This is a genomic window from Nocardia mikamii NBRC 108933, from assembly GCF_001613505.1.
GTDB lineage: Bacteria > Actinomycetota > Actinomycetes > Mycobacteriales > Mycobacteriaceae > Nocardia > Nocardia mikamii.
Genome location: NZ_BDCM01000006.1, coordinates 287,580 through 400,780, shown reverse-complemented (window position 1 = coordinate 400,780; position 113,201 = coordinate 287,580). Strand labels below are relative to the sequence as shown.

The window sequence follows — 113,201 nt, the reverse complement described above, 5'->3', positions numbered from 1 at the left end:
GGGCCTTGGGCGTGTCTTGGTAGGACAGTCCCGATGCTACGTCACCGGTGCCCGCGCCGTGCGCGGAACCCAGGGTGATTTCTGGCGGGGTTGCGCGTCTCGGTGACAGTTGTCTCTACGGCGTCCCGAACGATGCCCTTCATGGGCCGAATGGAGCCGACCGTGACCGCAGAAGAGTCGGGAGAGGGCAGCGGCTCGTCCGTGTCCAAATCTGTCGACATTCTCCCGCCTGCAACAGCTTCGCTCCAATACCGAGACATGCCTCGCTCGAAGCTAGCTCGGGTACTTGAATCGCTGTCCCCGCGTCTGCAAGAGCAACTCGGTATCGATCGATTTCTGATCGGACTGCTCGACATCGTACTTTGCTCGGCGCACTGCGTACTCAACCGCGAGGACGATCGGCCAGTCGCCGAGCGATTCGGGTGGTTTGAGCAAGCAATGGCCGAGATCGGGGTGCAGCCGGGCCCGCAGGGAGGTCATGCGATTGCCGAGTGGCTCACCGAATTTGCCACAGAGGAACGCGCGAAGCAGATCACCAGGGTCAAAAGCAGTACGTGGCGGGCATTCCTTCGCCGGCTTATCGGTGCGGCGGCCTTCGACAAACTGGCGGCCGCAGGCCGCGACGACGCGAAGGTCATCACTGAGGTAGTCGATTGGGCTGCGGTGCGCATGGAGCCCTTTGCCGTAGCTTTCGACGATTGCATGTCTGTGCTCGGGTCCGAGCGGGTGTGTGAACTGTTCGGAATCGAAGAGGCCGTGACCGCTTTTGACCTGATTCGGCGGATACACCTCGCATCTACGAAACTGCGAGCAGAAAGTCTCGGCGATGTCGATGTGGACCGCGCCGCCTTGGAGCCAATTACCGACGTGGCCGAATTCGTCGACGAACTTCGCGCTGTCACATCTGGCCCGACTCGCGTTGCACTCGGGCAGCTGAGTAGTCAGCTCAGTCGCAAGCTGGAAGGTGCCCGGTTCGCGCTAGACCAGTCGATCGACGGGGTTTCTCAGGCGGCGAACTCCCTAGTTGAACTGCTGGACCGCATGCTGCGGACAGCGTTTCCGCCGGCGGAAGTTCTGGCATGGTTGGCGGACTCCGGCCGAAGCGGGCCGGAGTATGTGCACTACCCGTCCGTCAACTCGCCACGGCCGACCAAGCGTGCCGAAGCGTTGTGCTTCATCTACGGCGGTGCTGTCTCCGAGAATGGTCCTATATCGATCCTCGATGCCTTCGCGGATGTTGTGGTGAAAATTCGAAACGATCTGCAAGACATCAAACACTCTGACAGCGCGAGTCGAACCGAGGCGGAGAAGGTGCGTGGGTTGATCCACAGCGTCGAGGGCTTCATGACTATCATCATCCGGCTGGGATGGGGTGCGATGAAAAACGATCGGATCGCCGCCATACGTAGCCGATTCGATGCGGCCTAGCCAAAGCTCGCCACGACCGCTGACCGGTCCGACGACTCGGTCAGTGGTCCACCTTCGCGCCGAGACATTCCGATATTCGTCTCCAGATGCGCCGAAGGCGTGGATATGTGTTAGGTGTCAGGCTTGTGATGTTGCTATTTCGGCGTGATCGTCACCGATTCGGGGTTGAACGCCTTGTGACCACGTGGTGATGGCAGGAGCCGAATCTCGCAAAGTAGGTCGATGATGGAGCGGCGGGACGCCAAATCTGCTCGGCGGAAGGCTTCTACCGGCGATGGAGCAAGCAGGATCGCGGAGGCTGCGGCGCCTGTCGTCAATGCCATGCGTTGTGCGTCGAGTTGCGCGATCTGCTCGCCAGCCTCCCGCCGGATCTCGAAATACAGGGCACCGTCGATCAGTTCACGTTTGTAGTCGGATTTAGCGCGTTCGATGCGGTCTCGTTGTGCCTGGAGCTGCTCGTTCAGCGTATTGATCTGCTCTTCGTCTTCCTTCACCAGAAGGTCGGCTAGATCGGGGCGCGCGAGCATGCCTTCGATGTATTCGAGCACCATCGCGTCGATCGGCGAGCGGACGCGCATGATGTGGCCGGCGCAGCGATACCGGGGGCCATGTGCGCGAACGCGGGCGTCGCAGATGCCGCAGATGAAGAGTCCGGATCCGAGGTGTCGGCGTTCGGTTCCCGATCGGTTCGTCTTTCGCGCTGGATCGTCCAGCCGACGTTGGACCTCGAGCCAGAGTGAGTCGGACACGATCGGTTCCCATTGGCCGCGAACGGGATTGCCGGTGCTGTCGCGAACGATTTCACCAGCTAGCATGCTCCAACCCGCGTAGCGCGGATTTCGCAGGATCGCGATCACAGATGTGGGGTTCCATGCGCGGCCACTGCGCGACGGTAGTGCCGGCACCGACTTAGGAAGATCCTGGACCCAGTTTCGATCGCCGACAGCGCGGATGGCTGGTTCAGCCCCAGACAGCGCCGCGGCGATTGCTTTGAGGGACGATCCGTTGGCGAAGGCTTTGTACACAGCCTGCACGGCCTCGGCCTCCTCGGAGATGAGTTCGCCATCTAGCGTGTAGCCGGTAGCTCGAATGCCACGGGGCGGCCGGCCTTTTGCGGCGCGCTGCTGCTGCGCACGGCTTTGCCGAGCGCCCTTACGTTCCATCTCGGCGCGAGCAACGGCGGCCTTGATCCGCGCATACATCCGGCCGCCGTCGGTTTGGAGGTCCGCTTCGCCATTCGCGGTCACCAGCCGAAGCCCTTGGCTCTCGGCAGCGTCAATCCAATCCTCGAGCTGGCGAGGCTGTCGCGTGAGCCGGTCGAGGTCCCACGTAATCAGGGCGTTGAATCGGCCGGCGCGGTAATCGTCCACCATCCGGTCGTACGCCGGTCGGTTCTTGACCTTATCGAACGCCGAAATACTGTTGTCCGTATAGGTTTCAACCACAGTCCAGCCGCGGCTTTGAGCGATCTGTTCGCAGTCCTCCCGCTGCCTCTCGACGGCGAGTCCTTCGCCGGTCTGATCGAGGCTGACTCGTAGGTAGATCGCGGCGCGCACCGGGACTATAGGCATAGGTTATTTTACTACGGAACTCGGTCAAGTTCCGCTTCAACGTGTAGCCGGCGTCTGCGAAGAAGTAGGGCAGCGCTGCTGGTAGAGACTTTGCGGAGCCTCCGTCCGGTGTCCGGGCGGGGGCTCTGTCGTTCCGCTGGGACCGTCCGCTGGCCGGGAAAGTCGGCCAGGACCTCGGCCCCGACACAGGAGGTTGACCATGCTCGCGGGTTCACTGCCAAAGTTGCTCCGACCAGTCACCTCGAGCACGATAGGCACGGCTGTCCCCGACTCGCTTCGTCCCGCCGGGGACGACGTCCCCGTGGTATGGGTGCTGCTCCGTCAGCGCCGCCGGCAAGAACTCCAGGAAGCCGCCGTCGAACAGCTGTTCGTCAGTCCGGCAGCCAGTGCAGTTCGTGTGCCAGGGTTTTGGCGACGGTGCGGAGGCGGCGGTGTAGTGGTGACTGCACGCGCGGGAGGACCAGGTGGATGGTCAAGGGGGGTGCGCCCCGCAGCGGTCGCCACGTGAGACCGGCCGGTTGTGTCGTGACCGCGACTTCACCGGCCGGGGCGAGGGTGAGCCCGTCGCGTAGGTCGCGCTGAGACATGTCGAAAGATATTGGGGGCGTGTGGAATCGGGGCTGGGTGTCGCGGAACAGCGCGGCCAGCTGATCGTGGATCACGGGGTTGGCCACACGGTCGGGGAGTCGCAGTGGATACGCGGCCGCGTCGGCGATCTCGATCTCCGAGTGTTCGGCCAGCGGATGATGCTGTGCCAGTTGGACCCCGACGCGCTCCCGCCGCAGCAGGAACCGGCGCACGCCACGACCCGGCTGTTCCCCGCGGGTGATCCCCGCGTCGATGCGGCCGTCGGCGACCGCGGGGGAGATCTCCGGTGTCGCCATCGGGACCGCGCCGACCTCGAGCCCCGGGCTGCTGCGAATGAGCTTGTCCACCAATGCCGGTGCCGTCTCGGCCCCCGTGCTGAGGCTGTATCCGATGCGCAGCGTGCCGAGTTCACCGGCCCCCGCCTTCCGGGCGGTGTCCCATGCCCGGTCCAGCGCCGCCAGCGCGGGCGGCGCGGACTCGGCCAAAGCCGCACCGGCCGTGGTCAATACGACGCTACGCGTGGTGCGGACCAGCAGGGTCGTGCCGAGTTCGGCCTCCAATCGGCGCATCCGGGCGCTGAGTGCGGGCTGCGCGATACCGATCCGTGCGGCCGCCCGGGTGAAGTTCAACTCCTGCGCCAGCACCAGAAAGTACCGCAGGCTCACCGTATCCGGGGCCACATACCCTCCCTGCCGATTGATAACGATAGGTTCTGAGTCTATCGCGTCCCGGTCTTTCCCTCGACCACACATCTAGCCCTAACCTGCGCATATGACGATTCCACCGACCTCGGTGAATGCAGGAGGCAGGCATGCATAAATTGGTGGTCCTCTATCCCCAGCCCGCCGACCCCGACCACTTTCGCGACTACTACGTGAACAACCACCTTCCGCTGGTCATGAAGATGCCCGGCCTGCGTGCGTGGCGCTACAGCTTCGACGTAGCGGCGACCAATGGAGAAGCGCCGTATTTCGCGGTCTTCGAAGGCGACTTCGCCGACGCCGACGCCCTGGCCGCGTCGCGGGCGTCGGAGTACGGCCGACGGGCGGCCGCCGATGTCGTCAACTACGCCACCGGCGGTGCGGTCGTCATCGACTATCCGGTGCAGGAGGGCGCCCGCTGAGGCAGGGCGGCACGCTCCGGACCGCGCGAGCACATCCTCGAGCGCGGCGGTAAAACTGCTCGGCGCTGTCCACACGAGCGGTCGCAACAGTGGCCGGAATTCAGACCCCTACGCTGTACCGGCGCAGGGGTTCCGAGCTCCGAGCCGGGGCCGTCCAGCGGTTCGAGCGATATCACCCGCGGCAGGTGAGTCGGGGGCGGGCGTGGATGTCTAGGGTCGCGGAAGTTGGCCTGTCGACGGTGTTCGAGGAGGGCGTGCTGATGTCCGGTCCGGTTTTCGACAACCCGAAGATGACCGCCGCCTACGCCGCCGCCCTGGGGCGGGTCGCGTATCTGTGGGGATGGCCGCTGGTGAACATGCACAACCGGCGCACCGTCATGGCCCAGCTCCCCGAGCCCGGGCTGCTGGCCGGAATCGTGCCCGCGGGCCCACCCGGAACGATCGGCATGCTTCGCGACTACATCCGCCCGGAGCAACGGATGGTGGCGTGCCCGAACCAGGACGTCGCCTACGGATTCGGTGTCCTCGATGCGACATCGGGCCCGTCGGTGGTGCAGGTCCCCGATTTCGGAGACCGGTTCTGGGTGTACCAGGTGGTCGACCAGCGCACCGATTCGTTCGTGCGTCTCGGCAAGATGTACGGCACCGCACCGGGTTTCTATCTGCTGGCGCCCGAATCGTGGGAAGGGGAGGTCCCCGCCGGCATCACCGACGTCTTCCGGTACGACACCCGGATCGCGGTGGTGATCCCTCGGGTGTTCCTCGACGACACCGCCGAGGACCGGGCCGCGATCGCGCCGCTGGTCGACCGGATCAGCGCGTACCCGCTGTCGGAGTTCGACGGCACCACCAAGGTGATCGACTGGTCGGCGGTGCCGTCGTTCGGGGGAGGGGACTCCACCAGCGGTGAGGGCGAAACGCAGTGGGTCGATCCGGGAACGTTCTTCGCCACCCTGGGCGAAGTGCTCGACGAGGTGCCGGCGCTGCCCGGCGAGGAAGCGCTGTACGCGTGGTTTCGCTCGATTCTGGCTGTGGCCGAACGCGATCCAGCGATCGCCGACGCCCTGCAGCGGACCGCGGTCGACACCGATCGGGTGGTGGGCGAGTTGTTCGAGTTCCGCAATATCGGGTTGCCGGTCGCGCACAACTGGACCACCCAGCGCAACGGCGCCGACTTCGGCACCGACTACCTGTCGCGGACCGCGATCGGGAAGTCGAACATCTTCGTCAACACTCCGAACGAGACCGTGTACTACTACCTCGATCTCGATGCCGACGGGAACCGGCTGCACGGATCGACCACCTACACAGTGCATTTCACCGCCGGCCAGGTCCCACCGGTGCGAGGTTTCTGGTCGCTGACCGTCTACAACACCCACCACTTCTTCCACCCCAACGACCTCGAGCGGTTCTCCCTCGGCACCAAGAACAAGACCCTCGCTTACGGCGACGACGGCTCACTGACCCTCACCGCCGGCGGCCCCCCGCCCACCGATCCCGAGCAGCTGAGCAACTGGCTCCCGGCGCCGGCCGAAGAGTTCACCCTGTACCTGCGCGCCTACTGGCCCGACCACACCATCCTCGATGGCACCTGGGAACCCCCGGCCGTCAAGCCGAGGGCCTGATTGCCCTGAACGCGGTGGCCGGGTTCGTGTCGCCACAGTCCGACCGGTTCGGGGGCGGCGGCAGTGGATGGCAACTGATTGCAAAACGAGAGCAGTATGGCTACTCTCCACTGGTTGCGCATTGCAATCGGAAAGGGTTTCGATGTCACAGTTGGTTCGTGTCCAGAACTTCAACCTCTCCAGCGACGGCTACGGGGCCGGGGAAGGGCAGAGTCCGGAACGGCCGTTCGGGCATGCCGATCCGAGCGCGCTGTTCGCGTGGTGCGGCCCCACGGCGCACTGGCCCACCCGCACCGAGCCGGGTGGAACCTATGGCCTCGACGACTACTTCACTCGTGACTATCGCAACAACATCGGCGCGGAGATCATGGGGCGCAACAAATTCGGTCCGCAGCGCGGGCCGTGGGAGAACTACGACTGGCAGGGGTGGTGGGGTGATGAACCGCCTTTTCGCACACCGGTCTTCGTTCTCACCCACTACCCCAGGCCGTCTATCGTACTGGGGGACACCACATTTCATTTCGTCGACGCCTCGCCGAAAGAGGCTCTGGAAAGAGCCTTCGAAGCTGCCGACGGCTCGGATGTGCGGATCGGCGGTGGCGTCGCCACGATCCGCGATTTCCTCGAAGCGGATCTCATCGACCAGATGCACATCGCCGTCGCGCCGGTCGAACTCGGCGGCGGCGAAAGATTGTGGACCAGCCCGGACGAGCTCACCGATCGCTTTCACTCGGAGCGGGTGCCGAGCTCGAGTGGCGTGACACACCATCTGTTCTGGCGTCGCTGACGGCAGCGGCACGCGGTGCACACGGTCGAACGCCACCGCCGGACAGAACCGCTAGAAGTCCATGCCACCTAGCCCGCGCGGCGAGGACTCGGGTTCGCCCTGTTGGCGGCCGCCGGTCGGGTCGCTGGTGGTCGAGTGGTGTTCGGCGGCGAGATCGGTGTGCGGTTCGCCGCGGGGATGGTGGACCATGGCCCAAGCCGAATGTGCCGCGGCCGATATTCGATGCCCCAGTCGGGTCGCAATTGCTGACATCGGACTACTCCTCATCGGACGACTGTTCTTGTCTCGCGCATACCCGGTGCCGGCCGGAGCATTCCCCACCCGTGTTTCCGGGAGGAGCCCGGCCGGGCGAAGTCCATCTCCAGCACGGGACATCAGAGGACGTTCTGCCCTTGGTCCGGCCGGGCGAAGCGGCAACGCTGGACAGCGACAACCGGGATCCTGCCGAGGATCGCACCGCTTCGAGAGGGCATGAATATGAAACCGTTGTCGGAATCACTGATGGATCTCGCGGTCCGGGTGAAGCAGTTCGAAGACTCCTCCGCCGGGGCGCGGGACAAGAGCCGGGCCGCATTGCAGGCTCGGCGGGAAAAGCTGACCGCGACTCTCGAACATGAGGGGCACGAGTTCGAGAAGACCGCGGCGGAACTTCGGGATGCTGCGCAGAGCTGGTGGTCGGACACCCAGGAAGCGATCGAGCGTCAGATATCCGTGATGCGCGCGGACTTCGAGAAGTGGCAGGCGAGCATCAAGGCGCAGCGTGCGGGAGGGCCGGCCGAGCTCACGGAACCGGCGAGCAAGGGCTGATCGCTCCTCGACGGTGACCCACATCACCTTCGTTCCTGTCAGGAATTCGCGCCCTGTCTCGTTCAGGAAGCACGCGAACCAGACAGGAGCGAACCATGAAGCACCGCATCGTCGTTCTCGGGGCCGGATATGCCGGAGCCTTCTCCGCCGGATACCTGGCCCGCCAACTGCACCCGGACGACTTCGAGATCACGGTCGTCAATGCCGAACCCGATTTCGTCGAGCGGTTGCGGCTGCATCAGCTCGCCGCCGGGCAGGAGCTGCGCTACCGGCCGCTGGCCGACGTGTTCGCCGGTACGGGCGTCCGGTTGCGAGTGGCACGAGTAACCGCGGTCGACGTCGAGGACCGGACGGTCACGGTGGCCGACGGCGACGGCATCGGCCGGCTCGGATACGACACCCTCGTCTACGCGCTCGGCAGCACGGCCGCCGAGCAGGGGGTTCCCGGTGTCCACGAGTATGCCTTCCACGTGGCCGCGCGGCCGTCCGCGCTGCGCCTGCGCACCCGCTTCGACGAATTGGGCGAAGAGGGGAAGGTGCTGGTCGTCGGCGGAAACTTGACCGCGATCGAGGCTGCCACCGAATTCGCCGAGTCCCGCCCTGGGCTTCGCGTCGCTCTGGTCACCAGCGGCGAGCTGGGCGGCTGGCTGGGCGCGAAGGCTCGCCGGCACCTGCTGCGCGCGTTCGAGCGTTTCGATATCTCGGTGCACGAGCACACCACGATCGGGGCGGTCCAGCAGGACGCCGCGGTCGCCACCGATGGCACCGTTTTCGCCTCCGACGCGACTGTGTGGGCCGCGGGTTTCGCCGTGCATCCGATCGCCGCCGCGAGCGGTCTCGAGGTAATCGCCAACGGTCAGATCACCGTCGACCGTCAGATGCGGTCGGTCTCGCATCCGGATGTCTACGTCGCGGGTGACAGTGTCTTCGTCCTCGGCGAGAACGGCCGGCCGTTGCCGATGTCCTGTGCGTCGGCCGGATTCACCGCCATGCAGGCGACCGCGGCGATCATCGGAGACCGGACGGGGCGCAAGATATCGACGACCTCGCTGTCGTATGTCGGCAACCACATCAGTCTCGGCCGCAGGGACGGGATCTTCCAGCTGGTCGACGGCGACGCGCACGCGAAGTCGTGGGCCCTGTGCGGACGGGCGGCCGCGCGCGTCAAGTCGACGATCCTCGACACCGCCGCCTGGGCCCTGAGCCATCCGACCTTCGGAAAGCCGAGTCACAGGTACCGCGCGGTCGCCGCCCTCGCGCCTTCACCGCACGTGGTCGCCGCATAGGGTCGTGCTCATGGATACCGCCACCGTGGCGCGTTTCGAGGCCAGCCGGAATCGGCTGGCCTCGCTCGCCTACCGTCTGCTCGGCTCGGCCGCCGACGCCGAGGACGCGGTGCAGGACGCGTTCCTGCGGTGGCAGGCCGCCGACCGGGAGTTCGTCGAGGTGCCCGAGGCATGGCTGACCAAGGTGGTCACCAATCTGGCGCTCGACCGCCTCCGGTCGGCGACGGCGCGGCGCGAACGCGCGGTCGGCGCGTGGATGCCCGAACCGCTGCTCGACGGCGACCCGATGCTGGGCCCGGCCGACACCGTCGAGCAGCGCGAATCGGTGACCTTGGCGGTACTCATGCTCATGGAGCGCCTGTCGCCGATCGAACGCGGCGTTTACGTACTGCGCGAGGCGTTTTCGTACAGCCACGCCGAGACGGCCGACATCCTCGGCATCACCGAATCGGCGAGTCAGCAATATCTGCACCGGGCGCGGCGCCGAATCGCCGCCACCGGCACGACTACCGAGACCGACCGGGCATCCGCGCGCCGGATCGTCGAGGCGTTCGTCGCCGCCGCCTCCTCGGGCCGGACCGAACGGCTGCTGGCGTTGCTGACCGCCGACGCGACCGGCGTCTCCGACGGTGCCGGCCTGGGATGGGCCGCGAAGCTCATCCGGTACGCGACGCCCGAGCGGATCGCCGGCGCGGTGCGGGCCGGCTTCAAACCCTCTCCGGCGAAGCGCAAACTCGCCGGTGGGTCGCCGGCCATCCACGCCGCCGTGGTCAACGGGTGTCCGGCCATGCTCGCCACGCTCGACGACCGCGTCGTGGGTGTGCTGATCCTGGAGGTCCGCGACGACAAGATCGCGGGCGTGCGCGGCATCGCCGCCCGGCACCGGCTCGGCCGCCTCACCGCGGAATGGCAGCGGCAGGACCACGATGTCCCGCTGATCGAATCGTGGTGACGGTGCCTACACCTGCTCGTCCAGGACGGCCAGGACGGCCGAGGTGTCGTGATAGTAGGGCCGGAGCTCGGTGATCAGTCCGTCTCGGAAGCTGATCCATTGCAGCAGTGAGGTTTTCAGTTCACGTCCGGTGCGGCGCGCCCGCAACCGGCCCCGGCTGTGGACGACCACCCGGTCGCCGTCGCTGAGGAACTGCTGATCGTCGAACCACAAACCGTCCCAGCTGTCGCCCATCGCGGCGATGAACGTCCGGAAGCCGTCGTGTCCGTGCCATTCACCGCCGTACGGCAGGCTCGCCGCTTGGTACATGACCACATCGGCGGCCAGGTGCCGAGCCATCTCGCCGAACTCGGCGCCCTCCGTGAGGTAGGCCGCTTCGGCCGCGTAGAACGCTCGCAAGGTGGTCATCACATCCGCCGTCATGCCACGATCCTGGTGGTCGATACGACGGTCTGCTGGCGAGAATTCGCCGTCGTGTTCGGGCCGTCGAATCGTCGTAATGCCCGCCCGCGCAGATGATGACGTCCGCCGACCGTCCGAGCGGATGCGACTCCGGGACGTTCACACGACGATGACTCGCCGCCCGCGGGTATGCCCGGCCTGGCTGTCGATGTGCGCCGCGGCGGCGTCGGCGAGGGTGTACGACTTCTCGACCGGAATACGCAGCTTTCCCCGCGCGATGAGGTCGGCGGCCGCACCGAGTGCGTCGGGCATGCTTCCCGCTACACCCGAGAATCGAACGCCGAGCTCCGGTGCGTCGAGGTCGGCGATGGTGATCACGCGCTGCGGATCTCCGGTCAGTTCGACGAGTTCACCGATGACTCCCGAGCCGGCCAGGTCGAGGGCCGCGTCGACACGCCCGAGTCGGCGCACTCGCTCGACCCAGCCCTCACCGTAGGTGGTGGCGATGGCGCCGAGGCTGCGCAGGTAGTCCTGGTTCGCCGCCCCGGCCGTGCCGATCACCGTGATGCCGCGCTCGCGGGCGATCTGGAGCACGGCCGATCCGACTCCGCCGGACGCGCCGCTGACCAGCAGCGTGTGCCCGGGCCGCGCGCCCACCTGGTCGATGATGCGCAGCGCGGTCTCCACCACGGACGGATAGCCCGCCGCCTCCTCGAACGCGAGGCTGTCGGGCATGTGGGTCCACACCGACAGCACCGCGAACTCGGCATAGGTACTCGAACCTTCGCCGAATACGGCGTCGCCGATCGCGAAACCTGTTACCCCCGCGCCGATTTCGTCCACCACGCCGGCCGCGTCCTGTCCGACTCCGGCGGGCAGTTCGAGCGGATGGGCCTGCTGGAACTGGCCTTCGCGAATCCGCCAGTCGACGGGGTTCACGCCTGCGGCGCGCACCGCGATGCGGATCTGGCCGGGGCCCGGGTGCGGCTCCTCGGCGTCTACGAGTCGCAGGACTTCCGGGCCGCCGAACTCGGCGAAACTCACCTTCTTCATGCGCTCGACGATAACACTAACCGTTAGTATTTTGTAGTTGTTAGTTTTTCATAGTTGATAGCATCCAGAGGTGACTGCGCCGACCGGACGTCGTGAGCGGAAGAAGGCCGCGACCCGCCAGAAGATCGCCGATACCGCGCTGCGGCTCTTCCTCGAGCGCGGGTACGACGCGGTCGGGATCCGCGATGTGGCCGCCGAAGCCGACGTGGCGGTGACCACGCTGTTCTCCCACTTCGCCTCGAAGGAGGCGCTGGTTTTCGAGCGGGACGACGACTTCGAACAGCGCCTCACGCGGGCGGTGACCGACCGGGCGGCGGGCGAGCCGCTCATGCCGGTGCTGCGGCGCGAGATTCTCGCGCTGGTCCGGCATTGCACGGCGGAAGGCGCCGATCCGATCTGGCGCATGATCGACGACTCGCCCGCTCTGCGGCAGTACGAGGAGTCGATGCGGCTGCGGCACGCCGAGTCGCTGGCGACGGCCATCGGGGCGGACCCCGAACTGTCTCGCACTCCGACGGCCTGCCGGACGATCGCGAGATTCGTGATCGACGCCTACTCGCTGGCCCGCGAGTCGGCAGATCCCGAAGCCGCGGTGGAGGAGATCTTCGCGATGATCGAGGGGGCGTGGGCGGTCGCGCCGTGCGCCGATTCCGTTGCGGGACAAGCGCTCTACCCACCGCAGCGGAATGGCTAGCCGGCGACCGATCGGAAGAATTCGCGAATATCGGCGACGAGTTCCGCGGGGGCCTGGAGGGAAGCGAAGTGGCCGCCCACGGGGTACTCGTTCCAGCGCACGATGGTGTTGGCCAACTCCGCCAAGCCGCGAACGGCCCGATCGCCCCGGAAGTTCGCGACCGCGGTGGGCACGCCCGACGGTGCCGGTTTGCTGCCCCACGACGCCCCGGACTCCCGATAGATCCGGGCCGCGGAGCCGGCGGTGCCGGTGAGCCAATAGGTCGTGACATCGGTCAGGATGATGTCGCGATCGACCGGGGCTTGGTCGGTGGCCGTCGGATCCCAATCGACGAACCATTCGAGATTCCAGGCGAGCTGGCCGACCGGTGAGTCGTTGAGGGCGTAGGCGATGGTCTGCGGCCGCAACGCCATCTGGGTCGCGTAACCGTTGTGGCCGTACCACCACATCTGGTTCGCGACGGCCTTCGCGCGGTCGGCTTCCGACAGTTCGTCGAGTTCCCGGCCGGACCCGGTCGCGGTCGCGGCGTCGGCCAGCGCGTTGACGTGCACGCCGATCACCTTGTCCGGTGCGACCCGGCCCAGGGCGGGGGAGATGAGACTGCCGTAGTCGCCCCCTTGGGCGCCGTAGCGTTCGTAGCCGAGCCGCTGCATCAGCGTTGCCCAGGCGCGCGCGATTCGCGGTACGTCCCAACCGGTGTCGCGGGTCGGGCCGGAGAATCCGAAGCCCGGCACCGACGGTGCCACCACATGGAACGCGTCGGCCGGATCCCCGCCGTACGCTCGCGGATCGGTCAGCGGTCCGAGGATATCGAGGAAGTCGGCGGGCGTGCTGGGCCAGCCGTGGGTGAGGATCAGCGGCGTCGCGTCGGGTTCGGGAGAGCGGGCATGCATGAAATGCACTGTCTGCCCGTCGATTTCGGTGCGGAACTGCGCGACCTTGTTCAATCTCGACTCGTGTTCGCGCCAGTCGTAGCCGGTGCGCCAGTATTCGGCCAGATCGATCAGGTAGTCGCGATCGACCCCGTACGACCAGCCGACACCCGGCAGGGCATCGGTCCATCGGGTACGCGCGAGCCGAAAGTTCAGTTCGTCCAGATCTTCCTGCGGGATGTCGATGCGGAACGGGGTGATCGTCGTATCGGTCATGAGGGGAGCATCCACCACGTATAGGACGGAAACGGTCCTACTCGTGCGGGATGATCGATCCATGCCCGATACCACGCCGGCGCGGCTGTTGCGATTGCTGTCACTGTTGCAGACACATCGCGACTGGACCGGAACGGAGCTGGCCGAACGACTCGAAGTCACCACTCGCACCGTCCGGCGCGACGTGGAACGCCTGCGCGCATTGGGATATCCCGTGCACGGTGCGATGGGACCGGAGGGCGGCTACCGTCTCGGCGCGGGTGCGTCACTGCCGCCGCTGCTGCTGGACGACGACGAAGCGGTGGCCGTCACGATCGGACTGCAAACCAATACCACCGGCGATGTCGCCGGCATCGAGGAAACTTCGCTGCGCGCGCTGACCAAGATGGAGCAGGTTCTTCCGGCCCGGCTGCGCCACCGCGTCGACGCGTTGCGTGGCGCCGTGGTCGCCATGCCGCCCCGCTACGATCCGGGCCCCGCTGTCGACGCCGATCAGCTCACCGCCATCTCCGCCGCCATTCGCGCCGCCGAAACGCTGCGCTTCGACTATCGCAGTCACGCGGGCGAGGACACCCGGCGCAGCGTGGAGCCGCATCGCATCGCGCATTGGAGTCATCGGTGGTATCTCGTCGGCTGGGACGGCGACCGCGCCGACTGGCGCACCTTCCGCGTCGACCGCATGTCGCTGCGGACCCCCAATGGCCCGCGCTTCACACACCGCCCGTCTCCCGACGGCGACGTCGTCGCCTACCTGCGTCGCACGATGGGTTTCGCGATGTGGCCGTACCGCTCGGTGATGCGCGTCCATGTTCCCGCGCAACAACTGGCCGGGCGTATCGAGGGTGTGGTCACCCCGATCGACGAGCACACCTGCCGCCTCGAAATGGGTTCGGACTCCTACGCTTCGGTGGCCCTGGTGGTCGGCATGCTCGATGTGGAATTCGAGGTCGAATCGCCGCCGGAACTGGTGGAACATCTCCGGGCCCTCGCGGGCCGATTCACCCGGGCGGCAGGTGGACAGAGGTCGCCGCATGTGACAACGCGTACCGTTCGGCCATGAGGACGAAGTCTTCGGGGGCCTGCGATCGGAGGAGAGACTGTGGGGATCAAGCGGATGGACAACGTGCTCATCGTGGTCGAGGACATCGACGCGATGATCGCGTTCTTCGTCGAACTCGGCATGGAACTGGAGAACAAGGGACCGGTCGAGGGGCGGTGGGTGGAACGCATCATCGGAGTCGACGACGTGCGGCAGGAGGTCGCGATGCTGCGAACTCCCGACGGCCACGGCCGGGTGGAGCTCGCGATGTTCCATGAGCCGCAACCGGTCCGGTCCGACCCGCAGCCTGCGCCCGCCAACACTCTCGGCATTCGCCGCATCATGTTCGCCGTCGACGATATCGACGACGTCATCTCCCGCCTGCGTCCGCACGGCGCAGAACTCGTCGGCACGGTGGAGCAGTACGAACAGATCTTCCGGCTCTGCTACGTCCGTGGTCCCGAGGGGATCATCGTCGGGTTGGCCGAGGAAATCGGCTAAACGGGACACCCGGTTCACCGGCGATCGAGCGTACGGCGAGCTGGAGCGGGGCCGCGCCCGCTACCGCATGGTCCGCACGATGTAACGGCGTGACCAGGGAAAACTCCGTATCAGTGGTCGTGTCAGGCCGGCGTCAGGGGCGTATCAGCCGTCCGCCGCAGAGTTGTCCCCATGAACAGCACAGCAATTGCCGCCTCCGGGTTGCGGAAGGCATACGGGGACAAGACGATCCTCGACGGGATCGATCTGACCATCGAGGCCGGGACCATCTTCTCGCTGCTCGGCCCCAACGGGGCCGGGAAGACGACGACCGTGAACGTGTTGACCACGTTGGCGAAGGCCGACGGCGGGACGGCCCGAATCGCGGGGCACGATCTGGCCACCGAGGGCAAGGCCGTGCGCGCGGCGATCGGGGTGACCGGGCAGTTCGCCGCGGTGGACGATCTGCTGACGGGGGAGGAGAACCTGCGCCTGATGGCGGGGCTGCATCGCCTGCGCGGGGATGCGGGCAAGCGGGTGGTGGCCGACCTGCTGGAGCGGTTCGATCTGGTGGAGTCCGCGGGTAAGCGGGCGGCGACCTACTCCGGCGGTATGCGCCGGAAGCTGGATCTGGCGATGACGCTGATCACCAAACCGCAGATCGTCTTCCTCGACGAGCCGACCACCGGACTGGACCCGCGCAGCCGGCGCACCATGTGGGACATCGTGCGGGAGTTGACATCCGAGGGGGTGACGATCTTCCTCACCACCCAGTACCTCGAGGAAGCAGACCAGCTGGCCGACCGGATCGCGGTACTCGACCAGGGGCGCATCGTCGCCGAAGGCACACCCGACGACCTCAAGCGCCTGGTGCCCGGCAGCCACATCCAGCTTCGTTTCACACAACCCGAGGAACTGGATGCCGCCGCGCGCAGCCTGCCCGGCGCCACCCGTGACGACAGCGCGCTGACCCTGCGCGTCCCCGGCAACGGCGGCACGAAATCTCTGCGCCACCTGCTGGATCGGCTCGCCGAGTCCTCGGTCGAGGCCGAGGAGGTCACCGTCCACACCCCCGATCTCGACGACGTTTTCCTTTCCCTGACCGGTCACGCGACCACGGAGGTTTCCCCCCGATGAGTACCATCACCATGCCCGCACCCCTGTCCGATGCGTCGATGATGTTGGGCCGCAACTTCACCCACATCGCCCGCACCCCCGTCACCATCTTCAACGCGGCACTGATGCCGGTCGTGATGATGCTGATCTTCGTCTACGTCTTCGGCAACGCCTTCGACGTCGGCGGCCACTACATCGATTACGCCACACCAGGTTTGATCCTGCTGGCCATCAGTTACGGCCTGTCCGGCACCGCGGTGTCGGTGAGCTCCGATATGGCCAAGGGCATCATCAACCGGTTCAAGGTCATGGACGTCTCCCGCAGCGCCATCCTGATCGGTCACGTGGCGGCGACCATGCTGACCAACCTGGTCGCCATCGCGGCCGTCATCGGTGTGGCCTTCGCGCTGGGGTTCCGACCGCCGGCGAGTGCGACGGACTGGCTCGCCGCCGTCGGCATCATGATCGCGACCTCGTTCGCGGCATCCTGGCTCACCGTCGCGCTCGGAATGGCCGCGAAGACACCGGAATCCGCCGGGATGAGCGTGGTGCCGCTGATCATGCTGCCCTTCGTGAGCAGTGCGATCGTGCCGGCCGACAAGATGGGCCAGGGTATCCGGCAGTTCGCGCAGTACCAGCCCTTCACGCCGATCATCGAATCGCTGCGCGGATTTCTCGAAGGCCACCCCTCCGGCGGCTATACGGCCGCCGCGCTGGCCTGGTGCGTCGGATTCGCCGTGGTCGGATTCCTCTGGTCGCGTGCCACGTTCAACAAGCGAGCGTAGTCGCCACCAAGTCCTCCCACTTCGCCTCTGTCCCTTCCTTCGTCGCCTCGGTGAACCGCTGGTCACCGAGGCGACGTCGTGCTGTCTGCTCGATCCGCGCCACATCCGGCTGGGACCGGTCGACCAGGCCACGAATCGCGGCACTGGCCGCCAGCAACCGGACCGCCTGTTCATCCTGTTCGGCCCGCGACGCCAGATCCGCGATCCCCACCAGTATCAGGGCGGTGAGGGGTGCGTAGCCGGCGCCGGACGCGGCGCGCAACGCCGCGGCGTGCAGTTGCCGAGCGACATCCAGATCCGTTGTGAGACAACCCATCTGATGGTTCCGCAAGGCGTCGACGTAGCTCTGGTCGGCGTCGCCGTCCTGCGCGGAAGTCGCGATCTCGATCTGCCGGCGGGCCTGTTCCGTATCGCCTTGCCACCGTGCCAGCTCCGCCTTCGTGAACGCGAACTCGGCCAGTGCGTTCGGCCAGGCGGACCGGTCCGCGTACCGCTGCGCCTCGGACATGGCGTCGGCGCTCGCCTCCGCATCGTCCTGCAGCCAATACAGCTGAGCCTGGCGCGCCCGGATCAGGAAAACGTCCTCGATGGCGCCGACCTCGGTGACCACCGCGATAGCCTCGTCCAGATAGGCGCAGGCCGTGGCGAATTCACCACGCATGGCGATTCTGTTGGCCAGCTCGGTCAGCGCGAACGACATGCCCCAGCGCTCGCCGATCGCCCGGAACTCCGCCAGTGCCGTCTCGAGATGGTCGTCGGCTTCCCGGCCCGGGAACCCGAGGGCGATGCGCGCCTTGCCCACCTGCAGCCGGGCCAGCGCCCGCACCCAGGGATCGTCGTGGGTGAGCAGTGGTTCGAATGCGGTCAGGAATTCGTCTCCGCCGCGCAACATGCGTTGCAGAGCGCCGATGAAAGCCAGGAGCGGATAGTCGGATTCGATGTTTCGGCCCAGCTGGTAAGCCTTGTGGACCCATTCCGCCACCTGGTGCTCGTCGTTCGGCCCGGAACTCATGAAATGCACGATCAGGCCGTAGACCCTGGCCCGGAATTCGTCGTCTGCGGCGCCCTCCGCCGGTGACGCTTCGCTGCCGCCTCCGTGCCCGCCGACTCGTGCTGGGTTTGCGGCGGCACTCGCGAGGGCACTGCGTGGTGACGCTTCGCTGCCGCCTCCGTGCCCGCCGACTCGTGCCGCGGCGGTGATCAGTTCCATGCCTTCGGCTTTGTGCCCGCCGAGCCACCAGTACCAGCCGGCGGCCGCCGCGAGCCGCAACGCTCCCGCCGCGTCGTCGTCGGCGAGCGCGCCGCGCAGGGCGACCGCGATGTTGTCGTGTTCGGCCTCTAGCCGCGCGAGCCACTCCAACTGCTCGGCGCGGCGCAGATGCGGCTCCGCGGTCTCGGCGAGGGTCGTGAAGTACGAAAGATGTTGCCGGCGTATGTGTTCCGATTCGCCCGCTTCGACCAGGCGATCGCAGGCGTACCGCCTGATCGTCTCGAGCATCCGGTAGCGCGGTTCGGTGTCCGGCGAGGTGAGCAGCAGCGACTTCTCGGTCAGCGCCGTCAGCAGTTCGAGCACCTCCCACTGCTCGACGTCTCCCGCCGCGTCGGACGCGCCCGCGCAGATCCGCTCGGCCGCCTCGAGGCTCGCTCCGCCGGCGAAGATCGCGAGCCTGCGCAGCACCGTCCGCTCCGCATCGGTGAGCAGTTCCCAGCTCCAATCGACCACCGCGCGCAGCGTCCGGTGCTGCGCGATGGCGGTGCGGCTGCCGCCGGTGAGCAGCCGGAACCGATCGTCGAGGCGGTCGGCGAGCTGGTCGAGGGACATGGTGCGCAATCGTGCCGCGGCCAGTTCGATGGCCAGCGGTATGCCGTCGAGCGCGCGGCAGACGCGCGCGATGGTCGACAGAGTGGCGGGATCGGTCGTCTCCAGATCGGCACGGACCGCGCCGCCCCGGTCGCGCAACAATTGCACGGCGGGGGAGGATTCGATCTCGGCCGGGCTCGCGTCGGCCGCGGGTAACGCCAGCGGCGCCACCTGCCACAGTGCCTCGCCCGTGATGCCGAGCGGTTCCCGGCTCGTGGCGAGGATTCGCAGGCCCCGGCATTCGCCGAGCACCCGGTGGGCGAAGGCCGCCGCCGAGTCGATCACGTGCTCGCAGTTGTCCAGGATCAGCAGCGTCTCGCGGTCGCGGATCGCCGCGACGAGCCGGTCCACCGGTTCCGCGTCCGGTGTGCCGCCGAGCAGCGCGTCCCGCAGCCCGAAGGCGGCGAGGGCCGATTGCGCGACGTCACCGTCGGCGCCGACGGCCGCCAGTTCCACCAGCCACGCCCCGTCCGGCAGATCGTCGAGCAGGGTGCGTGCGGTTTCCATCGCCAGCCTGGTCTTTCCCGAGCCACCCGGCCCGGTCAAGGTGGTGAGCCGATGGTTCGCGAGGAGTTCGCGCACGGCGGCGATATCGGTGTATTTGCCCACGTACCTGGTCAATTCGGCCCGCAGGTTGGTCTTGCGTTCGTTGTCCCGCGGTCCCGCCTCGCCGCGCAGCAGGGCCACGTGCAGGTCGGACAGTTCCGGCGAGGGATCCACGCCCAGGGTGTCGGCGAGGGCTTCGCGGGCGCGCTGGTAGACGAGCAGTGCCTCGGCGCCGCGGCCCGCCGCGGCCAGGGCCCGCATCAAGGCCGCGATCAGTCGTTCCCGGACCGGATGCCGGGCCACCAGCTCGGTGAGTTCGGCGACCAGCTCCGGTCCGCGTCCGAGGCGAATCTCGGCCTCGTACAGATCCTCCAGCGCGGCCAGATGCAACCCCTCGAAGCGGGTGACCACCGCCGCGACGGCCTCGCTGTCGCGCACATCGATGTCCTGCATCGGCGCCCCGCGCCACAGTCCCAGCGCCTCGCGCAGCAGGTGTGTCTGCCGGACGACGTCGCCGCCGCGAGCTTGATCGAGGAGCCGTTCGAACCGCAAGGCGTCGACCGCGGCCGGATCCACCGCCAGCCGGTAGCCGCCCGCCTGCCCGTCGAGCGAACCGTCCGGCAGCGCCCGCCGGAGCCGGGAAACCAACGCCTGCAACGCATTCGCCGCGTCCGCCGGCGGTTGCTCACCCCAGATCCAATCGACCAGGGTCGTTTTGGGGACCGCGCGTCCGGGTTCGAGCGCGAGGGCGATCAACAGCGCCCGCAACCGGGCGCCCGGTACCTCGATCACTTCACCGTCATCTGCTCGGATGTCGAGCGTTCCAAGCATCCCGATTCGCACCCGCAACATTCTGCCGTGGCGGACCGACTGGTGTGAGATCGCCCGTCCCACCAGCGGAAACATCATGTCAGGGGAGATGTCAGCCCGGCGTCAGCCCGATATCAGCCGAGGCGGCGACAGTAGTCCTCGTGAACAGCACAGCGCTCCGCACCGCGGACCGGTTCACCGGCCGGATCCCCCGATCCCGCCGCCCGATTCCCAGCAGAACCAAGGAGAACACCATGTCCACTTTCCAGACCCCGGAACCGATCGCCGTCGCCGTCGAGGTGCTGTCCGGCAACGTCACCGTCACCGCCTCCGATCGCACCGACACCGTCGTCGCGGTCCGCCCCGCCGATCCGGCCAAGAAGGCCGACGTTCGCGCCGCCGAGCAGACGCGGGTCGACTTCGCCGACGGCGCCCTGACCGTGACGACGCCGAAGGACTGGCGCACCTACAGCCCCTTCGGCGGCAATCCGTCGATCGAGGTGACCATCGAGGTGCCGACCGGCTCCCGTTTCCAGGGCACCGCCGGTGTGGGCCGAATCCTCGGCGCCGGCGAACTCGGCGAATGCGTGCTGGAGGTGTCGGCCGGTGACATCGTCGTCGAACGCCCGCTCGGCTCGGTGACCGCGAAGACCGCCCAGGGAAATATCCGGATCGCGGAGGCCACGCGCGGCGTGCTCCGGCTGGAGACCTCGACGGGCGAGCTCGAGGTCGGCATCCGCCCGGGCAGCGCGGCGCGGCTGGAGACCACGGTCGCGAGCGGCGCCGTGCACAACCAGCTGGGGCCGGTCGACGGTCCGCAGGACGACGAGCACACCGTGCGGGTGTACGCGCGCAACGCGTTCGGCAACGTCATCATCCGGCACGCGTCCGCTGCCTGACTCCCTCCGTCTCTGCTCCCTTCGTCTCTTTCGAGAGGACAACGCCATGACCCGAACGGTTTCCGTCCCGCAGGGCCTGCCCATGGACCGCGACGCGGGCCCCTTCGATCCGCCCCGCGAGATCACCCGGCTGCGCGATGCCCACCCCGTCAGTCCGATGATCTTTCCGGACGGCCACGAGGGCTGGCTGGTCACCGGCTACGACGAGGTGCGCAGCCTTCTGGCCGACTCCCGGTTCAGCTCGCGCCAGGACATCGGTGTTCTGCATGTGCCCTACGAGATTCCGGGCATGCCCGTGGCCACCGAGCCGTCACCGCAGATCCCCGGCGTCTTCATCGCGATGGACGCGCCGGACCACACCCGGTTGCGGCGCAAGCTCGTCGGCGCCTTCACCGTCAGGCGGATGAAGCAGCTCGAAGACCACATCGCGGACATCGTCGATGCGCGACTGGAGGCGATGGCAAGGCTGACCCCGCCGGTCGATCTCGTCGCGGAGTTCGCGCTGCCGGTGCCCTCGCTGGTGATCTGCGAACTGCTGGGCGTTCCCTACGAGGATCGCGACACCTTCCAGGTGAACTCGGCCACGTTCCTCGTCAAGGACCAGGCGCTCGAGGAGAAGATGGCGGCCTACGGCGCGCTGACGTCCTATCTGGCCGAACTGGTCGTCCGCAAGCGCGCCGAACCGGGTGAGGACATCCTCTCCGACCTGGCCCGCCACGACGATCTCACCGTCGAGGAACTGACCGGCATCGCCTTCCTGCTCCTGCTGGCGGGGCACGAGACCACCGCGAACATGCTGGGGCTCGGCACCTTCGCGCTGCTCGAGCATCCGGAACAAGCGGCCGAGTTGCGTGCCGATCCGGCTCTGGTTCCCGATGCGGTCGACGAACTCATGCGCTACCTCTCGGTCGCCGACATCTTCTACCGCTATGCCACCGAGGACATCGAGCTCGGCGGCGAAACCATCGCCAAGGGGTCGACCGTCGTCGTCTCGCTGCTGGCCGCCAACCGCGACCCGCGCCGCTTCGACGACCCCGACACTCTCGACGTGCACCGCACGGCCCGCGGCCACCTGTCCTTCGGTCACGGCATGCACCTGTGCCTCGGCCAGCAATTGGCGCGGATCGAGATGCGCGCCGGATTCGCCGGCCTCCTCCGCCGCTTTCCGACCCTGGCCCTGGCCGTCCCGGCCGATGCGGTGGCGTTGCGGACCGATATGAATATCTATGGGGTGCACGAACTTCCGGTGACGTGGACGGATGTCGCGGAGTAGTCGTGAGAGCGGTTCAGGCGGCCGGGGTGATGTGCTCGGCCGACCCGCCGATCACCGCGGCGTCGGGGCCGGCGAGGGTCCGGATGAACGACAGTTGCGCGGCCCGGCCTTCGGCTACGACGCGCTCGAACTGTCCGGGAATCAGCCGGGCCCGCGCCGACCGCGCGAGGTTGACCGGTATGCGCAGCACGGGATACCAGGGCAGGGTGCGGCTGGGCAGGCCGAGTCGTTTCATCGCCGACGGGCCCAGATACATCATCGCGATCGACAGATGCTGGGATCGGGCGATCCGTCGCCGCAACCCCCGCAGATGGTCGTAGTGCCAGCCGAGCGGTTCGTCGCGCATCGGGATCGCGAGTTGACGGGAGGTGTCGTCGGGGTTCGTGATGGCGGTCATCGTGTGGTAGAGAATGCGGACGCTGTCGCGAAAGTCGGTGGGCAGGAAGCGTTCCTCGACACCCATCAACCAGCCGACGTAGCGGGCGAGGTGCGCCATGGCGTCCGCGTCGCGGGGCGTGATCACGACTCCCATGCCGATGGCGCCGATCATCGGAGCGATCAGCGCGCCGACCAGTGTGGCGGCCATATCGGTCTGATTGATCGGCAGCCCCCACTCCTCGGCTCGCCAGTCCGGCATCGCGGCCACGTGCCGGCGCACCAGCGAGTGGATCAGCCGCACGTGCACGGTCGAGCGAAAACCACTGCCCCGCAGTGCCATTCCGCCGGGCGCGGTGACATCCATCGCCCACTGCGTGGTCTCGGCGAATCGTTTGGCCGGCCCCTTCTCCAGGGCGCCGGTGCGCAGCAGGGTCTTGTTGAAGCCGGAGGCCAGGTATCCGCCGAGAAACGACATGTCGCGGGCGACGTAGATCCCGTCGCGGCCGCCGAGGCAGGAGACGCGCTCGGCATGGCGGATCTTGCGCCGATCGACCCAGTCGGGCACCGCTTCGACGTATTCGAAGAATTCGCGCAGCGGCTGCGGGGCTTCCGGTACCGCGGCGATGCCCTCCCGCAGGGCGCGCTCGAACAGCGGCCGGGTGGTGGCCATCCCTTCGCGATACATCCACTCGACGAGCTCGTCCATCGGACGGTCGCCGACGGTCAGCGCCTCGCCCAGCACGCGAAATTCCTCCGGACCCGGTGTGCCGAGCCCGAGCATCCGGGCGAGGGTGCCGAGGCCGGGGCCCGGAACGGGGCGCGGTGAGCTCGGGTGCCGGAGCGGAACGGTAGGCGTCACGAGGTCCTCCTCATCGAAGATCTGGCAAGATCCTCTACCAGAAATTCGATTTTGGCAAGGTCTCCTACCAGAAGAGTGGACTCAGTCCCACCGGTACGTTCATCGACGTTCCTTTTGTGCGCCTTCCGATTCCGACGGATGATGCTGCTGCTTACTGTTCGTGACATTGGAGGCTGCGGTGGAAATCGCGTACTGGATCGTCGGGGCGCTGCTGGCGGTGTTCTACCTCTACTCGGGCGGAATCAAGATTCTGCGGTCGAAGGATCAGCTCCGCCCGATGATGGGGTGGATCGATACCGTGCCACTGGGGCTGGTGCGGGGCATCGGTGTGAGCGAGGTGCTCGGCGCGGCCGGGCTGATCCTGCCGCCGCTGACCGGCATAGCCGTGGTTCTCGCGCTCGTGGCCGCCGTCGGACTGGCGCTGGTGCAGGTCGGTGCGCTCGTGCTGCATCTGCGCCGCGGCGAGGTGAAGCTGATCGGCCTGAATGTCGTCCTGCTGGTGTCGGCCGTCGTCGCCGCGTGGTTGTCCACCGTGTGGTGGTGAGTGATCCACCCGCGAATTCGGTTCGCGCCGATCAGGTTCGGGGCACGCGCTCGCTCACGGACCGCGCCGCCACGCCGTGCACGAGTCGTCCCGCCAGATAGGTAGCCCGGACCTCCAAGTCCGCGATGTCTTCGGGTGCCACCGCACAGGGATCGTCGGACAGCATGACCATATCCGCGTACTTCCCGACTTCGAGCGATCCGATGACATCGTCCGAAAACAATTGCCACGCAGCGTCTAATGTTCCGGGCGCAGCCGGTGATCGTTGCGCGGGTATCGGTCCACGACGTCGGCGTAGACGTCGAGAATCATGTCGATCGCGACGTCGCCCATCGCGTGGCAGGCCATCGGCCAGCCCAGGGGAAAATACGCGTGCACGATCTCGCGCAGCTGGTCGGCGGTGTAGTTGGCATGGCCGCACGAGCCGGGGGGTGACACCGATGGTGCGGGTCGCGTCGGTGTCGAGATACGGGAACGACAGCGCGATATTGCCGACCCACGGTGAGCCGTCGACGACGGTGACCGTGCTGCCCAGGACTACGACATCGGCGGCCGACATCGCGCCTTCCTATCCGAAAATATTGACTAGGAAATCTCTGGCAATTCGAGCTGAGCGCCTCAATTATGGCTTATAGTCCCAGCTAGATTGCCGGAAACGGTCGGAGTTTCGATCCTTTGACCACGTCACAGCGAGTCAGTGGCAAATATTCGCTCGGGTGGGCGGAAGGAACGGCGGATGGGCACCGTGATCGGCAGGACCCTGCCATTGGCCGCCGCGATCGCGGTGAGTCCGCTGCCGCTGATCGTCGCGGTGCTGATGCTGGTATCGGAGCAGGCGCGGGCGAAGAGCAGCGGATATCTGCTCGGGCGAATCTGCGGATTCGCGGTCCTCGTCGCCGCGGTGGCGCTGCTGATCGGCGCGTCCGCCGCCGAGCATCTGCATCCCCATCACGCTTCGACCGCGACCTCGCTCATCCGGCTCTGCGGCGGGATCGGGCTGCTCGGTGTCGCGGTGTGGTTCGGGTACCAGCGCACACGCGGCGAGGAGAAGCCCCGGAAACTGTGGGACCGAGTCGACCGCGTGACTCCGGTGGGCGCCTTCGGGCTCGGCGTCGCGTTCGTGATCATCGATGTCAGCACGCTCGTGCCCGCCGTCATGGGCGGGCTCGATATCGCGGAGGCGAGATTTTCGGCGCCGAGAGCGCTGGGCGCCGGTGTGATCTTCCTCGTGATCGCGCTCGCCTCGTGTATCGCGCCGGTCGCCGCCTATCTGGTCGCGGGCGATCGGCTCGACCAACCCTTGGCCGCGACCAAGACCTGGCTGGTCGCCAACGATCGAACCGTGATGATGGTGCTGCTGTTCCTCGTGGGCACGATGCTGATCGGCCGGGCGATCGAAGCCCTGACGTCCGGATGACCCCCGCGGTCGGTGACAACCGCCGGTGATGTAGATCACTGCCGCGGGTTGTTATGCGATGGGCTCGGCGGGCGTCTTGTGTGCGTCCAGGCAATGAGGGTTCGGCGGCGGCTGCGTCTCGCCGTCGCCGGTCCGTCTCCTCTGTCCGAAGGAAAGACCATGCGTATCACCATCTTCGGGGCCAACGGCCCCACCGGCCGCCAGCTCACCGCCCAGGCTCTGGCCGCCGGACATCGGGTCGCGGCGGTGACGCGGCAGCCGGGCGAATTCCCGCTGCGCCATGATCGGCTCGAGGTGATCGGCGCCGATGTGCTCGATCCGGGTGCGGTCGACGCCGCGGTGAAGGGACGGGACGCGGTGCTGTCCGCGCTCGGGGTGCCGCCGAGCAAGGAACCGATCACCACCTATTCCGACGGTGTGGCGAACATCGTGACGGCGATGCGGCGCCACGGCGTGGGGCGGATCGTGGTGGTGAGTTCGGCCGGGGTCGATCCGCGCCCCTACAGCGAGGGCGGCTTCCTCTTCAACCGGCTGCTGGTGCCGTATGTGACGCGGGTGGCGGGCAAGACGCTGTACGACGATATGCGGCGGATGGAAGCGCTGCTGCGCGACAGTGATCGGGACTGGACCGTGGTGCGCCCGAGTGGACTCTACGACCGGCCCGACGTCACCGATTACACGATGGTCGAAGAGTACGCCGACGGGATATTCACCGCCCGTAGCGATCTGGCCGCCAGCATGCTGGCCGCCGTCTCCGAGGGGCGCTTCGTCCGTGCCGCGGCCGGGGTGATCACCACCGATTCCGGCAATCCCACCCTGCTGCGGTGGATCCGGCAGCAGGCGAGCGCCGGCCACTGAACCGCACCGGCAGCAGGTATGGAAATTTCATTCTCGATGTTGGAGAATCCCATTAGCAAGTGAGCGATCGCTCGGCGCGGGTGGTCGGCAATCCGGCATCGGGCATCGGGGTGCTCGAGTGGCAATGAACGAGGTGCGTTATGGCTGGGCGAGTAGAGGGCAAGGTCGCCTTCATCACTGGTGCGGCACGCGGCCAGGGGCGAAGTCATGCGGTGCGGCTCGCGGAGGAGGGCGCCGACATCATCGCCGTCGACGTCTGCAAACCGGTGAGCGGCACCGACCTGATTCCGTCTTCGACCCCGGCCGATCTGGCGGAGACGGTGGAGCTGGTCAAGGGGCTCGGGCGCCGCATCGTCACCGCCGAGGTCGACGTCCGCGATTTCGACGCGTTGAAGGCCGCCGTGGACAACGGGGTCGAGCAGCTGGGCCGGCTCGACATCATCGTGGCGAACGCCGGGATCGGCAACGGGGGTGCGACCCTGGCCGAAACCAGCGAGCAGGACTGGAACACGATGATCGGCATCAACCTGGAAGGGGTCTGGAAGACGGTGAAAGCCGGTGTGCCACATCTGATTTCCGGCGGCAACGGTGGCTCGATCATCCTGACCAGTTCGGTCGGCGGACTCAAGGCCTATCCGAACACCGGGCATTACGTCGCCGCCAAGCACGGTGTGGTCGGCCTGATGCGGACCTTCGCGGTCGAACTGGGCGCGAATTCGATCCGGGTCAATTCCGTCCACCCGACCAACGTCAACACCCCGATGTTCATGAACGAGGGCACGATGAAGATGTTCCGCCCGGATCTGGAGAATCCGGGCGTCGAGGATTTCGAACCGGTGGCGAAGTTCATGCACGTGCTGCCGGTCGGCTGGGTCGAGCCGGTGGATATCAGCAACGCCGTGCTGTTCCTGGCCTCGGACGAATCGCGCTACATCACCGGCCTGCCGGTGACCGTCGACGCGGGCAGCATGCTCAAGTAGACGTGCCGGCGAGTACGGTCACGCCCGTCCGCCCGTCGTGAACTCCGTCAGGCCCCGCCGAAACCGCGGTAGGGGCTCAGCGGGATCACGGTGAATTCGGAGACTCCGGCCGCGGCCATGGGCAGTTGCGCGACGATGGCGTTCGCCTGTTCGGCATCGGCCGCCTCGATGGTGAAGCAGGCGCCGGCGATATCGCCGCGCAGCCAGATCTGGCGGACCACGCCGTCGAGGTAGAGCTTGCGAACATGGTCGGTTTCGGCTGGGAGCACCTCCTCGAAATCCGCATCGGTGAACGTCTCGGTGCGGCGACGGGAGAGAACCATGAATTGCATTGCGACTCCGGATCTTGTCGAGTTGAGGCGACCATTCTCCCGCGTCGACGGCCGGCGGAGCACGCACCCCGGGTGAGAGGATGTGACATCTTTTCGCTCACCGTTGACCGTCGATGGTGACCTGCCTACAGTGATCGGAACCGGCTCGGTGCGGCTCGGCCTTCGGAGACCGAGCTCGCCGCTGGTCGAAACCCGCTGTCGCGCACGGAGGTTCGGATGAACGACGCTCGTCGGTTCGTGGTGATCGGTGGTGGTCTGGCCGGGCTGGCGTCGGCCGTCTGGCTGGCCGAGGCCGGAAAGCGGGTCACTCTGCTGGAACGCCGGGCCCGGCTCGGTGGTCGCACCCAGGCGATGGCGGTCGCCGAGGTCGGCGATACTCCCGACAACGGCCAGCATGTGATCGCCAGCGGATACCACCACCTCTTCCGGTATCTCGCGAGCGTCGGTACCGAGAAGTACCTGGAATTTCCCACCGGAGGCACGCTGCGCTGGCCGGGCGGACGCGCAACGGCATTGCACACCAGAGGTATCCGGGCGTTCGGCACCTTGCTGGGCGCACATCCGGATGCCGGGCTGGGTGAGCGACTGGCCGCGGCGCGGGCGACGGTGCGGCTGGGGCTGCAATGCCTGTTCCAGCCCGCGGATCTGGCCGACATCACTACCGAGCAGTGGTTCGAGCGTATCGGTATGCCCGCGAAAGCCCGTGAGGCGCTGTGGGATTGGCTGGCGCTGGGTATCGCCGCCGAGCCGGTGCAGCGCGAATGCGCGAAGGTCTTCGCCGATGTGCTGGCCACCGGGATCCGGCTGGGCGTGCGGGATCGGCGCGCGGTCACCATCGGCTATCCGACCGTCGACCTCGATACGCTCTACGTCACCGGTGCGCAGGACGTGTTCCGCCGCCACGGCGTCGAGGTCCGCTATCGCGCGGTGGCGGACCGGATCCGGATCGAGAACGGGGCGGTGACCGGCGTCGATCTGGTGGACGGCAGCACGGTCCCGGCCGATGCCGTGATCTGCGCCGTACCCAATTCCCGGATCCACGGCCTGCTCGACGATCTGCCCGAACACGCCGAGATCTATGCCGCCGCGGACAAATTGGGCGCCACCCCGATCGTCAGCACCAATCTGTATCTGGACCGCCCGCTCGGCACCCGCAGTGCGATGGAGGCGATCATCGGTGGGACCGGGGTGATCGACGAGGTGTTCGACCGGCAGCGCATGCACGGCCGCGAACCGGACGGCACCTGGCTGTACTGCCTGACCACCAGCGGCGCCTACGAGCAGATCCACAAGACCAGCGACGACATCGTCGACGAGCAGATGGCACTGCTGCGCCGCTACTACCCCGACGCGGCCGATGCGCGGGTGGTGCACGGTCATGTGGTCAAGATGCCGGGGGCGACCTTTTCCCAGGCCCTGGGCACCGACGGGCTGCGGCCGGATCAGCGCACCTCGGTGCCGACACTGATGCTGGCGGGGGACTGGACCCGCACCGACTGGTCGGCCACTATGGAAAGCGCTGTTCAAAGCGCCTCGAAGGCGGTGGCGGCGCTGCTGCGACTGCCGCCGCTCTAGCGAGCTCGCGGCCCGCGAAGCGGCTCCAGGAACGCCCTGGCGACCTCGAGGTGGTCGGGGGTCAAACCGGTGTGGCGGTCGACCGGGACGAGCAGGGTGGGGGCGACGGTGTCGGTGCGGCGTTCGGCCCAGCCCTGGTCGGCGGGCTGGAATTCGTCGTCGAACCAGCACAGCGGCCGGCGTCCGGCCCAGCGCTCGATGGTCGGAAGCTTTCCGTGGTGGCCCTCGCGATGCCGAATTCCGGTGTCCTCGAAGATGATCACCTCCAGCGGCGGCAGTCCGAGGACGGGACCGAGGACCGTATTCGCCGCGTACTCCCACGCGGTCGCCCATACGAGTTCGGCATCGGTGATCTCGGCCAGTTCCAGCAGTCGCGCACCGACGGCGGCATCGAGCAGCACCTGCTGGTCGATGGGCGGAATCGCGGCAATAATGCTGTGCTGCAACACATACGGCCGGTAGCCCTGCGGGGGCGGATGGGTGGGCCGGGGGTAGGGATTGAGGGGACCGTCGACATCGAGCAGGATCGCCGCGCGTGGTGTTTCGGTCATGACGCCCCCCGTTCGCTCATACCAGGCTACGACGGCACCCGCCGATGAGTCCGCCACTCACGGCAACGGTTTCGTGTCGACCCGATAACCGGGGCGAACGCACCGAAAAGGCGCCGAAAACCGACTTGCGACGCGCCGAGCGACACGCGAGCAATCCCGTTAAATTTACGCCAGACCTGCGTTGTCGACGGCACACGTTCGGTTATCGTTCATCTCACTGTCCGATGCTGCTGCCGGCGCGCCAGGACTGGTCGTCGATCCGGAGCGTGGAAGGCCGGTGTGACGATCGTTGGGCGTTACCGGAGTCCGTCCCGAAAGATCGAGGGAACGTGCCTGCACCCGTCATCCTGACCGGCCGCCTCGTGCGGCTGGAACCTTTGGCACCGCACCATGTTCCGGGGCTCGCCGAGGCGGGCGCCGCGGATCGCGATGCGTTCGCGTTCACCCCCGTACCGCACGGCCCGGCCGAGGCCGCGGACTACGTCGCCCAGGCCGCGGCGGCGCACGCGGTCGGTTCGGCACTGGCCTTCGCGGTCGTCGCCACGGCCGACAACCGGGTCCTGGGCTCGACGCGCTTCTGCCGCTTCGACTACTGGCAGGGGCCGATGGTGTGGCCGATCGTGCACGGTATGCCGACCGGAGATCCGCTGCTCGCGGTGCCCGACGCCGCCGAGATCGGCAATACCTGGCTCTGCCCACAAGCGCGCGGCGCCGGTATCAATCTGGAGTCGAAACTGTTGCTGCTCGAGCACGCCTTCGACGTGTGGCGGGTCCGCCGGATCGCGCTGCGCGCCGATGTGCGAAATGTCCGCTCGCGCAAGGCGATCGAGCACCTGGGCGCGACCAGCGACGGCGTCCGCCGGGCACATTCGCGCGGCTTGGACGGCACCGTGCGCAGCACCGCGTTCTATTCCATTCTGGACGAGGAATGGCCGGCGGTGCGCCGGCGCATCGACACGGAGCTGGGCGGACTCCCGCGGCTGCTGAACGCCTGATCGCACCGCCGAAGCAACCGGATAGCGAATTCCGGATGTCGCGTCGTGTCCCCGGCGCCTATAATTCACGGCACAACGGTCGGACGTCGAGGAGATCGGTCCGAGTCGGGTAACTCGGCGGCCGGCGCAGCTTCGGACCTCGTACCAGCGCGTTCGCGGGAGGGTCGATAGCCCTCCCCTCCGGGAGACCGCATGTCCGATCCGATCACCACGCCCCAGCCCCCGCCCGCCGCGCCGCGTTCGCCCGATCGATCGCACACGCGGATATGCCTCACCGATGCCGCCCACACCGGACCGATGGTGAGTCTGTTCCTGGTGCCCGAGCCGCGGGTCCGGGGCGCGTCCATGCTGCATCTGCTCGAACAGGTGCCGGTTCGTGATGTGCCGGCGCCGGATCCCGAGCTGACTGCCGCACTGGAAGCGCGGACCCTGCCGGGTGCGGCAATTCGGTTGCTGCCCTGCGTCTCTCGGCACGGCGATGCGTCGCAGCTGCGTCATATCTTCCACGATCACTACATCGCCGACGGGCCGATGGGCCTCGACGTCTGTGATCCGGAGGAGATGGCACGGCTGGCCGTGCTGCCCGAACGTGCGATCGGCCCGCGCCGCATCGACGACTTCGCCGACTACTCGGTGCGGCAGGCGATGCTGGCCGTCTTCCGCTATTTCGGTGTGGACCAACGGATTCCGCTGATGTATCACGGCTATGCCGATCCGGGCGGTCGCTGGCTGGCGGTGCGGACGGCCCTCGCCTGAGCTCAGCCCGCGGTCACGAAACCCTGGCGGATGAGCCAATCGCGCGCGACGGTGGCCGGCTCGGCGCCGTCGACGTCGACCTTCCGGTTCAACTCGGTGATCGTCTCGTTGGTGAGCAGTGCGGAGATCGGCGCCATGACCTGCGCCACCTGCGGATGCGCGTCGGCGAAGGATTTCCGCATCACCAGTGCCGCATTGTATTTGGGGAAGAAGTTCAGATCATCGGTGAGCTGCACCAGATTCAGCGCCTTGGTGCGGCCGTCGGTCGCGGTGACATCGCCGAATTGACAGGTGCCGTTCGCGGTGGCCGAATACACCAGAGAATCCTGCATGATCTGCTTGTGTACCTTGCCCACGTCGATACCGTATTTTCGGGCCAGGCCCGGAAATCCGTCCTGGCGGACGCTGAATTCGGTACCGAGGCAGGTCGGCCCCGTACTCGGGTCGGTATTCACCAGACGGGCATAGTCGGAAATCGTCTTCGCGCCGGTGCGGGCGGCGCCGCCCGCATTGGTGACCATCGTGTAGGTGTTGTTCATCGGGGCCGGATCGGCCCAGACCATCCCGTGCTGTGCGAGATCCGCATCGCGCACCGCCTCGAATTGCCGCGTGGACTCCGGAATCGGTGTCTCGTTACCCAGATAGTTGATCCATCCGGTTCCGGTGTAGTCGTAGGCGATATCGACCTGTCCGTGCAATTGCGCGTCGCGCAGGCTGTTCGATCCGGTGATATTGGTGAGGTCACGGACCTGAGCTCCGGCGGCGGTGAGCGCGAATTCGATGAGGTAGCCGAGGATGTTCTGTTCGGTGAAATCCTTGGAGCCCACGGTGATCTGCACACCGTCGAGGGCGGGAATCGGCTCGATACTGCCCGGCCCGACCGGCAGCGGAACCGCGCCACCGGCCTCGAGACCGCAGGCGGCCACCACGGCGACCAGCAGCGTCGCCGCCGCGGTGGCCGCGCGTCGCGCCGCGGCGCCCGGCCGCGGCCTCATCGCAGCCCCCGCGGTCCGAGAAATTGTTCGGCCAGCGCACCCAGCCAGTCGACGAGCAGTGCCAGCGCCACCGCGAGAATCGCTCCCACCCAGAGGGTTACGTTGTCGCGCAGTTTGTAGCCGGTGTCGATCAGAATCCCCAGACCACCGGCGCTGACCAGGAACGAGAGCGTGGCCGTGCCGACCGCCAGCACCAGCGAGGTGCGCAGCCCGGCCAGGATGTAGGGCACCGCGAGCGGGAATTCGATGCGGCGCAGCACCGTCATCGCCGACATGCCCTGCCCTCGGCCGGCATCGACGAGAGCGGGATCGACCTGCTGATAACCCAGAATCGTATTGCGCAGCACGGGAAGTAGCGCATAGAACGCGATCGGCGCGACCCCCACCCAGAAGCCGGTCTTCTCGGTCCACAGATAGGTGAGCACGATCAGGCCGATCGCCGGTGCCGCGGCACCTATATTGGCGACGCCGACGAACAGCGGAGTGAGACGCCGGTAGCGCGGCCGAGTCAGCAAGGTGCCCAGCGGAACCGAGACCGCGACGACGATCAGCACCACGGTCGCGGTGATCGCCACGTGCTGGCGGACCACGGTGCCGATGGTAGTGGGATTGATACTGGCCTGCTGCGTCGCGGTGAGGGTGCGGTCGAAGGCCCACACCAATACGCCGGCCGCCAGGGCTACGGCCAGCACCGGCTGGGCGAACAACCGGATCCGGTCGGCGCGCCGCTCGTGTCGGACCGCGGGGCTCATGGCCGCTCACCCGAATCCGCTGTGGCCGCACGATGTTCGGCGCGAGTGCGGGACAGGTGTGCGACCAGGGTGTCGATCGCGACCAGCCCGGCGTATTCACCGCGCGGCCCGGTTACGACGGCGTTGGCGGTACTTTCGGCGAGCAGTGTCTCGAGCGCCGCCTGCAACGTCGAATCCGCCGTGACCGTGCCGGTCACCGGGACACCGGCGTCGCGCAACGACTGTGCCTGCGCCAGTTGATGTTCGGACACCCAGCGCAGCGGCCGGTGATCGGAGTCGAGAACTAGGCCCCACTTCCATTCCCGGGTGGCGAGCGCCGCGCGCAGCGTGTCGACCGGATCGTCCTGCGCCGCCGTGGCGCAGCTGCCCAGTTCCACATCGGCGACCCGGACCAGCGTCAGCTGTTTGAGGGCGGCGTCGGCGCCGACGAAACCGGCCACCGTCTCGTCGGCGGGGCGGGCGAGGATCGCGGCCGGAGTGTCGTACTGGAGGACGCGGGAACTGTTGCCGAGCACCGCGATTCGATCCCCGAGCTTGACGGCCTCGTTGAAATCGTGGGTGACGAACACGATCGTCTTGTGCAGTTCGGTCTGCAGCCGCAGCAACTCGTCCTGCAACAGCCCGCGGGTGATGGGGTCGACCGCGCCGAACGGCTCGTCCATCAGCAGCACCGGCGGATCGGCCGCCAGCGCGCGGGCGACACCGACCCGCTGCTGCTGGCCGCCGGAGAGCTGGCGCGGATATCGGCCCCGGAAGGTTTCGGGGTCGAGGCCCACGAGATTCAGCATCTCGTCGACGCGGGCGCGCACGCGGGCGCGATCCCAGCCGAGCAGACCCGGCACGGTGGCGATGTTGCGGGCCACCGTCAGATGCGGGAACAGACCGGCCTGCTGAATCGAATAACCGATCCGCCGCCGCAGGCGGTCCGGATTCACCGCGGTCACGTCACGTCCGGCGATGGTGATGGTGCCCGAGGTCGGCTCGATCAGGCGGTTGATCATCCGCATCGTGGTCGTCTTACCGCAGCCCGAAGGGCCGACGAACACCACGATCTCACCCGCCGGAATCGTCAGGGAAATCCGGTCCACCGCCGGATCACGTTGGCCCGGATAGTGTTTGCTCACCGCGTCGAGCACGATCTCCGCGGGTTCGTGGTCGGTGCGGTCGGCGGTCGCGGTATCAGTCACGGATTCCCCTCGAGGTGGTGAGCCGGCCGACGCCCACCAGGACGGCATCGAGCAACAACGCCAGCACGATGATCAGCACCGTGCCGGACAGGGCCTGCGGGACGGCGGTCGGACTGCCCAGCCGGGCCAGGCCGGTGAAGATCAGATTGCCCAGCCCCGGACCTTTCGCATAGGCCGCCATCGCCAGAATGCCCATACTCATCTGGGTACTGATCCGCATACCGGCCAGAATCGACGGCCAGGCCAGCGGCATTTCGATCCGGGCCAGGATGCGCACTCGGTTCATGCCGACCCCGCGCGCGGCATCCGAGACCGCCGGATCCACCGATGCCAGCCCGATGATGGTGTTGCGCAGAATCGGCAACAGCGCGTACAGCACGAGCGCGGTGACCGTCGGCCGCACGCCCAGGCCCAACACCGGGATGAGCAGTCCCAGCAGCGCGAACGACGGCACGGTGAGGATGATGCTCGCCGCCGCGGTGGCCGCCGCCGAACCCCACGGGCTGCGGTAGACGACGATGCCCAGGCCCACCGCCACCGCGGTCGCGATGAGCACCGACTGCACGACGGCCGAGACGTGCAGATAGGAATCGGTGAGCAGTTGTCTGCGATGGTCCACCAGAAAGGTCCACAGAGTATCCAGGGCGATGTCCTCCCAGAGCTCGGCGGCGTCCGAGCAGTCTATCGATCCCGCGCCGCGGGCGCAGGCAACGAGCGGGACCGGCGTGTGTGCGACGGCGGCGACTGGGGCGGAACCGTGGCGGTCCCTCGCACGTCCTACATCTCAGGAGGCCGATTTCCGGTCGGGGACGGAGGGATTCATGAGTACCACGCGGAGTCGGGGGCTCGGGCGCACGCGCTGGACAGTGCTGTCGGCGCTGGTGGTGATCGGCGTGCTGGCAGTGGGTGTCGTGGTGGTTATGCCCTGGTGGCACGATCGCCCGGCCGCCATCGCCGGGCAGCGGCTGGACGATTTCCCGAATGTCGATGTCACCGCGCTGGATTCGAGTCGGAGTCGCATCGTCACGGTGCTGCGCACGGAATATTCGCATCCCGGCGACGGGCCCAAATACGCACAGGGCGTGGATGAGCCATGGTGTGCCGATTTCGTCAGCTGGACCATGCGTCAGGCCGGGCAGCCGCTGTCCAATCCGAATTCCGGATCGTGGCGGATTCCCGGTGTGGCGACCCTGCAGGAGTATTTCGAATCGAACGGCCGGTTTTCGGCGGTGGGTTCCGGATATTCGCCGCGTCCGGGCGACGTCGTGATCTATGCCCCCGGCAGTCCGTTCGGACAGCACACGAATATCGTGCTGGCCGCCGGTGATCACACCCTGACCACGATCGGCGGCAACGAGCGTGGCTCGGTGCGCATTCACCGTTACGACCCGGCGACGATTGCCGGTATCGTCGGGTTCGGCCATATGTGAAACGTTTTCGTCCAGTGGCGGGCGATCTCGATCGGTGGGGATGGTGTCGCGACACCGGACCCTACGATGTACCCGGCGGCCCCGGCAGCGCCGCTGTTGCGGTCCCCGTGCTGCCGGCTCCTCATCGGCAGGACGGGGATCCGCGTGTGTAGGTGATCGGTGGAGGAGTGGGAGCAGATGGCAGAGCCGGGCGTGCACGACGAGGCCGAATGGATGGACTACTCCGAATTCGGTGAACGTTTCGTTGTCCACGCGGTCAACCGGGACCGGATCGAGGCCGCGGTGTCCGGGATGGCCGGACGGGGGATGAGTATCGGGCCGTTCTCGATCGGCCCGGCGGGACTGGCCGGCCTGGTGGCGGAGGGCAAGGTCGGCAAGCCGGTGATCGCCCGCAGCGAACCGCATGTCACCTTCGAGGTCCGGGTGCCGGTGTCGATGCATCTCACGGTCACCCTCGGCGGGCAGCAGTTCCGGATCGAGGCCACCGTCGAGATCGACCTCACCCTGCATGCGCGGACCGCCGATCCGCTGCTGATCGTCATCGACATTCCGCGGGTGCGTTCGCGTGATGTGAGTTTCGCGGTCCGGGCGGAGGCGGTCGGCGCCGCCGTCGACGTCCTGCTCGACCCGATCGCGACCCTGGTCCAGCGTGAGGTCGCGAGCCGGCTCAACGCCATGCTCGCCGATCCGGCGGCCCGGCGCGGGCGGGTGTTCGATATCGAGGCGATCATGAACGGCACCCGTTCGGAGCATGTGCTGCGCACGGACTTCGAATGGATCGAGTACGCGGAGTTCGGGCGACGTTTCTTCCCGCTGATCGTCACCCCGGATCGGGTGCGCGACGTGGTGGAAGGTCTGGCCGGCCGCGCGGTCGAGGTGGGCCCGCTGCGCACCGGGCCCGGTGACGCGGTGACGGTCGAGGTGCGGGGGGCCGTGCGGATGCCACGGCTGGCCCGGCGGGAGGGCGACGATCCGGTGTCGTTCGACCTGACCATTCCGGTCGGACTCGACATCACCGTCGACGTACTCAAGGCGAATCGCTATCGCGCGGAGGTGGAGGTCGGGTTGCTGCTGGTGGCGCGAGCCGGTGAACCGCTGCTCATCGTCATCGACGTGACGCCGCCGCGCAGTGCCGACGTCGTCGTCGAACTGCAGGCCGAGGGATGGCGCGCGAAGATGCTGGGTTCGGTCGGCAAGATCCGCCGCCAGATCGCCGCGCAGGTCGCGCAGGTCATTCGCGCGGAACTGGCCGACCCCCGGGGCCGCACCATCGACGTCGCCGGCCGCATCGATGCGGCCACCTCCTGACCCCTGTTACTTGTGGTGTTGATGTGACCGGATTGGCCTAGCGGTTCATATGTGCATGTGGTGAAATGAGTCCACGTTCGAGGCTTCCGGCGCGTGGATGACAGCATTGTTGTCGTCGGGGAAGGCGCGCCGGGCACGCTTGCGTTTCCACCGGTCCGCGGGGTGGCCGGCATCAGGTGAGATCTCTATATCGCTGTAGCGCGAAGGAGTTTTCGATGCGTTCCGTTCCGATGACCCGCCGCACCCTCTTCGGATATGCCGGTGCCGCCGCGACCGCCGCCGGTCTGGCCGCGCTCGCACCCGCTGTGCTCGCGCCGCCCGCCGCCGCCGACAACGTCCTCGGCACCCTGCTCGACTATGCCGGTGGCGTGCCCGACGCCGCGGCCATCCGCGCCGCCGGGCACGCCGGTGCGATTCGGTATGTCTCCGACCGGCGCCCGGGGGCGGAGTGGATGACCGGAAAGCCGTTGCGCGCGAGCGAGGTCGACGCGCTGCACGCGGCCGGGCTCACCGTGGTGTCGTGCTACCAATTCGGCAAGGGCGCCACCGCGGATTGGAAGGGCGGGCTCGAGGCCGGTAAACGCCACGCCGACCGCGGTCTGCAACTGCACCGCGATGCGGGTGGGCCGGACGGCGTGCCGATCTACGCCTCCATCGACGACAATCCGACGCCGGTCGATTTCGCGACCCTCATCGCGCCCTACCTCGCGGGCTGGGAATCGGTGCTCGGCAACGAGAACGTCGGCGTCTACGCCAACGCGCCCACCATCGAACTGGCCAAGGTCGCCGGTCTGGGTTCCTGGTACTGGCAACACAACTGGGGCACGCCGAAGGGTTTCGTGCATCCGGCGGCGAACCTGCACCAGATCGAAATCGATGATCGCACGGTCGACGGTGTGGGGGTGGATGTGAACAACATCCTCACCGCGCAGTACGGGCAGTGGTGATCACGACCGCGTAGTGAATCGGCGGCTGTCTACGTTTGGCAGTGGCAGGTGGGATCGGCGACGAGATCGGGTTCGTCCGGGACGACCGTCAGCGTCGGCCGCGCCTCGGGTGCGTCGCGCACGCCCATCCACGACAGCAGCGACCATCGCGACAGGCCCGAGAACGCCGAGCCGAGGCTGAAGAACGAGCCGACCGAACCGATCGACAGCACCGATCCGACGCTGCCGATCGAGAGGACGGAGTAGGCCGAGCCGATCGAGAGGATCGACCGTTCGGACCGGAACGACAGGATCGAGCGATGCGATCGGGTGGACAACACCGATCGGTAGGACCGTCGCGACATCACCGAATGCCCGGCTTTACCGCGCCGGACGCGGGGCGCCGCGCCGGCGTCCGAGGTGGTTTGTGCAGACCGTTCGAGCTGATCGACAGTCGACATACCTAGCGGTCTACCACAGTCCGGGACATCCCATGGCGCATTGACAGCAAACGGCCCGGAGTGTCGTCTCAGCGACATCTCCGGGCCGTCGGGGGCCTGAAATTCAGTGCTGCGGGCGTACCGCGGCGGGCTGCTGGACCACGTGTGCGGCGGGCACCGTGCCGGCCGGGTTCACCGGAGCCGCGGCCTGGGCGGGGCCCGAGGCGACCGTGAACAGACCCAGCGTGGGCAGGAACGAGCAGGTGATCGGCGCCTGATCGGCCGCCGGCTGCGTGGTCAGGGAACCCGCGACCACGGAGATCACGCGACCCGGGCCGGTGTCCACGATGGCCGACAGGGTGGCCGGACCGTCCGGGTTGATGTGTGCCTCGTCGGTCAGCGCCACGGTGCCGCCGCGGTGGTTGTCCAGGTTGTACCACTGGACGGTCATCGGCGGATTCTGCTGCGGCGTCAGGCCTTTGGTGCCCAGCGCGGTGAAGACGAAGCCGGCCTGCCCGGCAGCCGGTCCGGGCGGGGGCAGTTCGGCCGGACCCGGAACCGCGAGCGCGGTGCCGACCGAGTCGGAGCCGGGGCCGATGCAGTCCTTACCGATGGTCGGGTACAGGAACTGCGCGATGGCCGGACCGTTCTTCGGGATGTCCGGGCCGCCGCCACCGCTGCCGTCGAGGAAGGCGACGATGGCCTGCAGTGTCTGCTTGACCTGCGGCGGCAGACCGGAACGATCGAGCAGCTGGATCGCCTGATCGAGGATGGTCTGAGCGCCCGGCGAGGCGATGTTGCCCGCCTGGGCGGCGGCGCCGACGATGGCCGGAGCCAGCGACGCGATCGCATCGACCGGAACGCCCTCCGGGACCAGCGGAACATCGGCGGCCTGGGGCTTGGGTGCCGGTTCGGCAACCGCGATCGTCGACGCGGCGAGTGTCGCGCCGGCTGTCAGGGCCAGCACGGACAATGCGAACCGCGTTCCTCTGGTGCGAAGCACTGGTGTTGCCGTCCTTAACCTCGGGGTTACCTCGTCATGCGATGCGAGAACATCGCGCGATGGGGGCATCGCTTCGCGACACTCTAAAGACAGTGCCGCCGTGTTGTACAGCCGTGGGTGTGATCTTGCCTGCACCGCTCGGCAATTCCGATCACCCGCCCCGGCGCGTTGTCCGAACATAACCCCAAAGCAGTGTTACGCAAGTGAACAGTGATGCCTTTGTTACACGGGTCATTCGAGCCGGCACGGAACGTCAGTTCACGGCACAGGTATACATCTGCAACCCGTACACCTCGGAGGGTTTCGGCCCGCCTCGATTTTGGACCGACGGAGCGAGGGAGCGCAGCGACTGAGCGGAGGAGTGAAAAATCGAGGCCCAGGGGGCCGAAACCCCGCCGGAGCGAAGCGGAGGCAGAATTGCAGCCCGTGACCCGACACCTCCGTTTGGCCGACATCCGCGTGGCCGGGGCTGTTCTGGCCGTTTCGGTCGTGGCCCGTCTGGTGCTGATGTTCGTGCTCCCGCACGGTCTCGACGTGGTCGACCTGCGCGTATACGTCGAGGGCGCGGCCAATTTGGGCAGTGGGCATCTCTACGACTTCGTCTACGCCGACAAGACTCCCGATTTCCCACTGCCGTTCACCTATCCGCCGTTCGCCGCGGTGGTGTTCTATCCGCTGCATTTCCTGCCGTTCGGGCTGGTGACGCTGCTGTGGTTCGGGTTGATCGTGGTCGCGCTCTACGCCTCGGTGCGGATCGCTTTCGCGCTGTTGCCGGGGTCGGTGGCAGAACCGAATCGGCGCGCGGCGGCGATGCTGTGGACCGCGCTGGGCCTGTGGTTGGAACCGACGCGGACGACGCTCGATTACGGGCAGGTGAATGTGTTCCTGCTGCTGGCTGGGCTGGCGGCGGCGTATTCCGCGCGCTGGTGGCTGTCGGGGCTGCTGGTGGGTGTGGCGGCGGGGGTCAAACTGACGCCGGGGGTCACCGGCTTGTATTTCCTGGCGCGGCGGCGGTGGGCGGCCGCGGTGTGGTCGGCGGTGGTGTTCGCGGCGACGATCGGACTGAGTTTCCTGATCTCGTCGTCGGAGACCCGCACCTATTTCGGGCCGTTGATCGGTGACGCCAACCGCATCGGCCCCGTGGGGTCGGTGGTCAACCAGTCGCTGCGCGGGGCGCTGAGCCGCATTCTCGGCCACGACGCGGGGGCGCCCTGGAATCTGGCGGGGCATCGCGTCCCGTTCGGGCCGTGGTGGCTGGGCGCTGTGCTGCTGACCGTCGTACTGGCCTGGTTCGCTTGGCGCGCGGTCGATTTCGACGACCGGCTCGGCGTGCTGCTGGTGGTGCAGTTGTTCGGTTTGATGGTGTCGCCGATCTCGTGGTCGCACCACTGGGTGTGGCTGCTGCCGCTGATGATGTGGCTGGTGCACGGTCCGCTGCGTTCGATCGCGGGCGCGCGGCTGGTGGCCGGGTTCTGGTTGGTGACCACGCTGGTCGGCATTCCGTGGATCCTGACCTTCTTCCAGCCGACGATCTGGGAGATCTCCCGCCCGGCGGTTCTCGCCTGGCTGGGGGCGATCTACGTCTTCGGCGTGGTGGCGACCTACCTGTGGATCATCTGGGCGGGCGCGCAGCGCGGGCGGCCGGGCACACCGCCGCCGGCGCCCGCGGTCGCGGCGGGTTCGGTCCGGGCGGGTTAGGCCGCTCAGCTCTGGTCGGCGAGGCGGTCGATCTGGCCGGCCAGCGCGAGGTCCTTGCGGGTGATGCCGCCCTCGGAGTGGGTGGAGAGGGTGAAGGTGACTCGTCGCCACCGGATATCGATGTCGGGGTGGTGGTTGACCTTCTCGGCGGAGTCGGCCACCCGTCGCACCAGTTCGATGCCGGCCAGGAACGACGGAGCCTCGACGGTTCGGGAGATGCTGCTGCCGGTGTGGGTCCAAGCGGGTAGTTCGCGCAACCCAGTGGCGATCTCGCTGTCGGAGAGCAATGGGGTACTCATACTCTCGGTTCTACCCCAGCGGTAGCGGCTCAGGCCGCACGCGCGAGTTTGAGAGCCTTTTTGAGATCTTTGCCCTTGACTCCCGCGGCCTGACACTTCTTCATTTTCGAGACCACGACAGGGCATTTCAGGCAGCGCTTCTTCTTACGGCAGCACTTTTTCTTCGGTTTGAGGTGTGCGACCTCCTTGGCCTTCACCTTGCCCATGGGGCCCAGGGTAACCAACCATGATGCCGGAAACGGCGGCCGAGGCGTGTTTCGGTACTGTGTACCTGGCCGCATGTCCGGTGAGATCAGTCCACCTGCCTTGTTCGGACCCGCTACGGCGCGGGTCGGCCGCAACCCATTCATTCAGCAGGAGGATTCAACGTGTCGTCTGTCGAGTTCCGCAATGTCGCCATTGTGGCTCATGTCGACCACGGCAAGACGACGCTGGTCGATGCCATGTTGCGGCAGTCCGGTGCCTTCGCCGAGCGTGCCGAGCCGGTCGACCGGGTGATGGACTCCGGTGATCTGGAGCGTGAGAAGGGCATCACCATTCTCGCCAAGAACACCGCGGTGCATCGTCATCACGGCGACGGCAGCGTCACTGTGATCAACGTCATCGACACTCCCGGCCACGCCGATTTCGGTGGTGAGGTCGAGCGCGGTCTGTCCATGGTCGACGGTGTCGTACTGCTGGTCGACGCCTCCGAGGGCCCGCTGCCGCAGACCCGTTTCGTGCTGCGCAAGGCGCTGGCCGCCTCGCTGCCGGTGATCCTGGTCGTGAACAAGACCGACCGCCCCGACGCCCGGATCGAGGAGGTCGTCGAAGAGAGCCACGACCTGCTGCTGGATCTGGCCTCCGACCTCGACGACGAAGCGTCCGAGGCGGCCGAGCTGGCGCTGGATCTGCCGGTGCTCTACGCCTCCGGCCGCGAGGGCAAGGCGTCCACCCAGCGTCCCGAGAACGGCAGCGCGCCCGACGCGGAGAACCTCGACGAGCTGTTCGAGGTGCTGCTGAAGTACGTGCCCGCGCCCAAGGGTGACCCGTCGGCGCCGCTGCAAGCGCACGTCACCAACCTGGACGCGTCCCCGTTCCTCGGCCGGATCGGGCTGGTCCGCATCCACAACGGCACCCTGCGCAAGGGCCAGAACGTCGCGTGGATGCACGGTGACGGCGTCAAGACCGTGAAGATCACCGAGCTGCTGCAGACCGTCGGCGTCGAGCGCAAGCCGGGTGAGGAGGCCGTGGCCGGCGATATCGTCGCCGTCGCCGGCATTCCGGAGATCATGATCGGCGACACCCTCGCCGATGTGGAGAACCCCGTCGCGCTGCCGCGCATCACCGTCGACGAGCCGGCCATCTCGGTGACGATCGGCACCAACACCTCGCCGCTCGTCGGCCGGGTGCAGGGCCACAAGCTGACCGCCCGCATGGTGAAGTCGCGCCTGGACCAGGAGCTGGTCGGCAACGTGTCGCTGCGGGTGCTCGACATCGGCCGCCCGGATGCCTGGGAGGTGCAGGGCCGTGGTGAGCTGGCGCTGGCGATCCTGGTCGAGCAGATGCGCCGCGAAGGTTTCGAACTGACCGTCGGCAAGCCGCAGGTGGTCACCAAGCAGATCGACGGCAAGGTGCACGAGCCGTTCGAAGAGCTCACCATCGACTGCCCGGACGAGTACCTGGGTGCGGTGACGCAGCTGCTGGCCGCCCGCAAGGGCAAGATGGTCCAGATGAGCAACCACTCCGCCGGGTGGGTGCGCATGGAGTTCATCGTCCCCTCGCGCGGTCTGATCGGTTTCCGCACCGATTTCCTCACCGAGACGCGCGGCACGGGTATCGCCAACGCGGTCTTCGACGGTTACGCGCCGTGGGCCGGCGAGATTCGCGCCCGCCACACCGGCTCGCTGGTGTCCGACCGCGCCGGCAGCGTGACACCGTTCGCGATGATTCAGCTCGCCGACCGCGGCCAGTTCTTCGTGGAGCCGGGCGCCGACACCTACGAGGGCCACGTGGTGGGCATCAACCCGCGCGCGGAGGACCTCGACATCAACGTCACCCGTGAGAAGAAGCTGACCAATATGCGTTCGGCCACCGGTGACGTGCTCGAGACGCTGGCCAAGCCGCTGCAGCTGGACCTCGAAGGCGCCATGGAGTTCTGTGCCGCCGACGAGTGCGTCGAGGTCACCCCCGAGATCGTGCGCGTGCGCAAGGTGATTCTCGGTGCCACCGAGCGCGGCCGCGAGGCGTCGCGCCGCAAGGCCCGCGACCGCGCCGCCCAGAACGCGTAGGCGTATCTCCGCGTAGGCATATCTCCCCGGAAATCCGAGAGGCGCACGTCCAGCGGACGTGCGCCTCTGTGGTTCCGGGTGAAAGTGCTTCCAGACGTATTCTGTGGTCGTCGAGTGGACAACCAGCGCAAGCATCTACGAGCCGTTCACCATGGTGGGTTTCGGCCCGAGGGGCCGAAACCCCGCCGGAGCGGAGCGAAGGCCGAAAACACTAGAGTACGTTTCGTGATGTCGGGAGTTCGAATGCGTGCGGGGCGGCGCGTGGTCTTGGTGCTGATGCTGGCGCTCGGGGTACTCACCGCGTGCACCGCCAATCCGCCGCCGCCGATCGAGAGCACCGACAGTCCGAAGACGACTCCGGCGACGCCGACGAAGTCCACGGTCGTGGTGGCGGTGGACGATATCGGGATCGGATTCAATCCGCATCTGCGGTCGAATCAGTCGCCGGCGACGAATGCCGTTGCCTCGCTGGTGTTTCCGAGTCCGTTTCGCCCGGTGCCGTCGCCGACGGTGCCGGGGGGTACGGATCGGGTTCCGGATGCGGCGTTGATGGTGTCGGCGGATGTGACGCCGCCGGATCCGTCGCAGCCGGATCTGTTCACGCTGACCTACAAGATTCAGAATCAGGCGTCGTGGTCGGACGGTGCGCCGATCGCGGCGGAGGATTTCCGGTATCTGTGGCAGCAGATGATCAGCCAGCCCGGGGTGGTGGATCCGGCGGGCTATCGGTTGATCACCGACGTGAAGTCCTCGGAGGGCGGCAAGACGGTCACGGTGACGATGAGTCAGCCGTATCCGGCTTGGCGGCAACTGTTTTCGGATCTGCTGCCGTCGCATCTGCTGAAGGACGCTCCCGGTGGATTTCAGCGGGCCCTCGCCGTGGAGCGTGGCCTGATCGATCAGAATCCGATTTCCGGCGGGCAGTTCCGGGTGAAGCAGGCCGACGCGGGCCGCGAGGAGATCCTGCTCGAACGCAACGACCGCTACTGGGGTACTCCGGCGGTGCCGGATCAGATTCTGTTGCGGCGTGGCGGCACTCCGGCGCAGCTGGCCGAATCGCTGCGCGCGGGTGACGCTCAGATGGCGCTGGTGCACGGCGGTGTCGCGACGCAGGCGCAGCTGGCCGCGATTCCGCAGGTGCGGACCGCGATCATGCCGCAGGCGCGGGAAATGCAGATGGTGCTGAACGGGCGGACCGGCGATCTGGCCGATCCGCGGGTCCGCCACGCGGTGCTGGGTCTGCTCGATCCGGCGTTGCTGGCTTCGGTGGGCGCCGAGACGGGTGCGTGGGTGGATCCGGTGCGGGCGCAGATCCTGGCGCCCTCGGATCCGGGGTACGCGCCGACGGCGCCGCCGCGGCCGTCTCCCGACCAGGCGTTCGGGCTGCTGGCCGAGGCCGGATTCGGCCGTGCGCCCGAGACTCCCGCGGCGGGCAATCCGACGACGTCGCCGGCGCCGCAGCCACGCCCGGTCGCCAAGAACGGCCGGACTCTGACGATCCGGATCGGCGCGGTGGACAAGGATCCGACCACGCTGGCGGTCGCGAACACCGCCGCCGACCAGTTGCGCAGCGCCGGAATCGACGCGTCGGTGCGCAGCCTGCCCGCCGACGAGCTCTACGGCAAGGATCTGGCGGACGGGACCGTGGACGCGGTGGTCGGCTGGGAGCGGGCGGGGGAGGATCCGGCGACGATTCTGTCCTCGCGTTACGGCTGCCCGCCGGTGGCCGCGCCCGGTCAGGAGGACACCTCGCGGATCGATGCCATCCGCAAGGCGCCGAGCAATGTGTCGGGGATCTGTGATCCGTCGCTGCAACCGCAGATCGATGCGGCGCTGCGCGGGGTGGATGTGCCCAAGGCGATCGGTGACGCGGAGCCGAAACTGTGGGATCTGGCCACGGTGTTGCCGATCGTGCAGGACACCGGCGTCGCCGCGGCGAGTTCGCGGATGGACGGGGTCTCGCTGAGCGGTTCGATCCAGGTCGGGATCTTCGGCGGCGCGAGCACCTGGCGGCGGCTGTCGTGACCGGAACCGGCGGTCTGGTTCTGGTACACGCCCATCCCGACGACGAGTCGATCACCACCGGCGGCACCATCGCGCACTACCGGGCCCGCGATGTGCCGGTGACCGTGGTGACCTGCACGCTCGGCGAGGAGGGCGAGGTCATCGGAGCGCGGTGGCAACAGCTGACCAGCGCCCACGCCGATCAGCTGGGCGGGTTCCGCATCCACGAGCTGACCGCCGCGCTGGCCGCCCTGGGTGTGGACGCGCCGCATTTTCTCGGCGGGGCGGGCCGCTGGCGCGATTCCGGGATGAGCGGGACGACAGCGGATCCCGAACCCATGGTGCCGACGCACCCGCGTGCCTTCGTCGATTCCGGCCCGGCCGCGGTAGCGGAGTTGAGCGAGGTGCTGCTGCGGCTGCGCCCGCGCGTGGTGGTCGGCTACGACCCGCGCGGCGGCTACGGCCATCCGGACCATGTGCGCGCCCATCGGGTCACCATGGATGCGGTGGCCGCGGCGGCCGAAAAGGGTTGGGACACACCGAAGGTGTACTGGACGGTGACCGATGCCGAGGTGCTGCGCCGGCATACCGAGGCCTTGGCCCGCCGCACGGTCGACCGTCTGCCCGGGGCCCTGCCGAGCGGCTGGCGGCTGCCGGCGGTCGGCGAGCTGGCATGTGTGGCGAGTGAGACGGTGACCACCACGATCGACGTCTCGGACGTGCTGGCGGCCAAACGCGCCGCCCTGCGCGCACATGCCACCCAGGTCACGGTCGCGCCCTCGGGCCGCGAATTCGCGCTGTCGAACAACATCGCCCAGCCGGTGCTGCCGGAGGAGCATTACGTGCTGGTGCGTGGGCGTCTGGGGCCGGTGGGCCCGGACGGACACGAGGACGATCTGTTCGCCGGACTCGATTGACCGTGGCAGCCGGCACTCGGGCTGGTCGAATCGTGGGCGGGTCGGCTTAGACTGCTGGGCATGTACAACTGGAGCCTGCAGGACGCCATCGTCGCGTTCGTCGAGAGCCAGAAGCCGAACTGGCAGGCGCAGCACGATCTGTACCTGTCGGTGCTCTACGGATTCGTCGATTTGCAGAGTCATCTGTTGACCCTGCTCGGCTTCCCGCCGGTACCGTGACGGCCGCGACGACCAGCCGGACCGCCTATGTGCCCGGCGGGTCGAAGTATGCCTGGCCGGTGCTCGGCGGCGTGCTGGCGGCGGTCCTCGTGTTCGACGGGCTGCTCTCGGTGGTGCTCGAGGTGCTGTATCTGCCGCTCTACCTCGGCGCCACGCCCTTCCCGATCGCGGCCTTGGTCGCCGCGGTGGTGAACGTGCTGCTGGCGCGTGGCATGGGTGTGGTCGTGGCGCGCCCGGCCGCGATGGGCCTGCCGGTGATCGCGTGGCTGTTCGGATTCCTGATCTGCTCCACCACCGGGCCCGGCGGCGATGTGCTGCTGACCGACTCCTGGACCTCGCCGCTGCTGCTGGCCTGCGGCATCGTGCCGGTGGGTTTGTTTCTGTTCCGGCGGGCGTTCCTGCGACCGAAAGCCACCCCGGCCACGCTGTGAACCGGTGCCGGTCGTCCGGAAGGTCTTGCCGGAAAAAGATATCGGCGAACGGCTGTCGCGGGCCGGAGGGTCGGTTAGTCTCTCAGGCGTTATCTGTGGTTCTGCCGCCCGGCGGGCGGTGTGGTTAGGAAGTGGGGGCCGGTTGCTCAGCTGGCCGGTTGGCTCGGGTGCGCCGAGATCCGAATGCGCGCGGACGTCGCCCGACAACAGGAAGATCACCCGTGGTTGAGTGGTCGAAGCTTCCTGGATTGCCTGTGAACACGAAGGATTCGCGCTGGCTCGGCCTGATGAGCCGGGGTGTGCGCGGACGGGTCAGCGTGCGCGTGCGCCTGCTCGCCATCGTGCTGATCTCCAGCATCACGTTGCTCGCCATCGGTGTGGGCGCGGCGTCGTATCTGGTGCGGTCGGGCCGCGATGCCCGGCAGTGGGCCGAATTGGCCAGCAGCACCGCCGCTCCCGCGGTCGCCATCATGGAGACCTTCGGTGAGGAGCGCCGGCTCTCGATGCTGCAACTGGCGGGCGATCCCGGCGCCACAGCACAATTGACGGCCGCGCGGCAACGCTCGGATGCGGCGCTGGCCGCCCTCACCGCCAAGGGCGACGAGGCGCAGAAGATGAATCCGGACAACTCCGGAGCCGATATCGCCGCCTACGGTCAGCTGCTCGCGCAGTTGCCGCTGGTGCGTCGCGGTATCGATTCCGGCCAGGCGCCGGCCGATCACGTCTTCGGGCTGTTCAGCCGTTTCACCGCGGCGATCATCGATGCCTCGATGCTGGCCGCCCGGGTCGCGCCGGATGCCGGCATCGCCGTCCAGCTCGGCTATGCCGTCGAGGTGATGCGCGCCGCGGAGGCGCTGTCCGAAGCCACGGCACTCGGTGAATTGTTCCTGGTGACAGGCACTTCTACGCCCGCGCAGTGGACCCAGTACACCAACTTCCTGGGTGAATTCCGCGGCCAGATCGCCTACTCGCGATCGGTGCTGAAGGGCGAACGCGGGGATCAGCTCCAGGCGCTCGTGAACAGCCCGGCGTGGGCCCAGATCAACGAGATGGCCGACGCGGTCGCCGCGCGCGGTCCGATGGCGGCCGCCGACGATTCCGACCCGAGCACGCGGACCGGCGATACGACGCGGTCGCGCACGAGCCGGCAATCCGCGAAACCGCTGCCGATGACCGTGGAGGCCTGGCAGGACAGCTCGGCACAGCTCGGCTCCGGACTACTGACGCTGTGGCAGGACAAGAGCCGGGACGCGCACGCCGAGGCGCGGGATCAGGGTGATCGCACCGCCATCGGATCACTCGCCGGCGGCGGTGCGGTGTTGCTGGTGTCGATTCTGGCCTTCCTCGCCTCGCTGGTGCTGGCGAACCGATTCATCGGCCGGATGCGCCGATTGCGCCGCGACACACTGGAATTGGCCGACGAGCGGCTGCCCGACATCATGCGCCGGGTATCGGCCGGTGAGACGGTGGATGCCCCGACGGAGGTGTCGCGGCTGGACTTCGGTTCCGACGAACTCGGCCAGGTCGCGCAGGCGTTCAACCGAGCGCAGGTGGCGGCGGTGTCGGCCGCGGTCGCGGAATCGAATACCCGCGCCGGTATCAATACGATCTTCCTCGATATCGCCCATCGCAGTCAGGCGCTGGTGCATCGCCAGCTGGCTCTGCTGGACCAGGCCGAGCGGCGCGAGGAGAACGCCGACCAGCTCGAATTGCTGTTCCAGCTCGACCATTTGGCGACCCGCGCCCGCCGCAACGCCGAGAATCTGATCATCCTCGGCGGCAAACAGCCGGGTCGGCGCTGGCGCAATCCGGTTCCGTTGATCGAGGTGATTCGCGGTGCGGTCGCGGAAAGTCTGGACTACACCAGAATTCGCATCGGCCGTATTCCACGGACCCGCGTGATGGGCACCGCGGTCGCAGACCTGATCCACTTGCTGGCCGAGCTGATGGACAACGCCACCTCCTATTCGCCGCCGCAGGCGCGGGTGGAGGTACACGCCGCCGTGGTGGGGCGCGGTGTCGCGGTGGAGATCGTCGACCAGGGTCTGGGTATGACCGCCGACGAACTCGACCGCCGCAACGAGATGTTGTCGCATCCGCCGGAATTCAGTGTGGCGGCGCTGTCCACCGACACCCGGCTCGGCCTGTTCGTGGTCGCGAAACTGGCCAACCGCCATGGTATTTCGGTGAAGTTGCGCGAATCGGTGTACGGCGGTGTGCGCGCGGTGGTGCTGATCGGCACACCGGTGCTGGAAGCCGGTGAGGTGAACGGTACGGACTTCGAGGATCCGGGCCCCGCCACCGGGGAGTTCGCCGTCCTGGGGCCGGTGACCAACGCGTCCGCCGCCCGTGCGGAAGTGATTGTCGCCGAGGATGTTCCGATGGCGACCGACGTCGCGACGCCGCCTGCCGCGGATCCGGACCTGAGCCCACGGCGCTCGGCATGGTTCACCTCGGCCTCCGAGCGTATCGATTCCGCCCCCGCGACCGGAGTGTTCGGCGCGCCGGTGACCAGCCCGGGCGTGGTTCGCGCCGGGGAGGGCCGCCCGCCGCTGCCGCGCCGGGTGCGGTCGGCCGATCGCGACGAGACGCCCGCGGCCGGTACCAATACCGTTCGCCGACGCACCGCCGACCAAGCTCGCAACCTGATCAGCGCCGTCGAGCAAGGCACCCGGCAGGGACGCCGACCTGCTGACGAAACCGGCTCCACGGCATCACATTTCGAGACAGACGAGGGTGAAGATGGCTAATCCCAACCGAAGTGACGTCGGCTGGCTGCTCGATGATCTGGTGAAGGGTCTCACCGGTGTCCGCTACGCGGTACTGCTGTCCACCGACGGACTGCTGCTGGGCAACTCCTCGGAGCTGGAGGACTCCGATGCCGAGCGGTTCTGTGCGATGGCTTCCGCGCTGCACAGCCTGGCCCGCAGCGCCGGACATCATTTCGACGCCGGCGGTGTCTGCCAGACCATGGTGGAACTCGACCGGGCGGTGCTGTTCATCACCGCCGCGGGTGACAACGCGTGCTTGGGCCTTCTGGCCGCGGACAACGCCGACCTGGGCATGGTCGCGTACGCGATGAACCAGACCGTGCAGCGGGTCGGTTCACACCTCGCCGTCGACCGACGATGAGTCACCGTGAACGACGGTGACGCCTGGTTCGACGACGAGGCCGGACCACTGGTCCGGTTGTACGCGGTCACGCAGGGACGTGGCCGCAGCAACCGGCCGGACCTGGATATGCTGACCCTGGTCGTCGATATCGGCCGGGGCGCGGCGCTGCGCCGCCACGAACCCGAATACGCCGCCATCGTGGAGTTGTGCCGCACACCGCAGTCGGTCGCGGAAGTCGCTGCGCGGCTGGAACTTCCGCTGACCATGACGAAGGTGCTCGTCGGCGATCTCATCGACGACGGCCGCCTCGAATACCGCCAGCCCCGTCAGGACGAGGCGTCCGACGTCGGCCTGTTGCAGGCGCTGCTGGACGGCATTCGAGGGCTCTGACCGGGCTCAGTGCAGCCGCGCCGCAAGGCGTTTCGCGTTCATGTAGGCGATCGCCTCGATCGAGACCATCGGATTGACTCCGGAGGCGGTGGGGAAGCAGGACGCGTCGGCGACGACGATGTTCCGCACATCCCAGGTGGCGCCGTCGGGGTCGACCGCCGACATGTCCGGTGCACCGCCCATCCGCGCCGAACCCATGATGTGCAGCGCGCCCATCGCGCACTGTCCGGGCTCGTAGCCGGCGGCGGCGCAGGCGGCGGCGAATTCGGCGTGCGATCCGGTGCGGCCGGGCTCGTAGGCGGGGCCGGCCTGCTGTCCGGAATAGATGCGGCGTGCCCCCGCGGCCTCGAGAATCTGTGCGGCGCCGGTGATTCCGGTGTGCAGATGGCCGCGATCGTGGTCGGAGAGCCGGTAGGAGACCACCGGTTCGCCGTTCTTGTCGACGCCCACACTGCCGTGGTCGCGGTCGCGGGTGATCACTCCCAGCGCCACCGACTTGTTCAGCTCCAGCAGATTCGCCCGGTAGGCCGCCGCGCCACGCCAGTTCATGAAGCCGACGCCCATACCGGGATGGATGGGGCCGGTCTCGTAGATGACGCCGTAGCCGTTGCCGTCCAGATCGCGGTGCTGACGGCTGATCCGCGCCTGCATACCGCCCTCCCACGGCCGGATCGGTTCGTCGAAGACGCCGAAGACCGCTGCGGCGGGGTGCAGTCGCAGATAGTTGCCGATGTTCTTGTTGCGCAGGCCCGATCGTTTCAGCAGCGCCGGGGTCTGCACCGCGCCGGCGGCCACGACCACCGCGCGCGCCCGCACCTCGATCGGGATGCCGTTCGAACCGACGGCCGAAACACCTTCGGCGCGACCGTTGTTCACGAGGATGCGCCGCACGTTCGCGCCGACCACGAACCGCGCGCCGTGTGCCGCGGCATCGGCGAGCCAGGTCTTGGTGACCGACTGTTTGGCGCCGACGCGGCAGCCGTAGGGACAGCGGCCGCACTCGACGCCGGCATCGCAGGCGTCGCCGACATTGCGGGGCAGGGTGTCGATATGCCAGCCCAGGGCGGTGGCGCCGCGTTCCAGCACGCTGTCGCGCGGCGAGAGCGGGGAGTGGCGATCGTTGACGCCGAGGCGCCCGGTCACCGCGTCGAGGGCGGTGGTGTATTCGTCCTGCGCGAACTGAATCGCACCGAGTCCGGCCCATTCGGCGCGCACCTCGTCCGGGGTGCGCAGCGATGTGCTCCAGTTGACCACCGTGCCGCCGCCCAGGCAGGTTCCCGCGACCAGGGTGATCTGACCTTCACTGGTGGCGGGCGGACCGGGGGCGTAGAGATTGAGCAGGGCGTCGAGTTCGCCGGCACCGAAATCCCGGTCGTCGTAATAGTTTCCGCGTTCCAGCACGATCACGTCGAGCCCCGCCTCGGCAAGTACCGCGGCGGCCGTGCCACCGCCCGCCCCGGAGCCGACGATGACGACATCGCAGGTCGAGGTGATCGGTTCGGTCGGACGCAGCACGGACAGGGCGGGGGCCGGAGCCGAGGCGAGGGTGCCGGGCGGGCCCGGATAGTCGATGGCCTTCCACAGCGGGTGGCTACCGGTAGGGCCGGGCGTGACGTTGTAGGACAGCAGAGCTGCCTGCTTGAGCGCCTGGAACAGGGTGCGCTTCACCGCGATTCGGGAATCGCCGAGGCGCAGGAGGGTGCGCTCGCGCTCGTCGGCGGTCAGTGACGAGAAGCGCCGGCCACGGTTGCCGAGCAGCAGGCCCGCCAATCGGGAATCCCACAGATCGAGCAGGGTGGCGAGTTGTCTGCTCTCGGCGGGGCGAGGGTTGCGGCTCAGGATGTCGAAGACCGTCGCCACGGAGCCGAGTTCTGTCGCCGACGGCAGACTCAGCCCGTCGCCCGGAGTGAACGTATCGCAGATCAGGCCCAGGGCTGCGCGCTGCTTCACTGTCGGTTCCATACGATCTCACCTTTCGCAACTCTGAGTGAGTTGTATCACGGCAGGTGAATCTATGCTTACTTATCCGAAACATCTTCGCTGATATGGGGCGCTTTCTGGCGGGCTGCTCGCCGTTTTCACTGAGAACTGCCGATTACATGCGGTTCGGCGTCCGGCTCGCCGCGCCGACCCGGCGTCAGGTACCGCGCGGTATCGCGACCGCGTCGTCCGAGGCGGAACTCGGCGCCGGAACGTCCGCCGTCCCGGGTGTTTCCCGGATGCCCAGCCGGCCGGGCGTCACCTGGTCGATCAGCGCCCACGCCCGTTCGATGGGCAGATCCACGACGCTGTACTTCTTCTTCCCCGCCGCACTCGCCGCGATGACGGTCGCCAGGCCGGCCCGGCGCTGGAAGTAGGTCTGCCGAACGGTCCAGCCGATGATCCCGGGGGCTTCGAGGCAGTCGCGGTCACGATCCAGCGACCCGCGCCGCGTGATCAGCCAGACCGGACGTGCGCCATCGGCCGGTATCACCGCATGCCCCAGGCCTCGGTACCGATCGTGTGCCAGCGCTGCCGCCGCAAGTGCGACGGTCGCGAGCAGGAGCCATGCCCACCCCGGAACATGAAGTCCGGCAAGGGCTATCAGCGAGTATGCGCCGAGGATGATCCACACCGGCAGGAACGATCGCGTGTAGCGCCGCCGGAGGGCGCGCGGGCCGTGCGGTTCGAGTGCGACCAGGGCGGGGGCGGCGGCGGTCGCGACATCGTCGCGGAGCCGCCGGTATGCGGTCGAGTCGGTGACGCCGGCGTCGGTGCGGTGTACATACCCTCCGGTGTCCGGCAGCCGCGCCTGGATCGTCTCGAGCTCATCCGCGGGTATCGGCACGTCCTCGCCGGATTCCGGATCGGTGCGGCGTGAGCGGCTGGTGAGCAGCTGCGCGAGAGTGCGGTCGACGGCGGCGCGCGGGGCCTGGGGCAGCAATTTCTGGCGCGGGCTGGTCCCGGTCATGATGGCTTCGAGTTCGGCTCCGCCCGCCAGGCGCAAGAGCAGAGGTTCCTTCACCGTCGCACCGCGCAGGCGGGAAAGATCCAGAGTGGTCTGGCGGGTGGTGAGCAGGCCGCCGCGGATATGCAATGCCGTCCCGTCGTCGAGTACGCGCAACCCGAAATACGTGGTGAGGTACCGGATGCACGCGGCGATCGCGGCGATCACGAGCAGCAGCGCGACCGCACCCGCCACGGCCAGCGCGATGAACAGCGCACTGTGCTGGGTCAGGTCCTGTACGGCGTTCGAATGCACCAGCACGTCGGCGACTCCGACCTTCGCGGCCAGGCCGATCACCGGTCCCACGATGGCCAGGCCGGTCAGCGACAGCGGTGCGTAGCGAACCCAGCGCGGCTGCCAATGCCCGATCTCGACCGCCTCGTCCGCGAGACCGGCGGTGTCACCGCTCAGGGCTCGCCGCAGTGCCGCTCGTCCGGCGGTGATCCCGGGGTGGACCGAATTACCTTGGTGTGCGCGCCGGTTCGAATGGTCACCGCTCGTCGTACCGGTCGCCGCGGCAGTGTCCGGCTGGGTGTCCTCGGCCGGTGGCAACAGCAGTGCCCGCAGTTCGGGTACCTGCCGCGCATCCACCCCGTCGAGATGAAATCGCTTCTCCCGATCGGCGTGCTGTCCGGTGCCGATGACCAGCACCACCAACCCGAGCAACCGGTGCATCGGATCCGCGTGCACGTCCACCGACCGAATTCGCGACCGCGGCACCGTCAAGGTTCGTCGCTGCAGCAAGCCCCGGCGCAGTTCCACGGTGTCGGCGCCGATCCGGTAACTGGTGGTGAACCACCGCGTCAACGCGAATGCCACGATCACCACCGCGACCGCCACCGGGCTCCACGCCGGCCCGCCGCTCTGGCTCCCGACGATCACCGCACCCAGCAGGACCGGAATGTATTTGAGCAGTTCCCGCACCGGATGCACGAGCAGCATCCGCATATCCAGCCGCCGCCAGTCGTCGGGCGCCCCAGGCCCCGGATCGTTCACGTCGCGTCCTCCCGATGAATCGACGCGATATCGGTCAGCCGGTTCACCGTCCGCTCGGCCACGTCCAGATCCAGTGCCGCGATCCGTACCGCACCCGCCGACGACGCCGTGGTCACCGTGACCGTCGCCAACCCGAACATGCGCTCCAACGGCCCCCGATGCGTATCCACCGTCTGCACCCGCGTGATCGGCGCGACCCGGCTCTCCTGGGTGAACCACCCCGTCCGCGTGTAGACCGCGCCGTCGGTCACCTCCCACCGATGCACCGCATACCGCCAGATCGGCACAACCACCACGGTGAACAGCGCGAGCGCCACCGTCGCCGCCATCAGACCGAGCGCCCACCCGCGGCGCGCACCGTCGAGCACCGCCCACATCACCTCACCCACCAGCGCGATCGCCCAGAAAATGGCGGGCCCGGCCGCCCACAACAGCGGCGCCCGCCGACTGGCTCGCCACGCCGGAGCCGCCAAGATCGTGCGCACGGGCGAAACTTCCGGCGACCGGGTCATACCAGCCATCGTGACATGGAATGCGGCAGGTCGGCGATGTCGCGACCGGCGTCCGCGCGGAACCGGCACCGACCGCCACTCGGCCGGTCCCGGGACTCGGCTCGCCGGCGCGCGGCATCGCCGCCTCGTCCGTATCCAGCGGAACCGGAAGTTCAGCCGGTAGGGCTCTCACCAGCACAGTCGCGGAGGCTGTCCGCCGGGGCGCAAACTGGTCGCCGGAAGCAGGAATAACCCGTGAAGGCGGCCGGGTTGTCTCACGTCACAGGGCACCGAAGGGAGAACACTCGGATGGTTGGCGCATGATCGACGGCGTGAACGAACAACCGCACACTGGGCTACCGACTCCTGGTGTACCGCCCGTTCCGCCGAGTTCCTCGGCCATGCGCAGAGCTTTGCGGCGTGCGCGCGACGGGGCGACGCTCAATCTCGACGAGGCTGTGGTGCTCCTGCACGCACGCGGTGCGGATCTGGAGGATCTGGCCGCGTCCGCGGCGCGGGTGCGAGACGCGGGGCTGCGGGAGACGTATGCGGGGGACACCCTGCCCATCACCTATTCGCGCAAGGTGTTCATACCGCTCACCCGCCTGTGTCGCGACAAATGTCATTACTGCACGTTCGTGACGGTGCCCGGCAAGCTGCGCGCCGAGGGCCACGGCATGTACCTGGAACCCGACGAGGTGCTCGAGATCGCCCGCAAGGGCGCCGAATTGGGTTGTAAGGAAGCGCTTTTCACCCTCGGTGACCGCCCGGAGGACCGCTGGCCGGAGGCGCGGCAGTGGCTGGACGAGCGCGGCTACGATTCCACGCTCGACTATGTGCGGGCCATGTCGATCCGGGTGCTCGAGGAAACAGGTCTGCTGCCGCATCTGAATCCGGGAGTGATGAGCTGGGCGGAGATGTCGCGGCTCAAACCGGTCGCTCCGTCGATGGGCATGATGCTGGAAACGACCTCCGAGCGCCTGTTCAGCGAACGTGGTCAGGCCCATTACGGCAGCCCGGACAAGGATCCGCAGGTCCGGCTGCGTGCCCTCACCGACGCGGGACGGCTGAGCATTCCGTTCACCACCGGCATCCTCGTCGGCATCGGTGAGACCTATGCCGAGCGCGTCGACTCCATCCTCGCGATCCGCAAGTCGCACAAGGCGTTCGGGCATGTGCAGGAGGTGATCGTGCAGAACTTCCTGGCCAAGTCCGATACCGCCATGCGCGACACCCCCGACGCCGACCTGGCGGAGTTCCGCGCCACGATCGCGGTGACCCGGCTGCTGCTGGGGCCCAAGATGCGGATTCAGGCCCCGCCGAATCTGGTGTCGCTCGACGAGTGCCGTGCCCTGATCGACGCCGGTATCGACGACTGGGGCGGGGTCTCGCCGCTGACCCCGGATCACGTGAATCCGGAGCGGCCGTGGCCGAACCTCGAGGTCCTCGCCGAGGTGACCGCACAGGCCGGCTATTCGCTGACCGAGCGGCTGACGGCCCATCCGAAATATGTGCTCGCCGGCAATCCCTGGATCGACCCGCGCGTGCTGGGACATGTTGCCGCACTGGCCGATCCGCGCACCGGTCTGGCCCGCGACGTGAATCCGTCCGGTCGTCCGTGGCAGGAACCCGATCAGTCCTGGGAGTCGCTGGGCCGGGTGGATCTCAACACCGCCATCGACACCGAGGGCCGCAACACCGAGTCCCGCAGCGATTCCGGGTTGGACAGTGACGGCCTCGGCGCCTTCGGTGACTGGGAAACCGTTCGGGAACAAGTACTTTCGCTCAGCGCACCGGTGAAGCTCGATACCGATGTGCTGAGCGCCCTGCGCGCCGCGGAGAAGGATCCGGCCGGGCTCACCGACGACCAGTACCTGGCCCTGGCCACCGCCGACGGCCCGGAACTGGACGCCATCGCCGCCCTGGCCGATCAGCTGCGCCGCGACACCGTCGGCGACGACGTCACCTACGTGGTGAACCGCAACATCAACTTCACCAACATCTGCTACACCGGCTGCCGGTTCTGCGCGTTCGCGCAGCGCAAGGGCGATGCCGACGCGTTCACCCTGTCCGCCGACGAGGTCGCCGAACGCGCCTGGGAAGCGTATGTGGAGGGCGCCACCGAGGTGTGTATGCAGGGCGGTATCGACCCGGACCTGCCGGTCACCGGGTACGCCGATCTGGTGCGGGCGGTCAAGAAGCGGGTGCCCTCCATGCATGTGCACGCCTTCAGTCCGATGGAGATCGTCAACGGCGCCTCGCGCGGCGGGCAGAGCATCCATGACTGGCTCTCGGCGCTGAAAGAGGCCGGGCTGGATACGATTCCGGGCACCGCCGCGGAAATCCTCGACGACGAGGTGCGCTGGGTGCTCACCAAGGGCAAGCTGCCCACCTCGGCGTGGATCGACGTCATCACCACAGCGCACAAACTCGGCATTCCGTCGAGTTCGACGATGATGTACGGCCACGTCGACAATCCGAAGCACTGGGTCGGCCACCTGCGGGTGCTGCGCGGTATCCAGGACGAGACCGGTGGGTTCACCGAATTCGTGCTGCTGCCGTTCGTACATCAGAGCGCGCCGCTGTATCTGGCGGGTGCGTCGCGGCCCGGGCCGACGATCCGGGACAACCGCGCCGCGCACGCGCTGGCGCGCATCATGCTGCACGGGCGCATCGCCAATATCCAGACCAGCTGGGTGAAACTGGGGATCACCGGCACTCAGGTGATGCTCAACGGCGGCGCCAACGATCTGGGCGGTACGTTGATGGAGGAGACCATTTCCCGGATGGCCGGATCGGAGCACGGCTCAGCGAAGTCGGTGGCCGAACTGGTCGAGATCGGCGCCGGGATCGGTCGCCCGGTGCGGGAGCGCACCACCACCTACGGGATACCGAAACACCAGGTGTCGGCCCTGCCGCTGACGGTCGGCTGATCGTGACGCGGCGCCGCTTCCGGCGCCGGAGTCTCGGAACTCCGGAGGCGGCGTCTCGCACACCGGCGGCGACGGCGAACCGGGCGCCGCGAACACGACGAATCGGACACCACCGGGCCGGCGCGAAGGGCATCGCCGGGCCGGCGCGGAGAACACCGCCGGACACGGTGTGTCGCATCCCGTCGGGATCGGCAAGTTAGGCAAGGCTGACCAGTTGTAATGTGAGTCCCCGGGATACTGTTGCGCGGGCGGAAGTGTCCCGCAGGCAAGGACAGACTAGGAGAACGGCAGTGCCGTACATCATCGCTGAACCGTGCGTTGACGTGAAGGACAAGGCGTGCATCGAGGAATGCCCCGTGGACTGCATCTACGAGGGCAATCGCATGCTGTACATCCAACCCGACGAGTGCGTGGACTGTGGTGCATGTGAGCCGGTGTGCCCGGTGGAAGCGATCTTCTACGAGGACGACACCCCGGACCAGTGGAGCGGGTACATCAACGCCAACGTCGACTTCTTCGACGACCTCGGCTCGCCCGGCGGCGCGACCAAGGTCGGCAAGACCGACTACGACGTGCCGTTCATCGCCGCGCTGCCGCCGATGGCGAACGAGTAGGTAGCGTTTCGGTGATCCGCGATCGTGTGCGGGTCAGCAGTCTGCTGCCCGATTTTCCCTGGGACACCATCGCCGGGGCCAAGGCTCGCGCCGCGGCGCATCCCGACGGCATCGTCGACCTGTCGGTGGGCACACCGGTCGACCCGGTCGACCCGCTGATCCGCGCGGCGCTGGACTCGGCCGCCGACGTACCCGGTTATCCGGCCACCTACGGCACTCCCGAACTGCGGGAGGCCGCGGTGGCGGCGGTGGCGCGCCGCTTCGGCATGTCCGGTATCGGCTCCGATGCGGTGCTGCCGGTGATCGGTACCAAGGAACTGATCGCCGGATTGCCGCGACTGCTCGGCCTCGGCCCCACGGATCTGGTGGTGATTCCCGAGGTGGCGTATCCGACCTACGAGGTGGGTGCGCTGCTGTCGGGTTCGCGGATTCTGCGCGCCGACGGCGTGACCCGGCTGGGCCCGGAATCGCCGGCGCTGATCTATCTGAACTCGCCGTCCAACCCCACCGGCCGGGTGCTCGGCATCGACCATCTGCGCAAGGTGGTGTCCTTCGCGCGCGAACGCGGCGCGATCGTCGCCTCCGACGAGTGCTACCTGGGCCTGACCTGGGATGCCGAGGCGGTATCCATCCTCGACCCGCGCGTCAGCGACGGCGACCATACGGGCCTGCTGGCCATTCACTCGCTGTCGAAGACGTCGAATCTGGCCAGCTACCGGGCCGGTTTCGTGACCGGCGACGTCGAGCTGATCCGGGAGCTGCTGGAGGTGCGCAAGCATTCCGGCATGATGGTCCCGTATCCGATCCAGGCCGCGATGACCGCGGCACTGGCCGACGACCGGCACGAGGCGCAGCAGCGCGAACGGTACCGCGCCCGCCGCGAGGTACTGCGAAAGGCGTTGGCGGAGGCGGGTTTTCGCATCGACCACTCCGAGGCCGGCCTGTATCTGTGGTCCACGCGCGGCGAGAACTGCCGCACCACACTGGACTGGCTCGCCGAACGTGGCATCCTCGCCGCACCCGGCGACTTCTACGGTCCCACCGGCACCCAGCACGTGCGCATCGCGCTGACCGCGACCGACGAGCGCATCGCGGCCGCGGCGGTCCGGCTGTCCGCCTGACCGGTCACGCGGCCGGCGCGCACCTCAGATGAAGTAGGGGGTACGGGCGTCCGTCGCCATCGGTCTCGGATCTGCCGGTGACGATGAAGCCGTGGTGCCGGTAGAAGCCCAGCGCCTGCGGATTCTGCTCGTTCACGTCCACGGTGAGTGCGGGGTAGCGCGCGAGCGCCGCCCGCAGTAACGCCGAGCCGATCCCGCGACCGCGATGGTCGGCATCGATGAACAGCATTTCCAGTTGTCCGTCCGCGGTACCGGAGAATCCGGTAACCGTCCCCTCGGCGACGGCCACGGTCAACTCGACCGCGGGAAAGTAGTCGGCCGCGAGCCGGCTTTCGATGTCGGCCGCGTGCTCGGCGGCGAGGAAGTCGTGCGTGGCCTGGACCGCACTGCGCCAGACCGCCACGAGCCGCGGGTATTCCGCGGCGCCTACCGAAGGACGTAACTGGACGCCGGATATCTCGTTCACCCTTGGATGATACGAAAGTCGGTGCTGATGCCGCCCTGGCAATCGCTCGGCAGCTCCGGCGACGCGACGCGCGTCGTACTCGCCGGTTTACCGCAGCATCGCCCTGTCGCGGGACTAGCCTGGCGATATGGACGCTGTCACGGTTGTCCCGACTCCGGCGAACGAGCCGGTTCACTCGTATGCGCCGGGGAGCCGGGAACGAGAACTACTGATCGGCAAACTTGCCGAAATTTCCGGGCGAACGGTCGATGTGCCGCTGGTGATCGGCGGTAAGCATCGGCCGGGGACCGGGCCCCGCTCCGAGATCGTGATGCCGCATCGGCACGCGAACGCGCTGGGCACCTACGCCGATGTGACTCAGGAGGAGGGCCGGGCCGCGATCGAGGCCGCGACGGCCGCGGCGCCGCAGTGGCGGGAGCTGCCGTTCACCGAGCGCGCCGCGGTGCTGCTGCGGGCCGCCGATCTGCTGGCCGGCCCGTGGCGGGAGACGGTGGCCGCCGCGACCATGCTGGGCCAGTCGAAATCGGTGTATCAGGCCGAAATCGACGCGCCCTGCGAACTGGTGGACTTCTGGCGGTTCAACGTCGCCTTCGCGAGTCACATCCTGGCGCAGCAGCCGGAATCGTCTGCGGGCGTGTGGAATCGGATGGATTACCGTCCACTCGAGGGGTTCGTCTACGCGATCACCCCGTTCAACTTCAGCGCGATCGCCGGGAATCTGCCGACCGCGCCGGCCCTGATGGGCAATACCGTGGTGTGGAAGCCGTCGCCCACCCAGACGCTGGCGGCCTATTACACGATGCGGGTGCTCGAGGAGGCCGGGCTGCCGCCGGGTGTGATCAATCTGGTCACCGGTGACGGCATCGAACTGTCGGAGGCCGCGCTGACCGATCCGCGCCTGGCCGGTATCCACTTCACCGGCTCGACCCGTACCTTCCAGCACCTGTGGCAGCGGGTGAGCTCGAATATCGGTCACTACCACGGATATCCGCGGCTGGTGGGGGAGACCGGCGGGAAAGATTTCGTGCTCGCGCACCGCTCGGCCGATCCGGACGCGTTGCGTACCGCGCTGATTCGCGGTGCCTACGAATATCAGGGACAGAAATGTTCGGCGGCCTCCCGCGCCTATATTCCGCGCTCGCTGTGGCGGGAGATGGGCGACGATTTCCTCACCGAGGTCGATGAACTGAGTTACGGCGACGTGGCCGATCTGACGAATTTCGGTGGCGCCGTGATCGATCGGCGCGCCTACGACAAGAATGTCGCCGCGATCGAGCGGGCCCGCTCGGCCGGGCTGGGCATTCCGGCGGGCGGCACCTACGACGACAGCGAGGGCTTCTTCGTCCAGCCCACCGTGCTCCTCGCCGATACCCCGCGCGACGAGGCGTTCACCACCGAATACTTCGGCCCGATCCTGTCGGTCTACGTGTACGACGACGATCATCCCGAGGCGTTCGATTCGATACTGGCGGAAGTGGATTCGGCGGCGCCCTATGCGCTCACCGGAGCGGTCTTCGCTCGCGATCGGGTCGCGATCGACCGGGCCGCCACCGCGCTGCGCTACACCGCGGGCAATTTCTACATCAACGACAAGCCGACCGGCGCGGTGGTCGGTCAGCAGCCCTTCGGCGGTGCGCGCGCATCCGGCACCGACGACAAGGCCGGGTCGTATCTGAATCTGCTGCGCTGGGTCGCGCCCCGCACTCTGAAGGAAACCTTCGTGCCACCGACGGATTACCGGTATCCGCATATGGAGTCGGAATGAACGGCGAACCGGTGGCCACACTCGGCGGGCGGCGATGAACCCGCTGCGTCCGGCCATCCTCGCCGCCGCCGGTTCGGTGCGAATGAAGCGGGCGATCACCGGGTTTCCGGTCACCGCCGAGGTCGTGCATCGATTCGTGGCAGGTGAGACGCGCACCGACCTCGCTCCGGTGGTCACCGCACTGCTGGACAGCCGGCGCATGGTGAGCGTCGACTTTCTCGGTGAGTACACGACCGAGCGGTCGATGGCCGACGACGCCGTCGCCGAATATCTGGCATTGATCGACGATCTGGCCCGATGGAACCACCTGGCCCGAGGGAACCGATCATGGCCGGCGCAATCCGCCGCACCGGTGGAGGTGTCGGTGAAACTCTCCGCGCTGGGTCAGTCGCTGGGGCTCGACGGCCCCGAGATCGCCACCGCGAATCTGCACGCGCTGTGCGAGCGGGCACAGCAGGCGGGGGTGTGGATCACCGTCGACGCGGAAGATCACACCACCACCGAAACCACCGAGTCGACCGTGCGCATGGTGCGTGCCGACTATCCCTGGCTGGCGGTCGCCACCCAGACCTATCTTCGTCGTGCCGAGGATCGCTGCCGCATCGCCGCGGCCGAGGGTGCGCGAATCCGGTTGTGCAAGGGCGCGTATCGCGAGCCGGAGTATGTCGCCTTTCAGCGCACCGCCGATGTGGACGAGTCGTATCTGCGGTGCCTGGAACTGCTCATGGCCGGCTCGGGATATCCGATGGTCGCCACCCACGACCCGGTCATGATCGCCGCCGCCCACGACATGGCCGTTCGGAACGGGCGCGCGCCGGGCGATTTCGAATTCCAGATGCTCTACGGCATTCGCTCGATCGAACAGCAGCGCCTCGCCGAGACCGGTCACGCCGTGCGGGTCTACGTGCCCTACGGCAACCAGTGGTACGGCTACCTGATGCGGCGGTTGGCCGAGCGCCCGGCCAACCTCGGCTTCTTCCTCCGCGCCCTCGCCGAGCGCTGAATCAGACCAGCGGTCGGCCGAAACGCCGGCGCAGCCGCATATCCGCGAGATAGAAGTTGAACGGGAAGACCCGGATCACCGTGGGCATCCGCGTCCACACCGCCGAGATCGAGCGCAGGATGAACCGGAACCGGCGTTCGTCGCGTGCGGTCCAGCGCATCCCCATCTCGTCGCGCAGGTGCTGCGGTAGCAGGGCGGTGACGGTGAATCGGTGGAACCGCCCGGCCAGCAACCGAATCGGGCGCGGCTGCATCTTCAGATCGATCAGATCGTTGAAGTAGCGGCGCACCGGCTCATCGATGGTCTTCGTCGCGAGGTTCTCCTCCCAGAACGCGTAGAACGCGTCCCGGTCCGCCGGCCACATCTCCGGACGCATCTGCAGACCGGTGCCGAGCCGGACGCTGTAGCGGTAGAAACGTTCGGCGAGGTCGGGGTCCATCGGGCCGCGCATGCGCTGGTACAGATCGTCGACGCCCCAGTACAGGCAGGCCGCCACCCACAACTGCAACTTCGGATCGAAGGCGTTGTACTTGACCGGGCTGTCGGGGCCCGAATGCACCGGGCGGTGCGAGGCGTTGACCGCCTCCCGATAGCTCTGCACGTCCTCGTCGTTGCCCAGCCACGCCACGGCCAGATAGGTCAGCGTGGTCCGCAGGCGTTTGATCGGGTGCAGCGTCACCTTGCCGCTGTCGACCGTGCTCTCCAGGACGCCGTAGCCGACCGGCGGGTGGCTGAGCTGCATGATCACGTTCGCGGCGCCGCCGAGGAAGGCGGCCACGCCGTCGATGTGTTCGCGCACCGTCTCCGGGGTGAGTTCGTCGCCCGGAACCTCGGGTTCGTAGTCGGTCGCGCGCAGGGGGGCGGTCATCGTCGACTCGTCTCCTGTTCCTCCCCGCCGGATCGGCGAGAGAATATGAGAAGCTTTCGTATAAACCTTCTCACCGGTGTGGCATCATGTCAATCAGGGCCGCTGACCATATGGGATGATGAGAGCGTCACCGTGTCCGCGACCCGGGCGAAGGAGAGGAACGACCATGACCGGATCGACCAAACTGTCGACTCGGCTCCTGCCGCTGGTGCGCGGCGCGGGTCCGGAGGACCGCAATCAGACCACGGTACTCGACGCGGCATTGCTGGCTTTCCTGGATTTCGGCATCAAACGCACCAGCATGGTCGAGGTCGCGCGGCGCGGGCGGCTGTCGCTGGCGACGCTGTACCGGCGCTTCGCGGGGAAATCCGATCTGATCCAGGCCGTCGGGCTGTGGCAGGCGCGCCAGTTCGTGGAGCAGGTCGACGCCGCGGTGCAACGTCAGATCGATCGCGACGCCAGCGCCGAGGATCAGATCGTCGAACTGTTCGTCGCCTTCCTGGACGGGTTGCGTGGCAACAAACTGCTGGACCGGTTGCTGACCACCGAACCGGAGGTCGTGCTGCCCTATCTCACTGTGCAGGGCGCGCCGGTGATCGAGCTCGGACGCGACTACGTCGCCGAGTTCATCACCCGCCTGCAGTCGGAAGGCAAACTGCCGCAGTACGATCCGCTGCCGCTGGCCGAATTGGTCGCCCGCAACGCGCTCTCACTCGCGCTGACTCCGCAGACGCTGATCCCGGTGGACGACGAGGCCGCCTGCCGGCGGTTCGCCCGCGACCACGTGGTTCCCGGTTTCCGGATTCCCTAGTCACGGCAACAGCCACAGCCGTTCACACGGAAGCCGGCCGCAGCGCCCGTCGGGTGGTGCGAATTCGACGGTGCCGCAGCGCCCGTATCTGCGCCAATGATCGGCGAAGCGGCGGGCAGCCGATTCGCAGGCCACGAACGTGAGCGGGTGCGGACTGCCGGCGGTGAGGTGGATCGACACCATGAGGTCCGGCTCGCCGGGGCGCGGTGATATCGGTTCCGCCGCAAGGAATTCGTGGTGCTTCAGCGGTGAAAGCTGTTGTGCGAGTGATAGACTGGGGTATCGGGTGCCGAGTGTCTCGGTGCTATAGCATTCGTTCGACGCAGTGGTCTGCTGTTCCATCGCTGTCTTCGTGACCTCTCAGATCTTCGCGGCGGTGCCACGCCGCGTACCGGTTCACAGGGCCGGACCCGCGCCTCGGGGGCTGCCGGGTGAGCGCGCACAGGACATCACGATCGAGCTGTGGCGACCGGCGTAGATGAATTCCCCGGGGGCACTTGGGCGTATCGCCTGCACGATTCCCAGGAATCCGGGACGAGTCCGGTCCGGACCGAAGCTCCTCGAACCCGAGAAGGAGATAGTCGACATGTCAGAACCCGGCAGTACGGTACCCAGGCGGCAACTCGGCCGATACCTTCGCGACCTGCGATCACAGACCGGGATGACGCTGCACGAGGTTGCGCAGAAGGCCGAGATCAGCGCGAGCACGGTCCAGCGCTACGAGAACGGCCGCTTCCCGGCCAAACTCCGATCGGCGGACATCCGTGAAATCTGCGCGGTCCTCGGCGCGGACGATACGCTGACGGCGGCCCTGGAAGGCCTTGCGCAGCAAGCGAATGCGCAGAATTGGTGGCACGAGTACGACGATGTGATCCCGCAGGACTTCGACGTGTACATGGGGCTGGAGGCGGCGGCGGAGCGGTTGGCGGTCTACTCGCCGGACGCGGTGATGGGTTTGCTCCAGACCGCAGACTACGCGGCGGTGCTGACGAGAGAGGTCTTTCCCGGCGCGACACCGGAAGAGATCGCGCAACGGGTGCACATGCGCATGCGTAGGCAGTCGCTCATCACTCGGCGTCGCGGCGCGGCGGAACTTCGGATTGTGCTGGGGGAAGCGGCTATCCGGCGCCTGGTCGGCGGACGGCGTGTAATGGCGGCCCAGGTAAAGCGCTTGGCGGATATCAGCACGATGCCGAATGTTTCGTTGCGAATACTCCCGTTCTCAGCGGGCATTCCGCTCGGTCAGGTGTACAGCCAGTTCATCCTTCTCGAGTTCGGCAATGACGTCAAGGGCAGTCTGATCGAACCGCCGATCGTCTATCTCGAACATCCAACGGGCGACTTGTATCTCGAGAAACCGGCCGACGTGCGCCACTACACTGAGGCGTATCAGGGCATCCAGCGGGCCACCCTGGATGAGCAGGCGAGCAGAGACCTGCTTCGCCGGATAGCAAGGGAGTTCGCAACGTGAGCGGAAAGTACGACGTCGACTTGACCGATGCCCAGTGGTTCACGAGCAGTCGCACTTCGGGCGGAAAGGAGTGCGTGGAGGTGGCGTTCCTGGATGGGGGCCTTGTAGGCGTGCGGGACAGCAAGGATCACACTCGCCCGGCGCTCGTCTTCACTCCTGGTGAGTGGCAGGCATTCATCGGTGGCGCGAAGGACGGCGAGTTCGACCAGGCGTAGCGATTCCACGCGGCCGCCGCAGCACCTTCGGTGTGAGGGCTGCGGCGGCCGCGTCTTGTTCGAGGTCGTTCTCGAGACCGGGGCGGCTGATCGCGCCGCTCAAACTTGGCTTTGCGCTGTGGCGTTCGGGTTTCGCAGTGAGGAACTCTCCAGCGCCGTCGGTGGCAAAGGTTGTGTGGCCCGGTTGGCCGGTCCGGCCCTCGGGCGTCGCGCTCAGCGATGGCTGGGGGTGGAGGGCTCTGATAAAGTCCGAGTCGGGGGCGGCAACCGCGTCCTCGCGGTGGCGAGCAGGAGGGGCGCACAGTAATGCGGTACGAACGATCCGCCGGGGGGCGGTGGATAACCTCCATTGCGAGTGTTGCTCTTTCGGTCGGAATGCTTTTCGGGAGCATCGGTTGTTCGGGGAATTCCGATTCGGCTTCGGGGGAGAAGTCTCCGACAGCAACCGTAAATGCTGCACCGGATTCTTCCAAGCCGGTGTCGAACACCGCGTGGAATCCTTGCTCGATTCCTGATGCTGATATCGCGGCAGCGGGGTTGAACCCGGCGAGGAAACAGGCTGACACGGGCACATATGGCACGAAATTTCCGGGGTGGGACATTTGCGGCTGGATGAGTGATAGCTGGTATCGCGTGAATGTCTATTCAACGAACGTGCACTCCTTCGATGAGGTTGTGAATAATGCGACTTTGTTCCACGATCCGCAGCAAGTGAGTGTCGCGGGTCGTAGGGCTGTATTGCTGCACCAAGTCGACGAACCGCAAGGTTGCACGATCGCGTTCGACGTTCCCAGCGGACCGATCCAGATCCAGCTCAACCCCAAGGCGAGCGCGGATACGGTCGGCGACTCGTGTTCCGAAGCGACGCGGATCGCAGGCGTATTGGTGAACGACTTTCCGGAGAAGTAGTTAGGGGGACGGGGTCGTGTCCGAACTAGATGTTTGGCGCCAACTCGCAAATGAGGTTGAACAAGGGAATCTGAAGTTGATGATTCACCGCGACAAGCTGGATGCTGCGGTGAAGCACCTTCAGGAATATATCGACCACATCGACGATATGACCAACTATGTCGATCAGGTCAAGCGCGTCAGCGGTTTCGGAGGTTTCCAGATGGGTTTGGATCTCGCGGACAAGTTCACCCGAAAGGGTAGTGGTGATGAGTCCATTCAACAGCGCATCAAGGAACTGATCGACGAGGCGAAAGCGATCCAAGACGTTCTCCGTAAAGCGGCCGTCGCCTACGCCGACACGGATGCCGAGTACGGCAAAGAGTTCAAAGATCTCGAACAGGGGATCAAGCCGTGACGCCGCCGCCGGATCCGTCGAGCTATCTGGATCAGAGCAGTGGTGCCAATCTTCGGGCTCAGCTGGATGCGATGAAGAACGGCACGTACGCGACCTTGGTGTCGGCGGAGCATACGCGGGCGTGGGATGCGGATCAGTTGGGACTCCAGCGTCAGATCAACGATCTGGCGGGGCAGTTGGGCGCGGATGTCGATCCGGCGAGTCTCACCGGCGGTGACAATTTCGAGAGTTTGTCGCTGGAACAGATTCGCGATCTGACCTACGAGATCAAACCCGATGTGGTGCATGCGGTTTCAGAGGCGTGGGGAAAGATCGGGTCCGGCTTGGGGGATGCCACCCGCACCTTGAATGACGGCTTGAAGAAGGAAATCGCCGAGGGGTGGCAGGGTATGGCCGCCGGGAAGGCCGCCAAGGCGCTCGGCGACTTTCTCCAGACATCCGATTCCATCGGCAAATCGGCGACGCTCGTCGGGATGAAAGTCGCCTTCGCACAGCGCGGTAGCGACGAAACGTTCCGGATGCTGGGCCCGGTGCTGTCGGCGGTGGCCCCGGTGAGCGGCGCGTTGGTACAGAATCCGGGCTTGCCGAACTTGGCTCCTGCGGCTCCGGCCTCGGGTCCCCAGCTGCCGATCCTCGCGGAGCAGCAAGGGCAGGACTCGAAGAAGGACGAGGCGAAGCAGGCCTGTTTGCAGGTTTTGCGGAACGTGTACGCGCCGGGCATCCGAGGCGGAGACCAAGGCGTGCCGGTGATTCCGCCGGTGCAGCCCGTCGCGAATCCGGCGGGGCCGCCGAACCTGGGACCCGGGCCGTCGGGGCCGGGCACCCCGAATCTCGGGGGCGGTAATCAACCCTCGCCCGGAGGCGACGATTCGAACAGTGGCACTCCGAACGGCGATCCGAATACCGGAAACGACGGTGGCGCGAACTCGAATCCTGGATCGACCACGTCACCCGGCACGCGGCCGAGTGCGGTCGACGGCACGGGGCTGAACCAGCAGGGCACAGGTGGGTCGACCCTGCCCACTGCGGCCTCCACCACGGCGGCAGGTTTCGATCCCAGCGGTGGCCTGGGTGGCGGGTCGTCGACCTCCGGATTCGGCGGCGGTGCCGCCGGGCACGGATTCGGCGGCGGCTCGTCGAGTTCGGGCGGCGGTGTGCCACGGTCGGGCGGTCCGGGCGTGAGCGTGCCCGGCAAGCCCCTCGCGGAACCGGTGGCGCCCTTGGGTTTACGGTCGCCGGGCCAAGCCGGCGCACCGGGCACACCCGGTATGGCGCCGGGGATGGGTGGTCGCGGCGGCGGAAAGTCCGAAGAGGACAAGGAGCGCGGATCGTCGGAGCTGTTGCGCGGACAACACCTCGAGGAATGGATCGACGACGGCCGCAGGGTGATGCCCGCCTACGGCGCCATCGGGGAGAACCCGCCGCAGGAACGGCAATCCGATCCCCGGCCGCCGCATACGCCCACGTCGGACACACCCGACCGGAGCAGAGCGCCGGGAGAATATCGGTGATCCACTGGCAGCTGACGAGCGCCCAGTACGAGGCGGCCTTCTTCGCCACGCAGCGCGACCGCCTGCCCTATCCGACGTGGAATGCGTTGCGCGCCGGCGACGACATCGAACTCGGTCGGCAACGCCGGGAGGCGATCGACACCCTGCTGCCTCGCGTGGACGACGACTTCGCCCGCCTGCTGCACACGCTGGCCGAACCGCAGGTGCGTTTGCATGTGCACGGGCGCATCGGAACCGACCCCGACAACCCCGATACCCAGCTGCGTGGTTATGCGGGGTTCGGGCCGGAGATCGCGGCGGTGGCCATCCAAGACCCCGATCCGGAACCCGATGTGAGCGGCGATGTTTCGGTCAGTCTGTGCACGCATGTGCAGGCGTTGACCCTGCTGGCCCGCATGCTTCCCGACCAACCGCCCGGCCGCCACGAACTCCACGCACTGAAATCCGAACTGGATATCGAACCCGATCCGAATGGCGGCTGGAACCGCCCGCCCACACCGCGCGAACGCCTCGACCGATTCTTCTCCCGCCCGCGCACCGGATGGGGCGAGGTGCTGTGCTACCCGGGACCATTCCTGGACAACCGCACCGACGGTGTGGAGGGCTTCTTCTGGATGGACTTCGCAGGCGACGGCCGCTACTACGTCCGGGAGGACGCGGTTTCCTATACCGTCCAGCCGATGACGCACGATGGGTTCGTCGGTCACGCCCGGGCATTGGCCCGAAGGGTCCGGGAAATCGGGTCGCGGTCGGCGCGCGTGTAGACAATGCCGCGCTTCACAGTTCGGACGCACGCCGAATATCAAACAGAGGCGATCTCGACTCTGGATCGTCGCGACTTCCGTGCCCTGTGCCCGCTGACCGAGGAACATGCCCACTTCCGATTGCTTCCCGATGACATGGCGTGAGAAAACGCCCTGCTGCCGGTCTCGGTGCGGGGGAGGGGTTCGTGTCACCTCATACCAACCGCAGTCCTAAACGCCGCCGGACCCGCATATCGAACATGTAGGCGTTGACCGGAAACATCTTGAGCGGCTTGGGAACTCGCTCCTCCACCGCGCCGACCGCGTGCAGCAGCCGGGCCAGGCGGTGGTCGTCGGATTCGGTCCACGGCATCGCCATCTGCGCGCGCAGATTCGGCGGCAGCAGTCCGGCGACCACCCAGCGGTGAAAGCGTCCGAACGCCAGGCGAATCGGGGGCGGGAACATCTTCAAGTCCACCAGATCGTCGAAGTACGCGCGGATCGCCGGATCGATCCGGACGGCGGCGATCTGCCGGTTCCAGTAGGCGTCGAAGGCGGCGCGGTCGGCCGGCCACATCGCCTGCGGCATCTGCAGTGTGGTCCCGAACCGGGCGGCGTGGCGATAGAAGGCCTCGGCCTCCTGCTCCGGCATCGGGCCGTGCATCCGCTCGTAGAGGTCGCGCGCACCCCAATACAGGCAGGCCGCCACCCACAGCTGCAGCTTCGGATCGAAGGCGTTGTACTTGACCGGGCTCTGCGCGGTGGAGCGAACCTGGCGATGCTGCCAGTTCACCGCGGCGCGATAGGCGGCGCGCTCGTCGTCGCTGCCCAGCATGGCCACGGCGAGATAGGTCAGTGTGGTGCGGGTGCGTTTGACCGGATGCAGCATCACCTTGCCGCTGTCGACGGTGCTCTCCACCACGCCGTAGCCGACGGGCGGGAGCGACAACTGCATGATGACGTTGGCGGCGGCACCGAAGAAGGCGGCCGAACCGTCCAGGTGCGCCGCGACATCGTATCCGGCGACCGGTTGCCCGGGCGACGTGCGAATGGACGTGGTCATCGTCGACCCCCATCTCCGCGTGAGAAGGCTACATCTCGACAGTCTCACCACCTCACTGCGCTGTCAACGGCCGTTGGACGACGAGACGAATTCGCAACGGTCCGCTCGGTCGCAGGAGTGCCGGCCGCGCCGGATCGAAGAGCCGGATTGATAGGTTGGCCCGATGCCCTACGGTTCGCTGCCGCTGTTGCCCTCGCTGAATCCGGCCGCCGTGGCCGCCGGATACGACATCCCCGATGCGATCACCATCGACGGTGAGACGCTCTCGCGCAGCGATCTGGTCGGCGCCGCGACCTCGGTGGCCGAACGGATCGCCGGGGCCGGCCGGGTCGCGATCCTCGCCCGCCCGACCGCCACCACCGTGCTGGGGATCCTCGGCTGCCTGATCGCCGGGGTCGCCGCCGTGCCGGTGCCGCCGGACGCCGGATCGGCCGAACTGGACCACATCCTCGCCGATTCCGGGGCGCGGGCCTGGCTCGGTGCGGCGCCGGAAAACCCCACGCTGCCGGTGATCCCGGTGCGCAAACACGCCCGCTCCTGGCACAGCCATCCCGAACCCGCCGCGAACACCACGGCTTTCATCCTCTACACCTCGGGGACCACGGGCGCGCCCAAGGGTGTCGTGCTCAGTCGCGGCGCCATCGCGGCCGGTCTGGACGCCCTGTTCGAGGCGTGGTCGTGGACGTCGAAAGATAAACTGGTACACGGCCTTCCGCTGTTCCACGTGCACGGGCTGATCCTCGGCGTGCTCGGACCGCTGCGGGTCGGCAGCCCGCTCGTGCACACCGGCAAACCCACACCCTCCGCCTACGCGGCCGCGGCCGGCACGATGTACTTCGGCGTGCCGACGGTCTGGTCACGCATCGCCGAAGACCCCGACGCCGCAAAGGAATTGGCGAATGCCCGGCTCCTGGTCTCCGGTAGTGCGCCGCTGCCGGTTCCGGTCTTCGAACGGCTGCGCGAGCTGACCGGGCAGGCGCCGGTGGAGCGTTACGGCATGAGCGAAACCATGATCACCCTGTCCACCCGGGCCGACGGCGAGCGCCGGCCGGGCTGGGTCGGCCTGCCGGTGGCGGGTGTGCAGACCCGGTTGCGCGACGAGGCGGGGGCACCGGTTCCGCACGACGGCGAAAGTATCGGCGGACTGCAGGTGCGCGGACCCATGTTGTTCGACGGCTACCTCGGCCGTCCGGAAGCCACCGCCGAGAGCTGGACCGAGGACGGCTGGTTCGTCACCGGCGATGTGGCGGCGATCGACGCCGAGGGGTTCCATCGCATCGTCGGGCGCGAATCGGTGGATCTGATCAAATCCGGTGGGTACCGCGTCGGGGCCGGAGAGGTCGAGACCTGCCTGCTCGGCCACCCGGGTGTGGCCGAGGTCGCCGTGGTCGGGATCGAGGACGCGGATCTGGGGCAGCGCATCCGGGCCTACGTGGTGCCGCGCGCCGACACCCCGATTTCGGAGCGGGAACTGATCGACTTCGTCGCCCAGCAGCTCTCGGCGCACAAACGGCCGCGCGAGGTGCTGATGGTGACCGAACTGCCGCGAAACGCCATGGGCAAGGTGCAGAAGAAGCAGTTGCGCTGACCCGACGATCCGGTGCCGGGAACGTGGCGGGTTGACCTGTACCGCACTCGAGGTTCTAAGGTCGGCGCATGATCGCAACGCTGTCTGCAGCCCAGATCGAGTATCTGGCGGGCCAACGCCTGGGTCGGCTGGCCACCATCCGCCCGGACGGATCGCCGCAGAACAATCCGGTGGGTTTCCGCTACAACGAAGCCCTCGGCACCATCGATATCGCGGGCCACAACATGGGCGCCTCGCAGAAGTTCCGCAACCTCGCCAAGGAGGAGCGGGTCTCCTTCGTCGTGGACGATATCGCCTCGGTGAATCCATGGCAGGTGCGCTGCCTCGAAATCCGCGGCGTGGCACAGGCTTTGCGTGATGTGGACACCTACCTCGACGGCGGTTCGCGCGAACTGATCCGCATCACCCCGCAGCGCGTGCTGGGCTTCGGAATCGAATAGGGCGCCCGACACGAAACGCCCCTTCCGTTCCGAGACGGAAGGGGCGTTTTCGTGTGTCGTCAGTTGGCGTGCAGAGCGGCGTTGAGTTCGATGCCGGTGCCCTTGCGGGCGACCACCTCGACGCTGCCGGTCAGCGAGTTGCGGCGGAACAGCAGATTGGACTGGCCGGACAGTTCGGCGGCCTTGATGGTGCGGCCGTCGGGCAGGGCCACCTTGGTGCCGGCGGTGACGTAGAGGCCGGCTTCGACGACACAATCGTCACCCAGCGAGATGCCCAGGCCGGCGTTGGCGCCGAGCAGACAGCGCTCGCCGATCGAGATGACCTGCTTACCGCCACCGGACAGAGTGCCCATGATGGACGCGCCGCCGCCGACATCGGAACCGTCGCCGACCACCACACCGGCGGAGATGCGTCCCTCGACCATCGACGCGCCCAGCGTGCCGGCGTTGAAGTTCACGAAACCCTCGTGCATGACCGTGGTGCCCTCGGCCAGATGCGCGCCCAGCCGCACCCGATCCGCGTCGGCGATGCGCACGCCCGCGGGCAGCACGTAGTCGACCATGCGGGGGAATTTGTCGACGCCGTAGACGGTGACCGGACCGCGGGCGCGCAACTTCGCGCGCACCAGCTCGAAGTCCTCGACCGCGCACGGGCCGTGATTGGTCCACACGACATTGGCCAGCAGCCCGAACTGCCCCTCCAGGCTGAGTCCGTGCGGCCGGACCAGACGGTGGGAGAGCAGGTGCAGGCGCAGATATTCGTCGTGGGTGTCGATCGGCGGCGCCGACAGGTCCGCGATCGTGGTGCGCACCGCGACGACCTCGACCCGGCGGGCCTCGTCGGGGCCGACCAGATCGGCGAAGCGGGCGTACTCGGCTTCGGCCGGGCTCAGCCGCGTGGTCTCGGACGTCTCGAACGTGCCCAGTTCCGGATACGGGTACCAGGTGTCGAGGACCGTCCCGTTCACGGTCACCGTCGCCAAACCGACTGCGGATGCTCCCTGTGTGCTCACGGCACTTCAGCCTACTGGGTGCAGATCGCGAGGTGGTGGGCTACCTGTGCCGTCCGGCCCGTCCGCCCCGATCGAGCCGCTCGGCCCGGTCGTGAGACGGGCGAACACTTAGGCTGGTCCGGTGACCATCGATCTGCGCGCCGACCCGATCTCGATCACCGCGACCCTCGTCGACATTCCGAGCGTCTCCCGCGACGAGGCGGCGATCACCGACACCGTCGCCTGGGCGCTGCGCGAGCAGACCGAGGGTTTCGAGGTGTTGCGGCACGGCAACACCGTGCTGGCCCGCACCCATCGCGGGCTGCCGCATCGGGTGATCATGGCCGGCCACCTGGATACCGTGCCGATCGCCGACAATGTGCCGGGCCGGTTCGAGACGATCGACGGTGAGGAAGTGCTGTTCGGCTGCGGCAGCGTCGACATGAAGTCCGGCGACGCGGTGTTCCTGCATCTGGCCGCGACCGTCGCCGATCCGGTCTGCGATCTGACCCTGATCTTCTACGACTGCGAGGAGATCGCCGCCGAATACAACGGTCTCGGCCGCATCGAACGCGAACTGCCGGAATGGCTGGACGGCGATCTGGCCATCCTCGGCGAACCGTCGGGCGCGTGGATCGAGGCGGGCTGTCAGGGCACGCTGCGGGTCCGCCTCGGTCTCGGCGGCACCCGCGCCCACACCGCGCGAGCGTGGCTGGGCGACAACGCCATTCACAAGCTCGCGCCCGTCCTGCAGCGGCTGCGCGACTATGTGCCGCGCGAGGTGGACATCGACGGTTGCGTGTATCGCGAGGGGCTTTCCGCGGTGAAGGTCGAAGGCGGGGTGGCCGGCAATGTGGTGCCCGACGAGGCCGAGGTGCTGGTGAACTTCCGGTTCGCACCCGATCGCACCCTCGACGAGGCGACCGAGCATGTGCGCGAGGTGTTCGACGGACTGGATGTGAGCTTCGAGCGCACCGACGGCGCGCCCGGCGCGCTGCCGGGTCTGTCGTCTCCGGCCGCGAAGAACCTGGTGGAGCGCGTCCATTCCCACGGCGGCGGCGGGGTGCGCGCGAAATACGGCTGGACCGATGTGTCGCGATTCGCCGCGCGGGGAATTCCGGCGGTCAATTTCGGGCCCGGCGACCCCAATCTGGCGCACAAGGTGGACGAGCGCGTACCCACCCGCCAGATCACCGTCGTCACCGAGATCCTGCGCAACTACCTGACCGGTCACCGGAGCTGACCCGGTAGGTTCGGTCCATGTCCACCGCGTCCGAGCCCGCACCGACCAGATCACCGAAGTCCACTCCCAAATCGACTCCGAAGTTCCGGGGCCCGATCATGTTGCGCCGGGCGCGCAAACAGGGCACCGGAACCACCGACCAGCATCTGCTCGACGGCCGCGGCCGCACCGATTGGGTGCACACCGACCCCTGGCGGGTGCTCCGGATTCAGAGCGAATTCGTCGAGGGCTTCGGCGCACTGGCCGAAATACCCAGGGCCGTCGCGGTTTTCGGCTCGGCGCGCACGCCGGTGGACACACCCGAATACGAGGCGGCGCGGGCCATCGGCGCCGCCCTGGCCGAGGCCGGTTTCGCGGTCATCACCGGCGGCGGCCCCGGAGTGATGGAGGCGGCCAACCGCGGCGCCTGTGAGGCGGGCGGATTCTCCGTGGGCCTCGGCATCGAACTGCCGATGGAGCAGGGTCTCAACGAATGGGTCGATCTCGGCATCAACTTCCGCTACTTCTTCGCCCGCAAGACGATGTTCGTCAAGTACTCCCAGGCGTTCATCTGCCTGCCCGGCGGCTTCGGCACGCTGGACGAGCTGTTCGAGGCGCTCACACTGGTCCAGACGCACAAGATCACCCGCTTCCCGGTCATCCTGTTCGGCAGCCGCTATTGGGCGGGGCTGGTCGACTGGCTGCGCGATTCGCCGAGCGGTTCGGGCAAGATCTCGCCCGGTGATCTGGAACTGCTGCACGTGACCGACAGTGTGGAGGAACTGGTCGGCATCGTGCTGCAGGCCGCCGCGCGCCGCGGCGAGGAATCCACCGGGACGGAGGATCAGTGGTGAACGGGCAACCGTTCGCGGTGTGCGTCTACTGTTCGGCCAGCGCCGCGGATCCGGACGCGCTGCGCCTGGCCGCCGAGGTGGGCAGTGAAATCGCCCGGCGCGGTTGGCAACTGGTGTCCGGCGGCGGACATGTCTCGATGATGGGGGCGGTGGCGGTGGCCGCGCGCGCCGGTGGCGCCCGCACCACGGGTGTGATCCCCAAACGCCTGGTGCATCAGGAAGTCGCCGATGTGGACAGTGACGAGCTGATCGTCACCGACACCATGCGCGAACGCAAACAGATCATGGAGGATCGCGCCGACGCCTTCCTGACCCTGCCGGGCGGAATCGGCACGCTGGAGGAATTCTTCGAGGCGTGGACCGGCGGATATCTGGGGCTGCACGGCAAACCCCTGGTGGTGCTCGATCCGCACGGCCACTACCGCGGACTGTTCGCATGGCTGGACGAGCTGAGCGCGGCCGGGTTCATCGGGCGCCCCGCACTGGATCGGATTACCGTGACCGCGGATGTGGCATCCGCATTCCGAGCCCTGACCGCGCCGCGCGTCGACACCGCCTGAGCGCATCGACACCGCCCGACCGGAAATCGTTGGAGGAGAATGTGACCGCCGAGGCCCGAAACACGATCAGTCTCTGGGATCTGGCACGCAGACTGCCCGCCATGGCGGTGGAGACGCCGGGCATGTTGCGCGGCGCCACCGGCATGCTGGTGCGCGCGGACGACAAATCCTCGGTGGGTCTGTACTTCCAGAAGGCGGCGCGGCGGTATCCGAATCGGCCGTTCCTGCGGTTCGAGGGCCGCGAATACACCTACGGCGAGGCCAATACCGAGGTGAACTGCTTCGCCGAGGTGCTGGCACAACGCGGTGTGCGCCGTGGCGACGTGGTGGGCGTGCTGATGACCAATCGCCCCGAGACGCTGTTCGTGGTGCTGGCGACGGTGAAGCTGGGTGCGACGGTCGGGCTGCTCAATCACAATCAGCGCGAACAGGTACTCGCCCACAGCTTCGGCCTGCTGAACAGCACGGTCAACGTGATCGGCGAGGAATGCGAGGAGGCACTGCGCTCACTGCCCGAGCCGCCGCCGAACCTGCTGTACACGCAGGAATTACAGGAGCTGGCCCGCGCGGCCGATCCGGCGGACCCGGCGGTGTGCGCGGACGTCCGCGCCCGGGAGCGCGCCTTCCTGATCTTCACCTCCGGCACGACCGGGCTGCCCAAGGCCAGCGTGATGACCCATCTGCGCTGGACGAAGAGTATGGCCGGCCTGGGCGGCCTGGGCATCCGCCTGCGCGGCGGCGACACCATGTACTGCTGTCTGCCGCTGTATCACAACAACGCGCTGACGGTCGCGCTCGGCGCGGTGCTCGGCTCGCGGGCGACGCTGGCGCTGGGCCGCAAATTCTCGGTGTCGAATTTCTGGAACGAGGTCGTCGCGACCAGATCGACGGCGTTCATCTACATCGGCGAGCTGTGCCGGTACCTGCTCAATCAGCCGGAATCGCCTCGCGAACACGAACATTCGGTGCGGCTGGCGGTCGGCAACGGCCTGCGCCCGGAGCTGTGGGACGAATTCCGGCGGCGCTTCGGCATCGGCCGGGTGGTGGAGTTCTACGGTGCCAGTGAGGGAAATATCGCCTTCATCAACGCCTTCGGCGTGGACCGCACCGCCGGATTCGGACCGTTGCCCTACGCGGTGGTGGAATTCGACGAGGAGACCGGTAAGGCGCGGCGATACCCCGACGGGCGACTGCGCAAGGTCGCCTCCGGAGGTGTGGGCCTGCTGCTTGCGAAGGTCACCGACCGTTCGCCGTTCGACGGCTACACCGACAAATCCGCGACCGAATCGAAGTTGGTGCGCAACGCATTCGACGACGGCGACTGCTGGTTCGACACCGGAGATCTTGTGCGCGACCAGCATTGGCGCCACATCGCCTTCGTCGACCGCCTCGGCGACACCTTCCGCTGGAAGGGCGAGAACGTCGCCACCACCGAAGTCGAGGGCGCCTTCGACGGCGCGCCCGGTGTCACCGAAGCGGTGGTGTACGGCGTGGACGTACCCGGAGCCGACGGTAAGGCGGGGATGGCCGCGATCACCCTCGACGCCGATGCCGCCTTCGACGGCTCCGCGCTGGCCGCCCGGCTCTACGACCGCCTGCCCGGGTACGCGGTGCCGCTGTTCGTCCGCGTCGTGCCCGAACTGGAGACCACCTCGACCTTCAAGAGCCGCAAGGTGGATCTGCGCAAGCAGGGCTTCGCCGCCGACGACTCGACCGCGGTCTATGTGCTGAAGGGCCGCGACCAGGGATATGTGCCGTTCTACCCGAGCTATCCGGACGAGGTGGCGGCCGGTACCGCGCCCCGGGGCTAGGTCGTGTCCGAGGGCGCCCAGGCCCCGCAATTAGACTCACCTCCATGAGCTCTGCGTCACCGCTGTCCACCCTGTGCGGGAAGCCGGTGGCGACGGATCGGGCGCTGGTGATGGCGATCGTCAACCGAACCCCCGATTCCTTCTACGACCGGGGCGCCACCTTCTCCGACGACGCCGCGATGGCCGCGGTGGCCCGCGCCGTCTCCGAAGGGGCGGACCTGGTCGACATCGGCGGGGTGAAGGCCGGTCCGGGGGACGAGGTCGACGCCGCGGAGGAAGTACGGCGGGTGGTGCCGTTCGTGGCGGCCATCCGGGCGCGCTATCCCGACCTGTTGATCAGTGTGGACACCTGGCGCAGCGAGGTCGCGCGGGCGGCCGTGGCCGAAGGCGCGGATCTGATCAACGACACCTGGGCCGGTGCCGATCCGCAGCTCGCGGGCGTGGCCGCCGAACTGGGTGTGGGGATCGTGTGCAGCCACACCGGCGGCGCCCGGCCGCGCACCCGGCCGCATCGGGTCCGGTACGCCGATGTGGTGACCGAGGTCACCGATACGCTCGTCGGCGCCGCCGAGGCGGCGCGCGCGGCGGGGGTCGCCGCGGATGCGATCCTCATCGATCCGACGCACGATTTCGGCAAAAACACCTATCACGGGCTCGAACTGTTGCGGGCCGTGGACATTCTTGTAAATACCGGATGGCCGGTCTTGATGGCGCTGAGCAATAAGGATTTCATCGGAGAGACTCTTGGTGTCGGGCTTTCCGAGCGATTGGAGGGGACATTGGCGGCAACCGCGTGGGCGGCCGCGGCCGGCGCCCGGGTCTTCCGAGTTCACGAGGTCGCCGCCACCCGGCGAGTAGTGGACATGATCGCGGCGATTCAGGGCATCCGGCCCCCCGCACGAACCTTGCGAGGTCTGGTATGACGTTCGATTGGACTGCCACGCATACGTGGGATCGACCACAGTGGGCGATCGACGAATTGGTCGACGCGAAGGACGGGCGCACCGTCTCGGTGGTGCTGCCGGCATTGAACGAGGAACGCACGGTCGCCGATGTGGTGGCCAGTATCCGGCCGCTGCTCGGCACGCTGGTCGACGAATTGGTGGTGCTGGATTCCGGCTCCGTGGACGCGACGGCCGAGCGGGCCCGTGCGGCCGGGGCGCGGGTGGTCACCCGCGAGCAGGCCGTGCCCGAATTGGAGCCGGTTCCCGGTAAGGGCGAGGTGCTGTGGCGCTCACTGGCCGCGACCTCCGGTGATCTGGTGGCCTTCGTCGATTCGGATCTCATCGATCCCGATCCGATGTTCGTGCCGAAACTGCTGGGTCCGCTGCTGACCGTGGACGGTATGCATCTGGTGAAGGCCTACTACCGGCGTCCGCTGCGCCAGGGTGCGGCGGTCGAGCAGCACGGTGGCGGCCGGGTGACCGAACTGGTGGCGCGGCCGCTGCTGGCGGCGCTGCGCCCGGATCTGTCGAAAGTGTTGCAGCCCTTGGGCGGTGAGTACGCGGGGACGCGGGAACTGCTGACCGCGGTGCCGTTCGCCCCGGGCTACGGTGTGGAGATCGGCCTGCTGCTGGACACTTTCGACATGCTCGGCCTCTCGGCGATCGGCCAGGTGAATCTGGGCGTGCGCACGCATCGCAATCGTCCGCTGTCGGATCTGGGTGTGATGAGCCGGCAGATTCTCGGAACCGTGCTGGGACGCAGCGGAATTCGCGACTCCGGAGCGGCATTGACGCAATTCCCGCTCATCGGTGAGGAATTCACCGCGCTGAGCACGGATGTGCACCTGGCGGATCGGCCGCCGATGAACACCCTGCGTCCCACCGAAGTCGCCGCCTGATCAACGTTCGTGGCGGTAGATCGGCGTGAGGAGATCCACCTCGATCGGTTCGCCGGTGTGGCGGTCGTAGCGGACGCCGATCACCGCCGAGAATGCGCGGGTGTCGGCGCGCTCGTGCAGGGTCGCCAGCCGGGTGCCGAGAAGCCGTATCGCGCCGAGTGATCCGGGCGGATGCAGTCCGTCGATGACCAGAATGGTCCCCCGCCCGTCCGGGCGGGGCAGGCGTGCCAGATAGGCGATGTCGAAGGGTTCGGTGCCGCTCGGCCGGTAGATCCGCCGGGCGGCCCGGTCCTCGATCGCGCGGCGCACTCGCCCGGCCTGCGCGAGGGTCCGGCGCAGCCTCGGGTCGGCCGAGACCAGATACCGCAGACTGGGCGACAATTCGGGCCCGCCGAGCACGATCAGACCCTCACGGTCGAGATCCACCGGGCGCCCGGGGAGAAACCGTTCGACCGTGACGGTGAATCCGAGCTGTCGCAACAGTTCCGCCAGCCGATGCGGCGCGGCGGCATCCGGCGCGCCGATCAGCGGCGTCGCGCGGGTGACCGCGCGGAGATCCGGCGTCAGCACGGTGAGTGGTCCGTGCCCGAAGAACAAACCTTCCGGTACCGGGCCCTGGGTGCTGACCTGGTGAATCCGGGCGCGTGAAAGTCCCGCTGCCGCACCGATCCTGGCGAAGGTCCAGCCCTCGGCATGCAGCTCTCTGATCACCGCTCGGCGGATGCGGGTGAGCTCGTTGATGGTCTGCTGGGCCGCCGCGACCCCTTCGGTGGCAGCCTTGAGACGTTCGACCTTGTCTTCGATCGCGAACACCCGTGCCACCTCGTCGGCTGACATGTGCGAAGTCTAGATAGCTCGACACCCGGATGTGTCTAGTCCGGTTGACGAATCCGCCGCAGACGGCGAATCCATCGAGTACACCGGCCATTTGGGCCGGACCGGGCGGTCCGTAAGGGGACTATCAGTGCTTTTCGACTAGGTGGCGTCGAAATCGATCGGCGGTTTCTCGTTGCGGTCGAGCGGTTTCGGCGGTTCGGGCACCGAATAATTGGGCGGGGTCACAGAATTCGGCGTGCCGGTCTGTGAGGTCACGGAATGGGAGGTCACGGAATGGGAGGACGCGGAATTGCCCGACGAGCCGTTACCCGCATTCGCTCCGCCGAACGTGCCGGTGAACAGCGAATCGTCACCGTCGAAAAGGTGCTTGGTGACCATCGACCGCGGCGTCATCCCGCGCAGACCTTCGAGTGGTTTGCGCAGTTCGTTGAGCTCTTCCAGAGGTTTGCGCAGTTCGTCGAGCTCGGGTCCGAGATCGTCGCGCAGCTGGCTGGTGGCGCCGGAGGCGTAGTCGCGGACCTGACGCAGACTCTGCGCGGTCCAGCGAATCGCCCCCGGGAGCCGCTCCGGGCCGAGAATCACCAGCGCGGCGACCACCAGGATCACCATCTCGGGCCAGCCGATATTGAACATAAGACCAGGCTACTGGGGTGCTTGCGGGGCGTTCTTATCGGATTCCAGCGTCACCGGCACATCGACCTGGCGGCCGTCGCGGATCAATTGGAAATTCACCGTCTCCCCGATCTGATGGGACTGGACGGCGACGGTGAGTTCGGCCGGTTCGGTGACCTGCCGATCGCCCACCTTGACGATCACGTCGCCCTCGGCGATACCCGCCTTGGCGGCCGGGCTGTTGCCGACCACATCGGCCACCGCGGCGCCGCTCATGACGTCGTTCTCGACCTGTTTGGTCTTCGCGCTGACCCCGAGCCACGGGTGGTACATCACACCGTCGCGGATCAGGGTCTGCGACACCCGCTGCACCAGATCCACCGGAATCGCGAAGCCGAGGCCGACCGATCCGCCGCTCTCGCTGCGGATGGCGGTGTTGATGCCGATCAACCGGCCCTCGCCGTCGACCAGGGCGCCGCCGGAGTTGCCGTGGTTGATCGCGGCGTCGGTCTGCACGGCGTCGAAGGCGCCCGCGGTGTCGTCGCCGGCCTCCGGGCTCTCCTGGATCGCGCGGTGCAACGCGCTGACGATGCCGGAGGTGACGGTCTTGCTCAGGCCCAGCGGCGAGCCGATGGCCAGTACGTCGTCGCCGACCTGCACATCGCCCGACTTCCCGAGCCGGGCGACGGTGAGGTTCTTGACGTCGACCTTCAGCACCGCGAGGTCGGTCTTCGGGTCGCGGCCGACCAGCTGGGCCGGGGCCCTGGTGCCGTCGGAGAAGGTGGCCTGGATCTTGGCGCGTCCGGATTTGTCCTGCGCCGCCATCGAGATGACGTGATTGTTGGTGACGATGTAGCCGTTGCCGTCGATGACCACGCCGGAACCGAGGGCGCCGTTGTCGCCGACGGTCTCGCGGATCGAGACGACCGAGGGCAGCACCGCGTCGGCCACCTTGGCGACCTGGCTGTGCGGTTTGTCGGTGTTGCTCTCCTGCTGCAGCGCGATCTTGCGCGAGGTCAGCGCTCCGGTGTTCTCGGCGGTGAACCGGCCGACGAGGCCGCCGAGCACGCCGATGATCAATGCGGCCACACCCAGGATCGCCAATGCCTTGGGCGCGACCTTGCCGCCGAACAGCACCTCGCGGGCGCCGAGTTTGACACCCGGCGGCAGCGGCTGCGGAGCCGGGGTGTGAATGGCGGGATCGCCGAGCCGGGCCGCCGCCGCGGGATCGCGCCACGGATCGACCGGTGCGCTCGTATCGGGCGTGTCGGCCCCGGCCTCGGGATCGCGCTGCAAGAGTTCGTCGGAACCCGCGGGCCGTCCGAAGGCCTCGGCCAGCACCGCGTCCGGCGGGCGATTGACCAATTCGGGAGCGTCGTGGCGCGGCGCGGGCGCGGCCTGGGCATGGGGTGCGAAAGATCCGGCCTGCCCCTCCGGGCGGCGGAAAGCGCGGGCGGTGTGTTTATCGATATCCGGGCGGTACACCGGGCGCGGCCCCAGCACGGGCGCGTCCGACGGCCTCAGGTTCCCCCTGGCCGCCGAATCCGATGAAGCGGACGGCGTCGATTCGGTGGTCACGTTCGCAAACTCTACTTGCGCCACCATCCCGTCCACCGCCTGCTCTCGAATCCCATTTCTCGATTCGAGGAGGAGGCGAAACGGAACGAATCCGCCCGCAGGCCGAGGAAACTCGCGCCACGCGACATATCGTCGGTGCTACTACCGGTGAGGTCGGCCAACGGAATTCGGCTCAGCGTGTCCTGCAGGTCCGTCGGCGCGGAAATCTGCATCTGTGCCGCCCGGCGCAACGCGACCCGGGCCTGCTGCTGCGCCTCGACCTCGGCGGCGCATTCGGGGCAGCGGGACAGATGTTCGGCCGCGCGCAGATAGGCGTTCATTCTCAGCTCGCCGTCGACATACGCGACAACGGCCTCATTGGCCAGGTGTTCGGTGGGGGCGAATCGACCCTCGCCGGTCATACGGATGCACACCCTTCCGACGGACTCCAGCTTCGCCGGGCACGGCCGCGGCGCTGCACCGCTGTTTACCCGACTTTCTCCTCAGCGGCGAACCGCTGCTGAGAACCATTATGCGCAAGGTGTTCCCGCAGTGCCTGACGGCCGCGGTGGATACGGCTGCGCACGGTACCCAACTTCACCCCGAGGGTAGCGCCGATCTCCTCGTAGGACAGACCCTCGATATCGCACAGTACGACGGCCGCGCGGAATTCCGGCGCCAGCGCGTCGAGCGCACGCTGCAGATCCGGATCCAGCCGGGCATCGTGATAGACCTGCTCGGGTCCGGGACCTTCGGACGGCACCCGGTCGTAGTCCTCGGGCAACGCCTCCATCCGGATGCGGTTACGCCGGCGAACCATGTCCAGGAACAAATTCGTGGTGATCCGGTGCAGCCAGCCCTCGAACGTGCCGGGCTGGTAGTTCTGCAACGAGCGGAAGACCCGGATGAAGGTCTCCTGGGTGAGGTCTTCGGCGTCCTGCGGGTCACCGGTCAGGCGGTAGGCCAGCCGGTACACCCGGTCGGCGTGCTCGCGGACCAGGTCGTCCCAGGACGGCATCATGGTGCGGTCGCCGGTGGCGTCGAAGGCGGCGGTACCGCTCAGCGCATCGTCGTCCGCGGCATCGCCCGCGACGGCTTCGGTATCGTCGAAGTCGGCGCCGTTCAGGACATCGGCCCCGGCTTCGGTACGGACATCGCTACGAGCGGCACCGGGCAGCTCGTAATCGGCCGAGACGCCGATCGGCAGACTCGACTCGGGCAGGGTGGCGTACTCACGCGCCGCATCGACCTTGTGGATGGGGTGACCTCCTACTCGGGACCGTGGAAGGCGCACGACGACTGGTGGTCGTCGCGTACCGGGTACAACCCCGAACCTGAGTCCGGTGTTCCCGGGCGCCGTCCGGCGGTCGGCCGGCCCTTGCTTGGTCAATACTCTGGCGGTTCCCGATGTGCCGGTGGTATGGGGAGGCTGAGGGACACCTGAGAAAAACACCGGCCGTCGTCGCGCCCCTGGACTGCCACGCCGTTAGCCTCATATTCGTGAGCCACATCCCAGCGGCATCGGCCCTGCAGCGCAACCTCGCCTACGTGGAGGAATCCGTGGTCGAGGACGAGATCCTCATCGCCGCGCGGGAGCGGGCCACCGAACTGGGCGCCGCGCCGGTGCCGCCGTCGGTGGGAGCGCTGCTCAGCATCTACGCCCAGCTGCTCGGCGCGCGGGCGGTGGTCGAGGTCGGCACCGGCGCCGGCATCAGCGGCCTGTGGCTGCTCGACGGCATGCGCGAGGACGGCACGCTGACCACGATCGACTCCGAGCCGGAACATCAGCGCGCGGCCAAGGACGCCTTCCGCGCGGCCGATATCGCCCCGGCGCGCACCCGGCTGATCAACGGCCGCGCTCTGGACGTGCTGCCCCGGCTCGCCGACGGCGCCTACGACCTGGTGTTCATCGATGCGGCCCCGCTCGAACATCCGCAGTACGTCGAGCAGGCCGTACGTTTGCTGCGCGAGGGTGGGGCGGTGCTGATGTACAACGCGCTGCTGGGTGGGCGGGTGCCCGATCCGGCGCAGCGCGACGCCGCGACGCAGGCGGTGCGGGCGGCGACCCGGGCCGTGGCCGAGGATCCCGACCTGACCAGCGTGCTGATCCCGGTCGGCGACGGCCTGCTCTGCGCCTCGCGCGGCTGATCACCGCTCGCGATGTCCCGGCGGCTCGATCCCGCCGGTCCCGGAATTAGCTCGCGGGACGCTGCCTACCTGCGCATTCGATTGCCGAAATTCGCTCGGCGCCGAGTCTTGCGTGCGGATTGAACGAGTGTTTAGTATATTGAACATGTGTTTAAGGGAGCAGCCGTACCGGAAGGATCAGCCTCGGATCTGAGCACGCCCGCCCGGATCCGGGACGCGGCGATCGTCGTCTTCGGAGAAGAGGGATTCGGGGTCGGGGTGCGGGCCATCGCCAAGGCGGCGGGGGTTTCACCCGGACTCGTCAATCACCACTTCGGTTCCAAGGACGGCCTGCGCGAGGCGTGTGACGAGCACGTCCGTGCCGTCATTCGTGCCGCGAAGACGGAATACGTCCAGCAGCCCTCGCCGAATTCGACCCTGAAGGCCCTCACCGAAATCGAGGAGTTCGCGCCCTACACCGCATATCTGATGCGCAGCTTCCAGGCCGGCGGAACGCTGATGACCTCGCTGTTCGATCAGATGCGCGCCGATGTGGAGTCCTATCTCGAGGTCGGTATCGAGGCCGGCACGTTGCGGCGGCCCAGGGACGTATCGGCGACGGCGAATTATCTGGCGGTGCAGAACGGTGGGGGTTTCTTCTTCTACCTGCAGCTCTACGCCGCCCGCCACGAAGGAAAGCTCGACTTTCGAAAAGCGTTGCGCGAGTACGCCGACCAGATGATGCTGCCGGCCATCGAGGTCAACACCCACGGCCTGTTCGCCGATTCCTCGGTGCTCGACTCGCTGCTCGCCGAAATGTGAACCCTTATCTCGCAAGGAGATTCGATGTCATCGGCAATCGAGGTCCGGACACTGCACAAGCACTTCGGATCGGTACGCGCCCTGGACGGCCTCGACCTCGAGGTCGCCGAGGGAGAGGTCCACGGCTTCCTCGGGCCCAACGGGGCCGGCAAGTCGACCACCATCCGCATTCTGCTCGGCATCCTGGCGCGCACCTCCGGGCAGGCGCGGGTGCTCGGGCGCGACCCGTGGACCGACGCGGTCGACCTGCACCGCGATATCGCCTACGTCCCCGGCGATGTCACGTTGTGGCCGTCGCTGTCGGGCGGGGAGACCATCGATCTGCTGGGGCGGATGCGCGGCGGCATCGATACCGAGCGCCGTGCCGAGATGATCGAGCGCTTCGAGCTCGATCCGCGCAAGAAGGCGCGCGCCTACTCCAAGGGCAACCGGCAGAAGGTCGCGCTGGTGTCCGCCTTCTCCTCGAACGCGCGCCTGCTGCTGCTCGACGAACCGACCTCCGGCCTGGATCCGCTGATGGAACAGGTTTTTCGCGAGTGCGCGCGGGAGGCGGCCGAGCGCGGCGCCACCGTGCTGCTGTCGAGCCACATCCTGTCCGAGGTGGAGGCGCTGTGTGATCGGGTCACGATCATCCGCGCCGGCAAGACCGTGGAGAGCGGAACCCTGGCCGAGATGCGCCATCTCAGCCGTACGTCGATCACGGCCGAACTCGTCGGCGACCCGGGCGATATCGGCGCCGTCGCGGGCGTCGAGGACCTCACGATCGAGGACCACACCCTGCACTGCCAGGTCGACAGCGAACATCTCGGCGAACTGATCCGGGTGCTCGGCGACGCCGGCGTGCGCAGCCTGGTCAGTCAGCCGCCGACGCTGGAAGAGCTGTTCCTGCGCCACTATTCGCTCGACGGCGACGCGCCGGACGACGCCCGGCGACCCGCGCACACCTCCGCGCGGAGCGGGCACGCGTTGAGTGAGGCGGCGAAATGACCACCGCGACCCTCGACCGCCCCCATGGCGGATTCGCCGAATCATTCACTCGCGCTTCGAATTTCACCGGCACGGGGCAGCTGCTGCGGCTGTATCTGCGGCGGGACCGGATCGTCTTGCCGCTGTGGGTGCTGCTGCTCTCGGCGCCACTGGGCAGCGTCTACTTCTCCAGCGTGAAGAATCTGTACTCGTCGCCGGCCGATCTGCAGAATTTCGCGCACACCATCCTGTCCAGCCCGGCGCAGCTGGCGTTGTACGGGCCGATCTACAACACCAGTCTCGGTGCGGCCGGAGCGTGGAAACCGGGAGCGTTCTACACCCTGATAGGCATCGCCACCATCCTCACCGTCATCCGGCACACCCGCGCCGAGGAGGAGACCGGACGGGAGGAGCTGCTCGCCTCCACCCGGATGGGCCGCTTCGCCGCCCTGACCGCCACCCTCCTGCTGACCTGTGCCGCCTGCGTGGCGGTCGGAATCGTCGCCACGCTGAGCATCGCCTCGTCGGGAGTGCCGTTCGACGGCTCGCTGGCCTTCGGCGCGGCACTGGCCGCCTCGGGCATCGTCTTCGCGGCGGTGGCCGCGGTCGCCGCGCAGCTCAGCGCGAGCGCGCGCCTGGCCCGCGGCATCGCCCTGGCGGTACTCGCGGTGACCTTCACCCTGCGCGCCATCGGTGACGCGCGGGCCGGAGACGGTCCCACCGACATCCTGACCTGGTTGTCACCGCAGGGCTGGTCACTGCAGGTCCGTCCCTTCGCGGGAGATCGCTGGTGGGTGCTGCTGCTGCACGCGGTGACCACCGTGGTGTTGATCGCGGTCGCCTATACGCTGCTGCGACGGCGCGACCTCGGGGCCGGATTGATCGCCGACCGGCCCGGTCCCGCGGCCGGATCGGCTCTGTTGAGCGGACCGTTCGGACTGGCCTGGCGGTTGCAGCGCGGCACCCTGGTGGCGTGGACGGTCGGGCTCGCGCTCTACGGGCTGATCATCGGCAGCGTGGTCCACGGCATCGGGGACGAGATCGGTTCCAGCCAGACCGTTCGCGACATCATCGCCCGGCTCGGCGGTTCGCAGGGGGTGGAGCAGGCCTTCCTGAACACCGCCTTCTCGATGGTCGGACTGGGCGCGGCCGCCTTCTCGATCTCGGCCGCGCTGCGGATGTACGCGGAGGAGAGCGACGATCGCGCCGAAACCGTCCTCACCGGCGCCGTCGGCCGAATCCGCTGGGCCGCAAGTCATCTGATCTTCGCCTTCGGCGGTCCGGTGGTGGCGCTGTTCGTCTCCGGCGTGATCGGCGGCCTGTCCTACGGGATCGCCGCATCGGATATGGGTGGCAAGTTCCCGCAGGCGCTGGAAGCGGCGATGATCCAGATTCCCGCGGTGTGGGTGTTCACCGCGATCACCGTGCTGCTGTTCGGACTGCTGCCGCGCTGGACGCCGGTGGCGTGGGGTGTGTTCACCGCGGGCGTGGCGATCTATCTGCTCGGTTCGATCTCCGGTATGCCGCAATGGGTTCTGGACCTCAACCCCTACGGTCATCTGCCGAAACTGCCGGCGGAGGATTTCCGCGCGGTGCCGGTGCTCGTGCTGCTGGTGCTCGCGGCGGTGATCACCGCGGTCGGGCTCGCGGGCTGGCGCCGACGCGATCTGCGCTGATCCGCAGGGCATTTCGCCGCCCGGTCGCTCCCGTTCCGGAGTGCCGGGCGGCCTTTCCCGTGGCCGTGATCACGCGGCAGCCGATACCATTGGCACAGTGGGTAATTCGGCGGTACCGGGAGGCGGGGAGTGTACGAGCGCGGAATCCTGATCGAGGTCGCGCCGCGCGGGTGGCTGGTCCTGGCTCTCGTCAGCCTCGGCGCGGCGGTCTTCGTGGCACTGCTGGTGATGTTGCTGGTCAGTGACGACAAGTTCGACGATCCGGCGAGATATCCGAGAGTGCCGCACGGCACCTGTGCGCCGTTCTGCTACACGCCGGAAAGTCCGGGCGTCACCGAACCGGCTCCGCCGCCGCAGTATCCGATGCCGGGCCGCTGACGCGGCTCCGCGTCGTCGAAATCGGCGGGTCAGACCCAGACGCCCTTGCCGACGGTGACCACACCGCCGTTGCTCACCGCGAACCGCTCGCGGTCGCGGTCCAGATCGACGCCGATGATCTCGCCCTCGCCGACCATCACGTTCTTGTCGAGGATCGCGCGCCGCACGACCGCACCGCGGCCGATCCGCACCCCGGGCATCAGCACACTGCCCTCCACCGTCGCCCCGTCCTCGATGAACACGTTCGAGCTCAGCACCGAATTGCGCACCGTCGCCGCGGAGAGGATGCTGCCCGCACCCACGATGCACTCCTGGGCCAGCCCGCCCTGCGCGAATTTCGCCGGGGCCAGATTCTCCGCCGTGCCGCGGATGGGCCAGTGCTTGTTGTAGAGATTGAAGATCGGGTGCACCGAGACCAGGTCCATATGCGCCGCGTAGAAGGCGTCGATGGTGCCGACGTCGCGCCAGTAGCCGCGGTCGCGGTCGGTGGAGCCGGGAACGTCGTTGCGCGCGAAGTCGTAGACGCCCGCCTGCCCCTGGGAGACCAGTGCCGGAATGATGTCGCCACCCATGTCGTGGTCGGAATCGACGTCGTCGGCATCGGCGCGAATCGCGTCGACCAGCACCTTGGTGGTGAAGACGTAATTGCCCATCGAGGCGAAGGTCATATTCGGGTCGTCGGGGGTGCCGGGCGGATGGACCGGCTTCTCCAGGAATTGCGTGATGCGGCCCGATTCGTCGGAATCGATACACCCGAAAGCGCCCGCCTCACTGCGGGGCACCCGGATTCCGGCCACGGTCACCCCCGCGCCGGAATCGATGTGGTGAGCGACCATCTGTTCGGGATCCATGCGATAGACGTGGTCGGCGCCGAACACCACGATGTAGTCGGGGTCCTCGTCGTAGATCAGATTCAGCGATTGCATGATCGCGTCCGCACTGCCGGTGTACCAGCGCGGTCCCAGCCGCTGCTGGGCCGGGACCGGAGTGATGTATTCGCCGCCGAAGCCGGACAGCCGCCAGGTCTGGGAGATGTGCCGGTCCAGGGAATGCGATTTGTACTGGGTCAGCACACAGATGCGCAGGTAACCGGCGTTGACGAGATTGGAGAGGACGAAGTCGATCAGGCGGTAGGCGCCCCCGAACGGGACCGCCGGCTTGGCGCGGTCCTTGGTGAGGGGAAAGAGTCGTTTGCCCTCACCACCGGCTAGCACTACCCCGAGTACGTGCGGCTGGCTCCTCACGGAATTCAACCTACCGTCCCAGGCCACGGCGTGTCCGATGCCGGTTCACTCCGGCGTGGCCGGGCAGGTGTGGTGAGGCGAGGGCGCACCGATTAGGTTGGACCGGTGAGTTTCGCGGATGGCGACCGCGAGCCGATATCGCTTGCCGACCCCGACCGGCTCCGGGTCGCGATGTTGACCCGCGAATATCCCCCCGAGGTGTACGGCGGGGCAGGCGTGCACGTGACCGAACTGGTCCCGCAATTGCGCCGACTGTGCGAGGTGACGGTGCACTGTATGGGCGCCGAACGCGCCGACGCGGTGGTGCACCAGCCCGATCCGATGCTGTACGCGGCCAATTCCGCCCTGCAGATGATGTCGGCGCAGCTGCGCATGGCCGATGCCGTCGGCGCCGTCGACGTGGTCCACTCCCACACTTGGTACACCGGGCTGGGCGGGCATCTGGCCGCGAGTCTCTACGGCATCCCGCACGTGCTCACCGCGCATTCGCTGGAACCGCGCCGGCCGTGGAAGGCCGAACAGCTGGGCGGCGGCTACCGGTTGTCGTCGTGGTCGGAACGGACCGCGATGGAGAATGCCGACGCCGTGATCGCGGTCAGCGAGGGTATGCGCCGCGACGTCCTGGACGCCTACCCGACCGTCGACCCCGCGCGAGTACACGTCGTGCACAACGGGATCGACACCCGGGCCTGGTTCCCGGGCGGTCCGGTGCCCGAGGCCCGCGATGTGCTCGCCGAATTGGGGGTCCGCGACGATGCGCCGATCGCGGCCTTCGTCGGCCGCATCACCCGGCAGAAGGGAGTCGCCCATCTGCTGGCCGCGGCCCGCGATATCGACCCCGGGATTCAGCTGGTGCTGTGCGCGGGCGCCCCGGATACCCCGCAGTTGGAGGCCGAGGCGGCCGCGGCGGTGCGCGAACTCGCCGCGACGCGTGGCGGCGTGTTCTGGGTCCGGGATATGCTGCCGACCGAGCAGGTTCGCCAGATCCTTTCCGCCGCAAGCGTTTTCATCTGTCCCTCGGTGTACGAGCCGCTCGGGATCGTGAATCTGGAGGCGATGGCCTGCGGTACCGCGGTGGTCGCCTCGGATGTCGGCGGAATTCCGGAGGTCGTCGCCGACGGGCAGACCGGGCGGCTGGCCCATTACGACCCGCAGGCGCCCCGCGACTTCGAACGAGACCTCGCCGACCTGGTCAACGAGCTCGCCGGTGACGCCGAGACCGCGGCGCGATTCGGCGCGGCCGGGCGGGCGCGCGCGACGGCCGAATTCAGTTGGGCGAAGGTCGCGGCCCGCACCACCGGTCTCTACGACCGCATCCGTAAGGGCTGACGGCCGGGCAGGCAACGGTCCGCGGGCCGCAGCGCCCACGAGGTGACGGTCAGCAGGGTCATGGCGCTCAGCACCGCCACTTCCGCGCGCGCACAGCCGGTGATCAGATGCGACGCGATGGCCCCCGTGTAGACGAAGAACGTTCCGGCATAAGCCCATTCCTTGCACAGCGGGAGCCGGGGAGCGGCCAGCACGATCGCGGCCGGGATCTTCCACGCGCCGAGCAACACCAGGAAATAGCGTGGATATCCGAGATGGGTGACCACATCGGTCACGAACGGGATGCGGGCGAGATCCCAGACGCCACCCACGCCGGCCTCGGCGACGATGGCGGCGGTGGCGACCCGGTAGGCGACGGTGCGGTAGCGGCCAGCGGCAAGAGCGAGCACGGGTGGGTGGTCGCGGCGGAAGAGACGTCCGGTGGTGCCGGCGGACATCGTGGTACCGGCCGGCGCGGAGCGGGAAAGACTGCGCATGGCTGCCTCCTGGCTGATTATGGTGAGTGGTCGCACTGATACGGCCGCACACCGATACGGCCGCACACTGATACGGCGTAGCGCGTGGCGAGGATGTGACCGGCGTGAGCGAGCGCGAACAGGCCCTGCAACGGCTGCACGAACAGCGGCCGCGATTTCGGGCGCTCGCGCATCACATCCTCGGCTCGGCGACCGATGCCGAGGACGCCGTGCAGGAGACCTGGCTGCGCGTGCATCGCAGCCCGCCCCGCGCGGTAAGCGATCTCGACGCCTGGCTGAGCACGGCCGTGGCGCACACCTGCCTGGATCTGTTGCGCGCTCGACGGTCCCGGCCGGAACATCCGAGCGGTGCCCGGCTGCCGGACCCGCTGTTCGTCGCCGCCGACGGTCCGGCGCCGGAAGAGCAAGCGCTGCTGGCGGATTCGGTGGGGCTGGCGATACAGATGGTGCTGTCCCAGCTGGATCCTGCCGAACGTATCGCCTTCGTCCTGCACGACAGCTTCGCGGTGCCGTTCGATCACATCGCCACACTGTTGGACCGGACCACCGCCGCCACACGCCAATTGGCCAGTCGCGCGCGGCGCCGGCTGCGGACCGCGCCGATGCCCGACGGTGACCTCGGTGACCAGCGCGCGGTGGTGGACGCATTCTTCGCGGCCGCCCGTCGTGGCGACTTCGAGGCTCTGGTGGCGCAGCTCGCTCCGGAGATCGTGCTGCGCGCCGACGCCGGTGCGGGAGGCGGCTGGGAGATCCACGGCCCGCACGAGACCGCCACCCGCGCGCTGCTGTTCGCCCGGCCGTCCTCGGATGTGCGACCAGTGCTGGTGAACGGCGCCGCCGGTGCGGTGATCAGGTTCGACGGGCAGCCCGGAGTGCTGCTCGCCTTCACGGTGACCGGTGGTCGCATCGCGGAGATCTATGTCTACGCCGACCGGGAGCGGGTGGCGGCCTTCTTCCGCTGAGGGCAGGGCGGATCGCCGATGCGCCGCTGTTTCCAGAAGTCGGCTCGTCCGGCGTTCACACTGGGCGCTGACCACCGCGGCGAGCGGGCGGGCGGCGAGCGGCGACCATCGTGCCGAGCGGCTGGGCAGGCGCTGACCGTCGCGGCGAGCGGGGGTCGATCACGCTGTCGGCCGGCCGGTCGGACATCCGGTGGATCTCCTCGGCGAGAACGATCAGCGCTGGTAGACCGTGACCGTGACCGAGGCGGTGACCGGCATCGTCTCCGGGAGGGCGGCGATCAGGTCGCTGCGGGATTCGGCGGCGTGGTGCGCGGACGGGCCCATACCGACCACATTCGCGATCGACGCGTGGTCCAGGGTCATGTCGTACTCCACCGTGACGCTTCCGGTGCAACGGAAATCGGCGGACAGGGCGTCGGTCAGGCGCGCGTCCTTGTCCGTCTGCACACCCACCATGCCGAGCGGGGCGATGAGTTCGCCCAGGTGGCGTGGGGTGGGAGTGACCACGACGAAGGTGCCGCCGGGGCGCAGCACCCGCGCGACCTCGGCCGGGTTGCGCGGCGCGAACACACACAGCACCCGGTCGAGCGCACTGTCCCGGATCGGCAGCCCTCGCCAGACGTCGGCGAGTATCGAGGCCGCCCGTGGGTGAGCGCGAGCGGCCCGCCGCGCTGCCGGTTTCGAGACGTCGAGTGCGATGCCGTGCGCGGCCGGAGCCGCCTCCAGACCGGCTGCCAGGTAGTAGCCGGTGCCGGCGCCGATTTCGAGAATCGTGCCGGTCGGTGCGCCGTCGGCCACGGCCTCGGCTGTCGCGTGTGCGATCGGGGCGAAATGGCCCGCGCTCTGGAACCGGGCCCGGGCGTCCAGCATGTCCGCGGTATCGCCGGTCATCTTGGTCGCGGCCCCGGTCAGCAGGCTGACGTACCCCTGTTTGGCGAGATCGAAGCTGTGGCCGGACTCGCACACCAGGCGCCGATCCCGGAGCGCGACACCCGCCCGGCATTCGGGGCAGGCCACCGCGGGTGCGATCGCGGCGAGGGGTTCGGCGTGGACTGTGGACGTCCGCGGCGTGGGGCCGGGGGTTGCTTCGCGCATCTGCTGGTCCGGACCGTTCATGTGATCCGTCGGGCGGATACGGTCGCCCGGTCGAGGTAGTCGCCGCGACGGGCGCAGATCCGGCCGGTGACCCAGCCGGATCTGCGCGCGCGGGTTCGCTCCGGCAATTTCATCACCGGTGTATTTCGTTGGGTCGAGCGGCTAGCTGGTTACCGCGGTGAGCTCTTTACCGAGAGCTGCCGCTTCCTCCGGCGTGAGCTCGACGACCAAACGCCCGCCACCCTCGAGTGGAACCCGCATGACGATTCCACGCCCTTCCTTGGTTGCCTCGAGGGGACCGTCCCCGGTGCGGGGCTTCATGGCCGCCATCCTCTGCTCCCTCCAGATCCGCGCGGTCTGCTGCGCACTTCTCGGAACTAATGTGTTGTCACCAACAGGCAGCCGCCGGACGCGACAGGCATGTCCGGTGGGCTGCACCACGCCTATTCTTCCTTATCAGCGAACCGGCCGGGTACCTGAGTTCGAAAACCGACCGGCGTGGCGCGCGATCAATGCCGCAGATCGACCCAGCAATCGGCCAGATGGTCATCGACCATTCCGGTTGCCTGCATCAATGCGTAGGCCGTGGTGGGGCCCACGAACCGGAACCCTCGCTTCTTGAGTTCTCTTGCGAGAGCTACGGATTCGGGTGTGACGGCGGGCACGTCGGACAGCGCGCGCGGACGCGGGCGAGCCGGCGGCGCGAAGGACCAGAGCAGCTCGTCCAGCCCCGGGCTCAGCTCCCGCGCAACCCGGGCATTGGCGACACACGCGAGGATTTTGGCGCGATTGCGCACGATGCCTGGATCGGCCAGCAGCCGTTCCACGTCGTCGTCCCCGAATTCGGCCACCCGGTCGATGGCGAATCCGGCGAACGCCGTCCGGAACGCCGGTCGCTTGCGCAGGATCGTGATCCACGACAGCCCGGACTGGAATGCCTCGAGGCACATCCGCTCGAACAGCGCATCGTCCCCATGCAGCGGCCGACCCCACTCGGAGTCGTGATAATCCCGATAGAGCTGCGACGACTGCGACCAGCCGCAGCGCACCTTCCCGTCGTCCACCATCGCCTCGACGCTCATCGGAGTCCTCCGGCGGATGAGGGTGGATCGCCCGGTAACGGCGGTGGCGCCCAGCCGGTCGCGGGAGTCTCCGTCGCCGGGGCGAATCCGGTCGTCGAGTCCGGCCCGGAGGGAGCGATGTAACCGGTGGTTCCGGTCCCTCCCGGTCCGGTGGGGGTCTCCGACTCGGGGCGGACGGTCGTCGACCGGTCGGTCGGCGCCACACCGTCGTGCCCGGCGGAAGCCTGCTGGGTGGTGCCCTGCTCGGCGGAGCCCGGTGCCGGTGCCTGTGCGGTGGCGTCGGTCGGCGAAGCGACCCCGACCGTGCCGTGGGCCTGCCCGATGCTGCCCGGCACCCCGACGGTGGACCCGGTGGGCGTGGCGGTGTGGGGGCCCGCGACGGTCGGGGCGGTACCGGTAGCCGGTGCGTATCCGTTCACGGGGAAGCCGGTTGCGGGGACGGCGGTGCCGGTGGGCATTCCTGGCCCGGCGGGTACGCCGCCGAAACCGGCGCCGGGCGCGTAGCCCGCGCCGAGGGTGGAGCCCGCGGCCGGGGTGAAGCCGGTGCTGGGGGTAGGTCCCGCCCCGGGAGTGAAGCCGGTGCCGGGGGTAAAGCCCGCCCCGGGGGTAGGTCCCGCTCCAGGGGTGAAGCCGGTGCCGGGGGTAGAGCCCGCGCCGGGGGTGATGCTGGTGCCGGGGGTGATGCCGGTGCCGGGGGTAAAGCCCGCGCCGGGGGGCATGCCGGTGCCGAGGGTGGTGCCGGTGCCGGGGGTGGTGGCGATGCCGGGAGTAAAGCCGGTGGCGGAGCTATCGACCGGACCGGCAGGAGTCTGACCGGTCACACCGCCGGCAGCCTGGGTACCCGCAGCAGCGGAAGCCGGTCCGCCCAGGCCGTCGGGAGTCGTGCCGCCGGGGCCGGCGAAGGTGGCCCCGCCGAAGAAGGTTCCGGTGCTGAAGTTGGTGGTCGTGCCGTTGGCGGCGGCTGGGGGAGTATCCGTGGGAGGCCGTGTGCTTCCCGTATTCGGTTGCGCCGGTGAGGTTTCCGGCGCCCCGTCGGCGGACCGAGTGGCGACACGGCTGCGCTCGAGCTGAAGTTCCAGCTCGTCGATCCGTGCGGCCAATCGGCTCAGCGCCCAGTCGACCTCGCCCGCCTTGTACCCCCGGAAGACCTGCTGGAATCGCAAGGCGCGCACATCCGATCCGCGGATCCCCGCGGCGGGCAGCACCGTCACCGTCGTGCCCTCCGGCAGCGGACCCAATTCCTCCCCGCGCCCGAACACCGCACTGGCCACCAGGAACAGCAACGCGGCCACCAAGCCGACGATGAGCACGTACAACAGCAGCGTGAGCATAGGTCGAGCTTAGGTGGCGACCCCGACAGCGAGCCCGGCAGCTGTGGCGAGCCGGCGTGATCAACTTCGAGGACCGGACCGCTGGGCGGGCTGTGGGGTGAGGACACGGCCCGGCCGATGGCGGTGATCATGGCCGGTTCGGTGGCTCTGGCCGGACCGGCGTACACCGTCCTCACCCGTGCGGGTTCAGCGCGGGTTGCGGCGTCGGTGGTGTCGGGAACCCGCTGAGCGAGTAACTGTGGGGGCTCGCCTACAGGTGACGGGTGGTGTCGATGCCCAGCGACATGCCCGCCAGCCCGCGGCGGCGCACCGCCAACTTGTCGGCGATGCCCCGAAGCGCTTGTGCCGCAGGGTTTTCCGGATCGCTCAGGACGATCGGGGTGCCTTCGTCGCCGGCCTCGCGTAATTCCTGGGTGATCGGGATCTGACCGAGTAGCGGTACCTCGGCTCCGACCGCGCGGGTGAGCCGGTCGGCGACGTCCTGACCGCCGCCGGAACCATAGAGCTCCATGCGGGAACCGTCGGGCAGATCCAGCCACGACATGTTCTCCACGACACCGGCGATGCGCTGACGGGTCTGCAGAGCTATGGCCCCGGCCCGTTCGGCGACCTCGGCGGCCGCCGGCTGCGGCGTGGTCACGACCAGGATCTCGGCATTCGGAATGAGCTGGGCGATGGAGATCGCGACGTCACCGGTGCCGGGCGGCAGGTCCAGCAGCAGCACGTCCAGATCGCCCCAGAACACGTCGGCCAGGAACTGCTGCAGCGCGCGGTGCAGCATCGGGCCGCGCCACACCACCGGGGTGTTGCCCTGGGTGAACATGGCGATCGAGATGACCTTCACATCGTGCGCGACCGGCGGCATGATCATCCGTTCCACCTGGGTGGGCCGCTGATCGGTGCCGAGCATGCGCGGTACGGAATGGCCGTAGATGTCGGCGTCCAGTACGCCGACCGACAGGCCGCGTTCGGCGAGCGCGGCCGCGAGATTGACGGTGACGCTCGACTTGCCGACGCCGCCCTTGCCGGAGGCGACCGCGTACACGCGGGTCAGCGACCCCGGCTGGGCGAACGGGATCACCGGGTCGGCGGAGTCGCCGCGCAGCTGCTTGCGCAGTTCGGTGCGCTGCTCATCGCTCATCACGTCGAGGTCGACGGTCACGGCACCGACGCCGGCCACATCGGCCACCGCCTTGGTGACCATCTCGGTGAGCTTGGTGCGCAGCGGGCAGGCCGCGGTCGTCAGATAGATCTCGACGTGGACACTGCTGTCGTCGCGGACCGAGACGCTCTTGACCATGCCGAGTTCGGTGATCGGCTTGCGGATCTCCGGGTCGTCCACCTTCGCGAGCGCGCCCCGCACATCCGTTTCCGTAACCACTGGCATATCGGTGAGTCTAGCGACCGTCGCGGCGGGGCCGTTCGGGGCAGCCTGGGCCCGCTACCGCCCCGCTCAGATTCGTGGCAGCTGGCTGGGCTTGGGCGCCACACCCGTCCGGTACGCGACCTCCCACGCCATCACATTGGCGACGTAGGCCATCGAGTTGTTGTAGCGCATGATCGCCTTGGACTGCTGCGACAGATCCGACATGTTCAATCCGCCCGAGCAGAGGTAGTTGCCGGCGGTCAGGGCCGCGTCGAACAGGTTCTGCGGATCGGCGATGCCGTCGCCGTCGCCGTCCCCGGCGTATTTGCGCCACGTCTCGGGCAGGAACTGCATCGGGCCGACCGCGCGGGTGAAGCCCTGCATACCGCCGTCGAGATCGTCACCGGTCGCGTGCACGACGTTGTTACCGGCGAGACTGCCGTCGAGGACGGGCCCGTAGATCGGGTCGAGCGCGACGCCCTTGGAATCGGCCTTGCCGTAGGCGTGATGCGATTCGACCTGTCCGATACCGGCCAGCACCGACCACGGCATATGGCAGTCCGGCTGCTCCTGGGCCAGAACGCGTTCCGCGTTCTGGTAGGCCGCGTAGGCGATGCCCGGCAGGCCGTTGGGTCCCGGCGGCAGATCGGCGGCGACCCGGCCTTCCGGCTGCGCAACGGTTTTCACGATCGGCGGGCCGGGATGCTTTGCGGCGCGCATCATTTCGTCCGGCGCGGCCTGCTGGTCCACAGCCTGCTGAGCATCCGGAGTGTGTTGCGGCAGAGCCACAGCGGTGAATTCGCCGGTGTTGACCTCGGCGGCGGAGGCGCCGACGGCTACGAGTCCCGCGGGGACGAGGCCGGTCAGAGCGATAACGGATCCGCGCCGGACAGGGGTGGCCGGCTGCTTACGGTGACGTCCCACGATGTGGTGACCCTCCAATGCTCGCTGTGAGCTTTTCGTGACACAACGAGATCAGATTACCGCATCCGAGACCTTTTCGTTACTGCTTCGTGACCGCCTGTCCCGTTTACGCCGAAACCCCCGCCTCAGCGGGGGTTTCGGGTCGAACGAGGGGGCCGGGCGACTACTGCGGCGGTGCCGGCGGACCGGGCAGGACGGGCAGCGGGACGACGATTCCGAACGGCAGCGTGATCCCGGGCTGCTGCGTCGGGCTCGGCGGCGCGGCCGGCGCGGGCGCGGCCGCCTCCGGGCCGGGTTCCGGTGTCTTGGACGGCGTTTGCGACTCCTGCTCGGGTGCGGCCGGTGCCGGTGCGCCGTTCGGCTGTGCCGGTGCGCCGGGCTGAGCGCCGGGCGCCGCCTGGCCCTGCGGCTGCGTGCAGGCCGGGGCGGCCGGCTTCGGCGCGTTCGGATCGGCCGGAGCCGCATTCGGATTCGCCGGCGCGTTCGGATCGGCGGGCTTGCCCTCGGCGGCCTGCGGATCGACCGGGCGCACCGGGTCGCCCGCCGCCCAGCGCTGGGTCTGGGCGGGTGCGGCCGGTCGGGCGGGTTGCCCCGGTTGCGGCATCGGCGCCGGCACCGCGGCCGGATCGCACGGATTCGGCTTCGGAGGCGGGCAGAAGATGCCGCACGGAATCGGCGGCAGCCCGGGGATATTGATCATCACCTGCGTCGGCTGTTGCGGCGTGGGCACGGTGGTGGTGGCCCGCGACGGCGGCTCGGTGGGGGTCGGAATACTGCCGTTCGCGGCGAGGATGTCCGGACCCGCGGGCGGGGCCTGCATCGTGCCCGGCGGAATCAGATCGGGCGAGATCTGCACCTGGGTCGGGGCGCCGCCGGTCTTGTAGGCGTTGGCCCAGCTCAGCACGTTGGCCGCATAGGCCGTCGAGTTGTTGTAGCGCAGGACCGCGCGCAGTTCCTGCTGCGGGTCACGCAGATTCAGCCCACCCGAGCACAGATACTTGCCCGCGGCCAGCGACGCGTCGAAGACGTTGTTCGGATCCGCGACACCGTCGCCGTTACCGTCGGACGCGTACAGCGACCAGGTGCCGGGCAGGAACTGCATCGGGCCGACCGCCCGCACGAAATTGCCGTCGGCGGCCTTGATGACCTCGTTACCCGGCAGTGTGCCGTCCAGTGAGGGGCCGTAGATGGTGCCGATGGTCGTGCCCGCGGCGTCGGTGCGGCCGTGCCCGGCGTGATTGGACTCGATGCGCCCGATCCCGGCGAGCAGGCTCCAGTTCAGACCGCAGTTCGGCTCCGAGGACTGCAGGGTCAGTTCGGCATTGCGGTATGCGGCGAGCACGATCTCCGGAATGCCGAAGGCTCCGCTACCGCCCGGCAACGCGATGTCCTGCAGCGGAACGGTACCGCCGAACAACGGCGCCCCAGCCGCGGGCGCCGTCATAGCTCTGAGTTTGCGAGGAGGTTCGGGAGCGGCGGGTACCAGCCCCACCGCCTCGGCGTCGGAGTTGCCGGCGTCGGTGGGGGAGCTCGCTGCCGCCAGGCGCGCCTCGGTCGTCTTCGGCGCACTGGTTCGCGCGGTCGTGTGCGCCGCCGAACCTGTAGCCATCAAACCCGCAACCACCAGCGCCGATACGGTAATCGGTCCAGATATTCGCATCGGCACAACCAATCCCCTCGTAGTCGTTGAGCGACCTGAACGCGCGGAGCCGCCACGGACAACGTGATCCAGGTTACCTGCCAGTCAGCACGTTGTTATCGATAATTGCGGTCAGCCGCCATCTATTTGAGGCGAAATCGGTACTCGACCCCTCTTCCTATCGGTACTTTTCTTGGACTTCGCGGTCTCGACAGCATCTTCGTCGTCCAGCGGCGCATGTAGTTGGAGCCGCGCCAGAGCGTCTTTGATGTCTTCGAGTTCGCGGCGCAGATAGTCGCGAGTGGCCACCTCGCCCACCGCGATTCGCAGCGCCGCCAGCTCCCGGGCCAGGAATTCGGTGTCGGCCTTGGTCTGTGCCGCGCGGCGGCGATCCTCCTCGAGAGATACCTTGTCGCGGTTGTCCTGCCGGTTCTGGGCCAGCAGGATCAGGGGTGCGGCGTAGGCGGCCTGGGTGGAGAAGGCCAGGTTCAGCAGGATGAACGGATACGGATCCCACTGCAGGCTCACCGCGAAGACATTGAGCGCGATCCACACCACGACCACGACCGTCTGCAACAGCAGATAACGACCGGTCCCCAGGAATCGGGCCACCGTCTCGCTGCCCCGCGCCACCGCCTCGGCGTCGATCTCGAAGCGGAACCGCGATTCGACCGGTGTCTCCAAGCGGGCCCGGGCGACCGGCTTGTCCGTGCGGGCCGCGCGTTCGCTGCGCTCACTCATGCTTTCGCCCTTCCGGCCGCCGCGTCAGCCGTTGCCGCTTTGCCCGCCGCCCGCGCCGCGGCCGCGATCGAATGAATCGTGCTCGCCGGTTCGGAGGCGTCCTCGTCCTGTTCGCGCCAGTCCTCGGGCAGCAGATGGTCGAGCACGTCGTCGACGCTCACCGCGCCGAGCAGGTGATTCTCCTCGTCCACCACCGGCCCGCAGACCAGGTTGTAGGTCGCGAAATAGCGGGTGACCGCGGTCAGCGGGGCATCGGGATGCAGCTGGGTGAGGTCGCTGTCGACCAGCCCGCCCACCAGTGTCGCCGGCGGTTCGCGCAGCAGCGCCTGGGTGTGCACACAGCCCAGATAGCGGCCGGTCGGCGTCGCGGTCGGCGGGCGGACCACGAACACCATCGACGCCAGCGCCGGAGTCAGATCGGGGTCGCGGATGCGGGCCAGCGCCTCCGCGACGCTCGCCGCCGGGGTGAGCACCACGGGGCGGGGCGTCATCATGCCGCCCGCGGTGTAGGGCGAATATTCGAGCAGGCGCCGCACCGGCTCGGATTCCTCGGGATCCATCAGTGCCAGCAGCGCCTCGGCCTCACCGGTCGGCAGTTCGCCGAGCAGGTCGGCGGCGTCGTCGGGGTCCATCGCCTCGAGCAGATCGGCCGCGCGTTCGACGCCCAGATTCTGCAGCACGTCGACCTGGTCGTTCTCCGGAAGTTCCTGCACCACGTCGGCGAGTCGTTCGTCGTCGAGGGCCCGGGCCAATTCGATCCGGCGCTTCTCGGGCAGTTCGCGCAGCAGATGCGCCACATCGGCCGGGCGCAGGCCCTCGAACTGGCCGAGCAGCTGGGTGACGTCCTGACCGGGCAGATTCAACTCGTGCTGGGTCAGCCCGCGAACATCCGACCACTCGACCACGTGCACCTCGCGGCGCCGGCCCAGGCGCCGATGTCCGCGCACCGCCACCCGCGAGACCACCCAGTCGCGGGTGCGGCTCTGTTCGATGCCCAGGTCGACGACGAAGACGTCCACCCCCTCTAGGTCCGGGAGTTCGGGATCGACCACGCGCACCTTGGAGTCGAGGACCTGCGCCAACGCCAGCATTTCGCCGGGCCGCTGTTCGAAGCGGCGCAGGCTCACGGTTCCGGTGTTGAGATTGACCGAGTTCGGCTCGATCGCGTTGACCCGGAGCATCGGGACGAAAATACGTTTGCGCGTGGGTAATTCGACCAGTAGTCCCAGCACCCGGGGTTGCTGGCGGTCGTAGCGGATGGAGATCACCACGTCCCGCACACGGCCGATAGACTCGCCGTCCGGACCCAGTACCACCAGGCCCGCCAGCCTGGCGGCGAAAACTTTCGTTGCTGCCATAAGTGCAAGGCTATGTGGTGCAGCCCCGCGAGACGATTCAGGAGCCGCCCATGTCAACGCGTCGTTCGGTGCTCGCCGTACCCGGCAGTAATCTACGGATGATCGACAAGGCCAAGGGTTTGCCCGCCGACGAGATCTTCCTCGACCTCGAGGATGCGGTCGCCCCGCCCGCCAAGGCCGCCGCCCGCGCCAACATCGTCGCCGCGCTGAACTCGCCCGGCTGGGGCAATCAGATCAAGGTCGTGCGGGTCAACGACTGGACGACGGAATGGACCTACGCCGACGTCATCTCGGTGGTCGAGGGCGCCGGCCGCGACCTGGACGCGATTCTGCTGCCGAAGGTGCTCGACGGCGCCCAGGTGCGTGCGCTCGATCTGCTGCTGACCCAGCTGGAGAAGGCCAACGGGCTCGAGGTCGGCCGCATCGGCATCGAGCCGCAGATCGAGAACGCGCAGGGGCTGCGCAACATCGACGAGATCGCCACCGCCAGTCCGCGTGTGCAGACCCTGGTCTTCGGCCCCGCCGACTTCATGGCCAGTATCAATATGCGCACCCTGGTGGTCGGTGAACAGCCCGAGGGCTACGAACCCGGCGACGCCTACCACCACATTCTGATGACCATCCTGCTCGCCGCGCGGGCGCACGGCCTGCAGGCCATCGACGGTCCCTATCTGCAGATCCGCGACCTCGACGGCTTCCGCCGCGCCGCATCCCGCACCGCGGCCCTCGGATTCGACGGCAAATGGGTGCTGCACCCCACCCAGGTCGAGGCGTGTAACGAGATCTTCAGCCCCCGCCAGGCCGACTACGACCGCGCCGAGGAGATCCTGGACGCCTACGCCTACCACACCTCGACCGCCGGCGGCGCCCGCGGCGCGGTGATGCTCGGCGACGAGATGATCGACGAGGCCAGCGCGAAGATGGCACAGGTCGTCGCGGAGAAGGGGCGGGCCGCCGCAATGACGCGCACCACGAGTTTCGTACCGCCTCGGGCGTGACGACAACTCACAATCGTCGGCCCCGTTCTTCGTGAAACCTCTTGAACGGCGGGCGAATCCGGCGACGGGTGCTCCCGCGTCCGTAGGATCTGCGCAGCCGAGCGTTGAGGAGTGTGGCTTGTCCGAGGCAACTGTCGACCAGGCAACTGGCGACCGGGAAACTGTGGACCAGGCGGCCGCAGGCGAGGCGACCGCGGATGCGGCGGCATACACGCGGTCGCTGGTGGGATATGCCTACCGTGCCGAGGACTATTACGAGGTCGGGCGGGAGAAGATCCGCGAGTACGCCCGCGCCGTGCAGGATTACGGCTCGGTGCACTGGCGGGAAGCCGACGCGGCGGAGTTCGGCTACGGCGCGGTGGTCGCGCCGCCCACCTTCCTGTCGATTCCCGCGATGCTGGCCAATCGCCGGCTGTTCGAACGGGTCATCACCGGCTACGACGTGTACGTGCAGACCGATCAGGTCTTCGAGTTCCATCGGCCGGTGGTCTCCGGTGACCGCCTGGTGAGCGATGTCGAGGTCAGCGCGGTGCGGACCATCGCCGGCAAGGATCTGATCACTGTCACCAACACCTTCACCGATCAGTTCGACGAGGTCGTCCATGTGATGCACACGACCGCGGTCGGTGTCACCGGGGAGGACATCGACTCGGGTATCGCGGGCGCGATCGAACGGGTGATCATGCACGGTGTCGGTGCACCGTCGGCGGCGCAGGGTCTGTCCGAGGCGGAGTTGCTGGACGCCGCCGTCGCCGCCCGACGCGACCACCGCTTCTCGGAGGTGTCGCGAACACGAGTGCCGCACAACGTCGTCCGGTTCGACGACATCGCCGCCGGCGACGAGCTCCCGCCGCGCACCGCCCGGATCACACGCGGTGATCTGGTGAACTACGCCGGCGTCTCGGGTGACGCCAACCCCATCCACTGGCACGACGGCGTCGCCGCGCTCGCGGGCCTGCCCGACGTCATCGCGCACGGCATGCTCACCATGGGACTCGGCGCGGGCTTCGTCACCGGATGGCTCGGCGACCCCGGATCGCTGATCAGATACGCGGTGCGGCTGTCGAACTACACGATCGTGAATGCCGGATCCGCGGGCGTCGTCGAATTCACCGGCCGGATCAAATCGGTCGATCCCGCCACACGCACCGCGGTGGTCGTCGTCGTCGCGAAGTCGGCCGGTCGCAAGATCTTCGGCCTCGCCACCGCGGAGGTCCGTCTGGGGTAGGCGGGTTTTCGCAGGTCGGTTGCCAGTGGTCGCCACCCGTCCGGCACGGCGGGTTCGCAAGCGCTACCACGGCGAAATCGAGGGGACCGGCGTCGTGCACGTCCTGACCGCGCAGGGGGAGGCGGGCGGTGGTTACGTCGCCTCGGAACGAGTCGAGGGAACGCTCGACGGCCGCGCCGGCACCTTCGTGATCCAGCACGGCGGTCTGGCGGACGGGACGGACCTGAGCAGCTTCGGATCCATCGTTCCGGGGTCGGGCACGGGAGAACTCGCCGGAATTCGCGGCCGCGCGCACGAGGCGCAGCGCGAGGTGCTCACCCTCACGTACACGCTGTGACCGGAACGGCATGGATTCCGGCTTCTCCCGCCCCGGTAAAATCGGACACGCGGTGCGCCGCTGAGTCGCCGCATCCAGCCGTAGCGGCGATGTCGACCTAGGATCGTGGAGTTATGACCAATCCGTTGGGTAGTCCGAATCGCAATCGGCCCGGCTTGCCGACTCCGCCGTCGGGGTGGCCGGTCGCCTCCTATCCGACCTATGCCGAGGCGCAGCGGGCGGTCGACTATCTGGCCGACAACCAGTTCCCGGTGGAGAACATGACCATCGTGGGTGTCGATCTGATGCAGGTCGAACGAGTGCTGGGCCGGCTCACCTGGGGCAAAGTCATTGGCGGCGGCATGGTTTCGGGCGCCTGGCTGGGCCTGTTCCTGGGGTTGCTGCTGAGCCTGTTCACCACGGGCGGCGTGATCGGGCCGCTGGTGGTCGGCCTGGTCGGCGGCATCATCTTCGGGCTCATCTCGGCGGTGATCCCGTACGCCGCCACCCGCGGTACCCGCGACTTCGCCTCCACCATGCAGTTGGTCGCCGGACGCTACGACGTGCTGTGCGATCCGAAGGTCGCCGAGCAGGCGCGGGATATGCTGGCGCGCCTGGCGCTGTAGGGCTCTGGCACGCTCTAGGGCTATGGAACTCGATCAGGTGCGGTCCGCGGTACTGACGCATTTCGGCATTCCCCGGACGGGGCCGGGATTCGATGACACGCGCTTCGACTCCGCGTCGGTGACCTTCCTCGGCCTGGAACCGATCGACATCCTGCGCATCCCCGACGGCGAGTTCGTGCACTACGTCACCCTCGGTGGCTCCCGGCATCCGATGACCGATTCCGCGGCGGCCCTGGCCGACCCCGTGCGCGGCCCGCGCGCCGAATTGGTGCTGACGCTGCGCGGCGGCGCCGGCGCCCAGGCGGGGCTGCCGCGCGGACTCGGCGTGCTGATCGCCGCTCCGTCGGTGGAAGGCGTTGTGCTGCAACCGGATGCGCTGCTCGACCTGGGAGAGCCGTTGTGGCACAACGCCCCCTTCACCGCGGTGCTGCTGGGCGAGGCGGATATCGCCGAGGTCCCACTGCCGGAGCCCGCGGATCCGGTGCGATTCCTGTCGGTCGCGCCGATCACCGCCACCGAGGCGGCGTGGGTGCGAGTGCGCGGGGCCGCGGCGCTGCGGGACGCGTGGTCCGAAGCGGGGATCGACATCCGTGATCCGCACCGGGCCGCCGCGAATCTGTAGTCCGCGCGGGCGTTGCGCCGAGGTGCGGCGGCTCAACCCTGGATCTCGGAACGACTCGCGCCTCACAACCATTTGTTGCGCCGCAGCGCGACGAACAGCGCGCCGCAGATGACCAGGATCACGACCCACACCATCCCGTAGCCGTAGGTCCACGACAGCTCCGGCATATGGGTGAAATTCATGCCGTAGATCCCGGCGATCATGGTGGGCACCGCGGCCATCGCCGCCCAGGCCGAGATCTTGCGCATATCGGTGTTCTGCTGGACGCTGACCTTCGCCAGCGCCGCGTTGATCAGCGCGCTGAGCGCCTCGTCGAAATCGCTGATCCGTTCGGCGACCGCGGTGTGGTGGTCGGCGACGTCCCGCAGATAGCGGCGGATCTCCTTCGGCATCGGCAGTTCCGAACTGCGGCTGAGCACTTGGAGCGGCAGCGACAGCGGGTTGACCGCCCGGCGCAACTCCACCACCTCGCGCTTGAGCTGATAGATGGCCTCGATGGTGAGCCGGCTGCGCGGGGTGAAGACCTCTTCCTCCATCCCCTCCACATCGTCTTCGACCGACTGGGTCACCAGCAGATACGAATCCACCACGTGGTCGGCGACGGCGTGCAGAACCGCCCCGGGCCCCAGCGCCAGGCGTTCGGGATGTTTCTCCATCTCCTCGCGAACCACCTTCAACGCCGTGTGCTCGCCGTGACGGACGGTGACCACGAAATTCGCGCCCACGAAGATCATGATCTCGCCGGTCTGCACGATCTCGCTGACCGAATTGGGGTCGTGTTCGAGGTATTTCACGGTGCGCAGCACCAGGAACAGGGTGTCGTCGTAGCGTTCCAGTTTGGGGCGCTGATGCGCGTGCACGGCATCTTCGACCGCGAGTTCGTGCAGGCCGAAAATCTCGGCCACCTCGGCCATCTGGTCCGCGTCCGGAGCGTGCATACCCACCCAGACGAACCCGTCGCCGCGCTCGCGTACCTGCGCCAGCGCGGCCGACGGGGTCACATGCCCGGACTGCCGGTGGCCGTCGATATAGACACCGCAGTCGACGATCGCGCGGGCGGTGGGAACCGGGATCCGGGGCAGCTGCGGCCCGTGCCGCGACCTCCCGGAGCCACGGAACGGGGGAAACGGCGGTATCGAGGGCACCTCCCGGATGCTAGTTGGGCAAGATGGAACGCGTGCGCATCGACCTCCACACCCATTCGACCGCATCCGACGGCACCGATACTCCCGGCGATCTGATGCGCGCGGCCGCCGCGGCGGGGCTGGACGTCGTGGCGATCACCGATCACGACACCACCTCCGGCTGGGACGAGGCGGTCGCCGCGCTGCCGGCCGGGCTGCGGTTGGTGCGCGGGATGGAGATGTCCTGCGTCGGCATGGGGGAAGACGGCTGGCCGGTGCCGGTGCATCTGCTGGCCTACCTGTTCGATCCGGCCGATGCCGCCTTCGCCGCCGAACGCGAGCGGTTGCGCACCGAACGGGTCTCGCGGGTGCGCGCGATGGCCGATCTCATGGTGGCCGACGGCCTGCCGATCGATCCGGACGCGGTTCTCGCGGCCGCGGGCCCGGCGGCGGGTCGACCCCATCTGGCGCGAGCGCTGGTCGAGGCCGGTGTGGTCCCGACGGTCGGCGCGGCCTTCGACGATCTGCTCGCACCCCGCGGCCGCTACTACGTGGAGAAGGCCGACACCCCGCTGCGGCAGGCGGTGGACATGGTCGCTGCCGCCGGTGGAGTGACGGTGGTCGCGCACGCGCGTGCCCGCACCCGCGGGCGGCTGCTGGCGATCGACGACATCCGCGATCTGGCCGGGCACGGGCTGGGCGGGCTCGAGATCGATCACCCCGATCACAATCCGGCCGACCGGGCGGTGCTGCGCGAGCTGGCACGCGAACTGGACCTCATCGGCACCGGATCCTCGGACTATCACGGCGCCGACAAACCCGTGGGCCTGGGTGAATGCACCACGGACGCAGAGCAATTCGAGCGACTGGCCGAGAAGGCGAGCGGCGTCGCGGTGATCGCCTCGTGAGAGTCGTGCGGGCGCTCAGCGGAACCGTGGCCGCCGGACTGGTGGTGCTCGCCGCGGTCGTCGTCGTCGCGGCGGTCCTCGGGGTGCGGCGCGGATTTCCGGGGCCGGGTGCGAGCAGTGTCGCCTGGCATATAGGAATGGCGGTGCTGGCGCTCGGTGCGCAAATTTTTTCCGACCGGCGTCGGGGAATTCCGGCGTTTTTCGGATCGCTGGTCGTCTTTGTGGCGGCGGGTTACCTATTGGTTACGCAATGGTGGAATTAGACTCCGCGTAACAGTTGCGGCCGGATGAATTGTGGCCGAATATTTTCCTTTGTGAGCGTGCGTAGCCGGTCCACTATTCGCGCGGAATCCGAGATCGCGGCGGAGGCGTCCGCCGATGTGCTGGTGGTGGGCGGCGGTCCGGCGGGCGCCTGGGCGGCGTTGACGGCGGCGACGGCCGGAGCGCGGGTGATCCTGGTCGACAAGGGCCGTTGCGGGGAGTGCGGTCCGACGTCGAAAGGCATTGTCGCACTGTGGGATATCCCGCCGGGGCCGGATCGGGAGCGGGCACTGGCGCGCAGTCTGGCGTACGGCGGCGACCTCGGTGACCCCGAGTGGATGGACCGGGTGCTCGGCGAAACGCATCACCGCATCGCCCATCTGCTGCGCTGGGGATACCGGCAGGCCGGAGACGGGCCCGCGACGCGCGTCCATCTCGAGGGACGGCGGTATCTGGCGGCCCTGCGGCGCACCCTGTTCCGGTTGGGTGTGCAGGTCGTCGACCATCATCCGGCGCTGTATCTGCTGGTCGACGGCGACGGTGTGGTGTGCGGGGCCGGTGGGCTGGCCGGCGACGACCATTACCGCGGCTGGACGATCCGCGCGGGTGCGGTGGTGCTCGCGACGGGTGGCTGCGCATTCCTGGCCGGTGGCGCCGGCACCGATGTGGACACCGGTGAGGGCCTGCTGATGGCGGTGGAGGCGGGCACCGAACTGTCGGGGATGGAGTTCTCCGGCGCGTACGGTCTCGCCACCATCAGCGATCTGCGCGAGCCCCGGTTCGCGAACCTGTACGACGAATCGGGGGCTCGCATCGACGGAGACGACTTCACCGCCCGGTCCGCGGCCCTCGCCGCGCTGGCGCAGGGGCAGGCGGTCTACGCCGACATTCCGCCGGGGCCCGCGGTCCGGTACGGCCCGGCGTCGGCGGCGCCCGCGGGCACCACGGCGGTGTCCGCGACCGCCGGTGCCGGTCCCGCCGCGTCGTCGATCGAACCTCGGTCCGGCCGGGTGCGGTTGCGTCCGGTCCTGCAAGGAACCGTGCGTGGTTCGGGCGGCCTCAGGCTGATCGGATTCGATTGCGCCACAACGGTTCCCGGACTGTACGCCGCAGGCGACGTGGCCTCGCGGGAACCCGTCACCGGCGCCGTCGGCGGCTTCGACGGGCACGGTGGCGGGTGGGCGATCTCGTCCGGGATGTGGGCCGGATCGGGCGCGGCGCGGTTCGCTCGCCGCCGCGGCCGGATCGGGGACGCGCGTCCGGTTCCGGGGGCGGGGCTGAATTCGCGCCCCGGCGCCGATGCGCGCGCCGGCATCGATCCCCGTGCGGTGATCGGGCTGGTGCAGGAACATACGCTGCCGCTGCGGCGCAGCTACTGGCGCAGTGCGGGCAGTCTGCGCGACAGCATCGCCGAACTCGACGCGATGTGGCCGGTCACCGAATACGGACTCGGCGGCACCGGCGCCGATCAGGTCCGGGCCCGGCAGGCCGCGGCATTGCTGGCGGTGGCCCGCTGGACGAAATACAGCGCCCTGGCCCGCACCGAAACCCGGGGCCTGCATCGGCGCACCGATCATCCCGGCCCGGCCCGCGACTGGCGCCGCCGGCTGCTCACCGGCGGCGTGAACGAGATCTGGGTGCGCCCGGCGTGACATGCCGGAGGGGCGCCATGAGCTCACACCGGCGTCCCGGGTCCCGGTGGGACTGTTCACCGCTGCTTCCCAGCACGGGCGAGTTTCCCCTTACGCGCAGGTAATTCGGCGGCCCTACCCTCGGAAGATGGCAGTAGACACCCGGCCCCGGGCCGGCCCGCATCGAGCGGATCGCGCCCCGGCCGAGGAGCGATTTTGCAACTCCCTGTTCGTACTGGCAGAATGTTGCGGATTCCCGGCCGACGCCACCGCCCGGTCCGGGACGGTTGGTGACTTTCGGTTCGTGACGCACGGCTCCGATCCGCGGATCACCCCGCAGCCTTGCCCGGACCACCCGTCCGGTTCTCGTTCGACGGATCGTGCGCGGCCAGATCGCGAAGAAGCAAGCCCGCAAAGGCGCAAACGCGCGTATGCCCTAGTCGGTAGTACCTAGGCCGGTATTACCCCCACGGCATGCCGCGATGTAATCACCGATCGGTTTTGCGCGACCGCGTGAACGCCCGGTCGGCGCACATCGTTCGAATTTCGAAGACCTTCAATACGAAAACCCGGCGGTAACCGTGAGCCGGTGCAGCCCGGACCGAGCAGGAGTGAAATCGTGTCATCTGTGACTGACGCACCGAATGCCACTACAGCGAGCCGTGAAACCGATACGACCGATCTGTCCGCTATCACGCACGAGGAAATTTTCGCCGGCCATCTCGGTGGCAAGCTTTCGGTGGAATTGTCCGCACCGCTGGAGACCCAGCGGGATCTGTCCATCGCGTACACGCCGGGCGTCGCGCAGGTGAGTCGCGCCATCCACAAGGACGAGGCGCTCGCCAAGCGCTACACGTGGACCGACCGCCTGGTGGTCGTGGTGAGCGACGGCACCGCGGTGCTCGGCCTGGGTGATATCGGCCCGCGGGCGTCGCTGCCGGTCATGGAGGGCAAGGCCGCGCTGTTCAAGAAGTTCGCCGGGCTGGACTCGATTCCGATCGTGCTCGACACCAAGGATGTCGACGAGATCGTGGAGACCCTGGTGCGCCTGCGGCCGAGCTTCGGCGCGGTGAACCTGGAGGACATCTCCGCCCCGCGCTGCTTCGAGATCGAGAAGCGCGTCATCGAGGCGCTGGACTGCCCGGTCATGCACGACGACCAGCACGGCACCGCCATCGTGGTGCTGGCGGCGCTCAACGGTGCGGCCAAGGTGCAGGGCCGCGATATCGCCGACCTGAAGGTGGTCGTCTCCGGTGCCGGCGCCGCGGGTGTGGCCTGCTCGAACATCCTGCTGGCCGCGGGAGTGTCGGATGTGGTGGTGCTCGACTCGAAGGGCATCGTCAGCCGCGACCGCGCGGACCTCAACGAGGTGAAGGCCGATCTGGCCGCGCGCACCAACCCGCGTGGCATCACCGGCGGTGCGGCCGAGGCGCTGGCCGGTGCGGATGTGTTCCTGGGTCTGTCGGCCGGAACCATCGCCGAGGAATTGATCGCCTCGATGGCGCCGGAGTCGATCGTGTTCGCCATGTCGAACCCGGACCCGGAGATCCACCCGGAGGTCGCGCACCGCTACGCCGCCATCGTGGCCACCGGCCGCAGCGACTTCCCGAACCAGATCAACAACGTGCTCGCCTTCCCGGGCGTGTTCAAGGGTGCGCTGGATGCCGGTGCGCGCCGGATCACCGAGGGTATGAAGGTCGCGGCCGCCAACGCCATCTTCGGTGTCGTGGCCGACGAGCTCTCGGTCGACAAGATCATCCCCAGCCCGCTCGACCCCCGGGTCGCGCCGGCGGTCGCCGAGGCCGTGGCCGCCGCCGCGCGCGCGGAAGGTGTTGCGTAACACCGGATTCGAACACAACGAGGGCGCCCCGGGAACTTCCGGGGCGCCCTCGCGTTATTCGGATGCCGAGGCGCGCCCGCTACTTCTGGTGGCAGGACTTGTGGTAGTCGATCATCGGCTGCCGCACGCCGCGGAAATCCTTCAGCTCCTGCTGGTGGCCCTGGCGGTAGGCCCGCATCTCGGCCTTGCGCTGATCCTTCGGCATACCTTTCACCTTGGCCAGTTCGGCGGCCAGATCCGGGTGGCTCGCCAGGAATGCGGCGACCTGCGGAGCGGTCTGCGCCTGAACCTGGGCGCGTGCCTGCGGGCTGCACTGCGGGGCGTCGGCCGAGGCGACGCCGGGCACGGCGACGGCCAGGGCGGCGATTCCGGCGGTGCCGGCCAGCAGGGCGGCGACAGTGCGCTTCATACCGGTAACTCCATTCGTGACGGGATCATGTCGGATCCGAATCTGCGCGCCGAATCTGAAAGGACCCTGAAAACGCCGAGTGGACCGCAGGGATCTTCAGCCGACCTTCAGAAACGAGGAAGGCTGTCGGCGCTCGCCGCGG

General features: G+C 67.9%; 112 protein-coding genes and 2 pseudogenes (1 of these 114 only partly in view). 69 read left to right on the top strand and 45 right to left on the bottom strand.

Annotation, left to right across the window (positions count from 1 at the left end; all coding sequences use genetic code 11):
- Positions 1-162: 162 nt before the first annotated feature.
- Positions 163-1,428: a hypothetical protein gene (locus tag NMI01S_RS08545; protein WP_157126093.1), complete on the top strand. Its 1,266-nt coding sequence runs from the start codon at positions 163-165 to the stop codon at positions 1,426-1,428.
- A 134-nt stretch (positions 1,429-1,562) separates the two neighbouring features.
- Here NMI01S_RS08545 and NMI01S_RS08540 read toward each other — a convergent pair whose 3' ends face one another.
- On the bottom strand, positions 1,563-2,984 hold the full coding sequence (locus NMI01S_RS08540) for a recombinase family protein (RefSeq protein WP_245716777.1): 1,422 nt from the start codon (positions 2,982-2,984) through the stop codon (positions 1,563-1,565).
- 386 nt (positions 2,985-3,370) lie between these two features.
- A complete protein-coding gene (locus tag NMI01S_RS08535; protein WP_062995400.1) occupies positions 3,371-4,267 on the bottom strand; it encodes a LysR family transcriptional regulator in 897 nt (298 codons plus the stop codon).
- Positions 4,268-4,398: 131 nt separating this feature from the next.
- On the opposite strand from NMI01S_RS08535, the gene NMI01S_RS08530 reads away from it, so the two are divergent.
- The 3 genes from NMI01S_RS08530 to NMI01S_RS08520 all read left to right on the top strand — a co-directional run bounded on the left by NMI01S_RS08530 (position 4,399) and on the right by NMI01S_RS08520 (position 7,122).
- Positions 4,399-4,710, top strand: a complete 312-nt coding sequence (locus NMI01S_RS08530) for an EthD family reductase (protein ID WP_062995399.1) — start codon at positions 4,399-4,401, stop codon at positions 4,708-4,710.
- Positions 4,711-4,916: 206 nt separating this feature from the next.
- Positions 4,917-6,335 carry a DUF1254 domain-containing protein gene (locus NMI01S_RS08525; protein WP_245716776.1) on the top strand — a complete coding sequence of 473 codons (1,419 nt, stop codon included), beginning with the start codon at positions 4,917-4,919 and terminating at the stop codon, positions 6,333-6,335.
- A gap of 142 nt (positions 6,336-6,477) precedes the next feature.
- Positions 6,478-7,122, top strand: a complete 645-nt coding sequence (locus NMI01S_RS08520; RefSeq protein ID WP_062995398.1) for a dihydrofolate reductase family protein — start codon at positions 6,478-6,480, stop codon at positions 7,120-7,122.
- A 51-nt stretch (positions 7,123-7,173) separates the two neighbouring features.
- Here the strand turns inward: NMI01S_RS08520 and NMI01S_RS34745 are convergent, their stop codons facing one another.
- Positions 7,174-7,374 carry a hypothetical protein gene (locus tag NMI01S_RS34745; protein ID WP_157126092.1) on the bottom strand — a complete coding sequence of 67 codons (201 nt, stop codon included), beginning with the start codon at positions 7,372-7,374 and terminating at the stop codon, positions 7,174-7,176.
- A 225-nt stretch (positions 7,375-7,599) separates the two neighbouring features.
- On the opposite strand from NMI01S_RS34745, the gene NMI01S_RS08515 reads away from it, so the two are divergent.
- The 3 genes from NMI01S_RS08515 (at position 7,600) to NMI01S_RS08505 (ending at position 10,167) form a co-directional block, all read left to right on the top strand.
- Positions 7,600-7,929, top strand: a complete 330-nt coding sequence (locus NMI01S_RS08515; RefSeq protein ID WP_157126091.1) for a hypothetical protein — start codon at positions 7,600-7,602, stop codon at positions 7,927-7,929.
- Positions 7,930-8,024: 95 nt separating this feature from the next.
- Positions 8,025-9,215: an NAD(P)/FAD-dependent oxidoreductase gene (locus tag NMI01S_RS08510; RefSeq protein ID WP_062995396.1), complete on the top strand. Its 1,191-nt coding sequence runs from the start codon at positions 8,025-8,027 to the stop codon at positions 9,213-9,215.
- 10 nt (positions 9,216-9,225) lie between these two features.
- Positions 9,226-10,167: a sigma-70 family RNA polymerase sigma factor gene (locus NMI01S_RS08505; RefSeq protein WP_062995395.1), complete on the top strand. Its 942-nt coding sequence runs from the start codon at positions 9,226-9,228 to the stop codon at positions 10,165-10,167.
- Positions 10,168-10,173: 6 nt separating this feature from the next.
- On the opposite strand, the gene NMI01S_RS08500 is transcribed toward NMI01S_RS08505, so the two are convergent.
- Positions 10,174-10,590 carry a nuclear transport factor 2 family protein gene (locus NMI01S_RS08500; RefSeq protein WP_218020941.1) on the bottom strand — a complete coding sequence of 139 codons (417 nt, stop codon included), beginning with the start codon at positions 10,588-10,590 and terminating at the stop codon, positions 10,174-10,176.
- 138 nt (positions 10,591-10,728) lie between these two features.
- Positions 10,729-11,622 carry an NADP-dependent oxidoreductase gene (locus NMI01S_RS08495; protein WP_062995394.1) on the bottom strand — a complete coding sequence of 298 codons (894 nt, stop codon included), beginning with the start codon at positions 11,620-11,622 and terminating at the stop codon, positions 10,729-10,731.
- A 70-nt stretch (positions 11,623-11,692) separates the two neighbouring features.
- On the opposite strand from NMI01S_RS08495, the gene NMI01S_RS08490 reads away from it, so the two are divergent.
- Complete coding sequence (locus NMI01S_RS08490) at positions 11,693-12,316, top strand: TetR/AcrR family transcriptional regulator (protein WP_062995393.1); 624 nt, start codon at positions 11,693-11,695, stop codon at positions 12,314-12,316.
- Here the strand turns inward: NMI01S_RS08490 and NMI01S_RS08485 are convergent.
- Positions 12,313-13,464, bottom strand: a complete 1,152-nt coding sequence (locus tag NMI01S_RS08485; protein WP_157126090.1) for an epoxide hydrolase family protein — start codon at positions 13,462-13,464, stop codon at positions 12,313-12,315. The genes NMI01S_RS08490 and NMI01S_RS08485 overlap by 4 nt on opposite strands.
- 61 nt (positions 13,465-13,525) lie before the next feature.
- On the opposite strand from NMI01S_RS08485, the gene NMI01S_RS08480 reads away from it, so the two are divergent.
- The 4 genes from NMI01S_RS08480 (at position 13,526) to NMI01S_RS08465 (ending at position 16,884) form a co-directional block, all read left to right on the top strand.
- A complete protein-coding gene (locus tag NMI01S_RS08480; RefSeq protein ID WP_062995392.1) occupies positions 13,526-14,524 on the top strand; it encodes a helix-turn-helix transcriptional regulator in 999 nt (332 codons plus the stop codon).
- 39 nt (positions 14,525-14,563) lie between these two features.
- Entirely contained in the window at positions 14,564-15,004 is a 441-nt protein-coding gene (locus NMI01S_RS08475; protein ID WP_174554459.1) for a VOC family protein, read from the top strand.
- A gap of 171 nt (positions 15,005-15,175) precedes the next feature.
- Entirely contained in the window at positions 15,176-16,120 is a 945-nt protein-coding gene (locus NMI01S_RS08470) for an ATP-binding cassette domain-containing protein (protein WP_062995390.1), read from the top strand.
- The gene (locus NMI01S_RS08465) at positions 16,117-16,884 is read left to right on the top strand and encodes an ABC transporter permease (protein WP_062995389.1); all 768 of its coding nucleotides are present in this window, start codon (positions 16,117-16,119) and stop codon (positions 16,882-16,884) included. Before NMI01S_RS08470 ends, NMI01S_RS08465 begins: the two co-directional genes overlap by 4 nt.
- Here the strand turns inward: NMI01S_RS08465 and NMI01S_RS08460 are convergent.
- A complete protein-coding gene (locus tag NMI01S_RS08460) occupies positions 16,868-20,083 on the bottom strand; it encodes a BTAD domain-containing putative transcriptional regulator (RefSeq protein WP_245716775.1) in 3,216 nt (1,071 codons plus the stop codon). The genes NMI01S_RS08465 and NMI01S_RS08460 overlap by 17 nt on opposite strands.
- A 272-nt stretch (positions 20,084-20,355) precedes the next feature.
- On the opposite strand from NMI01S_RS08460, the gene NMI01S_RS08455 reads away from it, so the two are divergent.
- The gene (locus NMI01S_RS08455; protein WP_062995660.1) at positions 20,356-21,000 is read left to right on the top strand and encodes a DUF4097 family beta strand repeat-containing protein; all 645 of its coding nucleotides are present in this window, start codon (positions 20,356-20,358) and stop codon (positions 20,998-21,000) included.
- Positions 21,001-21,046: 46 nt separating this feature from the next.
- Complete coding sequence (locus tag NMI01S_RS08450) at positions 21,047-22,273, top strand: cytochrome P450 (RefSeq protein WP_062995388.1); 1,227 nt, start codon at positions 21,047-21,049, stop codon at positions 22,271-22,273.
- Between the two features lie 13 nt (positions 22,274-22,286).
- Here the strand turns inward: NMI01S_RS08450 and NMI01S_RS08445 are convergent, their stop codons facing one another.
- Positions 22,287-23,510 (bottom strand): oxygenase MpaB family protein, encoded by a 1,224-nt coding sequence (locus NMI01S_RS08445; protein WP_062995387.1) that lies wholly within the window; start codon positions 23,508-23,510, stop codon positions 22,287-22,289.
- Between the two features lie 160 nt (positions 23,511-23,670).
- Here NMI01S_RS08445 and NMI01S_RS08440 point away from each other — a divergent pair, with 160 nt between their 5' ends.
- Positions 23,671-24,054: a DoxX family protein gene (locus NMI01S_RS08440; RefSeq protein ID WP_245716774.1), complete on the top strand. Its 384-nt coding sequence runs from the start codon at positions 23,671-23,673 to the stop codon at positions 24,052-24,054.
- Between the two features lie 31 nt (positions 24,055-24,085).
- On the opposite strand, the pseudogene NMI01S_RS33995 reads toward NMI01S_RS08440, so the two are convergent.
- Positions 24,086-24,568: pseudogene (locus NMI01S_RS33995) on the bottom strand (amidohydrolase family protein); the annotation flags it as partial.
- 222 nt (positions 24,569-24,790) lie between these two features.
- Between NMI01S_RS33995 and NMI01S_RS08425 the strand changes: the two are divergent.
- The 3 genes from NMI01S_RS08425 (at position 24,791) to NMI01S_RS08415 (ending at position 27,309) form a co-directional block, all read left to right on the top strand.
- Positions 24,791-25,471, top strand: a complete 681-nt coding sequence (locus tag NMI01S_RS08425; protein WP_062995384.1) for a GAP family protein — start codon at positions 24,791-24,793, stop codon at positions 25,469-25,471.
- A gap of 159 nt (positions 25,472-25,630) precedes the next feature.
- A complete protein-coding gene (locus NMI01S_RS08420; RefSeq protein WP_062995383.1) occupies positions 25,631-26,329 on the top strand; it encodes an NAD(P)-dependent oxidoreductase in 699 nt (232 codons plus the stop codon).
- Positions 26,330-26,469: 140 nt separating this feature from the next.
- A complete protein-coding gene (locus NMI01S_RS08415; protein WP_036504911.1) occupies positions 26,470-27,309 on the top strand; it encodes a mycofactocin-coupled SDR family oxidoreductase in 840 nt (279 codons plus the stop codon).
- A 47-nt stretch (positions 27,310-27,356) separates the two neighbouring features.
- On the opposite strand, the gene NMI01S_RS08410 is transcribed toward NMI01S_RS08415, so the two are convergent.
- On the bottom strand, positions 27,357-27,641 hold the full coding sequence (locus tag NMI01S_RS08410) for a hypothetical protein (RefSeq protein WP_062995382.1): 285 nt from the start codon (positions 27,639-27,641) through the stop codon (positions 27,357-27,359).
- A 216-nt stretch (positions 27,642-27,857) separates the two neighbouring features.
- Here NMI01S_RS08410 and hpnE point away from each other — a divergent pair, with 216 nt between their 5' ends.
- Positions 27,858-29,216 carry a hydroxysqualene dehydroxylase HpnE gene (hpnE, locus tag NMI01S_RS08405; RefSeq protein ID WP_062995381.1) on the top strand — a complete coding sequence of 453 codons (1,359 nt, stop codon included), beginning with the start codon at positions 27,858-27,860 and terminating at the stop codon, positions 29,214-29,216.
- On the opposite strand, the gene NMI01S_RS08400 is transcribed toward hpnE, so the two are convergent.
- On the bottom strand, positions 29,213-29,767 hold the full coding sequence (locus NMI01S_RS08400) for an HAD domain-containing protein (protein WP_062995380.1): 555 nt from the start codon (positions 29,765-29,767) through the stop codon (positions 29,213-29,215). The two genes, hpnE and NMI01S_RS08400, sit on opposite strands and share 4 nt — an antisense overlap.
- Before the next feature lie 329 nt (positions 29,768-30,096).
- On the opposite strand from NMI01S_RS08400, the gene NMI01S_RS08395 reads away from it, so the two are divergent.
- Together NMI01S_RS08395 and NMI01S_RS08390 are read left to right on the top strand one after the other, a co-directional pair.
- Complete coding sequence (locus NMI01S_RS08395; RefSeq protein ID WP_062995656.1) at positions 30,097-30,762, top strand: GNAT family N-acetyltransferase; 666 nt, start codon at positions 30,097-30,099, stop codon at positions 30,760-30,762.
- 192 nt (positions 30,763-30,954) lie between these two features.
- Positions 30,955-31,518, top strand: a complete 564-nt coding sequence (locus tag NMI01S_RS08390; protein ID WP_245716773.1) for a hypothetical protein — start codon at positions 30,955-30,957, stop codon at positions 31,516-31,518.
- Between the two features lie 2 nt (positions 31,519-31,520).
- Here NMI01S_RS08390 and NMI01S_RS08385 read toward each other — a convergent pair whose 3' ends face one another.
- From NMI01S_RS08385 to NMI01S_RS08370, 4 genes are read right to left on the bottom strand one after another with little or no spacing between them, the layout of a single operon-like run.
- The gene (locus NMI01S_RS08385) at positions 31,521-32,513 is read right to left on the bottom strand and encodes a glycine betaine ABC transporter substrate-binding protein (protein ID WP_062995379.1); all 993 of its coding nucleotides are present in this window, start codon (positions 32,511-32,513) and stop codon (positions 31,521-31,523) included.
- A complete protein-coding gene (locus tag NMI01S_RS08380; protein ID WP_062995378.1) occupies positions 32,510-33,265 on the bottom strand; it encodes an ABC transporter permease in 756 nt (251 codons plus the stop codon). The genes NMI01S_RS08385 and NMI01S_RS08380 overlap by 4 nt, the downstream gene beginning before the upstream one ends.
- Positions 33,262-34,452, bottom strand: coding sequence for an ABC transporter ATP-binding protein (locus tag NMI01S_RS08375; RefSeq protein ID WP_062995377.1), 1,191 nt, complete (start codon positions 34,450-34,452; stop codon positions 33,262-33,264). Before NMI01S_RS08375 ends, NMI01S_RS08380 begins: the two co-directional genes overlap by 4 nt.
- Positions 34,445-35,095, bottom strand: a complete 651-nt coding sequence (locus NMI01S_RS08370) for an ABC transporter permease (RefSeq protein ID WP_084512820.1) — start codon at positions 35,093-35,095, stop codon at positions 34,445-34,447. The genes NMI01S_RS08375 and NMI01S_RS08370 overlap by 8 nt, the downstream gene beginning before the upstream one ends.
- A 178-nt stretch (positions 35,096-35,273) precedes the next feature.
- Here NMI01S_RS08370 and NMI01S_RS08365 point away from each other — a divergent pair, with 178 nt between their 5' ends.
- The 3 genes from NMI01S_RS08365 to NMI01S_RS08355 all read left to right on the top strand — a co-directional run bounded on the left by NMI01S_RS08365 (position 35,274) and on the right by NMI01S_RS08355 (position 38,137).
- A complete protein-coding gene (locus NMI01S_RS08365) occupies positions 35,274-35,882 on the top strand; it encodes a CHAP domain-containing protein (RefSeq protein ID WP_062995375.1) in 609 nt (202 codons plus the stop codon).
- A gap of 177 nt (positions 35,883-36,059) precedes the next feature.
- Positions 36,060-37,190 carry a hypothetical protein gene (locus tag NMI01S_RS08360; protein ID WP_062995651.1) on the top strand — a complete coding sequence of 377 codons (1,131 nt, stop codon included), beginning with the start codon at positions 36,060-36,062 and terminating at the stop codon, positions 37,188-37,190.
- Between the two features lie 215 nt (positions 37,191-37,405).
- Entirely contained in the window at positions 37,406-38,137 is a 732-nt protein-coding gene (locus NMI01S_RS08355) for a DUF1906 domain-containing protein (protein ID WP_062995374.1), read from the top strand.
- Between the two features lie 29 nt (positions 38,138-38,166).
- Here the strand turns inward: NMI01S_RS08355 and NMI01S_RS08350 are convergent, their stop codons facing one another.
- Both NMI01S_RS08350 and NMI01S_RS08345 read right to left on the bottom strand, forming a co-directional pair.
- On the bottom strand, positions 38,167-38,481 hold the full coding sequence (locus NMI01S_RS08350) for a hypothetical protein (RefSeq protein WP_062995649.1): 315 nt from the start codon (positions 38,479-38,481) through the stop codon (positions 38,167-38,169).
- A gap of 199 nt (positions 38,482-38,680) precedes the next feature.
- Positions 38,681-39,559, bottom strand: coding sequence for an Rv1157c family protein (locus tag NMI01S_RS08345; protein ID WP_245716772.1), 879 nt, complete (start codon positions 39,557-39,559; stop codon positions 38,681-38,683).
- Between the two features lie 417 nt (positions 39,560-39,976).
- Here NMI01S_RS08345 and NMI01S_RS08340 point away from each other — a divergent pair, with 417 nt between their 5' ends.
- On the top strand, positions 39,977-41,257 hold the full coding sequence (locus NMI01S_RS08340; protein WP_062995373.1) for a mannosyltransferase: 1,281 nt from the start codon (positions 39,977-39,979) through the stop codon (positions 41,255-41,257).
- A 5-nt stretch (positions 41,258-41,262) separates the two neighbouring features.
- Here the strand turns inward: NMI01S_RS08340 and NMI01S_RS08335 are convergent, their stop codons facing one another.
- Positions 41,263-41,556: a 4a-hydroxytetrahydrobiopterin dehydratase gene (locus tag NMI01S_RS08335; RefSeq protein ID WP_036504880.1), complete on the bottom strand. Its 294-nt coding sequence runs from the start codon at positions 41,554-41,556 to the stop codon at positions 41,263-41,265.
- Between the two features lie 29 nt (positions 41,557-41,585).
- Positions 41,586-41,762 (bottom strand): hypothetical protein, encoded by a 177-nt coding sequence (locus tag NMI01S_RS35295; protein ID WP_167669882.1) that lies wholly within the window; start codon positions 41,760-41,762, stop codon positions 41,586-41,588.
- Positions 41,763-41,924: 162 nt separating this feature from the next.
- Here NMI01S_RS35295 and typA point away from each other — a divergent pair, with 162 nt between their 5' ends.
- The 8 genes from typA (at position 41,925) to NMI01S_RS08300 (ending at position 50,901) form a co-directional block, all read left to right on the top strand.
- Positions 41,925-43,826, top strand: a complete 1,902-nt coding sequence (gene typA / locus NMI01S_RS08330) for a translational GTPase TypA (protein ID WP_062995372.1) — start codon at positions 41,925-41,927, stop codon at positions 43,824-43,826.
- A 228-nt stretch (positions 43,827-44,054) separates the two neighbouring features.
- Positions 44,055-45,851, top strand: coding sequence for an ABC transporter family substrate-binding protein (locus NMI01S_RS08325; RefSeq protein WP_062995371.1), 1,797 nt, complete (start codon positions 44,055-44,057; stop codon positions 45,849-45,851).
- On the top strand, positions 45,848-46,747 hold the full coding sequence (mshB, locus tag NMI01S_RS08320; RefSeq protein WP_245716770.1) for an N-acetyl-1-D-myo-inositol-2-amino-2-deoxy-alpha-D-glucopyranoside deacetylase: 900 nt from the start codon (positions 45,848-45,850) through the stop codon (positions 46,745-46,747). Before NMI01S_RS08325 ends, mshB begins: the two co-directional genes overlap by 4 nt.
- A 60-nt stretch (positions 46,748-46,807) precedes the next feature.
- The gene (locus NMI01S_RS35290; protein WP_167669881.1) at positions 46,808-46,966 is read left to right on the top strand and encodes a hypothetical protein; all 159 of its coding nucleotides are present in this window, start codon (positions 46,808-46,810) and stop codon (positions 46,964-46,966) included.
- Positions 46,963-47,397 carry a hypothetical protein gene (locus NMI01S_RS08315; RefSeq protein WP_245716769.1) on the top strand — a complete coding sequence of 145 codons (435 nt, stop codon included), beginning with the start codon at positions 46,963-46,965 and terminating at the stop codon, positions 47,395-47,397. The genes NMI01S_RS35290 and NMI01S_RS08315 overlap by 4 nt, the downstream gene beginning before the upstream one ends.
- A gap of 254 nt (positions 47,398-47,651) precedes the next feature.
- Complete coding sequence (locus NMI01S_RS08310) at positions 47,652-50,147, top strand: sensor histidine kinase (protein ID WP_245716768.1); 2,496 nt, start codon at positions 47,652-47,654, stop codon at positions 50,145-50,147.
- Positions 50,140-50,529 (top strand): roadblock/LC7 domain-containing protein, encoded by a 390-nt coding sequence (locus NMI01S_RS08305; RefSeq protein WP_062995370.1) that lies wholly within the window; start codon positions 50,140-50,142, stop codon positions 50,527-50,529. Before NMI01S_RS08310 ends, NMI01S_RS08305 begins: the two co-directional genes overlap by 8 nt.
- A 6-nt stretch (positions 50,530-50,535) precedes the next feature.
- Positions 50,536-50,901: a DUF742 domain-containing protein gene (locus tag NMI01S_RS08300; RefSeq protein ID WP_062995369.1), complete on the top strand. Its 366-nt coding sequence runs from the start codon at positions 50,536-50,538 to the stop codon at positions 50,899-50,901.
- A gap of 6 nt (positions 50,902-50,907) precedes the next feature.
- Here NMI01S_RS08300 and NMI01S_RS08295 read toward each other — a convergent pair whose 3' ends face one another.
- From NMI01S_RS08295 to NMI01S_RS08285, 3 genes are all read right to left on the bottom strand, one after another.
- Positions 50,908-52,863 carry a GMC family oxidoreductase gene (locus NMI01S_RS08295; RefSeq protein WP_062995368.1) on the bottom strand — a complete coding sequence of 652 codons (1,956 nt, stop codon included), beginning with the start codon at positions 52,861-52,863 and terminating at the stop codon, positions 50,908-50,910.
- Positions 52,864-53,038: 175 nt separating this feature from the next.
- A complete protein-coding gene (locus tag NMI01S_RS08290; RefSeq protein WP_063920676.1) occupies positions 53,039-54,883 on the bottom strand; it encodes a PH domain-containing protein in 1,845 nt (614 codons plus the stop codon).
- Positions 54,880-55,395, bottom strand: a complete 516-nt coding sequence (locus tag NMI01S_RS08285; RefSeq protein WP_062995367.1) for a PH domain-containing protein — start codon at positions 55,393-55,395, stop codon at positions 54,880-54,882. The genes NMI01S_RS08290 and NMI01S_RS08285 overlap by 4 nt, the downstream gene beginning before the upstream one ends.
- Positions 55,396-55,694: 299 nt before the next feature.
- Here NMI01S_RS08285 and NMI01S_RS08280 point away from each other — a divergent pair, with 299 nt between their 5' ends.
- From NMI01S_RS08280 to dapC, 3 genes are all read left to right on the top strand, one after another.
- Positions 55,695-58,307, top strand: coding sequence for a bifunctional FO biosynthesis protein CofGH (locus NMI01S_RS08280; protein WP_084512722.1), 2,613 nt, complete (start codon positions 55,695-55,697; stop codon positions 58,305-58,307).
- Between the two features lie 290 nt (positions 58,308-58,597).
- Complete coding sequence (gene fdxA, locus NMI01S_RS35610; protein WP_030514872.1) at positions 58,598-58,921, top strand: ferredoxin; 324 nt, start codon at positions 58,598-58,600, stop codon at positions 58,919-58,921.
- A 14-nt stretch (positions 58,922-58,935) separates the two neighbouring features.
- Positions 58,936-60,042: a succinyldiaminopimelate transaminase gene (gene dapC / locus NMI01S_RS08270; RefSeq protein WP_062995640.1), complete on the top strand. Its 1,107-nt coding sequence runs from the start codon at positions 58,936-58,938 to the stop codon at positions 60,040-60,042.
- A 4-nt stretch (positions 60,043-60,046) separates the two neighbouring features.
- Here dapC and NMI01S_RS08265 read toward each other — a convergent pair whose 3' ends face one another.
- Positions 60,047-60,508 carry an acetyltransferase gene (locus NMI01S_RS08265; protein ID WP_062995366.1) on the bottom strand — a complete coding sequence of 154 codons (462 nt, stop codon included), beginning with the start codon at positions 60,506-60,508 and terminating at the stop codon, positions 60,047-60,049.
- A gap of 127 nt (positions 60,509-60,635) precedes the next feature.
- Between NMI01S_RS08265 and pruA the strand changes: the two genes are divergently transcribed.
- Both pruA and NMI01S_RS08255 read left to right on the top strand, forming a co-directional pair.
- The gene (gene pruA / locus NMI01S_RS08260; protein WP_062995365.1) at positions 60,636-62,273 is read left to right on the top strand and encodes an L-glutamate gamma-semialdehyde dehydrogenase; all 1,638 of its coding nucleotides are present in this window, start codon (positions 60,636-60,638) and stop codon (positions 62,271-62,273) included.
- A 34-nt stretch (positions 62,274-62,307) separates the two neighbouring features.
- Positions 62,308-63,276 (top strand): proline dehydrogenase family protein, encoded by a 969-nt coding sequence (locus NMI01S_RS08255; RefSeq protein WP_062995364.1) that lies wholly within the window; start codon positions 62,308-62,310, stop codon positions 63,274-63,276.
- Between the two features lies 1 nt (position 63,277).
- On the opposite strand, the gene NMI01S_RS08250 is transcribed toward NMI01S_RS08255, so the two are convergent.
- Positions 63,278-64,144: an oxygenase MpaB family protein gene (locus tag NMI01S_RS08250; RefSeq protein WP_062995363.1), complete on the bottom strand. Its 867-nt coding sequence runs from the start codon at positions 64,142-64,144 to the stop codon at positions 63,278-63,280.
- Positions 64,145-64,310: 166 nt separating this feature from the next.
- Between NMI01S_RS08250 and NMI01S_RS08245 the strand changes: the two genes are divergently transcribed.
- From NMI01S_RS08245 to NMI01S_RS08215, 7 genes are all read left to right on the top strand, one after another.
- A complete protein-coding gene (locus tag NMI01S_RS08245; protein WP_062995362.1) occupies positions 64,311-64,955 on the top strand; it encodes a TetR/AcrR family transcriptional regulator in 645 nt (214 codons plus the stop codon).
- A 586-nt stretch (positions 64,956-65,541) separates the two neighbouring features.
- Positions 65,542-66,426: a helix-turn-helix domain-containing protein gene (locus NMI01S_RS08235; RefSeq protein ID WP_062995360.1), complete on the top strand. Its 885-nt coding sequence runs from the start codon at positions 65,542-65,544 to the stop codon at positions 66,424-66,426.
- Positions 66,423-66,641 (top strand): DUF397 domain-containing protein, encoded by a 219-nt coding sequence (locus NMI01S_RS08230; RefSeq protein WP_062995359.1) that lies wholly within the window; start codon positions 66,423-66,425, stop codon positions 66,639-66,641. Before NMI01S_RS08235 ends, NMI01S_RS08230 begins: the two co-directional genes overlap by 4 nt.
- 306 nt (positions 66,642-66,947) lie before the next feature.
- A complete protein-coding gene (locus tag NMI01S_RS33990; protein ID WP_084512719.1) occupies positions 66,948-67,550 on the top strand; it encodes a DUF3558 domain-containing protein in 603 nt (200 codons plus the stop codon).
- 16 nt (positions 67,551-67,566) lie between these two features.
- Complete coding sequence (locus NMI01S_RS08225; protein ID WP_157126089.1) at positions 67,567-67,947, top strand: hypothetical protein; 381 nt, start codon at positions 67,567-67,569, stop codon at positions 67,945-67,947.
- Positions 67,944-69,458, top strand: coding sequence for a hypothetical protein (locus NMI01S_RS08220; RefSeq protein ID WP_062995357.1), 1,515 nt, complete (start codon positions 67,944-67,946; stop codon positions 69,456-69,458). Before NMI01S_RS08225 ends, NMI01S_RS08220 begins: the two co-directional genes overlap by 4 nt.
- Positions 69,455-70,222, top strand: coding sequence for an ESX secretion-associated protein EspG (locus tag NMI01S_RS08215; protein WP_062995356.1), 768 nt, complete (start codon positions 69,455-69,457; stop codon positions 70,220-70,222). The genes NMI01S_RS08220 and NMI01S_RS08215 overlap by 4 nt, the downstream gene beginning before the upstream one ends.
- A gap of 193 nt (positions 70,223-70,415) precedes the next feature.
- On the opposite strand, the gene NMI01S_RS08210 is transcribed toward NMI01S_RS08215, so the two are convergent.
- Complete coding sequence (locus NMI01S_RS08210) at positions 70,416-71,264, bottom strand: oxygenase MpaB family protein (RefSeq protein WP_062995355.1); 849 nt, start codon at positions 71,262-71,264, stop codon at positions 70,416-70,418.
- 163 nt (positions 71,265-71,427) lie between these two features.
- Between NMI01S_RS08210 and NMI01S_RS08205 the strand changes: the two genes are divergently transcribed.
- Both NMI01S_RS08205 and NMI01S_RS08200 read left to right on the top strand, forming a co-directional pair.
- Entirely contained in the window at positions 71,428-72,852 is a 1,425-nt protein-coding gene (locus tag NMI01S_RS08205) for an acyl-CoA synthetase (RefSeq protein ID WP_062995354.1), read from the top strand.
- Between the two features lie 68 nt (positions 72,853-72,920).
- Positions 72,921-73,292 (top strand): PPOX class F420-dependent oxidoreductase, encoded by a 372-nt coding sequence (locus tag NMI01S_RS08200; protein WP_062995353.1) that lies wholly within the window; start codon positions 72,921-72,923, stop codon positions 73,290-73,292.
- 59 nt (positions 73,293-73,351) lie between these two features.
- Here the strand turns inward: NMI01S_RS08200 and dapD are convergent, their stop codons facing one another.
- Positions 73,352-74,305 (bottom strand): 2,3,4,5-tetrahydropyridine-2,6-dicarboxylate N-succinyltransferase, encoded by a 954-nt coding sequence (gene dapD, locus NMI01S_RS08195; protein ID WP_062995352.1) that lies wholly within the window; start codon positions 74,303-74,305, stop codon positions 73,352-73,354.
- A 121-nt stretch (positions 74,306-74,426) separates the two neighbouring features.
- On the opposite strand from dapD, the gene dapE reads away from it, so the two are divergent.
- The 6 genes from dapE to NMI01S_RS08170 all read left to right on the top strand — a co-directional run bounded on the left by dapE (position 74,427) and on the right by NMI01S_RS08170 (position 80,574).
- Positions 74,427-75,527 (top strand): succinyl-diaminopimelate desuccinylase, encoded by a 1,101-nt coding sequence (gene dapE / locus NMI01S_RS08190; RefSeq protein WP_062995351.1) that lies wholly within the window; start codon positions 74,427-74,429, stop codon positions 75,525-75,527.
- A 98-nt stretch (positions 75,528-75,625) separates the two neighbouring features.
- The gene (locus tag NMI01S_RS08185; RefSeq protein WP_218020948.1) at positions 75,626-76,360 is read left to right on the top strand and encodes an LOG family protein; all 735 of its coding nucleotides are present in this window, start codon (positions 75,626-75,628) and stop codon (positions 76,358-76,360) included.
- Positions 76,354-76,920 (top strand): LOG family protein, encoded by a 567-nt coding sequence (locus NMI01S_RS08180; protein WP_062995349.1) that lies wholly within the window; start codon positions 76,354-76,356, stop codon positions 76,918-76,920. Before NMI01S_RS08185 ends, NMI01S_RS08180 begins: the two co-directional genes overlap by 7 nt.
- 41 nt (positions 76,921-76,961) lie before the next feature.
- Positions 76,962-78,731, top strand: a complete 1,770-nt coding sequence (locus NMI01S_RS08175) for a long-chain-acyl-CoA synthetase (protein ID WP_084512716.1) — start codon at positions 76,962-76,964, stop codon at positions 78,729-78,731.
- A gap of 44 nt (positions 78,732-78,775) precedes the next feature.
- Complete coding sequence (gene folP / locus NMI01S_RS33980; RefSeq protein ID WP_084512713.1) at positions 78,776-79,654, top strand: dihydropteroate synthase; 879 nt, start codon at positions 78,776-78,778, stop codon at positions 79,652-79,654.
- Entirely contained in the window at positions 79,651-80,574 is a 924-nt protein-coding gene (locus NMI01S_RS08170; protein WP_157126086.1) for a glucosyl-3-phosphoglycerate synthase, read from the top strand. The genes folP and NMI01S_RS08170 overlap by 4 nt, the downstream gene beginning before the upstream one ends.
- On the opposite strand, the gene NMI01S_RS08165 is transcribed toward NMI01S_RS08170, so the two are convergent.
- The 5 genes from NMI01S_RS08165 to sigE all read right to left on the bottom strand — a co-directional run bounded on the left by NMI01S_RS08165 (position 80,575) and on the right by sigE (position 84,706).
- Positions 80,575-81,411, bottom strand: a complete 837-nt coding sequence (locus tag NMI01S_RS08165; RefSeq protein WP_062995347.1) for a hypothetical protein — start codon at positions 81,409-81,411, stop codon at positions 80,575-80,577. It abuts the gene before it with no gap.
- Positions 81,412-81,549: 138 nt separating this feature from the next.
- Positions 81,550-82,044, bottom strand: coding sequence for a Sec-independent protein translocase protein TatB (gene tatB / locus NMI01S_RS08160; protein WP_062995346.1), 495 nt, complete (start codon positions 82,042-82,044; stop codon positions 81,550-81,552).
- 9 nt (positions 82,045-82,053) lie between these two features.
- Positions 82,054-83,628 (bottom strand): S1C family serine protease, encoded by a 1,575-nt coding sequence (locus NMI01S_RS08155; RefSeq protein WP_062995345.1) that lies wholly within the window; start codon positions 83,626-83,628, stop codon positions 82,054-82,056.
- On the bottom strand, positions 83,613-84,002 hold the full coding sequence (locus NMI01S_RS08150) for an anti-sigma factor (protein WP_036504793.1): 390 nt from the start codon (positions 84,000-84,002) through the stop codon (positions 83,613-83,615). Before NMI01S_RS08150 ends, NMI01S_RS08155 begins: the two co-directional genes overlap by 16 nt.
- 65 nt (positions 84,003-84,067) lie before the next feature.
- The gene (sigE, locus tag NMI01S_RS08145; RefSeq protein WP_439956248.1) at positions 84,068-84,706 is read right to left on the bottom strand and encodes an RNA polymerase sigma factor SigE; all 639 of its coding nucleotides are present in this window, start codon (positions 84,704-84,706) and stop codon (positions 84,068-84,070) included.
- Between the two features lie 383 nt (positions 84,707-85,089).
- Here sigE and NMI01S_RS08140 point away from each other — a divergent pair, with 383 nt between their 5' ends.
- The 5 genes from NMI01S_RS08140 to NMI01S_RS08120 all read left to right on the top strand — a co-directional run bounded on the left by NMI01S_RS08140 (position 85,090) and on the right by NMI01S_RS08120 (position 89,549).
- Complete coding sequence (locus NMI01S_RS08140; protein WP_157126107.1) at positions 85,090-85,728, top strand: O-methyltransferase; 639 nt, start codon at positions 85,090-85,092, stop codon at positions 85,726-85,728.
- Positions 85,729-85,875: 147 nt separating this feature from the next.
- Positions 85,876-86,529, top strand: coding sequence for a TetR/AcrR family transcriptional regulator (locus NMI01S_RS08135; RefSeq protein WP_062995344.1), 654 nt, complete (start codon positions 85,876-85,878; stop codon positions 86,527-86,529).
- 24 nt (positions 86,530-86,553) lie between these two features.
- Complete coding sequence (locus NMI01S_RS08130; protein WP_062995343.1) at positions 86,554-87,516, top strand: ABC transporter ATP-binding protein; 963 nt, start codon at positions 86,554-86,556, stop codon at positions 87,514-87,516.
- Positions 87,513-89,171: an ABC transporter permease gene (locus NMI01S_RS08125; protein ID WP_084512710.1), complete on the top strand. Its 1,659-nt coding sequence runs from the start codon at positions 87,513-87,515 to the stop codon at positions 89,169-89,171. Before NMI01S_RS08130 ends, NMI01S_RS08125 begins: the two co-directional genes overlap by 4 nt.
- Before the next feature lie 129 nt (positions 89,172-89,300).
- Complete coding sequence (locus tag NMI01S_RS08120; protein WP_036504790.1) at positions 89,301-89,549, top strand: hypothetical protein; 249 nt, start codon at positions 89,301-89,303, stop codon at positions 89,547-89,549.
- Positions 89,550-89,578: 29 nt separating this feature from the next.
- Here NMI01S_RS08120 and glgC read toward each other — a convergent pair whose 3' ends face one another.
- Positions 89,579-90,793: a glucose-1-phosphate adenylyltransferase gene (glgC, locus tag NMI01S_RS08115; RefSeq protein WP_062995342.1), complete on the bottom strand. Its 1,215-nt coding sequence runs from the start codon at positions 90,791-90,793 to the stop codon at positions 89,579-89,581.
- A gap of 171 nt (positions 90,794-90,964) precedes the next feature.
- Here glgC and glgA point away from each other — a divergent pair, with 171 nt between their 5' ends.
- Positions 90,965-92,122 (top strand): glycogen synthase, encoded by a 1,158-nt coding sequence (gene glgA, locus NMI01S_RS08110; protein ID WP_062995628.1) that lies wholly within the window; start codon positions 90,965-90,967, stop codon positions 92,120-92,122.
- Here glgA and NMI01S_RS08105 read toward each other — a convergent pair.
- Positions 92,098-92,598, bottom strand: coding sequence for a DoxX family protein (locus tag NMI01S_RS08105; RefSeq protein WP_245716765.1), 501 nt, complete (start codon positions 92,596-92,598; stop codon positions 92,098-92,100). The two genes, glgA and NMI01S_RS08105, sit on opposite strands and share 25 nt — an antisense overlap.
- A 104-nt stretch (positions 92,599-92,702) precedes the next feature.
- Between NMI01S_RS08105 and NMI01S_RS08100 the strand changes: the two genes are divergently transcribed.
- Positions 92,703-93,560 (top strand): sigma-70 family RNA polymerase sigma factor, encoded by an 858-nt coding sequence (locus tag NMI01S_RS08100; RefSeq protein WP_062995626.1) that lies wholly within the window; start codon positions 92,703-92,705, stop codon positions 93,558-93,560.
- A 213-nt stretch (positions 93,561-93,773) separates the two neighbouring features.
- On the opposite strand, the gene NMI01S_RS08095 is transcribed toward NMI01S_RS08100, so the two are convergent.
- The 9 genes and pseudogenes from NMI01S_RS08095 to NMI01S_RS08060 all read right to left on the bottom strand — a co-directional run bounded on the left by NMI01S_RS08095 (position 93,774) and on the right by NMI01S_RS08060 (position 103,096).
- Positions 93,774-94,655, bottom strand: coding sequence for a putative RNA methyltransferase (locus NMI01S_RS08095; protein ID WP_062995624.1), 882 nt, complete (start codon positions 94,653-94,655; stop codon positions 93,774-93,776).
- A 162-nt stretch (positions 94,656-94,817) separates the two neighbouring features.
- On the bottom strand, positions 94,818-94,985 hold the full coding sequence (locus NMI01S_RS33975; RefSeq protein ID WP_064902036.1) for a DUF3117 domain-containing protein: 168 nt from the start codon (positions 94,983-94,985) through the stop codon (positions 94,818-94,820).
- 179 nt (positions 94,986-95,164) lie between these two features.
- Positions 95,165-95,737 carry a DNA-3-methyladenine glycosylase I gene (locus NMI01S_RS08090; protein WP_157126085.1) on the bottom strand — a complete coding sequence of 191 codons (573 nt, stop codon included), beginning with the start codon at positions 95,735-95,737 and terminating at the stop codon, positions 95,165-95,167.
- A 989-nt stretch (positions 95,738-96,726) separates the two neighbouring features.
- Positions 96,727-97,068, bottom strand: a pseudogene (locus NMI01S_RS08085) (DivIVA domain-containing protein); the annotation flags it as partial.
- 250 nt (positions 97,069-97,318) lie between these two features.
- The gene (locus NMI01S_RS08080; RefSeq protein WP_062995341.1) at positions 97,319-98,455 is read right to left on the bottom strand and encodes an Mrp/NBP35 family ATP-binding protein; all 1,137 of its coding nucleotides are present in this window, start codon (positions 98,453-98,455) and stop codon (positions 97,319-97,321) included.
- A 66-nt stretch (positions 98,456-98,521) separates the two neighbouring features.
- Positions 98,522-99,358, bottom strand: coding sequence for a lytic transglycosylase domain-containing protein (locus NMI01S_RS08075; RefSeq protein ID WP_062995340.1), 837 nt, complete (start codon positions 99,356-99,358; stop codon positions 98,522-98,524).
- 163 nt (positions 99,359-99,521) lie between these two features.
- The gene (locus NMI01S_RS08070) at positions 99,522-100,967 is read right to left on the bottom strand and encodes a lytic transglycosylase domain-containing protein (RefSeq protein WP_245716763.1); all 1,446 of its coding nucleotides are present in this window, start codon (positions 100,965-100,967) and stop codon (positions 99,522-99,524) included.
- Positions 100,968-101,129: 162 nt separating this feature from the next.
- Positions 101,130-101,738 (bottom strand): DUF1003 domain-containing protein, encoded by a 609-nt coding sequence (locus NMI01S_RS08065; protein WP_062995338.1) that lies wholly within the window; start codon positions 101,736-101,738, stop codon positions 101,130-101,132.
- Positions 101,735-103,096, bottom strand: a complete 1,362-nt coding sequence (locus tag NMI01S_RS08060) for a magnesium transporter MgtE N-terminal domain-containing protein (protein ID WP_084512707.1) — start codon at positions 103,094-103,096, stop codon at positions 101,735-101,737. The genes NMI01S_RS08065 and NMI01S_RS08060 overlap by 4 nt, the downstream gene beginning before the upstream one ends.
- A gap of 50 nt (positions 103,097-103,146) precedes the next feature.
- Here NMI01S_RS08060 and NMI01S_RS08055 point away from each other — a divergent pair, with 50 nt between their 5' ends.
- From NMI01S_RS08055 to NMI01S_RS08035, 5 genes are all read left to right on the top strand, one after another.
- Positions 103,147-104,094 (top strand): HpcH/HpaI aldolase/citrate lyase family protein, encoded by a 948-nt coding sequence (locus NMI01S_RS08055; RefSeq protein WP_062995620.1) that lies wholly within the window; start codon positions 103,147-103,149, stop codon positions 104,092-104,094.
- A gap of 163 nt (positions 104,095-104,257) precedes the next feature.
- Complete coding sequence (locus tag NMI01S_RS08050) at positions 104,258-105,322, top strand: fused (3R)-hydroxyacyl-ACP dehydratase subunits HadA/HadB (protein WP_062995337.1); 1,065 nt, start codon at positions 104,258-104,260, stop codon at positions 105,320-105,322.
- A 25-nt stretch (positions 105,323-105,347) separates the two neighbouring features.
- Positions 105,348-105,659, top strand: coding sequence for a DUF3224 domain-containing protein (locus NMI01S_RS08045; protein WP_245716762.1), 312 nt, complete (start codon positions 105,348-105,350; stop codon positions 105,657-105,659).
- A gap of 113 nt (positions 105,660-105,772) precedes the next feature.
- Positions 105,773-106,264, top strand: a complete 492-nt coding sequence (locus NMI01S_RS08040; RefSeq protein WP_030514914.1) for a YflT domain-containing protein — start codon at positions 105,773-105,775, stop codon at positions 106,262-106,264.
- Positions 106,265-106,286: 22 nt separating this feature from the next.
- Positions 106,287-106,886, top strand: coding sequence for a suppressor of fused domain protein (locus NMI01S_RS08035; RefSeq protein WP_084512701.1), 600 nt, complete (start codon positions 106,287-106,289; stop codon positions 106,884-106,886).
- Between the two features lie 62 nt (positions 106,887-106,948).
- On the opposite strand, the gene NMI01S_RS08030 is transcribed toward NMI01S_RS08035, so the two are convergent.
- A complete protein-coding gene (locus NMI01S_RS08030) occupies positions 106,949-108,031 on the bottom strand; it encodes a magnesium and cobalt transport protein CorA (protein ID WP_062995336.1) in 1,083 nt (360 codons plus the stop codon).
- 32 nt (positions 108,032-108,063) lie between these two features.
- Here NMI01S_RS08030 and NMI01S_RS08025 point away from each other — a divergent pair, with 32 nt between their 5' ends.
- The 4 genes from NMI01S_RS08025 to NMI01S_RS08010 all read left to right on the top strand — a co-directional run bounded on the left by NMI01S_RS08025 (position 108,064) and on the right by NMI01S_RS08010 (position 112,650).
- Positions 108,064-108,918: a PHP domain-containing protein gene (locus NMI01S_RS08025; protein WP_062995614.1), complete on the top strand. Its 855-nt coding sequence runs from the start codon at positions 108,064-108,066 to the stop codon at positions 108,916-108,918.
- The gene (locus NMI01S_RS08020; RefSeq protein WP_084512698.1) at positions 108,915-109,181 is read left to right on the top strand and encodes a hypothetical protein; all 267 of its coding nucleotides are present in this window, start codon (positions 108,915-108,917) and stop codon (positions 109,179-109,181) included. The genes NMI01S_RS08025 and NMI01S_RS08020 overlap by 4 nt, the downstream gene beginning before the upstream one ends.
- 51 nt (positions 109,182-109,232) lie before the next feature.
- Positions 109,233-110,831, top strand: a complete 1,599-nt coding sequence (locus NMI01S_RS08015; RefSeq protein ID WP_439956244.1) for an FAD-binding protein — start codon at positions 109,233-109,235, stop codon at positions 110,829-110,831.
- 598 nt (positions 110,832-111,429) lie between these two features.
- Positions 111,430-112,650, top strand: a complete 1,221-nt coding sequence (locus NMI01S_RS08010) for an NAD(P)-dependent malic enzyme (RefSeq protein WP_439956243.1) — start codon at positions 111,430-111,432, stop codon at positions 112,648-112,650.
- Between the two features lie 79 nt (positions 112,651-112,729).
- On the opposite strand, the gene NMI01S_RS08005 is transcribed toward NMI01S_RS08010, so the two are convergent.
- Positions 112,730-113,059, bottom strand: a complete 330-nt coding sequence (locus NMI01S_RS08005; protein WP_062995335.1) for a heme-binding protein — start codon at positions 113,057-113,059, stop codon at positions 112,730-112,732.
- A gap of 107 nt (positions 113,060-113,166) precedes the next feature.
- A protein-coding gene (locus NMI01S_RS08000; protein WP_084512690.1) for a HAMP domain-containing sensor histidine kinase crosses the window boundary here: on the bottom strand, positions 113,167-113,201 show its 3' portion. It continues 1,552 nt past the right edge of the window; the window shows 35 of its 1,587 coding nt (coding positions 1,553-1,587); the start codon falls outside the window, past its right edge; it ends in the stop codon at positions 113,167-113,169.

Coding starts and splice junctions, on each gene's coding strand:
- NMI01S_RS08530 (WP_062995399.1), top strand. CDS start 4,399: ATGCATAAATTGGTGGTCCTCTATCCCCAGCCCGCCGACCCCGACCAC.
- NMI01S_RS08525 (WP_245716776.1), top strand. CDS start 4,917: ATGTCTAGGGTCGCGGAAGTTGGCCTGTCGACGGTGTTCGAGGAGGGC.
- NMI01S_RS08520 (WP_062995398.1), top strand. CDS start 6,478: ATGTCACAGTTGGTTCGTGTCCAGAACTTCAACCTCTCCAGCGACGGC.
- NMI01S_RS34745 (WP_157126092.1), bottom strand. CDS start 7,374: ATGTCAGCAATTGCGACCCGACTGGGGCATCGAATATCGGCCGCGGCA.
- NMI01S_RS08515 (WP_157126091.1), top strand. CDS start 7,600: ATGAAACCGTTGTCGGAATCACTGATGGATCTCGCGGTCCGGGTGAAG.
- NMI01S_RS08510 (WP_062995396.1), top strand. CDS start 8,025: ATGAAGCACCGCATCGTCGTTCTCGGGGCCGGATATGCCGGAGCCTTC.
- NMI01S_RS08505 (WP_062995395.1), top strand. CDS start 9,226: ATGGATACCGCCACCGTGGCGCGTTTCGAGGCCAGCCGGAATCGGCTG.
- NMI01S_RS08500 (WP_218020941.1), bottom strand. CDS start 10,590: ATGACGGCGGATGTGATGACCACCTTGCGAGCGTTCTACGCGGCCGAA.
- NMI01S_RS08495 (WP_062995394.1), bottom strand. CDS start 11,622: ATGAAGAAGGTGAGTTTCGCCGAGTTCGGCGGCCCGGAAGTCCTGCGA.
- NMI01S_RS08485 (WP_157126090.1), bottom strand. CDS start 13,464: ATGACCGATACGACGATCACCCCGTTCCGCATCGACATCCCGCAGGAA.
- NMI01S_RS08480 (WP_062995392.1), top strand. CDS start 13,526: ATGCCCGATACCACGCCGGCGCGGCTGTTGCGATTGCTGTCACTGTTG.
- NMI01S_RS08470 (WP_062995390.1), top strand. CDS start 15,176: ATGAACAGCACAGCAATTGCCGCCTCCGGGTTGCGGAAGGCATACGGG.
- NMI01S_RS08465 (WP_062995389.1), top strand. CDS start 16,117: ATGAGTACCATCACCATGCCCGCACCCCTGTCCGATGCGTCGATGATG.
- NMI01S_RS08455 (WP_062995660.1), top strand. CDS start 20,356: ATGTCCACTTTCCAGACCCCGGAACCGATCGCCGTCGCCGTCGAGGTG.
- NMI01S_RS08450 (WP_062995388.1), top strand. CDS start 21,047: ATGACCCGAACGGTTTCCGTCCCGCAGGGCCTGCCCATGGACCGCGAC.
- NMI01S_RS08425 (WP_062995384.1), top strand. CDS start 24,791: ATGGGCACCGTGATCGGCAGGACCCTGCCATTGGCCGCCGCGATCGCG.
- NMI01S_RS08420 (WP_062995383.1), top strand. CDS start 25,631: ATGCGTATCACCATCTTCGGGGCCAACGGCCCCACCGGCCGCCAGCTC.
- NMI01S_RS08415 (WP_036504911.1), top strand. CDS start 26,470: ATGGCTGGGCGAGTAGAGGGCAAGGTCGCCTTCATCACTGGTGCGGCA.
- NMI01S_RS08410 (WP_062995382.1), bottom strand. CDS start 27,641: ATGCAATTCATGGTTCTCTCCCGTCGCCGCACCGAGACGTTCACCGAT.
- hpnE (WP_062995381.1), top strand. CDS start 27,858: ATGAACGACGCTCGTCGGTTCGTGGTGATCGGTGGTGGTCTGGCCGGG.
- NMI01S_RS08400 (WP_062995380.1), bottom strand. CDS start 29,767: ATGACCGAAACACCACGCGCGGCGATCCTGCTCGATGTCGACGGTCCC.
- NMI01S_RS08390 (WP_245716773.1), top strand. CDS start 30,955: ATGTCCGATCCGATCACCACGCCCCAGCCCCCGCCCGCCGCGCCGCGT.
- NMI01S_RS08385 (WP_062995379.1), bottom strand. CDS start 32,513: ATGAGGCCGCGGCCGGGCGCCGCGGCGCGACGCGCGGCCACCGCGGCG.
- NMI01S_RS08380 (WP_062995378.1), bottom strand. CDS start 33,265: ATGAGCCCCGCGGTCCGACACGAGCGGCGCGCCGACCGGATCCGGTTG.
- NMI01S_RS08365 (WP_062995375.1), top strand. CDS start 35,274: ATGAGTACCACGCGGAGTCGGGGGCTCGGGCGCACGCGCTGGACAGTG.
- NMI01S_RS08360 (WP_062995651.1), top strand. CDS start 36,060: ATGGCAGAGCCGGGCGTGCACGACGAGGCCGAATGGATGGACTACTCC.
- NMI01S_RS08355 (WP_062995374.1), top strand. CDS start 37,406: ATGCGTTCCGTTCCGATGACCCGCCGCACCCTCTTCGGATATGCCGGT.
- NMI01S_RS08350 (WP_062995649.1), bottom strand. CDS start 38,481: ATGTCGCGACGGTCCTACCGATCGGTGTTGTCCACCCGATCGCATCGC.
- NMI01S_RS08335 (WP_036504880.1), bottom strand. CDS start 41,556: ATGAGTACCCCATTGCTCTCCGACAGCGAGATCGCCACTGGGTTGCGC.
- NMI01S_RS35295 (WP_167669882.1), bottom strand. CDS start 41,762: ATGGGCAAGGTGAAGGCCAAGGAGGTCGCACACCTCAAACCGAAGAAA.
- NMI01S_RS08325 (WP_062995371.1), top strand. CDS start 44,055: ATGTCGGGAGTTCGAATGCGTGCGGGGCGGCGCGTGGTCTTGGTGCTG.
- NMI01S_RS35290 (WP_167669881.1), top strand. CDS start 46,808: ATGTACAACTGGAGCCTGCAGGACGCCATCGTCGCGTTCGTCGAGAGC.
- NMI01S_RS08305 (WP_062995370.1), top strand. CDS start 50,140: ATGGCTAATCCCAACCGAAGTGACGTCGGCTGGCTGCTCGATGATCTG.
- NMI01S_RS08295 (WP_062995368.1), bottom strand. CDS start 52,863: ATGGAACCGACAGTGAAGCAGCGCGCAGCCCTGGGCCTGATCTGCGAT.
- NMI01S_RS08285 (WP_062995367.1), bottom strand. CDS start 55,395: ATGACCCGGTCGCCGGAAGTTTCGCCCGTGCGCACGATCTTGGCGGCT.
- NMI01S_RS08280 (WP_084512722.1), top strand. CDS start 55,695: ATGATCGACGGCGTGAACGAACAACCGCACACTGGGCTACCGACTCCT.
- pruA (WP_062995365.1), top strand. CDS start 60,636: ATGGACGCTGTCACGGTTGTCCCGACTCCGGCGAACGAGCCGGTTCAC.
- NMI01S_RS08255 (WP_062995364.1), top strand. CDS start 62,308: ATGAACCCGCTGCGTCCGGCCATCCTCGCCGCCGCCGGTTCGGTGCGA.
- NMI01S_RS08250 (WP_062995363.1), bottom strand. CDS start 64,144: ATGACCGCCCCCCTGCGCGCGACCGACTACGAACCCGAGGTTCCGGGC.
- NMI01S_RS08245 (WP_062995362.1), top strand. CDS start 64,311: ATGACCGGATCGACCAAACTGTCGACTCGGCTCCTGCCGCTGGTGCGC.
- NMI01S_RS08235 (WP_062995360.1), top strand. CDS start 65,542: ATGTCAGAACCCGGCAGTACGGTACCCAGGCGGCAACTCGGCCGATAC.
- NMI01S_RS33990 (WP_084512719.1), top strand. CDS start 66,948: ATGCGGTACGAACGATCCGCCGGGGGGCGGTGGATAACCTCCATTGCG.
- NMI01S_RS08210 (WP_062995355.1), bottom strand. CDS start 71,264: ATGACCACGTCCATTCGCACGTCGCCCGGGCAACCGGTCGCCGGATAC.
- NMI01S_RS08205 (WP_062995354.1), top strand. CDS start 71,428: ATGCCCTACGGTTCGCTGCCGCTGTTGCCCTCGCTGAATCCGGCCGCC.
- NMI01S_RS08200 (WP_062995353.1), top strand. CDS start 72,921: ATGATCGCAACGCTGTCTGCAGCCCAGATCGAGTATCTGGCGGGCCAA.
- NMI01S_RS08185 (WP_218020948.1), top strand. CDS start 75,626: ATGTTGCGCCGGGCGCGCAAACAGGGCACCGGAACCACCGACCAGCAT.
- folP (WP_084512713.1), top strand. CDS start 78,776: ATGAGCTCTGCGTCACCGCTGTCCACCCTGTGCGGGAAGCCGGTGGCG.
- NMI01S_RS08170 (WP_157126086.1), top strand. CDS start 79,651: ATGACGTTCGATTGGACTGCCACGCATACGTGGGATCGACCACAGTGG.
- NMI01S_RS08165 (WP_062995347.1), bottom strand. CDS start 81,411: ATGTCAGCCGACGAGGTGGCACGGGTGTTCGCGATCGAAGACAAGGTC.
- tatB (WP_062995346.1), bottom strand. CDS start 82,044: ATGTTCAATATCGGCTGGCCCGAGATGGTGATCCTGGTGGTCGCCGCG.
- NMI01S_RS08155 (WP_062995345.1), bottom strand. CDS start 83,628: ATGGTGGCGCAAGTAGAGTTTGCGAACGTGACCACCGAATCGACGCCG.
- NMI01S_RS08150 (WP_036504793.1), bottom strand. CDS start 84,002: ATGACCGGCGAGGGTCGATTCGCCCCCACCGAACACCTGGCCAATGAG.
- NMI01S_RS08130 (WP_062995343.1), top strand. CDS start 86,554: ATGTCATCGGCAATCGAGGTCCGGACACTGCACAAGCACTTCGGATCG.
- NMI01S_RS08125 (WP_084512710.1), top strand. CDS start 87,513: ATGACCACCGCGACCCTCGACCGCCCCCATGGCGGATTCGCCGAATCA.
- glgA (WP_062995628.1), top strand. CDS start 90,965: ATGTTGACCCGCGAATATCCCCCCGAGGTGTACGGCGGGGCAGGCGTG.
- NMI01S_RS08105 (WP_245716765.1), bottom strand. CDS start 92,598: ATGCGCAGTCTTTCCCGCTCCGCGCCGGCCGGTACCACGATGTCCGCC.
- NMI01S_RS08095 (WP_062995624.1), bottom strand. CDS start 94,655: ATGCGCGAAGCAACCCCCGGCCCCACGCCGCGGACGTCCACAGTCCAC.
- NMI01S_RS33975 (WP_064902036.1), bottom strand. CDS start 94,985: ATGGCGGCCATGAAGCCCCGCACCGGGGACGGTCCCCTCGAGGCAACC.
- NMI01S_RS08090 (WP_157126085.1), bottom strand. CDS start 95,737: ATGAGCGTCGAGGCGATGGTGGACGACGGGAAGGTGCGCTGCGGCTGG.
- NMI01S_RS08080 (WP_062995341.1), bottom strand. CDS start 98,455: ATGCCAGTGGTTACGGAAACGGATGTGCGGGGCGCGCTCGCGAAGGTG.
- NMI01S_RS08070 (WP_245716763.1), bottom strand. CDS start 100,967: ATGGCTACAGGTTCGGCGGCGCACACGACCGCGCGAACCAGTGCGCCG.
- NMI01S_RS08065 (WP_062995338.1), bottom strand. CDS start 101,738: ATGAGTGAGCGCAGCGAACGCGCGGCCCGCACGGACAAGCCGGTCGCC.
- NMI01S_RS08060 (WP_084512707.1), bottom strand. CDS start 103,096: ATGGCAGCAACGAAAGTTTTCGCCGCCAGGCTGGCGGGCCTGGTGGTA.
- NMI01S_RS08055 (WP_062995620.1), top strand. CDS start 103,147: ATGTCAACGCGTCGTTCGGTGCTCGCCGTACCCGGCAGTAATCTACGG.
- NMI01S_RS08040 (WP_030514914.1), top strand. CDS start 105,773: ATGACCAATCCGTTGGGTAGTCCGAATCGCAATCGGCCCGGCTTGCCG.
- NMI01S_RS08035 (WP_084512701.1), top strand. CDS start 106,287: ATGGAACTCGATCAGGTGCGGTCCGCGGTACTGACGCATTTCGGCATT.
- NMI01S_RS08005 (WP_062995335.1), bottom strand. CDS start 113,059: ATGAAGCGCACTGTCGCCGCCCTGCTGGCCGGCACCGCCGGAATCGCC.